Origin of the sequence: Nocardia sp. NPDC050630 (genome assembly GCF_044457245.1) — a bacterium.
Taxonomy (GTDB): Bacteria; Actinomycetota; Actinomycetes; order Mycobacteriales; family Mycobacteriaceae; genus Nocardia.
This window is the reverse complement of sequence record NZ_JBITGN010000024.1, coordinates 25,778-107,237: the sequence shown is the minus strand read 5'-3', so window position 1 is coordinate 107,237 and position 81,460 is coordinate 25,778. Positions and strand designations below refer to the sequence as shown.

67 protein-coding genes and 1 pseudogene are annotated in these 81,460 nt (G+C 65.8%); 33 read left to right on the top strand and 35 right to left on the bottom strand.

Annotation, left to right across the window (positions count from 1 at the left end; genetic code table 11):
* Positions 1–249: 249 nt before the first annotated feature.
* Positions 250–690, top strand: coding sequence for a MarR family winged helix-turn-helix transcriptional regulator (locus ACIBG0_RS36770; protein ID WP_397039261.1), 441 nt, complete (start codon positions 250–252; stop codon positions 688–690).
* Here the strand turns inward: ACIBG0_RS36770 and ACIBG0_RS36765 are convergent.
* Complete coding sequence (locus tag ACIBG0_RS36765; RefSeq protein WP_397039258.1) at positions 671–4,111, bottom strand: protein kinase; 3,441 nt, start codon at positions 4,109–4,111, stop codon at positions 671–673. The genes ACIBG0_RS36770 and ACIBG0_RS36765 overlap by 20 nt on opposite strands.
* Before the next feature lie 245 nt (positions 4,112–4,356).
* Between ACIBG0_RS36765 and ACIBG0_RS36760 the strand changes: the two genes are divergently transcribed.
* Together ACIBG0_RS36760 and ACIBG0_RS36755 are read left to right on the top strand one after the other, a co-directional pair.
* Entirely contained in the window at positions 4,357–5,730 is a 1,374-nt protein-coding gene (locus tag ACIBG0_RS36760) for a glutamine synthetase (protein WP_397039255.1), read from the top strand.
* Position 5,731: 1 nt separating this feature from the next.
* Entirely contained in the window at positions 5,732–6,787 is a 1,056-nt protein-coding gene (locus ACIBG0_RS36755; protein ID WP_397039254.1) for an amidohydrolase family protein, read from the top strand.
* Here ACIBG0_RS36755 and ACIBG0_RS36750 read toward each other — a convergent pair.
* Positions 6,784–7,518: a DsbA family protein gene (locus tag ACIBG0_RS36750; protein ID WP_397039252.1), complete on the bottom strand. Its 735-nt coding sequence runs from the start codon at positions 7,516–7,518 to the stop codon at positions 6,784–6,786. The two genes, ACIBG0_RS36755 and ACIBG0_RS36750, sit on opposite strands and share 4 nt — an antisense overlap.
* Positions 7,519–7,684: 166 nt before the next feature.
* On the opposite strand from ACIBG0_RS36750, the gene ACIBG0_RS36745 reads away from it, so the two are divergent.
* Positions 7,685–8,908 (top strand): RtcB family protein, encoded by a 1,224-nt coding sequence (locus ACIBG0_RS36745; protein WP_397039249.1) that lies wholly within the window; start codon positions 7,685–7,687, stop codon positions 8,906–8,908.
* A 49-nt stretch (positions 8,909–8,957) separates the two neighbouring features.
* Here ACIBG0_RS36745 and ACIBG0_RS36740 read toward each other — a convergent pair whose 3' ends face one another.
* Positions 8,958–9,440 (bottom strand): hypothetical protein, encoded by a 483-nt coding sequence (locus tag ACIBG0_RS36740; RefSeq protein WP_364339086.1) that lies wholly within the window; start codon positions 9,438–9,440, stop codon positions 8,958–8,960.
* Between the two features lie 282 nt (positions 9,441–9,722).
* On the opposite strand from ACIBG0_RS36740, the gene ACIBG0_RS36735 reads away from it, so the two are divergent.
* Together ACIBG0_RS36735 and ACIBG0_RS36730 are read left to right on the top strand one after the other, a co-directional pair.
* Entirely contained in the window at positions 9,723–11,897 is a 2,175-nt protein-coding gene (locus ACIBG0_RS36735) for a RecQ family ATP-dependent DNA helicase (protein ID WP_397039247.1), read from the top strand.
* A gap of 202 nt (positions 11,898–12,099) precedes the next feature.
* On the top strand, positions 12,100–12,258 hold the full coding sequence (locus tag ACIBG0_RS36730; RefSeq protein WP_397039244.1) for a hypothetical protein: 159 nt from the start codon (positions 12,100–12,102) through the stop codon (positions 12,256–12,258).
* 29 nt (positions 12,259–12,287) lie between these two features.
* Here the strand turns inward: ACIBG0_RS36730 and ACIBG0_RS36725 are convergent, their stop codons facing one another.
* A complete protein-coding gene (locus ACIBG0_RS36725) occupies positions 12,288–12,497 on the bottom strand; it encodes a hypothetical protein (protein ID WP_397039242.1) in 210 nt (69 codons plus the stop codon).
* 63 nt (positions 12,498–12,560) lie between these two features.
* Positions 12,561–12,707, bottom strand: a complete 147-nt coding sequence (locus ACIBG0_RS36720; RefSeq protein ID WP_397039239.1) for a hypothetical protein — start codon at positions 12,705–12,707, stop codon at positions 12,561–12,563.
* 85 nt (positions 12,708–12,792) lie between these two features.
* Between ACIBG0_RS36720 and ligD the strand changes: the two genes are divergently transcribed.
* The 9 genes from ligD (at position 12,793) to ACIBG0_RS36675 (ending at position 22,204) form a co-directional block, all read left to right on the top strand.
* On the top strand, positions 12,793–13,749 hold the full coding sequence (gene ligD, locus ACIBG0_RS36715; RefSeq protein ID WP_397039237.1) for a non-homologous end-joining DNA ligase: 957 nt from the start codon (positions 12,793–12,795) through the stop codon (positions 13,747–13,749).
* Between the two features lie 122 nt (positions 13,750–13,871).
* On the top strand, positions 13,872–14,828 hold the full coding sequence (locus ACIBG0_RS36710; RefSeq protein WP_397039235.1) for a D-isomer specific 2-hydroxyacid dehydrogenase family protein: 957 nt from the start codon (positions 13,872–13,874) through the stop codon (positions 14,826–14,828).
* A 375-nt stretch (positions 14,829–15,203) separates the two neighbouring features.
* Positions 15,204–16,190, top strand: a complete 987-nt coding sequence (locus ACIBG0_RS36705; RefSeq protein ID WP_397039232.1) for an alpha/beta hydrolase — start codon at positions 15,204–15,206, stop codon at positions 16,188–16,190.
* Position 16,191: 1 nt separating this feature from the next.
* Positions 16,192–17,160, top strand: coding sequence for an SDR family NAD(P)-dependent oxidoreductase (locus ACIBG0_RS36700; RefSeq protein ID WP_397039229.1), 969 nt, complete (start codon positions 16,192–16,194; stop codon positions 17,158–17,160).
* Positions 17,161–17,162: 2 nt separating this feature from the next.
* A complete protein-coding gene (locus ACIBG0_RS36695) occupies positions 17,163–18,089 on the top strand; it encodes a ferritin-like domain-containing protein (RefSeq protein WP_397039226.1) in 927 nt (308 codons plus the stop codon).
* Between the two features lie 11 nt (positions 18,090–18,100).
* Complete coding sequence (locus tag ACIBG0_RS36690) at positions 18,101–19,597, top strand: flavin-containing monooxygenase (RefSeq protein ID WP_397039223.1); 1,497 nt, start codon at positions 18,101–18,103, stop codon at positions 19,595–19,597.
* A gap of 94 nt (positions 19,598–19,691) precedes the next feature.
* Positions 19,692–20,462 (top strand): MerR family transcriptional regulator, encoded by a 771-nt coding sequence (locus tag ACIBG0_RS36685; protein WP_397039220.1) that lies wholly within the window; start codon positions 19,692–19,694, stop codon positions 20,460–20,462.
* Between the two features lie 456 nt (positions 20,463–20,918).
* Positions 20,919–21,662, top strand: coding sequence for an SDR family NAD(P)-dependent oxidoreductase (locus tag ACIBG0_RS36680; RefSeq protein WP_397039217.1), 744 nt, complete (start codon positions 20,919–20,921; stop codon positions 21,660–21,662).
* 74 nt (positions 21,663–21,736) lie between these two features.
* Positions 21,737–22,204 carry a hypothetical protein gene (locus ACIBG0_RS36675; RefSeq protein ID WP_397039215.1) on the top strand — a complete coding sequence of 156 codons (468 nt, stop codon included), beginning with the start codon at positions 21,737–21,739 and terminating at the stop codon, positions 22,202–22,204.
* A gap of 20 nt (positions 22,205–22,224) precedes the next feature.
* Here ACIBG0_RS36675 and ACIBG0_RS36670 read toward each other — a convergent pair whose 3' ends face one another.
* From ACIBG0_RS36670 to ACIBG0_RS36635, 8 genes are read right to left on the bottom strand one after another with little or no spacing between them, the layout of a single operon-like run.
* Complete coding sequence (locus ACIBG0_RS36670; protein WP_397039213.1) at positions 22,225–23,154, bottom strand: hypothetical protein; 930 nt, start codon at positions 23,152–23,154, stop codon at positions 22,225–22,227.
* The gene (locus tag ACIBG0_RS36665; RefSeq protein ID WP_397039210.1) at positions 23,151–23,783 is read right to left on the bottom strand and encodes a nitroreductase family protein; all 633 of its coding nucleotides are present in this window, start codon (positions 23,781–23,783) and stop codon (positions 23,151–23,153) included. Before ACIBG0_RS36665 ends, ACIBG0_RS36670 begins: the two co-directional genes overlap by 4 nt.
* Positions 23,783–24,769 carry a ScbA/BarX family gamma-butyrolactone biosynthesis protein gene (locus tag ACIBG0_RS36660; RefSeq protein ID WP_397039207.1) on the bottom strand — a complete coding sequence of 329 codons (987 nt, stop codon included), beginning with the start codon at positions 24,767–24,769 and terminating at the stop codon, positions 23,783–23,785. The genes ACIBG0_RS36665 and ACIBG0_RS36660 overlap by 1 nt, the downstream gene beginning before the upstream one ends.
* Positions 24,766–25,686, bottom strand: coding sequence for a nucleoside-diphosphate kinase (locus tag ACIBG0_RS36655; protein WP_397039204.1), 921 nt, complete (start codon positions 25,684–25,686; stop codon positions 24,766–24,768). Before ACIBG0_RS36655 ends, ACIBG0_RS36660 begins: the two co-directional genes overlap by 4 nt.
* Positions 25,683–26,774, bottom strand: coding sequence for an SDR family oxidoreductase (locus ACIBG0_RS36650; protein WP_397039202.1), 1,092 nt, complete (start codon positions 26,772–26,774; stop codon positions 25,683–25,685). The genes ACIBG0_RS36655 and ACIBG0_RS36650 overlap by 4 nt, the downstream gene beginning before the upstream one ends.
* On the bottom strand, positions 26,771–27,022 hold the full coding sequence (locus ACIBG0_RS36645; protein ID WP_397039199.1) for an acyl carrier protein: 252 nt from the start codon (positions 27,020–27,022) through the stop codon (positions 26,771–26,773). Before ACIBG0_RS36645 ends, ACIBG0_RS36650 begins: the two co-directional genes overlap by 4 nt.
* On the bottom strand, positions 27,019–30,408 hold the full coding sequence (locus ACIBG0_RS36640; RefSeq protein ID WP_397039196.1) for an AMP-binding protein: 3,390 nt from the start codon (positions 30,406–30,408) through the stop codon (positions 27,019–27,021). The genes ACIBG0_RS36645 and ACIBG0_RS36640 overlap by 4 nt, the downstream gene beginning before the upstream one ends.
* On the bottom strand, positions 30,395–33,127 hold the full coding sequence (locus ACIBG0_RS36635) for a phosphoenolpyruvate synthase (RefSeq protein WP_397039194.1): 2,733 nt from the start codon (positions 33,125–33,127) through the stop codon (positions 30,395–30,397). The genes ACIBG0_RS36640 and ACIBG0_RS36635 overlap by 14 nt, the downstream gene beginning before the upstream one ends.
* Before the next feature lie 215 nt (positions 33,128–33,342).
* Between ACIBG0_RS36635 and ACIBG0_RS36630 the strand changes: the two genes are divergently transcribed.
* The 6 genes and pseudogenes from ACIBG0_RS36630 (at position 33,343) to ACIBG0_RS36605 (ending at position 36,859) form a co-directional block, all read left to right on the top strand.
* Positions 33,343–34,056: an ESX secretion-associated protein EspG gene (locus ACIBG0_RS36630; RefSeq protein ID WP_397039192.1), complete on the top strand. Its 714-nt coding sequence runs from the start codon at positions 33,343–33,345 to the stop codon at positions 34,054–34,056.
* 86 nt (positions 34,057–34,142) lie between these two features.
* Positions 34,143–34,517, top strand: coding sequence for a hypothetical protein (locus ACIBG0_RS36625; protein ID WP_397039189.1), 375 nt, complete (start codon positions 34,143–34,145; stop codon positions 34,515–34,517).
* Complete coding sequence (locus tag ACIBG0_RS36620; protein WP_397039187.1) at positions 34,514–34,882, top strand: hypothetical protein; 369 nt, start codon at positions 34,514–34,516, stop codon at positions 34,880–34,882. Before ACIBG0_RS36625 ends, ACIBG0_RS36620 begins: the two co-directional genes overlap by 4 nt.
* A complete protein-coding gene (locus tag ACIBG0_RS36615; RefSeq protein ID WP_397039184.1) occupies positions 34,879–36,384 on the top strand; it encodes a hypothetical protein in 1,506 nt (501 codons plus the stop codon). The genes ACIBG0_RS36620 and ACIBG0_RS36615 overlap by 4 nt, the downstream gene beginning before the upstream one ends.
* A gap of 112 nt (positions 36,385–36,496) precedes the next feature.
* Positions 36,497–36,716 (top strand): annotated as a pseudogene (locus tag ACIBG0_RS36610) (type II toxin-antitoxin system VapB family antitoxin).
* Positions 36,716–36,859, top strand: a complete 144-nt coding sequence (locus ACIBG0_RS36605; protein WP_397039182.1) for a type II toxin-antitoxin system VapC family toxin — start codon at positions 36,716–36,718, stop codon at positions 36,857–36,859. The pseudogene ACIBG0_RS36610 and the gene ACIBG0_RS36605 overlap by 1 nt, the downstream one beginning before the upstream one ends.
* A 301-nt stretch (positions 36,860–37,160) precedes the next feature.
* On the opposite strand, the gene proB is transcribed toward ACIBG0_RS36605, so the two are convergent.
* The 11 genes from proB to ACIBG0_RS36550 form a co-directional block, all read right to left on the bottom strand.
* Entirely contained in the window at positions 37,161–38,276 is a 1,116-nt protein-coding gene (gene proB, locus ACIBG0_RS36600) for a glutamate 5-kinase (RefSeq protein ID WP_397039272.1), read from the bottom strand.
* 498 nt (positions 38,277–38,774) lie between these two features.
* On the bottom strand, positions 38,775–40,226 hold the full coding sequence (gene obgE, locus ACIBG0_RS36595) for a GTPase ObgE (RefSeq protein ID WP_397039179.1): 1,452 nt from the start codon (positions 40,224–40,226) through the stop codon (positions 38,775–38,777).
* A gap of 120 nt (positions 40,227–40,346) precedes the next feature.
* The gene (rpmA, locus tag ACIBG0_RS36590) at positions 40,347–40,613 is read right to left on the bottom strand and encodes a 50S ribosomal protein L27 (RefSeq protein ID WP_364501315.1); all 267 of its coding nucleotides are present in this window, start codon (positions 40,611–40,613) and stop codon (positions 40,347–40,349) included.
* A gap of 40 nt (positions 40,614–40,653) precedes the next feature.
* The gene (gene rplU, locus ACIBG0_RS36585) at positions 40,654–40,965 is read right to left on the bottom strand and encodes a 50S ribosomal protein L21 (protein ID WP_040687720.1); all 312 of its coding nucleotides are present in this window, start codon (positions 40,963–40,965) and stop codon (positions 40,654–40,656) included.
* 301 nt (positions 40,966–41,266) lie between these two features.
* Positions 41,267–44,425, bottom strand: a complete 3,159-nt coding sequence (locus ACIBG0_RS36580; RefSeq protein ID WP_397039175.1) for a translation initiation factor IF-2 N-terminal domain-containing protein — start codon at positions 44,423–44,425, stop codon at positions 41,267–41,269.
* 483 nt (positions 44,426–44,908) lie between these two features.
* Positions 44,909–45,325, bottom strand: a complete 417-nt coding sequence (gene ndk / locus ACIBG0_RS36575; protein WP_040687718.1) for a nucleoside-diphosphate kinase — start codon at positions 45,323–45,325, stop codon at positions 44,909–44,911.
* Between the two features lie 45 nt (positions 45,326–45,370).
* A complete protein-coding gene (locus ACIBG0_RS36570) occupies positions 45,371–45,712 on the bottom strand; it encodes a DUF4233 domain-containing protein (protein WP_397039269.1) in 342 nt (113 codons plus the stop codon).
* Between the two features lie 248 nt (positions 45,713–45,960).
* Complete coding sequence (locus tag ACIBG0_RS36565; RefSeq protein WP_397039266.1) at positions 45,961–47,331, bottom strand: bifunctional folylpolyglutamate synthase/dihydrofolate synthase; 1,371 nt, start codon at positions 47,329–47,331, stop codon at positions 45,961–45,963.
* A gap of 86 nt (positions 47,332–47,417) precedes the next feature.
* Positions 47,418–50,096: a valine--tRNA ligase gene (locus tag ACIBG0_RS36560; RefSeq protein ID WP_397039172.1), complete on the bottom strand. Its 2,679-nt coding sequence runs from the start codon at positions 50,094–50,096 to the stop codon at positions 47,418–47,420.
* A 309-nt stretch (positions 50,097–50,405) separates the two neighbouring features.
* Positions 50,406–51,386: a YegS/Rv2252/BmrU family lipid kinase gene (locus ACIBG0_RS36555; RefSeq protein WP_397039170.1), complete on the bottom strand. Its 981-nt coding sequence runs from the start codon at positions 51,384–51,386 to the stop codon at positions 50,406–50,408.
* Complete coding sequence (locus tag ACIBG0_RS36550; RefSeq protein WP_397039263.1) at positions 51,383–52,960, bottom strand: FAD-binding oxidoreductase; 1,578 nt, start codon at positions 52,958–52,960, stop codon at positions 51,383–51,385. The genes ACIBG0_RS36555 and ACIBG0_RS36550 overlap by 4 nt, the downstream gene beginning before the upstream one ends.
* A gap of 182 nt (positions 52,961–53,142) precedes the next feature.
* Between ACIBG0_RS36550 and ACIBG0_RS36545 the strand changes: the two genes are divergently transcribed.
* Together ACIBG0_RS36545 and ACIBG0_RS36540 are read left to right on the top strand one after the other, a co-directional pair.
* Positions 53,143–53,730: a TetR/AcrR family transcriptional regulator gene (locus tag ACIBG0_RS36545; RefSeq protein ID WP_397039168.1), complete on the top strand. Its 588-nt coding sequence runs from the start codon at positions 53,143–53,145 to the stop codon at positions 53,728–53,730.
* Positions 53,731–53,788: 58 nt separating this feature from the next.
* The gene (locus ACIBG0_RS36540; RefSeq protein WP_397039165.1) at positions 53,789–55,342 is read left to right on the top strand and encodes a glycerol-3-phosphate dehydrogenase/oxidase; all 1,554 of its coding nucleotides are present in this window, start codon (positions 53,789–53,791) and stop codon (positions 55,340–55,342) included.
* A gap of 1 nt (position 55,343) precedes the next feature.
* Here the strand turns inward: ACIBG0_RS36540 and ACIBG0_RS36535 are convergent, their stop codons facing one another.
* Together ACIBG0_RS36535 and ACIBG0_RS36530 are read right to left on the bottom strand one after the other, a co-directional pair.
* Positions 55,344–55,886 (bottom strand): GNAT family N-acetyltransferase, encoded by a 543-nt coding sequence (locus ACIBG0_RS36535; RefSeq protein WP_397039163.1) that lies wholly within the window; start codon positions 55,884–55,886, stop codon positions 55,344–55,346.
* A gap of 5 nt (positions 55,887–55,891) precedes the next feature.
* Entirely contained in the window at positions 55,892–56,563 is a 672-nt protein-coding gene (locus ACIBG0_RS36530; protein ID WP_397039160.1) for a TetR/AcrR family transcriptional regulator, read from the bottom strand.
* Between the two features lie 314 nt (positions 56,564–56,877).
* Here ACIBG0_RS36530 and ACIBG0_RS36525 point away from each other — a divergent pair, with 314 nt between their 5' ends.
* The 5 genes from ACIBG0_RS36525 (at position 56,878) to ACIBG0_RS36505 (ending at position 64,574) form a co-directional block, all read left to right on the top strand.
* Positions 56,878–57,708, top strand: a complete 831-nt coding sequence (locus ACIBG0_RS36525) for an SDR family oxidoreductase (protein WP_397039158.1) — start codon at positions 56,878–56,880, stop codon at positions 57,706–57,708.
* A gap of 509 nt (positions 57,709–58,217) precedes the next feature.
* Entirely contained in the window at positions 58,218–60,110 is a 1,893-nt protein-coding gene (locus ACIBG0_RS36520; RefSeq protein WP_397039155.1) for an FHA domain-containing protein, read from the top strand.
* A 627-nt stretch (positions 60,111–60,737) separates the two neighbouring features.
* Positions 60,738–63,062: an FdhF/YdeP family oxidoreductase gene (locus ACIBG0_RS36515; protein ID WP_397039152.1), complete on the top strand. Its 2,325-nt coding sequence runs from the start codon at positions 60,738–60,740 to the stop codon at positions 63,060–63,062.
* A 76-nt stretch (positions 63,063–63,138) separates the two neighbouring features.
* The gene (fdhD, locus tag ACIBG0_RS36510; RefSeq protein ID WP_397039149.1) at positions 63,139–63,972 is read left to right on the top strand and encodes a formate dehydrogenase accessory sulfurtransferase FdhD; all 834 of its coding nucleotides are present in this window, start codon (positions 63,139–63,141) and stop codon (positions 63,970–63,972) included.
* 68 nt (positions 63,973–64,040) lie between these two features.
* Positions 64,041–64,574 (top strand): hypothetical protein, encoded by a 534-nt coding sequence (locus ACIBG0_RS36505; RefSeq protein WP_397039147.1) that lies wholly within the window; start codon positions 64,041–64,043, stop codon positions 64,572–64,574.
* A gap of 61 nt (positions 64,575–64,635) precedes the next feature.
* Here the strand turns inward: ACIBG0_RS36505 and ACIBG0_RS36500 are convergent, their stop codons facing one another.
* Together ACIBG0_RS36500 and mihF are read right to left on the bottom strand one after the other, a co-directional pair.
* The gene (locus tag ACIBG0_RS36500; RefSeq protein WP_397039145.1) at positions 64,636–65,046 is read right to left on the bottom strand and encodes an NUDIX domain-containing protein; all 411 of its coding nucleotides are present in this window, start codon (positions 65,044–65,046) and stop codon (positions 64,636–64,638) included.
* Between the two features lie 57 nt (positions 65,047–65,103).
* A complete protein-coding gene (gene mihF / locus ACIBG0_RS36495; RefSeq protein ID WP_040687687.1) occupies positions 65,104–65,418 on the bottom strand; it encodes an integration host factor, actinobacterial type in 315 nt (104 codons plus the stop codon).
* Between the two features lie 642 nt (positions 65,419–66,060).
* On the opposite strand from mihF, the gene ACIBG0_RS36490 reads away from it, so the two are divergent.
* The gene (locus tag ACIBG0_RS36490; RefSeq protein ID WP_397039143.1) at positions 66,061–66,438 is read left to right on the top strand and encodes a nuclear transport factor 2 family protein; all 378 of its coding nucleotides are present in this window, start codon (positions 66,061–66,063) and stop codon (positions 66,436–66,438) included.
* 60 nt (positions 66,439–66,498) lie between these two features.
* On the opposite strand, the gene ACIBG0_RS36485 is transcribed toward ACIBG0_RS36490, so the two are convergent.
* The 7 genes from ACIBG0_RS36485 to ACIBG0_RS36455 form a co-directional block, all read right to left on the bottom strand.
* Positions 66,499–66,897, bottom strand: a complete 399-nt coding sequence (locus ACIBG0_RS36485; RefSeq protein ID WP_397039141.1) for an STAS domain-containing protein — start codon at positions 66,895–66,897, stop codon at positions 66,499–66,501.
* A 184-nt stretch (positions 66,898–67,081) separates the two neighbouring features.
* A complete protein-coding gene (locus ACIBG0_RS36480; protein WP_397039139.1) occupies positions 67,082–67,405 on the bottom strand; it encodes a hypothetical protein in 324 nt (107 codons plus the stop codon).
* Positions 67,406–67,430: 25 nt separating this feature from the next.
* Positions 67,431–68,711 (bottom strand): ATP-dependent Clp protease ATP-binding subunit ClpX, encoded by a 1,281-nt coding sequence (gene clpX, locus ACIBG0_RS36475; protein WP_397039136.1) that lies wholly within the window; start codon positions 68,709–68,711, stop codon positions 67,431–67,433.
* Between the two features lie 430 nt (positions 68,712–69,141).
* Positions 69,142–69,810 carry an ATP-dependent Clp protease proteolytic subunit gene (locus ACIBG0_RS36470; protein ID WP_397039134.1) on the bottom strand — a complete coding sequence of 223 codons (669 nt, stop codon included), beginning with the start codon at positions 69,808–69,810 and terminating at the stop codon, positions 69,142–69,144.
* 43 nt (positions 69,811–69,853) lie between these two features.
* Positions 69,854–70,438, bottom strand: a complete 585-nt coding sequence (locus tag ACIBG0_RS36465) for an ATP-dependent Clp protease proteolytic subunit (RefSeq protein WP_397039131.1) — start codon at positions 70,436–70,438, stop codon at positions 69,854–69,856.
* A gap of 276 nt (positions 70,439–70,714) precedes the next feature.
* A complete protein-coding gene (gene tig / locus ACIBG0_RS36460; protein ID WP_397039128.1) occupies positions 70,715–72,088 on the bottom strand; it encodes a trigger factor in 1,374 nt (457 codons plus the stop codon).
* 156 nt (positions 72,089–72,244) lie between these two features.
* Positions 72,245–72,832: an FKBP-type peptidyl-prolyl cis-trans isomerase gene (locus tag ACIBG0_RS36455; RefSeq protein WP_397039125.1), complete on the bottom strand. Its 588-nt coding sequence runs from the start codon at positions 72,830–72,832 to the stop codon at positions 72,245–72,247.
* A 271-nt stretch (positions 72,833–73,103) separates the two neighbouring features.
* On the opposite strand from ACIBG0_RS36455, the gene ACIBG0_RS36450 reads away from it, so the two are divergent.
* The 4 genes from ACIBG0_RS36450 to ACIBG0_RS36435 all read left to right on the top strand — a co-directional run bounded on the left by ACIBG0_RS36450 (position 73,104) and on the right by ACIBG0_RS36435 (position 81,169).
* The gene (locus ACIBG0_RS36450) at positions 73,104–75,572 is read left to right on the top strand and encodes a phosphoketolase (protein WP_397039123.1); all 2,469 of its coding nucleotides are present in this window, start codon (positions 73,104–73,106) and stop codon (positions 75,570–75,572) included.
* 54 nt (positions 75,573–75,626) lie between these two features.
* Positions 75,627–77,243 (top strand): 3' terminal RNA ribose 2'-O-methyltransferase Hen1, encoded by a 1,617-nt coding sequence (locus ACIBG0_RS36445; protein WP_397039121.1) that lies wholly within the window; start codon positions 75,627–75,629, stop codon positions 77,241–77,243.
* Entirely contained in the window at positions 77,243–79,813 is a 2,571-nt protein-coding gene (locus ACIBG0_RS36440; protein ID WP_397039119.1) for a polynucleotide kinase-phosphatase, read from the top strand. The genes ACIBG0_RS36445 and ACIBG0_RS36440 overlap by 1 nt, the downstream gene beginning before the upstream one ends.
* 117 nt (positions 79,814–79,930) lie before the next feature.
* On the top strand, positions 79,931–81,169 hold the full coding sequence (locus ACIBG0_RS36435) for a serine hydrolase domain-containing protein (RefSeq protein ID WP_397039117.1): 1,239 nt from the start codon (positions 79,931–79,933) through the stop codon (positions 81,167–81,169).
* The last annotated feature ends 291 nt before the right edge of the window (positions 81,170–81,460 follow it).

Sequence of the window (81,460 nt, the reverse complement as noted above, 5' to 3'; positions counted from 1 at the left end):
GTCGTCGCGCCATGTCGTGATCTCGTCCTCCTGCACCCATTCTGGTGCACCAGAACTCTCACAACCGCTGGACCTGCTCAAAGGGCTCCAGTCAGCAATGCTTGTCCATGCGCGCTCCTCTCGAGTTGGATGCGATCCGGGAGGCCGCACCGCCGATAGTGGTGGTGTACCACTAGTTTATGTGTCTATCACAACGAAATATGGTGGTCAACCACCACCAATTCCCGCTGGACGGCTACGGTGAGAACCATGAGTCAGCAACCGACCGGCGCCGACGAGAATCCCAGCAACGCCGAACTGGTCCAAGCCCTTCAGCAGGCGGTGGGGCTTGTGCGTGCCCACTTCGCCGCAGCGACAGCCCGAGCGGGCGTGACGCCGGTGCAAGCGAAGGTGCTGCGCGAACTCTCCGACCCCCTGACTCTCAAGGATCTGTCGGCACGATTGGGCGCGGACCTGTCCAATACCTCGGGAACCGTCGACCGTCTGGAGTCTCAGGGCCTACTTCGCAAGCTGCCGCACCAAACCGATCGGCGAGCACGTCTGCTCACCTTGACCCCCACCGGCGAGCGCATCCGGCAAACCTTGGAAGACCTCGCCTTCAGCACCGTGCCCCCACTCGACGTACTCAGCCAACGCCAGCGTCACGACCTGAACACGCTGCTCCGGCTGATCACCTCGTCCGCTCGCTGATTCCTTCGATCTCGTTCAGGATCTGTCGCAGGAAAGGCCGCGGTGGCTGATCGGGTGCCTCCGGGGTGGCGAGGACGGTTTCCACGACGGGTGCGATCGCGGGGGCGCTGTCCACGGCCATTCGGACGAGACCGAGTGCGGCGCACCGAGAAAGTGCCGGAGTCAGGCAGGCAATCGCCTGATCGGTGCGTCCGGCGACGGAAAGGCAACCGCCGTATAGCAACTGAGCCTGCAGAAGCGCGCGGGGGCGACGTTGGGTACGGATTTCGGCGAGCATCTGTTCGGCGGCGGCGACGCAACGCTCGGCGGCGGCCGGGGAGTGTTGGGCGAGCAGGAGACGAATGCCCGACTCGTGGGTGAGTTCGGCGGTGACCGCGAGCGGGTGGTTCGGTTGCCGTTGGTAGGCGGGCAGGTGCTCGAGCCTCTGCCGGTCTTCGTCGGTGATCGGCAGCCCCAGTCGTACCCGCTCGTTCACAATGCGGGCGGTCAGCCGTGGCAGAGCGATGTGCTCCGCGACCGTTTGCCCCTCGTCCAACCGTCGTCGTGCGGCATCGAGGTCACCGCGCATTGCCACCAGCCTGGCACCGGTCCCGTAGGTGGCGATCAGGAATTCCATCGCGCCGGCCGCGACGCCGGAACCGGTTACCAGCAGCTCGGCGGCTTCGGCGTATTGCCCTTTCTGGTAGAGCAATTCGCCGAGCAGGCCGCTGGCCATCCGGGTCGCGTGGGATTGGCTGCCGGTATTCCGGGCCCGGGTGAGCGCGGAGCGGAAGAGCGCCTCGGCCCCCTCGATGTCGAGTTGTTCGGCGGCGGCTTGGCCGGCGATGCAGGTGCCGTACACCACACCAGCTGGGCCGTTGACGCGGGTCCGGTAGGGCTCGGCCCATGCGTGCCAGCGACGTACGTCGGCAAAGTCGAAACGATAGAAAGCGGCCGCTTCCGCCGTGGTGGCCGCGACACTGGCGAAGAACGGTGGCACCGGCTGTTGCAGCCAAGCCTCGGCGGCAGGCGGGAAATCCTTGAACCGATCCGTCACAAGGTATTCCGCGGCTCGCGTCACATCGGCCTGGATGCGCAGGTCCGCGGTCGCGGGATCGTCCGGTGCGGCGGTTGCCAGCGCCGCGTCAACGCGATCCAGCGCGGTGCTGGTGGCGGCGGGGCGCTGGAGCGAGATGTTGGCCCAGGCCACCGACAGTTGCAGCCGTGGATCGGCAACCGTGATCTCGGCGGGTAGTTTCTTCACCAGCCCGAGGAAGGTGGCCATGCGGGAATCTTCGATCAGCGTGTCGGCGTGCTCCTGCACCAGCTTTTTCGCCTGCTCGGCGGCGCCGGCCGCGAGTGCGTGATCCACGGCTTCGGTGAGCATTTCGTGCCCGGCGAACCAGTTCGACGCGATCAGATGCAGCTCTTCGAGCAAGCCGGGATGCTGCCGGATCAGTCTGCGGCGCAAGAAGTCCGCGAAGAGCGCGTGATAGCGGAACCACCGCAGCTCGTCATCGATGCTGCGCAGGAACAGATCTCGGCGCCGCACCTCCTCGAGCTGTTGCTGCCCGGACCGCACGCCGGTCAGCGCCTCCGCGAGATCTCCGCAGATGGTGTCGGTGACCGCGGTCCGAATGACGAAATCGAGCATCGCCGGTTCGAGCGCGCCGACAACGTTTTCCATCAGGTATTCGCCGATGGCGTAGTGCTGCCCGGTGATCTGATCCAGGTAGCCCCCGGGATCCTCCTTGCCGCGCAGCGATAGTGAAGCGAGTTGTAATGCCGCGACCCAGCCCTCGGTCGAATCGCGCAGCCGGTCGACGTCGGCATCGGAAAGGTGCAATTTCTTCGCGCCGACCAGAAAGTCTGTAGTTTCCCCGGAATCGAAACGCAGTGCGCTCTGGTCTATTTCCACCAGTTCGTCCTGAACGCTCATGCGCCCCAACGGAAGACCGGTGCGAGTGCGACTGGTCACGATCAATCGCAGATGGTCGGAGCCGTTGTCGAGCAGGAACTCCATCGCCGCCAGGGTCGCCGGACTGGTCACTTGGTGCCAATCGTCGATCACGACGGCAACGGGCTCCGCGCTGTCGTGGATCTCGTTGATCAGGGCCGCCATCACATGCTGCGCCGCGCCGGCGGAACCCTCCTCGAGAATCTGCGTCAGTTCGCTGGCCAGCGTGGGACGAACCTGCCGAATAGCCTCCACCAAGTGGCTCAGGAACCACACCACATTGTTGTCGTCCTCCGCGATCGCCAACCAGGCCACCCGGACGCCTTCCGCGTCGAGGGCGTGCGCCCACTGTGCGGCCAGGCTGCTCTTGCCGAAACCGGCCGGGCCATGAATGAGGACCAGTCGCCTGGATTGCCCCTCCCGTAAAGTCTCCAGCAACCGCGGGCGGTTGATCAGCCGACGCAGCGTCGTCGGTGGGCGGAACCGGGTCTTCGGGGCCGATTCCAGCGGCAATACGGCGCTCGAGGTTGTCTGCGAGAGCGGCCGAACGCCCGCGACCGATCCCGTTGCGCCGGATCCGTCGTGCGCCGGGGCGGCCATCGTGTCCACCGGCAGCCCGCAGGAGAACTGCGCGGTACGCAACCGCTCACCGAAGTCCCTGGCTGATGCCGGGCGGTCGGCCGGATCGGTGGCCATCGCGGCTTCCAGGGCGGCGCACACCATTGCCGGTACACCGGCGGATCGCAGGTCCGGGACGGGTTCTGAGGTGATGCGCACGAACTGCGCCACCATCGACTCCCCTGCTTGGCGCTCGAACGCGGCGTGGCCGGTGAGAGCGGTGAACAGCGTCGCGCCGAGCCCGTAGATATCGGAGAGAACCGTCGGAGGTTCGCCGCGGATCACCTCCGGAGCCGTGTAGGCCGGCGTACCCGCGACCGTGCCTGGCGCCGTCTCGAACGCGCCGCCTACCCGCGCAATACCGAAGTCCGCCAACTGCGGTTCACCGTAGTCGCTGATCAGCACGTTGCCGGGATTGACATCGCGATGGATGACGCCTGAGGCATGGGCGGTCGCCAGTGCGCCCGCCAGCTTCACGCCCACACCCAATACCTCCTGCCACGGCAAGGGCCCGTCCGCGCGAATCCGGGTGGCCAGCGAGCCCCTGGGGTGCAGCGGCATCACGATGAACGGCCGTCCGGTCGCGGTGACATCGGTCGTCAGCACCTGGACGATGTTCGGGTGGTTCGAGAACTTCCCCAGCGCACGCTGTTCGCGCAGGAAGCGGGTCCGGTCCTCATCGTCGACCGTGGAGCCGAGAACCTTGACCGCCACCTCCCGCTCGATCGCGGACTCGGTGCACCGGTACACGATGCCGAATGTGCCTCGGCCGATCTCTTGGGCGTCGGCGAACCCGGCCGCAGCCAGTTCCGCTGCGATACCGAAAGTCAGGTCGCGTTGCGTCCCCTCGGCATTGCCCTCGGACACCGACCGCTCACCCGATCACAGGCGCAGAGTTCCCGGAAATTCGCGCGTTTGCGACGGCCTGCCACTCCGACCGCACCGCGAGCGAGTCATGTACTTACCTCTCGAGGGGAAAACCAGCTGGTCCCGACAGGTCGATCATAAGCCGCGACGACGGCAGCAGTGTGGCGACCAACGAACCGGCCGCGGCGCGACGAGCTAGCCCGACTCCGTCCCGAAGCGGGCCAGGGCGGATTATCTTGGGACTCATGCCCACCATGCCGGATCGGATACCGGCCGAGGGTGCCCATGATGCGTTGATCGGGCACCTCGAGGCCCATATGGTTGCTCTGACCTTTGTCGATAATGCCGGGATAACGAGGGTGAAGACGGTACCGAAGGGACGGTTGGCGCAGGCCGCCAGGTTCGGGATCGGGGTATCGCCCTGTTTCGAGACATTCACCTTCGATGATCTGATGTCTGTCGGGCGGTATCTCGGCGGGCCCGATGGTGATCTGCGGCTGATTCCCGATCTGTCGCGATTGACCGAACTCGCCTGTCAGCCGGGGTGGGCCTGGGCGCCCGCCGATAAGTTCAGCCAGGACGGCACTCGCTTCGTCGGATGTCAGCGCGCGTTCGCGACTCGGCAGGCGCAGGCGGCGGAGAATGCCGGGCTGCGGCTTTCGATGGCATTCGAGACGGAGTGGTCGGTCGGGCGCGGAGATATCGAAAACGGTTTCGTCCCAGTGATATACGGGCCCGCTTACAGCATGATCCGGTTGAGCCAGGTGGGCGAATACGCAAGCGAGCTCATCGCGGCGTTGGAGCGCCAGGAGGTCGCCGTCGATCAGTTCCATCCCGAATACGCGCTGTCGCAGCTGGAATTGTCGGTCGCACCCAATGAACCGGTCGCGGCCGCCGATGACGCGATCCTGGTCCGGCACACCATCCGGCAGGTGAGTGCGCAGTACGGTTGGCGCGCGCTGCTCGCGCCGTGTATCGAGCCGGGCGGTGCGGGTTCCGGTGCGCACCTGCATTTTTCGCTGCACGATGATGAAGGACCGCTGTTGGCCCAGGGCGAGGGCCCCTATGGCATGCGCCGCGCGGGCGAGGCCTTCCTGGCTGGTGTGCTGCGAGAATTGCCCGCACTGGTCGCCGTCGGCGCGGGCAATCCGGCGAGTTTCCTGCGTCTGCAACCTTCGCGATGGGCCGGGGTCTGGCAGTGCTGGGGTCGCGAGACGCGAGAGGCGGCACTGCGCTTCATCACCGGTGTGCGTGGCACCGAGGACTGGGCGGCCAATGCCGAGGTCAAGTGTTTCGACGCGACCGGTAATCCATATCTGATCGTCGGTACGGTCATTGCCGCCGGGCTGGCCGGTATCGCCGATGAACTGCGGTTGCCAGCTGAAATCACCGGCGACCCCATGGGATTCGATGCCGAACAACTCATGCTCTCGGGTGTGCGGCGGTTGCCGACCAGTTCGATGGAGGCCGCAGACGCACTGGCGGACTCCAAGGTGCTCACCGAGGCGCTCGGCGTCGAATTGCACGATGCGCTGCTCACCGTCCGCCGCGCCGAGGCCGAACGCTATCGGGATATCAGCCCGGCCAAGGTGATCGAGATGACCCGATGGCGGTTCTAGCGTGCTCACCGATGGTGTCGCGCTAACCGATCACCATTGTCACGGCGTCGTCGCCGCGGATCTGGACCGACCCGGCTTCGAGCGACTGCTCGGTGAAGGGCAGCACGGTACCTTCGATTCGGCGATCGGTCTTGCGGTAAGGCGTTGGTGCGCACCGGTTCTCGATCTGGAGCCGCATGTCGATCCGGAGCGTTACCTGACCCGCAGGGCCGAGCTCGGTTGGCGGGCAGCGACCACCCGGCTGCTGCGCGCCTCCGGCACCACCCGATGGTTTCTCGATACCGGATTCGGCGGTGGCCGAGCGGAATTCGCCGCCCTCGCCCCTGGTAAGGTGCGCGAGATCATCCGGCTCGAACAGATAGCCGAACAGGTGATCACCGAAGTCAGCACCGTGACAATGCCTTTCGAGGATATCGAAACCACATTGCGCAGTCGGGCCCGAAATGCCGTCGGCCTCAAGACAATCGTGGCATACCGTTATGGTCTGAACTTTCCCGTCACCGATACCCTGCCATCGACGGTCATCCACGAACTGCGCCTCACCGATCCGGCGACGCTCGGCTGGCTGGTCGGACTCGGCGCGCGCATCGGCGCGGAGCTCGGCCTGCCGCTGCAGTTCCACACCGGATTCGGCGACACCGATCTGCGTCTCCAGCACGCCGATCCGCTGCTGCTCACCGACTTCCTGCACGCCACCGCGGGCTCCGGACTATCGGTAATGCTGCTGCACTGCTGGCCGTTCCATCGCAACGCCGCCTACCTCGCGCACGCGTTCGACCATGTGCACCTCGACCTCGGCCTGACAATTCCCTACGTGGGACAACGCGGCGCGGCGGTACTCGGCGAAGCGCTCGAACTCGCGCCGTTCCGGTCGATGCTCTACTCCTCCGACGGCTACGGACTCCCCGAGCTGCACTACCTGGGCGCACTGCTGTGGCGGCGCGGCCTCGGCCGCCTGCTGGACGAATGGATCGCTGACGACGCCATCACCCTCGCTGATGCCGAAGGGCTGGTCATCGCGATCGCCCACGGCAACGCCGCGCGCACCTACCCCTAGCGCGCGGCGGCGATGGCGGCCTCGAGTCCGTTGGACAGCTGGCTGGAATCGAGCTTCTTATCATTGACGAAGACGGTCGGGGTGGCATTGACATCGCCGTTGAGAACCCGCTTGGTCTTGTCACGGACATAGCTGTCGTATTTGCGATCGGTAATGCACTGAGCGACCGACGGGTCGGTGTAGCCCGCGTTCTTGGCGATCTCGACGAGTTTGCTGTCGGGCAGGCCACTGCCGCCCTCGGCGGGCTGCTGTTCGAACATCGCGGCGAACCAGCTCTGATACTTCGAATGGTCTTGTCCGGCAACACAAAACGATGCGTTCGCGGCGCGCGAGGAGTACTGGGTGCTCGACGCACGGTCCAAGAATGCGATGACGTCGTATTCGACGATCGCCGTTCCATTCTTGGTGGCGTCTTCGAGGGCCTTGGCGTTGCGTTTCTCGAATTGTTTACATGCCGGGCACTGCAGGTCCGCGACCACGCGAACGACGACCTTCGCATTCGAATCGCCGACGCGCACGGTGCCGGCGGCGGTCACGCCCGCCGGGGTATTCCCGGAGGTGGCGGCTGTCGCGACGCCGGTAATGACGCCGCTCTTCTGCACCGCAACCACGCCGACCACGCCAACGACGACGAACAGCAATGCGGCGACCACCACCAGAATGACGACAGTGCGGTTGCCGGACCGCGACGCCGGCGGTGGACCCGACCATCCACCCTGAGGGATGCTCACCGTGCTTCACCACGCTTTCACTCGCCGAACTTTCCGCCCCGCACGATAGCGGTTGTGGAGCGCGGCGTCCTCGTCCGGTAATGGCCCACCGATAATGAAGTGCGCATGGACCTGCGGGAATCTAGCGTTGATGGGGAACAGACCGAAACCAGAAAGGACGCTCCCCATGTTTCCCGTCGAGCTGCGCGGCACCAGGGCGCAGACGCTCATGTGGGCCAACGAGCACGAAATCGAGCAGGCCGCGCTGCGGCAGCTGCGGAATATCGCGCAACTGCCATGGGTCCACGGCGTCCGCGTCATGCCCGACGTGCACCTCGGCAAGGGTGCGACGGTCGGTTCGGTGATCGCTATGCGCGATGCGGTCGCGCCCGCGGCCGTCGGGGTGGATATCGGCTGCGGCATGGAGAGCGTGAAGACCGACCTCACCGCCGCCGACCTGCCGGACAATCTGCATTCGCTGCGCTCACGCATCGAGGCTGCGGTGCCGGTGGGGTTCCAGGCGCATAAGGATGCGGTCGATGTCGCGAAGCTGGGCGCGCAGTTCGCCGCCTCACATGGCGAGCTGGCCAAGCACATCGGCGGCTGGGGGCGTTTCTGGTTCGAGTTCGGCGCACTGAATCCGGGCGTACAGGCGCTCGAGTCCAAGGCGCACAAGCAGATCGGCTCGCTGGGCGGCGGCAACCACTTCATCGAAGTGTGTCTGGACGAGCACGACTCGGTGTGGATCCTCCTGCACTCCGGTAGCCGCAATATCGGCAAGGAACTCGCCGAACGGCATATGACCGTCGCGCGCGCACTGCCGCAGAACAAGGACCTGCCCGATCGCGATCTGGCCGTATTTCTATCCGGCACACCGGAAATGGAAGCCTACCGGCACGATCTGACCTGGGCGCAGGAATACGCCGCACGCAACCGCGCGGTCATGCTGTCGCTGGTATGCGGTGCCGTGCGCGCGGAATTCGCCGGACGCGAGGTGCGTTTCGACGAGCCGATCTCTTGCCACCACAACTATGTGGCGGAGGAGGAGATCGACGGCGTGCCGATGCTGGTGACCCGTAAGGGCGCGGTGCGGGCGGGCGCAGGTGATCTAGCGTTGATTCCGGGTTCGATGGGCACGCGCTCATATGTGGTGCGCGGCAAGGGAAACCCGGCCTCGTTCCAGTCCGCGTCGCACGGTGCCGGTCGGCGGATGAGCCGGAACGCGGCGAAGCGGCAATTCACCGTCGCGGATCTGATCGCGCAGACCGAGGGCGTGGAATCGCGCAAGGATGCGGGTGTGGTCGACGAGATCCCGGCCGCGTACAAGGACATCGACGAGGTCATTGCCGCGCAGAGTGATCTGGTGGATATCGTCGCGACGTTGCGTCAGGTGCTGTGCGTGAAAGGGTGAGCCGTGGCCGAATTGCGGTGAGCACCACCGTAATTCGGCCTGAACGTAGTCAGCGCCGCCGCATCGTGCCCGCGACGCCCGCACCGAGTAGCAGTACGCCGAGGATGAAGGGGAAACCGCTGGTCACCCAGGTGATCAGCGCTTGTCGCATCTCATCGGACAACAGCGGTAGGTCGTCGTGAATGATTCGCCAGGTGTCATCCGGGAACAGGAAATACACGAAGCCCGGCACCACACCCCAGACCAGTCCGGCCAGCACCGTCCCGGCCGGTGAGTACGCGGCAAGGGCGGCCACCAGGAGTAGCAACAGCGCCCCACCGACGATCTGGAATGTCGATCCGGCCCGATTCGCCGCGGACCCGAGGATGACCCACTGCCGGGTATCCAGCGCCGCGTGCGCGGCGAGTCCGATCCCGACCGGCGTCACCACCAGGCCGACCAGAATGCCGAAAACGGTGCGCCCGAATCCACCGGTACTGCGGAATTGGGCGCCGGGCGGAGACCAACCCGGCGGCGGATCGTAGTTGGTCATCGCTACCTCCTGCGGGGTCCCACGGTGCGGAGCAATCGTCTCACCCGATTGCCCGTTGGCCAGCGATATTTCGCTTTTCGGCCGCGTTGCCGCAGGTGTCACCGGTGAGCTGTATGCCCACGGCTATCACGGGCGTTTCGCCGCGACGTCGGAACGGTTTCGTCGCGAATCCATGGGGTGCGCCGACCTGGCGGCGCTGGAGGTGTCTACCGGGAGAGCCTTTCGTCGAACGGATACCGCTCGGCACGGCCGTTGCTATCGAGGTCGGTGGCATCAGGCACGATGGAGCCCATGACCACCGCGGCCGGTACTTCAGCGATCGACCTCACCGCACCCGACCTGCGGGAACGGGCCGAGGAGTTGCTGCGCGACCTGGCCGGACCGCAGTCGAAACTGCGTGAGGACCAGTGGACGGCGATCGAGGCGCTGATCGTGCAGCGCCGCCGGGCGCTGGTGGTGCAGCGCACCGGTTGGGGTAAGTCGGCGGTGTATTTCATCGCGGCCAAGTTGCTGCGGCGGGCGGGGCGCGGGCCGACGGTCATCGTGTCGCCGCTGCTGGCGCTCATGCGCAACCAGGTCGCGGCCGCCGAACGGGCGGGGGTCATCGCGGCGACCATCAACTCCGGCAATGTCACCGAGTGGGATGAGATCCACGATCGGGTGGCCGCGGGTGCGGTGGATGTGCTGCTGGTCAGTCCCGAGCGGCTGAACAATCCCGACTTCCGCGATCAGGTATTGCCCAAACTCGCCGCCGACGCCGGACTGGTCGTGATCGACGAGGCGCACTGCGTCTCGGATTGGGGTCATGACTTCCGGCCCGATTACCGCCGCATCCGTACCCTGATCGCTGATCTCGGCTCCGATGTGCCGGTGCTGGCCACTACCGCGACCGCCAACGACCGAGTGGTCACCGATGTCGCCACCCAGATCGGGACGGATACTGCGTCTACCCACCCCGCCGACTCCGTCGACCTGCCACCCCCGCTGGTGCTGCGCGGCACGCTTGATCGCGAATCACTGCACCTGTCGGTGGTGCGCTTCGACGACGCGGTCGAGCGAACCGCCTGGCTCAGCGGACACCTCGACAAGCTGACCGGTTCCGGCATCGTCTACACCCTCACCGTCGCCGCCGCGCACGATCTCGCCGATGTGCTGAACTCGCACGGACACAATGTCGCCGCCTATACGGGACAGACCGATACCGCCGAACGCGAGGCGCTGGAGGCGGCGCTGCTGAACAACGAGGTGAAGGCGCTCATCGCGACCTCGGCGCTCGGTATGGGGTTCGACAAACCAGATCTGGGTTTCGTCGTGCACGTCGGCGCACCGTCCTCCCCCATCGCCTACTACCAGCAGGTGGGTCGCGCCGGGCGCGGCACCGATCGTGCCGAAGTGGTGCTGCTGCCGGGGCCGGAGGACGCCAGGATCTGGAGCTACTTCGCCTCTGTGGCCTTTCCGCGCGAGCACATCGTGCGCTCGGTACTCGACGCACTGGATTTCGACCGGGCCATGTCCACCGTCGCGCTGGAGCCCTTGGTGGAGCTGAACCGCTCGCGACTGGAAATGGTGCTCAAGGTGCTCGATGTGGACGGTGCGGTGCGGCGGGTCCGCGGCGGCTGGATCGCGACCGGACAGCCGTGGGTCTATGACACCGAACGCTATGAACGTCTCGCCGCGGCCCGCGAGGTCGAACAGCAGGCGATGATCGACTATCAGCGCACCACTGGCTGCCGGATGCAGTTCCTGCGCCGCCAACTCGACGATCCCGGCTTGCCCGCGCTCGAGGCCAACGCGCCCGGCTGCGGCCGCTGCGACAACTGCACCGGCACCCGTCTCGATACCACCATCGACTCCTCGGCCATTGCCGCGACTCGCGCCCGACTGGACCGTCCAGGCCTCGATCTCGCCCCGCGCAAGCAGTGGCCCACCGGAATGGCCAAACTCGGAATTCCGTTGTCCGGCAAGATCACCAACGGTGCCGAGACCGGACGTGCGCTCGGTCGCCTCACCGATCTCGGCTGGGGTCAGCGCCTGCGCGCGCTGCTGGACGCACCCGATGATCCGGTTCCGGATGCGGTCTTCGACGCCTGTATCGCGGTGCTGCGCGAATGGAACTGGACGACCCGCCCGACCGCGGTGATGGCCCTCGAATCGCAGCGGTACCCGGTGCTCACCGCCAGCCTCGCCGCCCGCCTCGCCGAGGTCGGCCGCCTGCGTGACCTCGGTACCTTGCAACTGCGTCCGGATCGGCCACCGGTCTCCGCGGCGAACTCGGCCCATCGGGTGGCCGGATTGTTCGACTCCTGGCTGATTCCGGATCTCGGTTCGCTGGACGGTCCGATCCTGCTCGTCGACGCGCTCGCCGATACCGGCTGGACGTTGACTGTGGCCGCTCATGCGCTGCGCAACGCGGGCGCCCCAGCGGTGCTGCCGTTCGCACTGGCCACGCAGACCTAGACTCACGTCCGATATTTTCCGCGCTATGGTGTCGACAGCACCGGACTACCGGCGTGTGTGATCTCGCGCGGATCTGCCCCGCGCCCTCGGTCGCTGCGGATCTTGGCGAAGCGGAGGCCGTTTACCGCTCCACAACTAACAAAATGGCAAATATATAGCTAACTCACGTTTTCGGACCGGAATCGTCGGTCACGATATGCCCATGTACTCGAACCTGCCCGCAAAAAGGCTGTTAGAAGAGGTCAAAGCGCGGTACGGCTCCGCCGAGGCATTCTTCGAATCCTTGGACAACGAGCGCATCGACCCGATGGCCGACACCATCGAGCTACCACCTATGCCGGAACTGCGCAGCCCCGACTGAGCCTGCGTCGGTGCTCACCGGACCCGCGCCTATTGACGCGCGTCCGGCAGCCGAAGCGTCGGCGGGTCCGGCTCGATGCGCTTGGTGTCGCTCAGTCGGTCGTCCGGCGGTATCGGCCTGCGCGGCTCGCGGACGCCCGCGGCGCCACCGCCGGGCTCCCCCGGACCCGGACCACCGCCCGCGGGCACCGCACCGCGACCGAATAGTCGACGAATCGCCTGCATCAGCTTGGTCATCATCTCGCCAGTGTGCGCCCCTTCGCCGCGGATGGCATCGGTGTTCACAACCGGCGAAGCCGCGGGTCAGCGAGTCGCGGCGAGCAGTTCGATGATCTCGGCGGTGCTGCCGGTTTCGCCGAGGCGCGGGAAGATCTTGCTGATGCTGTGCTGGTGGGCCTCGGCATCGGAGTCGGTCATGGCGTCGGTGGCCAGGGTGACGTCGCGTGCCACGTGCGATCCGATACGGCCAGGCTCGATTTGCCCGCGAATCTCGGGATACCCGCGCCGGAACCACCGAGCCGTTATCGTCGGACAGGTGGCCAGTAAGTCCGCGTCACCTGCTGTTGAACTCGATGTCGGCGACCGCACCGTCCGCATCTCCAACCCGGACCGGATCTATTTCCCGGACTCCGGTGCGACCAAACTCGACCTGGTGCAGTACTACCTGAGTGTCGGAGACGGCATCGTCCGCGCGCTGCGGGACCGGCCGTGCATGTTGCATCGGTTCCCCAAGGGGCTCGCGGGTGACAAGGTGCATCAGAAGCGGCTGCCCGCCGGCGCGCCGGACTGGGTTCCCACGGTGCGCGTGTTCTTTCCGCGCTACGGCCGGCATGCGGACGAACTCTGCGTGGCCGAGTTGGCCGATGTCATCTGGGCGGTGCAGATGTCCACGGTCGAGTTCCATCCGTGGAACTCGCGCCGCGATGACACCGAGCGACCCGACGAATGGCGCATCGATCTGGATCCGATGCCGGATTGCCCGTGGTCACGGGTGCAGCGAGTCGCGGACGTCGCGCATGAGGTGCTCGATGAGTTGGGCGCGGTCGGCTGGCCGAAAACCTCCGGCGGCAAGGGTTTACACATCTATGTACGCATCGCCCCGGAGTGGGGTTTCACTGAGGTGCGCCGGGCGGCACTGGCCTTCGCACAGGAGGTCGAGCGCCGCGCACCCGACGATGTGACCACCACCTGGTGGCGCAAGGACCGCGATCCGAAAATGCTGTTCGTCGACTACAACCAGAACGCCCGCGACCACACCATCGCCGCCGCCTATTCGGTCCGCGGTGTCCCGGAGGCGACGGTCTCCACACCCATCGGCTGGGATGAAATACCCGACGTCGACCCGCGCGACTTCACCATGAAAACGGTCCCCGCCCGCTTCGCCGAATTCGGCGATCTGCACGAGGGCATCGACGAGGCGGTGTTTCGCATCGACCAACTGCTGGAGTGGGCCGATCGCGACAATCTGGACGTCGACCTCGACGAGGACTGACACAGACATATCCCTGCGCGAGATCGGGGTGCGCGGGACGGACGGACACCGGGTGTTACGGTTCGCTAAGCAGTCAGCCGCAGGCGCCGTGCCAGTGGTTTTGCCCGCGACAGGAGGTCGTTATGAGCGCCGCGGAGGTTCCAGTTCCGGTCGCGATCGGGCCGACGACGCCCGTGCCGACGCTGCTGCGCAAAGCCGTCGTCGAGGGCGGCGCGACCGTCGCGGATCTGGCCCAGGCCAGAGCATTGATCTGGGCGGGCGGGCCCGGTGAATTCCCGGACGAGTTGCCAGCGTCCATCGAATGGGTGCAGTTGCCCGCGGCCGGTGTCGAGGACTGGTTCACCGCGGGCATTCTCGCTCGGCATCCGGAGGTTCGATTCACTTCCGCCGCAGGCGCTTTCGCGGCGAGCGTGGCCGAGCATGCGCTGATGCTGCTGCTCGCCGGGGTTCGATATCTGCCGGAACATCTGCGGGCGGGCAGTTGGCGACAGCACGATTTCTTCCCACACGTCGGCACACTGCATGGCAAGACGGTGACCATTGTCGGTGCGGGCGGGATCGGGCGCGCCCTGATTCCCATGCTCGTTCCGCTCGGCGCGCACATCATCGCCGTCAACCGCTCCGGCCGCCCGGTAACCGGACCAGGGATTCCGGACACCGTCGAGACTCTTCCGGCCGACCAGCTCGCCCGCATCTGGCCACGCACCGATCACGTAGTGATCGCCGCACCCGCGACGCCCGAGACGAAACACCTGGTCGGCGCCGAGGAACTGGCCCGGTTGAAGCCGTCGTCGTGGGTGATCAATGTGGCGCGCGGCAGTCTCATCGATACCGACGCGCTGGTGGGCGCACTGGCCTCCGGTGCGATCGGCGGCGCGGGTCTCGATGTCACCGATCCCGAACCGCTACCGGACGGCCACCCGCTCTGGGTACTGCCGAATGCCATTGTCACACCGCATGATTCGAATCCGCCGCAGCTGCGGCTCGCGGCTTTCGCCGACCATGTCGGGGCGAATGTGCAGCGCTTCACCGCCGGACGCGCTCTGCTCGCGCCGATCGATACCGAGCGGGGTTACTGACCACTCGGGACCGGAGCCGACCGGTGTCGGCTTCGGCGACGAGCAGTGGTGAGCCGCAGCCCGGATCGTCCGACTGGGCGATGACGTGCGGGTGGAGGCCTCGAAGTTCTCGGCCGAGTCCTTGCCCGCGTACGACGCCGACGGCTGATCGGTCTCGACCATAGCCGTTCGGGATCGGTCTGGTCTTGAACACGTTCGTGAACGGGATTCCGGCCCCGCAGATCCGAGCTCACTGCGGCAACGGTGCGGGGCGAAACGCCATGCCCCCAGTGAGCCCTTCACGGTGGAGTTTCAGGAGACAACGGCCATGCACCGAAACTGACTGCTCCAAATGTGCCATTGACAACTGGCACATTCATGCCTGACGCTTAACTCATGACAAGGTCAACGAGGACCTCGGTCCCCGGCATTCCGACGGTGCCCTCGGCACGGTCCAGACTCGCTGCCGCGGCATGCGAGATCGGACTGCGGCCGCTGAACAATGCGGTACCCATGAACGCACCGGGAGTGTGGTTCGCACGCAAGCTGATCGCGACGATCATGGCCACGGCGGGTCCGACGCCGCGTGGCATATCCGTCGTCCAGGTCCGGTCCGGAGCCGTCCGCGGCGAATGGGTCCGCGCACCCGGCGTGGAGCTCGGACAGCGCGCCATCTATTACATCCACGGCAGCGGCTACGTCCTCTGCTCGGCTCGCACCCATCGCGGCCTTGCCGCCCAACTGTCCAGGAAGACCGAACTGCCGGTCTTCCTCACCGACTACCGGCTCGCGCCGGAGCATCGGTTTCCGGCCGCCGCCGACGATGTCGAGGCCGGATACCGCTGGCTGCTCGACCGGGGGTTCGCCGCACAAGACCTGGTGATCGCCTGCGATTCGGCGGGTGGGCATCTGGCGCTGGATCTGCTGATCGAGAACGACCACCACACCCGGCCGCAACCCGCGGCCGTCGCGATGTTCTCCCCGCTGATCGATCTCACCTTCGGCTTGGCTGCCGAACAGGAAAGGCGGCAACGAGATCCGGTCATCTCCGCCCGCGCCGCCAGCCGACTTCCTTACGCCTACACCCGCGACCTGCCCACCGACGCACCGCGCCTGCGGCTCCGCGTTCCGCCGGGTATGACCATGCCGCCGCTGCTGATCCAGGCGGGCGGCGCGGAAATGCTCACTGCCGACGCTCGACATCTGCACGCGATGGTGCGCGACGCGGGCAGCGACTGCACGCTCGAGATCTGGCCGGGCCAGATGCACGTCTTCCAGGCGCTGCCGCTGCTGGTGCCCGAGGCGGATAAGGCCTTGGATCGGGCCGCCGAATTCCTGCGTACCGCACTGGTTTCCCAGACCGTCGCGAAGAAGGTGAGCTGACATGTTCGGACTGGAAAGACTCATTCCGATCGGGATCCGACCGCGGCGCAGCCATGGCGCCCGCGCGGTGGTGACCGGTGCGGGCAGTGGCATCGGCCGAGCCTTCGCACTCGAAATCGCCGAGCGCGGCGGACAGGTGATCTGCGCCGATATCGATGAGTCCCGCGCCGATGAGACGGTCGCCCTCATCGAGCGCAATCATCCCGGCGCCGCGCATGCCTTCCGCTGCGATGTTTCGCGGCGTGAAGACGTGGAAGTCCTTGCGCGGTTTGCCGAATCGCTCTTCGAACGTCCGGTCACGCTGTTGGTCAACAATGCCGGTGTCGGCATCGGCGGAAAGCCGGTCGGCGAAATCGGATTCGATGACTGGGAGTGGGCGCTCGGCATCAACCTGTGGGGTGTGGTGCACGGATGCGAGATCTTCGCACCGCAACTGCGCGCCGCCTGCGGTGGCGGGAGCGACGGGCCCGGAAGCGGTAGCTTGCGTAACCACGCAGGGCCCCATCACCACAGCGGCGGAATCATCAATGTCGCCTCGGCGGCCGCCTTCGCCGCCGCACCATCAATGGCGGTCTACAACGCGTCCAAGGGCGCGGTACTGTCGCTTTCGGAGACCATGGCCGCCGAGATGAGCGGCACCGGAGTCGCCGTGACGGTCCTGTGTCCGACCTTCGTCAAGACCAATGTGGCTCGCGACGGCCGCATTACACCGCAATCGGCCCGATTGGCCGACACCCTCATGCGCCTGACCGGATTCTCCCCCGACAGCGTCGCGCGTACCACCCTCGACGCTCACGACCGCGGCCAACTGTATGTGCTGCCGCAACTGGACGCGCACCTCATCTGGCGGCTCAAGCGCTACTTCCCCGCCCAGTACACCTACGCCCTCGGGCTCCTGGATCGGCTACTGCCACAGGAGAACTCGATCACCACGGACCGTTCCTCGGTCTCCGACAAGACGGGAGTCTGATCATGGCCAACGTGATGGATTTCGACGATATGCTCCGCAAGATCAAGGACCGGCAGTGGGCACTGGCCGATATCGACTGGGATGCGCCCGGCGCGGAAACGATTTCGCCCGATTTGCACGCCAAACTCAAGCCGTTCATGGCCGATCTGATGTGGATCGAGAATGTCGGTGCGCGCGGCTTCGCCGCCATGGCGAAGAAGGCGCCGACCGAAACGCTGCGCGAGATCTACCGCTACTTTCATGCCGAGGAGCAGAAGCACGCCAATGCCGAACTCGCGCTGATGCGGCGCTGGGGCATGCTCGACGGTGATGAGATTCCGCAGCCGAATGTCAACGTGAAGCTGGTCATCGACTTCCTGGACCAGTACTCCGACGATATGTCGCTGTCCTTCCTCGGCACGGTGATTCCGATGCTGGAGGTGGCGCTGGACGGTGCGCTGATCAAGTTCATCATGGACGAGATCGAGGATCCGGTCTGCCAGGAGGCCTTCAAGAAGATCAATGCCGACGAATCCCGGCATCTGGCCGTGGATTTCGCGGTTATGGATCTGCTCGGGCACGCACAGATGCGCAAGCTGCTCATCGATCTGGTCGGCGGGTGGGCCAAGCCGACGTTCATCATCGGCGTGCTGAGCTATGTGCCGCTACTGAACAAGATGCGCGACAACATCGTCGAAATGGGCGTCGACGAGGAGAAGTTGTACGCGGCGCTGAAGCGCTACGCCAATGTCGGCGAGCGCAGTGAATTCGCGCGCAGACTGCCGATGTATCAGATCGTCAAGATGCACGGCGGCTGGGTGATCAACCGCGGTCACCCCTATCACCTGCTGGCCGACGCACTGGTCAAGATCACCGCGCGAGTGCCGAAGCGGCTGCTGCGCCCGCAGCCGACCTGGTCCAAGGAACTCACCTACGAGCCAGCGGCATGACGAAGGAAGCCATGAAAACGTTGGATGTCGCCATTATCGGCGGCGGATTCGCCGGTATCGGCGCCGCGATTCGCCTGAAACAAAAGGGAATCGGTGATTTCGCGATTTTCGAACGCGGCACCGCGATCGGTGGAACCTGGCGCGACAACACCTATCCCGGTGCGGCGTGCGATATTCCGTCGCGGCTGTACTCCTACAGTTTCGCACCGAACCCGAATTGGTCGCACACCTACTCGGGCAGTAGGGAAATTCTCGGCTATATCGAGTCGATGGCCGCGGAGTTCGGACTGCACAAGCACTTTCGCTTCGGTCACAACGTCACCGGGATCGTGTTCGACGAGGATACCGGAGTCTGGAACATCACGATCGAAGACCGCGCGGAGGTCATTCGCGCCAGAGCGGTGGTGTTGGCCTCCGGCCCCTTGGCGAATGCGAGTCTGCCCAACATCCCCGGCATCGAGGACTACCGAGGGCACAAGATTCACAGTGCCCGTTGGGATCACGACTACGACTTCACCGGTAAGAAGGTCGCGGTCATCGGTACCGGAGCCAGTGCGGTGCAGATCATTCCAGAACTCGTGGAGAAGGCGGCCTCGGTCAAGGTGTTCCAGCGGACACCGGGATGGGTACTGCCCCGGGTCAATCGGCGCACCACCCCGCTGACCAAACAGCTCTACCGCAGGGTGCCCGCGGCCGAGTCCCTCTCGCGCTCGGCCTGGTTCTACGGACATGAATCCGTCGCGCTCGGTGTGGTCTGGAATACCCCGCTGACCAGGGTGGTCGAACTGGTCGGACGGGCTCAACTGCGCAGGCAGGTGAAGGATCCGTGGCTGCGCCGCCAGCTCACCCCGGACTTCCGCGCCGGATGCAAGCGCCTGCTGATGACCGACGATTACTATCCGGCGCTGCAGCGCGAGAATTGCACACTGATCACCTGGCCGATCGCCCGCATCGCCGAACACGGCATCCGCACCGCGGAAGGTATCGAGCACCAAGCCGATTGCATCGTCTTCGCCACCGGATTCGATGTCTCCAAGACCGGCACGCCCATCCCGGTCGTCGGCCGTGACGGGCGGGTACTCGCCGAGGAGTGGCGCCGCGGCGCCTATGCCTACAAGAGCATCGCGGTATCCGGCTACCCGAATCTGTTCTTCACATTCGGGCCGAATTCGGGGCCGGGACACAATTCGGCGCTGGTGTACATGGAAGCCCAGATCGACTATCTGGTGAGCGCGATCGGCACCATCCTGGACCGGAATCTGCGCATGCTCGATGTGCGCCGGGACCGGCAGGACCGCTACAACGCGGCGATCCAACGGCGCCTCGGCAGCACCACCTGGAATTCCGGTTGCCGCAGTTGGTATCTCACCGAGGACGGTTTCAATGCGACCATGTATCCGGGTTTCGCCACCCAATACGTGAGCCAGCTGCGAACAGTGAATCTCGATGACTACCACGTCATACCCGCCGCGCGCACGACGAAGTCGCGGATCGCGGCGGTTTCCTAGGTGACAGGCACCGGTGACCGGGACGTTAGACTCGCCTCGACCGTATTTCGGCCGCCGGTGCAGCAGGCCCTAGTCGCTATGGGAGGTGATATCGGTGCCGGAGTACCGGATCGATGATCTCGCCCGCGCCGCGGGCACCACGAGCCGGAATGTGCGCGCCTACCAGGAACGGGGGCTGCTACCGCCCCCGATCGGCAAGGACGGGCGCGCCAGCATCTACGACGATTCGCATCTGGAGCGACTGCGACTCATCGACGCACTATTGCAGCGCGGCTTCACTACCGCCCATATCGCCGATTTCATCACCAGCTGGGAAACCGGCAAGGACCTCACCGAGGTGCTCGGTCTACAACACGCGGTGACGGCCACCTGGGCCAAGGACGAAACCTTCGAGGTGCCCCGCGAACTGATCGGGACGATTCTCGGCACCGATACCGACGAACTCGTCGACCGGCTCGCGCAGATGAAGCTGGTGCGAATCGAGGGCGATACCGTCGCCTTCACTGATACCGCACTGCTCACCTCATTCGCCGAATTGCACGAATACGGCCTGGAACTGCGCACGCTCATCGAGATCTATGCCAAGGTGGCCGACCATATCGATGACATCACCCACATCATGATCACGGCCGCCAAACAGCACATCGTCGACGAACACGGGCCGGGCTGGATGCCCGAGACCAGCAGCGAAATCGCCGACACCACAACGATGCTCAACAAAATGCGTGAACTGGCCGTCGCCTCGGTGCACGCCACCCTGGCCCGGTCGCTCGATGTCACGCTGCGGCGCGAGTTGGGCGATTACCTCGCCACCGCCGCGGAGCGCGAACGCGGACGTACCGGTTCATTGCCCGACGTGCCTTGATCGCCAGCGAAATTCGCTGGGAGGCACGTTGATTTCGGGGATTCACGCCGCCGATTGTCCGGCCTCGGGCCGACCGAGCGTTTCGGCTCGACAGGCACGGTGCTCCGGGCAAAGATAGGCTAATCCGGGCCGGATGAACGCCGGGTCCAGCCGCTGTGCGAACGTCAAGTTTTCGCGACGCCAGCAGTCGCCGCATACCACTGTGTTCATGTGGCACCTCATTCCGCTCACGGGACGTGTCACCAAGGATTCCCATTTCCGGCGGAATCAACGCTGTATCAGCCCATGGCAACACAACCGTTACTTCGGATCCGCGTTCTTGCCAGCTGTCGCACGACCTCCCGCCCCGCTCCGGGTGTACGACTTCTGCACGCTCCTGGGCGCACATGGCAGCGCATCACGTTTCCGACCCGACCCCTTGACCTGGAGCGCACTCCAAGGATTACGTTCGCTGTCATGGACGAACGCATCGCACTCGCCAACCGTGTCGCTCTTGTCACCGGCGGATCCCGAGGCATCGGTCGGGGCATCGCGCAGGCACTTGCCCGCGCTGGGGCGGCGGTTGCCGTCAACTATCGCAATCGAGAGGACGAGGCAGCCGCAACGGTTGCCGAGATCGAACGGGTCGGAGGCAGAGCGATCGCCGTGCGGGCGGACGTTGCCGTGCGGGCGGAGGTGGAGGCGATGGCCGCGCAGGTCGGGTCCGAGCTCGGCCCTATCGACGTGCTGGTGAACAACGCAGGTATCGCCACGATCCGCGGGGTGGACGACATCACCGAAGAGGACTTCGACCAGACGCTGACGGTCAATTTGAAGTCGGCGTTCCTGTGCACCCAGGCAGTAGTCCCCGGGATGCGCGAGCGAGGCTGGGGACGGATTGTGAACGTCTCGTCCGTGGCGGCTCGCGGTGCGGGCTCCATCGGTGTGCATTACAACGCGTCCAAAGCGGGTCTGGAGGGGCTGACGCGCGGCTACGCCGCACGCCTTGCCGCGGATGGGATTACGGTGAATGCTGTCGCACCTGGACTCATCGACACGGAAATGGCTGCGCCACTGAAGGAATCGGGTGTCGCAGACCGTCTGCCCGTTGGCCGCATCGGCACACCCGACGAGATCGGTCAGGCGGTCCTCATGATGATCGGCAACGGTTTCCTCACCGGGCAAACGGTAGCTGTGAACGGCGGCGGTAGCTTCCTCTGATTCTTGGATCTTGCGGTCGCGCGCGACTCTGTCGACACTGGTTCGGTCCGAGTTTCGCGAGTGCAGGAGCCAACATGGCCATCACAGCTGTTCGTCGTATCTCGTCCGGGTTCGCGGTTCTCGCCGCAGTCGTCGCGTTGGAAGGCGGGTCGTTGCTGGCCTCCGGTGCCGCCGCCGGCGCACCCGGAGATGTCACCACCACGGTGACGCTATCCGGGCAGGCGGCCACCGGATGCACGGCGCAGGTGAAGGCGACGGTGGCAGGGAGTTCCGCGCTCGGGCTAGGGAATTACATTCCGCCGGTGGAGTTCTGGGATGACGCAACGTTTCTCGGCAGTGTCACACCGACGGTGAACAAGGCAACGCCGTCCAACGGTCCCTCGTTGACCGCCCACATCGATTGGAAGCCCGGGACGACCGGTAATCACACGGTGCGGGCAAAGTATGTGGGTGGCAATTACACGCCGGAGTCGGAGGGCTCGGTTGTCCTGCGTGTCGGCACAGGTGTCGATCTCGGGTCGGCGTGCTTGCCGATCGGCTGAACTCTGCCGCAGGCGTTCGCTTATGTCAGAGCGAACGCCTGCACGATCAACGCTATGTATAGCGTCAGGATGAACAAGACGGCCGGAAGCACCGGATAGTCCGGCTCGCCGCCGCGCACGAACTTCACCGCACCCCAAACGGGGAGCACTAGCAGCGCCAACGGAATCCATGCGACGCCCGGCGTGTACGTCCACGGCTGGACGAGGGTGATATCGGTGGCAGTGGCGATGGTGGCGCACAGCAGTCCGAAAGCGATGCTGCCGGTCGCGCCGAGGGCATTGGAGTAGAAGTGTTCGTCGGTGCGCGGCGCGCGAGATGTCTTGCGGGCGAATTCGAAGTGCAGGAATGCGCCCGCGAAGATCAGGGCGACGGCTGCGGTCTTCCAAATGGCGCGGACCTCGCCGGTATCGGCGGGAGAGAGGACGACATAAGCGGTGACCAGGAGTTGAACCGGATAGGTGAGCGCCAGATTCGCCAGAATATTGGTTCGGATGGTCGCCGATAGGCGCTCGATACCCCACAGCGCCAGGCCGTAGGCGAGGACGGCGGCGATCAAGAGCGCGGACAGTACCGAGAGCGTCAGGCTGGCGGTGAGCGCACCGATGGCGATCACGGCCATGGCGGCACGCAGTTCGGTGGCCGAGATCGCGCCGGTGACCAGGGGGCGGTCCGGGTTGTGCACGCGGTCGTAATCGAGGTCCTTCTGCTCGTCGACCATGCGCAGATACAGCAGGACGAACGCGACGACGACGATGCGCACAACCGTGGAACCGGTCGGATGCCACGCCGAATCCGGTTGTGACACCAGGGCTGCGGTGCCTTCCAAGGCCAGCACCCAGAGCACGCCGTACAGAACGTAGTGCGGCTTGTACATGACCGCGGTGAAGCGCCCGATGCGAACGACGGACGCAAGGACACCCGAGGACGGGGTGCCAACGACCTCGCTCACGCTTGCGTCCACCGATCCCACATGGTCACCTCGGCGGCGGGCGTGCGTCGCAGGCCCGGACCCCGGGTGCCGGGGAGCAGATGCGCGACCGGCAGCATGGCGACCTGAGTGACCTGTTCGAACGGAATCCCCAGCAGATCGGCGATGTCACGCTCGTAGGCCAGATGCGCGGTGGTCATGGTCGAGCCGAGCCCACGTTCGTGCAGGGCAAGCATGAAGTTCCACACCGCCGGATAGATCGAGCCGTAGAAACTGGCCAGCAGCAGCGGCGACGCATTCGTGGACGGGCGACCGAGAGAGCACACGATGACCAGCGCAGGCACCTCGTGTAGATGCGCCGCGAGGTGCTGCCCGGAGGCCAGATCACCGAGTTGGTCCGGACGGGGCGTGCGCGCGGAAAGGTAAGCGGCGAAGCCCTTTCGGTAGTACTCGGCGATCTGTTGTCTGGTCGCCGGATCCTCGACGATCAGGAAGCGCCACGGCTGTCGATTGGTGCCGCTCGGCGCGTGCACCGCGATATCCAGACAGTCCAGCAGATCCTGGCGCGCGACCGGACGGGTCAGGTCGAGGCGGCGGCGAAAGGCGCGGGTGGTGGTCAGCAGATCGGTGCCCGCGAACTCCTCGCCCATCAGACTCCTTCGGTATCGGCCTCGGAAACCAGCGCGTCCTCGGCGAATTCGAGATCGATGCGAGCGGCCACGGCATCAGCCTGGTGGATCTCGCAATGGATCACGGTACTGCCCGCGCCTTCGTCGGTGATCTCGGCAATGCATTCCACGGGCAGATCCAGCTCGACGAATCGGTCGAAAGTACTTGCCACACATTCGAGTTGGGGCAGATCACGGACAACCATCGACAATGCCGTCTGACGGCAGGCCTCGATGAGCAGGCTGCCGGGCACATGGTCGAGCTGGTGATCGAACAGGAAGGGATGGCCGAGATCGGGTACGAGACGTGCCCGTGCGGTCCGGCCGTCGCGCACCGGCGCGCCGATCACCACATTGCGCCAGTTCTCCCGGCCGACCGCAGCGGGTGCGGCGCGTTCGGTGAGTGCGGAGGCACCACGAAATACACCGAGGCCCAGGCTGTCCCGGAATCCGCTGCGCAGTGCCGACCACTGTCGAGCGGTCACCCAGGAGAACGAACCGTCGACCGTCAGCATCGGTTCGCCGTCGGATTCGATCTCGAGCACCATATCGAGGCCGTGCAGCACGCCACCGCGCTGATGGCGCTGTGGCACTCGCACATGCATCACCAGATCGGCGGGCGCGGTGCGCACCTCCCAGGCGGCGGTGTCGGATCCGGTGCCGTTGAAAGTGCGCACCACAAAGGCCATTTCGTTCGGCACACCGTAGAACTTGTGCGTCGAAGCGATGGCCGCCTGCCGGGCCGCTTCCATGACCACCAGCGGATCATGACGCACCGCAAGCGATCCGGCGTGGTCGCCGTAATACGCATGCATCCTGGGTAGTTGCGCTCCGGCGACGAAGGTGTGCTCGCCCACGGCGTCCAATGAGGTGACGAACACCTCCGAGACCGCGCATCGGTGTGCGAGTTCCCGGGAAATCGTGCGGGTATGGCTCGCCGTCTGTACGGCGGCCGCATCTGTGGTCACGTTCGACCCTCCAACCATTCTTCGGCGGACACCGGCGGCAACGTCTGCGACGCGGTGCCGGTCCGCATGGGAAGTACATAGGATCCGAGTACGATCGCCGACCACGGATCCAGCTCGCGGCCATCGGCCCAGGCCTGATACAGCAACTGCGCGCAGTCCGCATCCGAGGCCGGATCGAAGCCGGGTGGGGCCGTCCTACCGCCCCGTGCCGAATCGTGTAGCACACGGTCGAGCGCGTCCGCCCGATCGAAGCTGCGCGCGGGTGTGCGCGCATAGAGTTCCTTGGCGATCGCGGCCGCGTCCGAGGTGCGGTCCGCACCGGTGCAGGCCTGTGCGATCACCGTTGCCCGGCTCCATTCGTCCAGGTAGATGGCGAGTTCGCGCAGTACGTCGGCGGGATCGTCGGGCGAATGCACCAGGTTGAGCAGGTAGTTGTGGCGGCCGAGCAGATACCGCAGCTCACCGGGGCGGCGCTTGCGCGGATCGGTGGCGCCCTTCGCCTCGGTCAGCCGCACCGGTACGGGCAGTTCACTGTCGGGGGCGTGCACGACGAGTACCAGCACATCCGAGATCGCGACCAGCAGATCGGCCAGGCGGCGGCGTTCGGGGGAGGCGATATTCCACGCGAAATACCACAGTGCGCGAGCCAGATGCCGGTCCACCGGAACATGGAATGCACTGACAACGCGAAAACCATTGTCGGCCAACCAATTCAGTGTCGGCTCGACAGAACGCGCGACAATCGCGTCCGGCTTGAGTAGCAACAGCGAATGCTCCCTGGCGAATTTTGCCGCGTCGACACCGAGTCGATCGAGCTGGTCCACCGATTCCTGGACGTAGGTGTCGGCAACGTAGGCGTCGACCTTGTGCCGCGACGGCGTCAACGCGCTCAGCAATTCCCGCAACGACTCACTCACGGGGCGGCTCCGTCGAAGTCGTTGCTTGCCAGAATTTCCGCTATCGAAGGCAGCGGCATGCCCAGATATCCCGATTCCAGGCAGTAGTCCAGCAGCACCCTCAGATACTCCTTACCGCTGGCCGGAGACCGCTTGCCGAGCAGCACGTCGGCGCGGGTGGTGTCGAATACCAACCGCCGCCGGAAATAGCTGGTGTAAAGGGAACCGATGCGACGGTAGTACTCCCGCTCGATCGGCTCGAGATCGTCCTCGGCAAAGGTCGCCTCCGGCACGAAGGTGGCGACCTCGAAGGACGGATACTCGGCCAGCACATCGGAGACCTCGCGCAGCGAAAGAGTGTCGCGACCGAGCGCGTGCAGCGTGCGATTCCGCGCGGAGTCGAAATCCAATACGGCCGCGGCGATTACATCAGCGACATGGTCGACCGGCGCCAGCGAAAGCGTCGCGTCGTAGCGGCCGGGCAGCGCACGCAACTTGCCCTCGACCATGAGTTTCACGACGGTGTAGAGGTTCTTGTACTCCCGGATCGTGCCGGTATCGCTGGCTCCGGTCACGATGCCGGGACGGACGATCGCCCACGGTAGGCCGTGCTCCCCCGCCGCGCGTACCAGCTTTTCGGCGCGAAACTTGCTGTCCTCGTAGCCATTTCCGAACGTTTGACCGGCGTCGAGTTCGTCCTCGGCGATAGTGCCGCCGCGCATACCGCACACATACGCGGTGCTGACATGCACCAGCGGCACCTCCCACTCGCGTGCGAGCGCGATGGCATTCGCGGTGCCGACCACATTGAGTTCGTCATAGTCCGCGGCCGATGCGTCGAATGCCGTTGTCGCCGCGCAGTGCACGATGATGCCGACCCGCTCGGCAAGGTCTTCGGTATCGCGCTCGGAGAGGCCGAATCCGGGCGCACGCACGTCACCGGCGACGGCCGTACCCGGCTCGATCAGCGTGCCATCATTGCGCACGATGGTCGAATTGCTGTGCAGCACAGCGGCAACCGGCCGACTCGCGGCGGCGAGTCTGGCCACGACCTCGGCGCCGACCAATCCGGCCGCACCGGTCACCAGTACGGTATCGCCGGAGCTCATAGTGGCACCTCGCCAGCGGCCGAACTACCCGAGACCAGGGCGATCACCGCATCGACCCGGCGCACGCCCACCAATTCCTCGGGCCGGTAGCGCGGCAGTTCGAACGCCCGCTCCAGGACCACGGTGAGTTCCATCAGCCGCAGTGAATCGAAGCCGAGATCCTCCACGAGGCGATGCTCGTCGGATAATTCCTCGGGTGGTTGCGGCGCCATGGCCAGGACGATCCGGCGCACCTTGTCGGCTGTCATGACGACTCTCCTTCCCGCAGATGCGGTTGTTGGCCACCGGAGGTCAGCAGATCGCGCGCCTCGTCCAAGGGCAGGTCGGTATTCAGATACCCGGCGATGCGCAGCCAGTCGTAACCGATCGCCAGCGTGCGCCGCCACTGCTCACGCGAATCGAAGGACGCCGGGAATCCTGTTGTCGTCTCCGCCCCCGCCGCGACCCATCGAACCCGTGTGACGAAATCGTCCAGCTCCGCGAGACCCGCGAGAGTATCTCCGCCCGTTCCGATTATCTCGGAGAAACGGACCCGCCGTGCCGATTCCAGCTGCGTCAGTAGTTCTGCACGACGCGTGGCATGGCTCGGCAACATCCGCCGGAGGGTCTGTGCGGGCGCGACATCGGCAGGCAGCGGGTGAATCCCGAATGCGGACAACAGGACACGGACCGACATGGCGATGAGCCGGTGTGCGGCGATATCGGCGACCGCGCCCTGAGAGTTCTTGACCGCACCCGCCAGGTCCTCCCTGGCGTTCTCCAGGACGACATTCGACCACACCAGATTCAAGGCACATTCGGTGAATCTGATTGCGGGTAATGGTGACAGCGTCGCGATCACATCGTCTCGGGCAGCACCGGTCAGGCCGAGAGCGGGTGCGGCCGCGCAGGGCACCGGAGTGTACGGCTCGACCGCCTTGCACATAGCCAACGCGGGTTCGATGAGTTCCCCACCGCGCCACTGCAATCCGACCAGACCGAGTCCGAGGAACTCGAGCAGATCCTCGGCGATGTCGTGTTCGGCGCGGCCGAGCACATCGCGCAACGAATGCCGGAACACCACCGAACGCCAGGCACGAGCAGCGCTGTCCGAGAGCGCGAAGACGTCGCGGTCGTCCCGGATCACGTGGATGCGCCCGCCGATCGTCCAGGTGGTGACTGCTGGTCGGCGGGCGAACAGGATCTGGTGCGGATCATCGGCGATCTCGGGCACACCGAGCGCCGTCGCCAGCTCCCAGACCTGTTCCCATGCGAACTCGGTCGGGTTGGTGAGGTCGTTGTAGCGGTCGATGAGCGCGTCTGATCCGATGCGGTCGAGCTGGTGCGGCAGCCACTTTGTTTCCAGATAGCTTTCGCCCTTGCGGGCCGCCCAGCCCTTCATCGCCTGGAGCAGACCGTCGCGGGCCCACTCGGCGGCCTCGACCTCGGCGTGCAGGGCCCGCAGCGCGATCGCGTAGCGCAGCGCCTGCGTCGCGCGCCGGGTCCACCAGTCGGCTACCAGGGCGGTGAATTGCGAATGCGGCAGCAGCGCACGTAATTCCGCGACATTCGGTTCCCCGGCCTGTACTACGCTCGCGCGCAGGAATCGCTGACACCGGTTCAGCAGATCCTCGTCGATCTTGTCCGAGCCCGCCGCCGCCAGCTCCAGCTGATTGCGCAGCTGCGCCGCCGACCTGGTCCGCACCTCGACGCGCCGACCATCAATGAACAGCACCGTCGGCAGTGTCGGCAACTCCTCGTCGCCGGGTGCGACAACCAGGAAATCGATATCGGATCCGGCATTGCCGAAACCCTCCGCCAACGAACCCTCGAACAGCACAGTCGAATTGCGCGGTACCGCAACGCTTTCCAATGCGCGATCGAGCAACTGTCGCACTCGTTCGGCAGGCAGGGCAGGCTCGGGTACCGCATCATCGGTTGCCGGGCTGGCCTTGTCCGCTGTGTCCTCGGGCGCGTGCACCACCGCGCCAGCCAACGCGCCTTCCACGAACAGCTGCCACATATGCCGACGCCGCGGCTTACCACTCGAGGTGCGGCGGATTATGCCGCGCGGGCCGGTCACAATGTGCACCGTCTGCGCGGGCCCGAGTTCACCGCGAATGATCCTGCGCGCCTCGGCAATCCAGTCGCCCGGTGCGGATTCGGCGAACAGTGCGATGCCCTGGGCACCGGCCTCGGTGATCGCGACGGCGGCGAGTTTGCCCTTGGTGATCCGGGTTTCCTGGGCCACGCGGGATTCGATGTCCTCCATGAACACCGACCGGCCGCGGACCTTCAGGCTCGACCCCATCCGGCCGAGTACGAAAACCTCACCGTTGTGTAGGAATCCGGCATCGCCGGTGAACAGCACCCGCTCGACGATCCGGGTCGATGAACCCGTGTCGGGCTCGCCAGAGTAGCCCAGCGCGACCGAATCCCCGACGACGATCATCTCACCGAGGGTGCCGTCAGGCAGCTCCCGGCCGTCTTCATCGACCACACGCACGGTCGATTCCGGCGTCGAATAGCCGAGTCCGGTGATCCACCCGGAGCCTTCGACACGATGGGTGTCATCCAGCAATTCCTCGGCCAGGATCGTAATCGGTTGACCGAAACGCAGATTCGGATTATCCAACCGCAGGGCCGTGATGGGGCGGTTCCGGGCGGAGGAGGTCACCATCAGCGTGGCCTCGGCCAGACCATAGGCGAGGGTGTACGCATTGGTCGAAAAACCTTGTCGGCCAGCGAGTCCCGCGAAGGATTGGAGATCGGCCACCTCGACCGGCTCGGAACCGACGGCAAGCGTGCGCCAGCCGGACAGATCCAGATCCGCGATCTCCTCCGGCGCGACGCGGTGGGCCACATAACCGAGCGCGAACGACGGCGAGGGCGTGTGCTGTGCGTGCGACATGGCCCGCAGCCAGCGTGCCGGATCGCGAACGAACTGGTCCGGGCGCATCAGATACAGCTCGCCCTGATTGGTCACCGTGGTGAGGAATGCGCCGACCAGGCCCATATCGTGATAGAGCGGCAGCCAGGAGACCATGGTTTCGCCGTGCCGCCAGTCGATCAGCGACGAGATCATCGCGATGTTGTTGGCCAGGTTGTGCCAGCTGACCCGCACCCCGCGCGGCGTGCCGGTGGATCCGGAGGTGAATTGCAGCAGCGCGCATTCGTCGGGCTCGCCGAACTCGCGCTCCACCGGCGCGGGCCCGAGATTCGCGGCATTGATCACCAGCGGCTCATCGGTGCGCCCAGCCGCCTCCGCCGCTTTGCGCACCAACTGCTCGAACTCGGTCGAGGTCACCACCAGGCGCGGTTGGGCCTGCTCCAGAATGGCCGCGATATGGGCGATGATCTGGTCGAGGTCGCCGAACATCGGCGGCGCGACCGGGGTGAAGACGCCACCGCAGACCCACACGGCGTAAAAGGCGGCGGCGCAGGGGAATCCGGTCGGCATGATCACACATGCGCCATCGCCGCTGCCCATACCGTGTTCGCGCATGCGCGCCGCGATCGTCCAGCTCAGCTCCGCGAGATCGTGATAGCTGCGGTATTCCCAGCCGTCGGCCTCGTCGGCCAGGTGGATCCCGGTGTCTCGCGCCGGATCGGCCAGCCAATCACGCACTGCGGCAACGTCTTTATCCGGCTTCATCCCGCAGCTCTCCTCCCGACAGCACAGTCACGGTACCGTTGGTGCCATCGACCCGTATTCCCATACCGGAACGTATCTTCTTGGTCAGGTCCTTGACTTGGACCACCGTCGGAACTCCCAACTCCCGTGCCACGATCGCGACATGGGTGAGGGGGCTGCCGCGCTCGATCACCAGCGCCGATGCCGAGGGCAGCGCGGCCACCCAACCCGGATCGGTGCGGTATGCCACCAGAATGCCGCCTGCCACGTCGCGCGGCTCGTCGACGACCACCGCGGTGCCCTCGACGATTCCGGACGCCGACGGCGTGCCGGGCAGGACGGTGCCGACGGTCGCGGCCGGGGTATCGGTGACCGGCACCCAACCTTGACGCGCGAGTTCAGCACGCCCGAATGTCGGCCCCGAGGTGACGAAGCGGGCCGGGGCGACCAACTCGGCGTCCCTGGCGCGCTGGGCTTTCCGTGCGGCGACCAGATCACGTAGACCATCGGTGTGCTCGCCCTCGTAGCAGCCGCGCAACTCCTGGACCGTCAATGCGAAGACATCGTCGAATTCGTCGATGACGCCGCGCGCGACCAGATCTCGGCCCATAACCCGGATCATCCGCTTGACCATGCCGAAGGCCCTCGTGCGGCAGAACCGCAGCCGCTCCCGATGCGCGGCGCACCGATTCACCTTGCCACGCAGGCGCTCATAGATTCGGCGGCGGAAGCCGCGCAGGTTGGCGTCGAGGTATTCGTCGGCCTCCGCACCACGGCTGTGCTGCGCGGCCTCGCCGACGCGACCGATCGCGCTGCGCAGCATGATGAACAGGCTCGCGGGATCCTCGCGCAGATCCGGGGTTTCCAGCTTCAGCTCGTCCAGGCTGCGGTAGCCGTAGCGATCGATGTAATCCTCGATTCGGGCGAGGAATTCGGCGCGATCATTGATGGCGTCGTAAATCTTTTCCGGCGCAGTCGAATTGATCAATGAGACCAACTCGGGATCCTCGCGAACGAACCGGGCGAGGTCGGTCATGGCGCGGGCCGGTTCGGCCGATTCGACATCCGCGCCGGGGCCGACGACGGCGTACAGGAACCACTCCGGAGCCTTCGGCAGCAGCAGTTTGGTGAGCAGATACATCAGACCGGTGCAGGTCAACAGGATTGCGTCCAGGACCATCAGCGGGCCCCAGCGCTCGACCAGATCCCGGTCGACCTTGCGATAGGCCGCGTAAGCCTGTTCGCCGGTCAGTGTCGAGTAGTCGAGTGCGTCGTATTCGTCGTAGACGCGGTAGAAGTCGATCATGAAGCGCTCGACCATTTCGTCGATGCCGAACAGCCGCCGCACATAGGTGGCGGTGGTGCCCGCGCGCGACCGCAGCCGCGCCAGTTGCGTGCGAAAGGTGAACGGGCGCAAGGTCTTCGCGATCTCATCGGGCAGCGGTTCGTCGACGCCGAGCGCGGCCTCGAGTACCTTCCGGTTCAACGGGTACCCGGGTGCGATGCCCACCATCCGGTACCAGTGCAGCAGGTTGTAGTAGACCCGGCCATGAAAGTAGCCGAGTAGCACCGGAGTCCAGCGATCGGTCTGGCTCAGTTGCGCATCGGGCACCCGCAGCGATTTCGCATAACCGTGGTACACGCGGCCGTAGATATCGGCGGCGGTCGTGTAGGTCAGGGGGGAGGTGATACCGCTGAAGCTCTCGATGATGTTGGAGTTGTCCCAGATTCGCTCTTCGCCGTCGGCGAGCATCTCACCGGCGCCGCGCAGTACCGCACCGCGCGCCGCGGCGTCGGTGACGGCGGTGGTGATCGGTCGCGACTGCAGCAACCACAGACCGTCGGCATCGATGGCCCACTCGATGTCCTGTGGCGCACCGAAATCGGCCTCCAGCTTGCGTCCCCACTGCACCAACTCGGCCAGTTCGGCATCGGCGAGCACGGCGCTCTCACGGCGTTGCTGCTCGACCTCGAGCACCGCGCAGCCCTGCTCACCAGCGGGCACATAGCTGCGATCCTTGTCCCCCACAGTGGTTTCCAGCACGGTGCCGGAGGATTTGTCGACCACGACCGAATCGGCGTCCACCGCACCCGACACCAGACCCTCGCCGAGTCCGTATACCGCGCTGACGACCAATTCGTCCGCGGCGCCGCTGATCGGGTTCGCGGTGAACATCACCCCGCTGGACCGCGCATCGATAAGACGTTGCAGGACAACGGCTATGGCATCGGCGCTCGGCTGGCCGTGCGCGAAGGCATAGCGGATGGACCGTTCCGAGAAGGCCGACGCCCAGCAGTCGCGCACGCGCGCCGCGACCGCGTCGATACCATTGACATTGAGAAACGAATCGAACTGGCCCGCATAGGACTGACCGGGACCGTCCTCGACGACCGCCGACGACCGAACCGCGACCGAACCTGTGCCGAGACGGCCGTAAGCGTCGGCGATCAGTTCGAAGATCGATTGCGGCAGTGGCGCATCGACGATCGCGGCGCGTAGTTCCGCACCGGCGGCCAGCGCCGAATCGAGGTCGTCCGATGATGTGACCTTCAACACAATAGTCGTCAAATCGGCGTCGGTGGGGGTGTCGATAAGGAACCGGTTGAAGACGTCGGTGCCGAGCACCGCCCAGTCGGGGACGCGGAAGCCGCCATTGTGCAATGTGTACAACCCGCGTGCTTTACCCCCGCCTAGCGCGGCAAATGTCGCCGAGTCGGTCCACGGTCCGAGTACCTGCAAGACTTCTCTCCCATCACCCCCGTCCACCGCACCGGAGCAGGCGCTCCGGTACCACAAGGCAGCGCAAACCGAAGGGGCTGTCTGGATATATCCGAGATTCGCTTTCGACGTTAGCCCGCAAACCTTGGGTACTGCTTGGCAAAGACTTGGTTCGAACGCCTCGAGGCACCAGTAAGCTTCGCGATGACGTTCTGGGCTGTAAGGAGTGATTCGGCGTGGGTTGGACCTTCACCCCGGACGAGTTCGCCCATATCTGGCGCGAAACCGAAGTGGACCGTCACCCGTATCCGCTGCGCATTCTCGAGACGCCGCGAACCGAATCCGAAGCCGATAAATTGCGCGCCCAATTGGAGGAGCGACTACCGCCGCGCAGCGATCCGGACCTATCGGCGTGCCTGCGCATCATGGCGGCACCGCAGACCAGGATCGTGGCGATCGGCGGCGGGCACAGTCCCGGCACCGAGATCCGGCTGCTGGCCTGTGCGATCTACGACCGCGCCGTCCTCGCTATCCAGGAACCCGGTTCCGGACCGGATTTTGGTGGGCGCATCCGACTTTCGATCGGGCTCAGCGCCAAACTCGGCGCCCGGATAGCCGCATTGCTGCCCGCGGTCCCGGCCGGACACGAACCGGCGCGGGCGGCATCGGCCGAAGCGATCCGCGACGGCGAGACGGTGGTCGTAGCGCAGCGGGCGGTGCCGTCGATCCGGCGGCTGCTGCTCAAGCCGCATACCGCCGAGGGACATTTCCGGATCGAGGGGCGACTGGACCAGCCCGCGCCGCAGCCGCCGATCCACTACACCTGGATCGATGTCAAGGGCGACGGGCGCTATTTGATCAAGGCGGGCGATACCGTGCACATCGTGCCGGCCTCGGCCGAGCAACTCGCGACGCAGCTGCAGAAACGTATTCCCACGCAGGCCCGATAAGCCGTAACCGACCCGGACTATTTCATCCGGAGGCATGGCCAACGGTTAGTCTGAGGCGGACCGACCGATCCCCGGGGGTGTGGTGCATGACGATCGAGAGCAGCCGAGCCGATATCGCCCGCTTCAAACAGGAGGCACAGGCGGGCACCGTCAAGTTTGACCCGGACGCGGCGCGACGTTGCGCCGAAATGTACGAAAATCAAGCCGACCGGCTCATCTATCTACGCCAACGCCTCGAATCGGCGGGCGAACTGGACGGCTTCGGCGGATTCGTCTCCGCACAGCAATTACAGGCCGGATTCGCCCACAAGGCCCGCGACGCCGCCACCCTGCTCGACCACTACATCGAAGCCGCCTATCGCATGAAGGAGGCCTTCCTGATCAGCGGCGGGCTGTTCGAGGAGGCCGATGCGGCGAATGCCGCGGCACTGCGGGCGATCGAAACGCGGATGCCACGATGAGCTCCGGTGATTCCGCCCAAGGCGGTTGTCGGGTGCCCGGTGGGCTCGGTACACAGCGTGCCGCATGGAACGCGTGGGCGAACGCCAGCAATGCCTGCGTGCAGAACGACTATCGGACGCCCGGCGCGCGACCCAAGGCACAGCACGCCACACAGAACGCATCAGCGAACGCCAACGAAACCTGCACGCAGAACAACTATCGGACGCCCGGCGCGCGACCCAAGGCACAGCACGCGGCCCGGAACGCATGGGCGAGCGTGCGTGAGGCATCCGCGCGGGCCGGCTCTCGGACGCCCGGTCAGCAAGGTATGACACAACGCGCTACGCGAATGGCGGAGGCGATCGTCAGTGAGGCGCGGCGATGAGTGGTAATGATCCCGACTACATCAGCTCGATGGAGCATTTCGAGTCGATGAAGCATGAGGAGATCTACGCCAAGACCCAGCAGATCGATGCCGCGCAGATCCTCAACGCATCCGTGACGTGGCTGGAAGTCGCAGGGACGCTGGCCAGTTCGTTTCCACTGACCAGGGCCGGCTCCGATCGAGTCATGAATTCGATGGCCTGGGAGGGCGCCGCCGCCGAAGCCGCCTATGCGAGTGCACGCAGCTATGCCGACTCCGTCGATGAACTCGCCGCGATCGTGGGGCAGGTCGGCACCCGACTGGGAGCCGTGGCCGCGGCGGCCGAAGCCGTGAAGATCGCCGTGGTGCCACCAGGCAATTCGGGCCCGATCGGCACCATCGCCCGACTGCTCGAAGCCGCCCACGTGATCAATGCGCAAATGGCAGAAGAGGCAATGCGCCAAGAAGCCGTTCTCGCCATGAACATGATCTACAAACCCGCCTACCGAATGGCGGGCACCGCCGTCCCCGCCCTCCCCAGCCCACCCGCATTACCGGGCACATCGGGCGCGACACCGTCAGCACCCCGGCATTCGCCCCCCACCGAACCAACCCAGCCCGGCGCGCAGGTCCCGGGAACCGAGCCGTCATTCCCCACCCCGGAATCCCAAGCACCACAGCCGAACCCCGCTCCGGAAAAACCTCAATCCACCCCAGCCCCGGGCACTCCGGCACCCTCCACGCCGGAATCCCAAGCACCGCAAACCAGCCCGGGACCCAGCAGCCCGTCACCGACACCAGCGCCGTCTGCGCCGGAATCCTCAGCACCGCAACCAACTCCGAACCCAACGACACCGACTCCCGGCACACCGACAACCTCCACACCCGAAACCCCAGCACCACAACCAACTCCGGGCCCAACACCAGCACCCAGCCCGGCACCGGTGCCCTCCACACCGGAATCTTCAGCACCGCAACCAACTCCGGACCCGACAACACCGGCCCCCGGCGCACCGACACCCTCCACGCCCGAAACCCCAGCACCGCAACCAACTCCGGACCCGACGACAACAGCACCCACCACCCCCGCCCCCGGAACCCCAGATTCCCAGGCACCACAGCCCATCCCGCCTCCGCTCCCTCAACCCGCCCCCGACTCACCGGTACCAACCATGCCGGAATCTCCAGCGCCGCAACCAAACCCAGCGCCCCCGACACCGGAGTCCCAGACTCCACAGCCCAATCCGTCCCCACAGCCGCAGCCCGCCCCAACACCGGAACCATCAACCCAGCAAACTCCCCCTCCGCCCCCAACGCAGGAGCCTCAACCTCCCGCACCCCCAACCCAACAGGCACCCCCACCCGCACCCCCGGCCCCATCAGCACCAACCCCTTCCCTCCCCGACCCCGGCGGCCAACCAGGCATCACCGGCCCCATCCCCGACCAAACCGGCCCCTCCAAACCCCCACCAACGAGCAACCAACCTGGCGTCATCCCAACCGCAGACAGCGGCCAGCGATGAGTAGCTCCCGATAGGCACGAATCCGACTAGTCTCGACAAACAGATCGCTGTCCAGATTCCTACCATTCGTCTAGAACCATGAGACGGCCCTGAGCATCCGGAAGGCGATAGGCTGGCGCGGGAGCTGGCGGCGCGAACCGGCGAAACTTTGACCGAGGCCGTCGTCATCGCACTACGCGAACGGCTCGCGCGCGAAACCGGCCGAGCCCGTACCGTCCCGCTCAGCAACGAACTCGCGGCGATTCGTCGCCGATGCGCCGCGCTGCCGGTGATCGATAAGCGGCAGCCCGGACGAGATCATCGGATACGACGAGCACGGCCTGCCGACCTGATGGTTATCGACACCTCCACAGGCTTCACCATGCTGAACGACGAATCCGAAGCGGACCGTTTCGAGGCAGCTATCGAAGCAGAACCCGGCCGTTTGATGTCCACGGCAACGTGTCTGGAGATCTCGATCGTCATCGAAGGCTGATTAGGCGATGCCGGTGTACGCGAACTGGACCTATGGCTGCATCGGGCCGCAGTCGACCTCGTCGCGGTACATCCGGCACACGCATATCTGGCGCGACTGGCCTGGCGAGAATACGGCAAAAGATGGCATACGGCCGCCGCCCTGACCTACGGCGACTGCTTCTCCTATGCATTGTCGAAGGTGAGTGGCGAACCTCTGCCTTCAAAGGCAACGACTTCGCGCGCACCGACATCACTACGGTCCGGTTGCCGCAGGACGATGCGGAAGGCGAATCCGCCGGAGGCGATCTCGGCGGCAGACGCTAAACCTTGACCAGGTCGTCGGCGTGTATTACCGGGCGTTGCATGGTGTCCGGGAGTTCGGTGGTGGAGCGCCCGAGCATTCCGGAGAGTTCGGTGCTGTCGTATTCGACTACGCCTCGGGCGACTATGCGGTTGTCGGGGGCGATGAGGTCGACTACGTCACCGCCGTGGAAGCGGCCGCGGACGCCGGTTATGCCTGCGGCGAGCAGGGAGCGGCGGCGCTGGGCGACGGCTTGGACGGCGCCGTCATCGATGAGAATGGCGCCACGGCTGTCGGCGGCGTGGCGGACCCAGAATTTGCGGGCGGAGAGGCGAACCGGGCGAGCGGCGAAGGCGGTGCCGACGGTGCCCGCGCTCAGCGCGATATCGGCCTCGGTAGCGGCCGCCAGCAGGACGGGCACGCCCGCGTCGGCGGCCAGCCGGGCCGCGGAGAGTTTGGAGGCCATGCCGCCGGTACCGAGTGCGCCGCCGCTGCCCGCGATGACGCCGTCGAGGTCGGCGCTGCTGCGGACCTCGGGGATGAAGTTGGCGGCACCCTTGCGCGGGTCACCGTCGTATAGGCCCTCGACATCGGAGAGCAGCACCAGCGCGTCCGCGCCGACCAGATGGGCGACCAGTGCGGCGAGCCGGTCGTTATCGCCGAAGCGGATCTCTTCGGTTGCGACGGTATCGTTTTCGTTCACGACGGCAACCGCACCGAGCGAGCGCAACCGATCCAGGGTGCGCTGGGCATTGCGGTGATGTTCCCGGCGCGAGAAGTCGTCGGCGCTCAACAACACCTGCCCGACCGTGCGCCCGAACCGCGCGAACGAGGCGCCCCATGCATGCGCCAACGCCAACTGGCCGACGCTTGCGGCGGCCTGCTTGGTAGCCAAATCCCTTGGGCGAGTGGTCAATCCGAGCGGCGCGAGACCGGCGCCGATCGCACCGGAAGACACGACGACCACATCGGATCCGGCCCGCATCCGCGCCTCCACCGCATCGGCAAGCCGATCCAGCCGCGCCATATCCAACCCGCCCTGGAGGCTGGTCAGCGCCGAAGACCCGATCTTCACTACCACACTGCGCGCCGAAGCAATCGCCGTCCTGGCCTCACTCAACCCGGACTGCGACATCACCTCGGCCATCCCCGAACTCACATGCATCGCAACCGAACTCCCTGTACCGCAACAGAACCCATCGATTCGACCGCCCCCGCATTACCGGCCGCTCCAACCGCCTCCGCCGCACGAACCGACCGCAAAGCATCAGTTGACGCCGCCCAATCAGCCGCCGCGCCGCCAACCGACCGCAAAGCATCAGTCGACGCCGCCGAATCAGCCGACACCGCACCAGCTAATCGCACAACACCAGCGGAAGCCGCACCAACCCACCGCACCAGAGCCGCCAACCGTCGCGCACCAGTCGACCGCACCGCACCAGCCGATTCAGCCGAACTCGTCGTACCTGCCAGCCCAACCGAACCCGCCGCGACTGTCGGGCGCAGCATTGCACGCCGAACACACTGGCCGCCAACAAATTCCGATGCTCGCCCAACGGTCGAACCGAACCGCAGCGCTCGCCGAAACGCCGTGCCAGATCCCGGCGCACACCACAGGCCCACGGCGTCCACGTTATTCCTCGTCGTCCTTGACCAGTCCGCGGCGCACCCGGGAGGCATGTTTGCGTTCGGCGGCGCTGATCCGGTCGTTCTGCTCCAAGCGGATATCGGTGCCGCGGCCAGTGGGCACCATATCGATACCCGCGGAGATCTGTGGCTCCCATTCGAAGGTGACATCGCCGATGGTGACCGGCGCACCGGGTTCGGCGCCCTGCTTCACCAGCTCCTCTTCGACGCCGAGGCGTGCCAGACGGTCGGCGAGGTAACCGACGGCCTCGTCGTTGTCGAACTGGGTCTGGCGCACCCAGCGCTCCGGCTGCGGCCCGCGCACGATGAAGCCGCCGGGCTCCTCGGGATCGGCGATCACGCTGAAGCCGGTCTCGTTCACCGCGATCGGGCGGATTACCGGACGCTTCGGGGCGGCCTTCGGATGCGCGGTCCGGTACTGCTCGACCATCTCGGCGAGCGCAAAGGTCAAGGGACGCAGGCCCGCTCGACTCACTGCCGAAATCTCGAAGACCGGCCAGCCACGGGCGGTGAATTCGGGCGTGACCATCTCCGCCAACTCGGCGGCATCGGGCACATCGACCTTGTTCAGGATCACCACGCGCGGCCGATCGGCCAGATCACCGAGCCCGGTATCGGCATCCAGAGCCGGTTTGTAGGCGGCGAGTTCGGCCTCGAGCGCGTCGACATCGGAGACCGGATCGCGTCCGGGCTCCAACGTCGCGCAGTCCACAACATGCGCGAGCACCGCGCAGCGCTCCAGATGCCGCAGGAAATCCAGCCCGAGCCCACGCCCGTCGCTCGCACCGGGAATCAGACCGGGCACATCCGCGATGGTGAAGGTTGTGTCACCGCTGGAGACCACACCGAGATTGGGCACCAGCGTGGTGAACGGGTAGTCAGCGATCTTCGGCTTCGCAGCCGAAAGCACAGACACCAGCGAAGACTTACCGGCCGACGGGAATCCGACCAGGCCCACATCGGCGACGGACTTCAGCTCGAGGACGAGATCGCCCTCCTCACCGTCCTCGCCGAGCAGCGCGAAACCGGGCGCCTTGCGCGCCTTGGAGGCCAGCGCGGCATTGCCGAGTCCGCCGCGGCCGCCACGGGCCACGATGAACTTATTGCCCGAACCGACCAAATCGACGACTACCTTGCCGTCGTCGAGCACCACGGTGCCGTCGGGCACCTTAAGCACCAGATCGGTGCCCTGCTTACCGTCGCGGTTACTGCCCTCACCTGGCTTGCCGTTGCTCGCCTTGGCGTGCGGATGGAAATGGAAGTCCAGCAGGGTGTGCACATTCGGGTCGACCTCGAGGATCACATCCCCGCCGCGCCCGCCATTGCCGCCGTCCGGTCCGCCGAGCGGCATGAACTTCTCGCGGCGCACGGAGGCGCAGCCGTGACCACCCTTGCCCGCACGCACGTGCAATACGACACGGTCGATGAATTTGGACATGTCCGAATCATCCTCCTCGGTGGTCAGAGTTGTGGGAACGCGATCTTTCGAGAACGCGAAAAGCGGGCCAGGGAATGCACCCTGACCCGCTCAGCTTCTCCGGAATGGCTAAAGAGGCGGTCAGGCCTCGGCCGGCTCCGGAACCACGATGTTGACGGTCTTGCGGCCACGCTTGGTGCCGAACTCGACCTTGCCCGCCGCCAAGGCGAACAAGGTGTCGTCGCCGCCACGGCCGACGAGCACACCCGGGTGGAAGTGCGTGCCACGCTGGCGAACCAGGATCTCGCCCGCCGACACGGCCTGGCCGCCGAAACGCTTGACGCCGAGTCGCTGGGCGTTCGAGTCGCGCCCGTTGCGGGAGCTGGATGCACCCTTCTTATGTGCCATTTCTGAACTCCTGTGAAGTAATTCGAGAAAGCGCGGAGGCTTACTTGATGCCGGTGACCTTGAGGACCGTCAGCGGCTGGCGATGACCCTGACGCTTGTGGTAGCCGGTCTTGTTCTTGAACTTGTGGATGCGGATCTTCGGGCCCTTGGTGTGCTCGACGACCTCAGCGGCCACCGAAACCTTGGCCAGCTTGTCCGCATCGGTGGTCAGCTCGGCGCCATTCACCACGAGGACCGGGGCCAGCGCCACGGACGAACCCGGCGCACCCTCGATCTTCTCGACCTTCACCAGGTCACCGACCGCGACCTTGTACTGCTTTCCGCCGGTCTTGACGATCGCGTACGTTGCCATCGGTCGGCTGCCCTTCTTCCTGTAATGCGCGCGGCTAGTGCTCGCGCGGCTGCGTGCTCCCGCCCGGATGACTCCGGCTGGAAACCACAGCACTCTGGTCTGGTAGTCACCGCCGCCTCAGCAACCTGATGGCTCTCGGCTTCGAGCCGAGTCACGAATACAGCGCGGATAAGCGCTGTCGCCGGGCAGCGACTGTCCAAGATTACAGGACGGGTACCACCCCGACCAAACCGGTGCCCGGGTAAGACAGGACCCCCGTCGCGGAATGCGGCGGGGGTCCCAGGTTTTCGGATCGTGGCAGTTAGTTCGCGTCGTCCACCGGCGGTCCGGCCGGACGACCGACGGCCCGGCGGCGTGGCTTGCGCGTCGGCACCACGACCGGCACATCCGCGGTGTAGTCGACAACGGGCTCCGCGGCCCCCTGATCCGCCGTCGGCAGCACGAACACCGCACCGGTGCTATCGGCCGCCGGTGCGGCAGCCGAACGCGCGACGCGACGTCTGCGGCCGGTCGTACGGGATGCGGATGCGGGCACACCGTTGGCCGATGCCGCAACCGGCTCTGCCGCAGGCTCAGCGGGTTCATCCGCCACGGGCGTCGAAACCCCGGCCCCGACCGGCGCAACGACAGATACGGGCTCGACAGCCTCGTCGCCCACCCCCGCGGCTTCCCCGGATGGGGGCTCGACGGCCTCTTCGGCCACCTCTGCCACGTCCTCGGTTTCGGCTTCCGCGACTTCCTCGGCTACCGCCTCCGCGACTTCCTCGGCGACCGCGGCAACGGAATCGGAAACTACGACCTCATCGCTTGCGGCGACAACGTCCTCGACATCCTCCGCGTGCGCCGGCTCCTCCGACTGATGCGCCGCCATCGCCAACGCGACCGGATGCGCCCGCTTGACCGCGATCTCCGCCTCGTCTTCGACGACATGCGCGGTGCCATTGCTCGCCGCGGCAGGCGCACTCGCCGCCGCACCCTTGTCCCGGCCACGGCGCCGCCGCGACCCGGTCTCGCGAGCACCGCGCGCACTGTCCTCGGCGCCGGTGAGCTCCACCGGGTAGGTGTGCACGAGGATGCCCCGACCGTGGCAATGCTCACAGGTCGACGAGAACGCCTCGACCAGGCCGGTGCCCAGCTTCTTGCGGGTCATCTGCACCAGGCCGAGCGAGGTCACCTCGGAGACCTGGTGGCGGGTGCGGTCGCGGCCCAATGCCTCGGTCAGCCTGCGCAACACCAGATCCCGGTTCGACTCCAGCACCATATCGATGAAGTCGACGACGATCATGCCGCCGATATCGCGCAGCCGCATCTGGCGCACGATCTCCTCGGCCGCCTCCAGGTTGTTCCTGGTGACCGTCTCTTCCAGATTGCTGCCGCCCGCACCGGTGAATTTGCCGGTATTGACGTCGATGACGGTCATCGCCTCGGTCCGGTCGATCACCAGGGTGCCGCCCGAGGGCAGCCACACCTTGCGATCGAGCGCCTTGGCGAGCTGCTCATCGATCCGGTAGGTCTCGAAGACGTCGGCACCGTTGTTTTCGTGCCGGGAGACCCGGGCGAGCATGTCCGGCGCGACCGTGCGGATGTAGTTCTCGACGGTGCTCCAGGACCGCTCACCCTCGATGACCAGCTTGGAGAAGTCCTCGTTGAACAGGTCGCGGATGACCTTGACCAACAGGTCCGGCTCTTCGTACAGCGTCTTGGGCGAGCCGTTGTCCTTGACCTCGGCGGCCTTCTCGATGGTGCGCCAGGTCGCCTGCAACCGCTCCACATCGCGCGCCAATTCGGTCTCGCTGACCCCCTCGGACGCGGTGCGGATGATCACTCCGGCGTCGGCGGGCACGATATCGCGCAGGATCTCCTTGAGCCGCTTGCGCTCGGTATCGGGCAACTTGCGGCTGATACCGGTGGACGAACCGCCCGGCACGTAGACCAGGAAGCGGCCGGCCAGGCTGATCTGGGTGGTCAGCCGGGCGCCCTTGTGCCCGACCGGATCCTTGGAGACCTGCACCAGCACCTGATCGCCAGGCTTGAGCGCCTGCTCGATCTTGCGCTCCTTACCGCCGAGACCGGCGGCCTCCCAGTTCACCTCACCGGCATAGAGCACACCGTTGCGGCCCCGGCCGATATCGACGAAGGCCGCCTCCATCGAGGGCAGCACATTCTGCACCTTGCCGAGGTAGACATTGCCGACCATCGACGCCGAGCCGGTATTGGTGACGAAGTGCTCGACCAGGATGTTGTCCTCGAGCACCGCGACCTGGGTCGCGGTCGGGTGCTCCGAGAAGGTCTTCTCGCGTACGACCATGACCCGGTCCACCGCCTCGCGGCGGGCCAGGAATTCAGACTCGGTCAGGATCGGCGGACGACGGCGACCGGCCTCGCGACCGTCACGCCGACGCTGCCGCTTGGCCTCGAGCCGGGTGGAGCCGGTGATGCCCTGCACCTCGTCGACGGTGGCGCGGCTGCGGCTCTTATTGCGCGGCTCACGCTCGTGCACGACGGTATTCGGCGGATCGTCCTCGGAGACGCTCTCGCTATCGGCGCCTTCGCCGGCCACCTTGCGGCGACGACGGCGACGGCGACGGCGGCTCGAACCCTCCGGCACATCGGATTCGTCGTCCTCGGTTTCGGTGTCGTCGCCGGCGTCGGCTTCGGCCTCGCTCTTGACGGCGGCCTGCTCGTCCTCGGCGCTCTCGTCGGTGGCTTCGGTGTCCTCACCATCGGCGTCGGCGTCGGCGTGCTGCTCGCCTCGGCCCCGACCCCGACCGCGACGGCCACGCCGACGACGACGCGGCTGATCCGCCTCGCCCTGCTGTTCGGTCGACTCGTCCTCGGTGGTTTCGGTCTCTTCCTCGACGGTTTCGACCGCGGTCTCCTCGACGCGACGGCTTTCGCGCTCGGCCCGGCGCCGCCGACGCGCTTCCTCGGCGGCCGCGGCGTCCGGCGATAGGAACAGCGGCGCGGCGACCGAGGCCGCGGCCTCGAAGACGACCGGGGTCGCGACATGCGGCTCCGGCGGAACCGAATGGGTGAACAGCTGCACCGATGGCTGATGCGCCGCAGGCTGCTCTCCCGATGGCAGCGATCCGGACTGATCTATCGCCTGGTCCGGTCTGGAGAAGATGAGGCCCGGCTCGGGCGCGGCAGCAACCGCCTCGGGCCCCGGCGCCGGCTCGGCTGCCACCGGCTCGGGCTCGGCCGCAGTCGGTTCCTGCTCGGCGGCCTCGGGCTCGACGGCCCCGGGTTCCACCGTGCCGAGCGCGTCGCGGACAGATTCCGCTACCGCTCGGTCGACATTCGATTGCGCACTACGTGCGTCGGCACCCAACTCGGCGAGCTTGGCCAGGATGCGTTTGCTGGTCACTCCCAGCCGCTTGGCAAGCGCGTGAACTCGGATTCGCTCCGGCAATTGTTCGGCATCCTGTGATGTTGTTGTCAGCGGCTCTTGATCGGCCACGAAGTCTCCTCGGGTCCCCGGGCGCGTCCCTCCTGGCAGGAGTGACGCGGCCGACGCGGGGGCACTGTCCGTTCACCTCACGCGGTTGGCGCAAGGTCAAGTGGTCTCGCCCCGCATGCCCGGTTAACACCATTTTATTCGTCGTCGGGCTAACTGGTCACGCGGCGCCTGGCTGTTGGCTGAACTCCACGGCGCGAGCGCTCATCCAGCGTGCCGACGCGAACCTCCGGCCCAGCAACGGGCCAGCTGTTCGTAGCAGCGATGATCGGCATCGAACCGCAGTGTCATCCGGTTACCGTCCGGCACCGATCGTCCGCGTACCTGCGCGAACAGTCGGCATCGTCAGCAACCACAGCCAGTATCCCACACAGTGCGGCGACGCCTCGCCATCGCCGCACGACTTCGCCTCGCTGCCGCTCGGCCAAGTCCCGCCGCGACGCCGGCTGTGCTGTCTGTTCCGCAGCTCACGCCTCAGGCCCAATATCAGGCCGGGAACTCGGGAAACCAGAGCGCGATTTCCCGCTTGGCCGATTCGGGCGAATCGGAGCCGTGCACCAGGTTCTCCTGGGTCTCCAGTGCGAAGTCTCCGCGAATGCTGCCGGGGACGGCCTTCTCGACCGGGTCGGTGCCGCCGGCGATCTGTCGGAAGGCCGCAATGGCGCGCGGACCCTCCAGAATGGCCGCGACGACCGGGCCGGAGGTGATGAACTCGATCAAGGACCCGAAGAACGGCTTCTCGGCGTGTTCGGCGTAGTGCCCGCGCGCCAACTCGTCGGATACCTGCTTCAGCTCCAGGGCCGCGATCTTCAGGCCCTTGCGCTCGATCCGGGCCAGCACCTCACCGACGAGGCCACGGGCCACACCGTCCGGCTTGATGAGTACCAACGTCTGCTCAGTCACGGCGCTCAGCCTAATAGGCGATACCCCGGGTTACCGAACCGACGGCTAGGAAGAGCCCTGGATGCGTTGACTCGGCAGCAGGCCGAGTTCCATTCGGCGCTTGACGTCGGCGCGCAGCACCAGGATGAAGCCCCAGACGACGGCGAAGAAGACGCCCATCACGCCGATGGACAAGTGCACGAAGACGCCGAGGATCAGCAGCACCTGCAACCCCAGGTTGAACGGGATGGCCCATGGTCGGCGTTGCAGTCCGGCGCCGAGGATCATCACCAGCGCGAGGACGACCAGGTAGCTGCCGGAGAACCAGCCGATACCGCCGCCGACCGACCCGACCACGGGCAGTGCGAGCAGCACCGTGATCGCCTCGAGGATCAGCGTGCCCGCCATGACACCGCGCAGCCCCTTCCACGGGTCGGTGGCAGGTGGGGGGACCTGCGGCTCGCCGTCGGCCCGCTCGGGCTCGGCGGCGTCGCCGGTTGACTCGGTCACGCTGTCTCCTTCTCGGCATCCGTGGGTCCCATATGCCTACGCATGCTGCCGCGCCCGGACCGCACGGCTCGTGCCTGCGCCTCGCTGGCGCTCGGCTCCGGCATACGCCGATGCGCACTGGCACATGATTCGCGCACTGCTTTCGCTCATGCCGGGTCCTTCCCGAACAGGGCGCGCGCCGCGCCCGCGGTGACCACCGATCCGGTCACCACCACGCCAGCACCGGAAACCATCTCGCCCGCATCGCCGACCTCCTCGGCAATGGCAATGGCCGTTTCCAACGCATCGGGCAGGGTCTCGGCGATGACCACGCGTTCGTCGCCGAAACGCTGCACCGCGAGATTGGCGAGGCGTTCGACATCCATGGCGCGCGGCGAACCATTGGTGGTGACCACGATCTCGTCGAATACCGACTCCAGCGCGTCCAGTATGCCCGCCACGTCCTTATCACCGAGCACTGCGACGACACCGACCAGCTTGCGGAAGTCGAATTCGGCGGTCAGCGTCGCGGCCAACGCCCGCGCGCCCGCCGGATTGTGCGCGGCATCGATGAAGATGGTCGGGGCATTGCGCATCCGCTCCATCCGCCCCGGGCTGGTGACACTCGCAAAACCGGCGCGCACCGCTTCGATATCGAGCTGCCGATCCGCTCCGGCACCGAAGAACGCCTCGACCGCGGCCAGTGCGAGCACCGCATTGTGGGCCTGGTGCTCACCGTGCAGTGGCAGGAAGATTTCGTCGTAAATCCCACCGAGGCCCTGCAATTCGAGCTGCTGGCCGCCGACCGCTATCTGGCGGGCCACCACCCGGAACTCCGAGCCCTCGCGCGCCACCGCGGCATCGACCTCGACAGCCCTGCGCAGCAGCACATCCATCGCCTCGGGTTCCTGCTCGGCGATGATGGCGACGGTATCGCGCGGCACCAGGCTGTCCGGGGCGCGTTTGATGATCCCGGCCTTCTCCCCCGCGATGGATGCGAGATCGTCGCCGAGAAAATCGGTGTGGTCCAGACCGATCGGGGTGATCACCGCGACCTGTCCGTCGATGACATTGGTCGCGTCCCAGCGCCCGCCCATACCGGTCTCGACCACCGCGACATCCACCGGCGCCTCCGAGAAGGCGGCGTAGGCCATGCCGGTGAGGACCTCGAACTTGCTCATGGCCGGACCGTCGGCGGCCGCGGACTGCTTATCGATCATCTCGATATAGGGCAGCAGTTCGCGGTAGGTCTCCACGTACCTGGCCGGGGTGATCGGCATGTTGTCGATGCTGATCCGCTCGGTTGCCAGCTGCAGATGCGGGCTGGTGATCCGGCCGGTGCGCCGATGCAGCGCGGTGAGCAGCGCATCGATCATCCGAGTCACCGAGGTCTTGCCATTGGTGCCCGCGATGTGGATGGCCGGGTAGCTCTGCTGGGGTGAGCCCAGCAGATCCATCAGCGTCGCGATACGGGACAACGACGGCTCGATCTTGGTCTCCGGCCAGCGCCGGTCCAATTCCGCCTCGACCAATGCCATTTCGGCCAGGTCCACCGGGGACGGGCCGGAGCCGAGCCGCCGCTTCGGCTCCTCGTCGTCGGCGTACTGCGGTTCCGGTTCGGCGTTCACTTGCCGCTCAGTTCCGCGAGCCGGGCGCCGATGCGCGCGACCTCGGCCTCGGCGACATCGCGACGTCCCTTGATCTTGTCGACCACCTGGTCCGGCGCCTTCGCCAGGAAGGCCTCATTACCGAGTTTGGCTGTGGTGGTCGCCAATTCCTTCTCCGCGGCGGCGAGGTCCTTTTCCAGGCGACGGCGTTCGGCATCCAGGTCAACCGCGCCGGAGGTGTCGAGTTCGACCGTCACCGTTGACCCGCTCAGGCGCACCTCGACCGATGCGGTCGCGGCGAATTCGGCGCCGGGCTCGGTGAGCCGGGCCAGGTTGGTCACCGAATCGTGCAGTTCGGTGAGGCCGGCGGTGTCCAGCCCGATCAGCTTGGCCGCCACCTTCTGCTTATCGGCCAGCCCCTGATCACTACGGAAGCGGCGGATCTCGGTGATCAGGCGCTGCGCGTCCGAAATACGTTGTGCGGCGGTCACATCGGTGGCCACACCGGTGGCCTGCGGCCAAGTGGCGATGACGACTGATTCGCGGCCGGTCAATGCCCGCCACAGCGATTCGGTGACGAACGGGATGACCGGATGCAGCAGCCGAAGCACCGCATCGAGCACATTGCCGAGCACGATGCTGGTCGACTCGGCGCGCGAACCACCGGCGGCGAACTGCACCTTGGACAGTTCCAGATACCAGTCGCACAGCTCGTCCCAGGCGAAGTGGTACAGCGCCTCGCACGCCTTGCCGAATTCGTAGGCGTCGAAGGCCGAATCCACCTCGGCGCGAACCTGTTCGAGCCGATCGATGATCCAGCGGTCGGCGTCGGTGAGTTCGGCGCGATCGGGCAGCGTGCCCGGCTGCGCACCGTTCATGAGTGCGAACTTGGTGGCGTTGAACAGCTTCGTCACGAAGCTGCGCGAGGCGAGGGCATGCGATTCGCCGACCGACAGGTCACCTCCTGGCTGCGCACCGCGCGCCAGGGTGAAGCGCAGCGCGTCCGCGCCGTAGGAGTTGATCCAGTCCAGCGGGTCGATACCGTTGCCGCGCGATTTGGACATCTTCTTGCCGTACTGATCGCGAATCAGGCCGTGCAGGAACACATCCTTGAACGGCACCTGCCTCGCACCGCCCTTGCCCGCGGTGAGCACGTGGTCGTCGGAGACGAAGGTGCCGAACATCATCATCCGGGCCACCCAGAAGAACAGGATGTCGTAACCGGTGACGAGCACGCTTGTCGGATAGAACTTCTGGAGCTCCTCGGTGGAATCCGGCCAGCCCATGGTGGAGAAGGGCCACAGCCCGGAGGAGAACCAGGTGTCGAGCACATCCGGATCCTGCACCCAGCCCTCGGGGGCGGTCTCATCCGGACCGACGCAGACCACCTCGCCCTCGGGGCCGTACCAGATCGGGATGCGGTGACCCCACCAGAGCTGGCGCGAGATGCACCAGTCGTGCATATTGTCGACCCATTCGAACCAGCGCGGTTCCTGGCTGGTCGGGTGAATCACGGTGTCGCCGTTGCGGACCGCGTCACCGGCGGCCTTGGCCAGCGATTCCACCTTGACCCACCACTGCATCGAAAGCCGCGGTTCGATCGCCTCGCCGCTGCGCTCGGAATGTCCGACGCTGTGCAGATACGGCCGCTTCTCGGCGGCGATCCGGCCCTCGGCGGCGAGCCGCTCGCGCACCTTGACCCGCGCCTCGAACCGGTCCATACCGTCGAATTCGGTTCCGGTGCCGGTAATCCGGGCGCGCTCGTCCATGATGTTCGGCATGGGCAGGTTGTGCCGCAGGCCCATCTCGAAGTCGTTGGGGTCGTGTGCGGGCGTGATCTTCACTGCGCCGGTACCGAATTCTGGATCGACGTAGTCGTCGGCGATGATCGGAATCCGGCGTCCGGTGATCGGATGCTCGAGGGTGCTACCGATCAGATCCTGGTAGCGCGGATCCTCCGGATGCACCGCGACCGCGGTATCGCCGAGCATGGTCTCCACCCGGGTGGTGGCCACGATCACATGCGGCTCATCGTCATTGAGCGAGCCGTAGCGCAGCGAAATCAGCTCGCCCTCGACATCCTCGAATTTGACCTCGATATCGGAGATGGCGGTGCGCAACTCCGGCGACCAGTTGACCAGGCGCTCGGCCCGGTAGATCAGGCCCGCGTCGTATAGGCGCTTGAAGATGGTCTGCACGGCCCGCGAGAGCCCGTCGTCCATGGTGAAGCGGTCGCGGCTCCAGTCCACGCCGTCGCCGAGCGCACGCATCTGCCACTGGATCTGTCCGCCGGATTCGCGCTTCCAGTCCCAGACCTTGTCGATGAACAGTTCGCGGCCGAAGTCTTCCTTGGTCTTGCCGTCGACCGCGAGTTGCTTCTCCACGATGGTCTGGGTGGCGATGCCCGCGTGGTCCATGCCCGGCAGCCACAGCACCTCATAACCCTGCATCCGCTTGCGGCGCGAGAGGGTGTCCATCAGGGTGTGGTCGAGCGCGTGGCCCATATGCAGGCTGCCGGTGACGTTCGGCGGGGGCAGCACGATCGAGTAACCGGGCTTGTCGCTGGCGGGATCGGCGGCGAAGTAACCAGCCGCTACCCAGCGCTCGTACATCTCAGCCTCCACCTGGCTGGGAACCCAGCTCTTGGGGAGGGCATCGGCACGATTACGCGGGTTGTCAGGGGTTGCGCTGGTCACCCCGGCATTCTAGTGGTGGTGCCCGCTGAGCTCCTAAAAGGGCTAGCGCAGAGAAAAGGCGGGGTCTTCGGTGGATGAGGGACACCGAAGACTCCGCCCACACGTGGAGCTTACCGGCGAAACGGGCCCGAACTCGGAATCCACAACCAATTCTCAGCTTCTTGACGGGTTCATTACGCGGTTTCCGCGACGGCACCTTTTCCGGCCCTGACGGCGCGTCTGCCACCCAGGCAGCCGAGACTCGGAATCAGGGTTTCCCGGTTGTCTTATCGGGTCGGCTGGGAAGCTCGACTGAACCATCATCACCACCTACGCCGGGTCGGTTTCGCGGCTCGAGGGGACCAGCACGGTGAGCGCGCCGGGGACCGCGCGGAGGCTGACAGGGAGAGTGCCCGCAGGTTCGCCGTCGGCGGTAGCGGGAGCGCCCGGAGCAGTGAGGGTCACCTGGGCGACGCGATACTGCTTGGATTTCGGGTGATCGATTCGTCTACCCGCCGACAGAGCGGGCAGCAGGCGCAGCATATCCAGGCGCGAAACCGCACCCACAACGGTCAGGTCCAGTAGCCCATCGTCCATTACCGCGTCCGGGCAGACTCGCATGCCGCCGCCATAGGTGCGGGTATTGCCGACGGCCACCATGACGGCGTCGGTCTCGATGACAGTGTCGGCATCGGGATTGTCGAGGGCACCGGGCACGATACCGGACAGCTCGATCCGGTACGGCACGGTGAAGCGGCCGGAGATCTCGGTCAGGGCCGCGAAGGTGTAGCGCAGTGGACCCTTGGGCCAGCGCATGTCATTGGCGCGCAAGGTGACTCGTGCATCGAATCCGGTACCGGTCACGGTGGCGAACCACTTGGGTGTGAATCCGGGCGACGGCGATTCGATGCGACCGAGGTCGATGGCGCGGGTACGCCCGTCGAGGATCAGGTCCGCTGCCGCCACGGGATCGTCGGTGGGCACGCCGATTTCACGCGCGAGATCGTTGCCGGTGCCCGCGGGGATCAGGCCGAGCGGCACACCGGTCTGCGCGATGGCTTCCAGCACGATATTCATCAATCCGTCGCCACCGATGCAGACCACCGCGTCCGGCTTGGTACTGCCGGTGATCGAATCGCGCACCTGACGTACGGATTCGGCGGCCGATGGTGCGCGCACCTCGGTGACTTCGACGCCCTGCGCGGCGAAACGCGCCAGCGCGGCCGCGGCCAACTCGTGACCTCTGCCGACACCGGACTGCGGGTTGGTCACCACGGTGAGCGCCCGCACCGGACGCGAATTCTGTATCACGGGACGAGCTTTCCGGGGTTGAGGATGCCAGCGGGGTCCAATTCCCGCTTCACCGCCCGCAGTACCCGCACGCCCAGATCACCGATCTCCTCCGGAATCCAGGGGCGATGGTCGGTGCCGACCGCATGATGGTGGGTGATGGTGCCGCCCGCGGCAACGATCGCATCACCGACGGCACGTTTCGCGATATGCCACTGGGCGATCGGATCGTCCAACTGCTTGGCGATCACGGTGAAGTACAGCGAGGCTCCGGTCGGATAGGTGTGCGAAATATGGCACATGACCAGCGGCGGGGTGCCCTGCCGTTCGAGTGAATCCGTCAGTGCCGCGGTCACCTTCGCCTTGACCACGGCCAGATTCGACCAGGTGGTCGCGGTTTCGAGGGTTTCGCAGAGCACACCGAGATCGAGCAGTGCATCGCGCATATAGGGTGCGGCGAAACGCCCGCGCTCCCATTCCTGGGCCGGGGTCTGTCCCAGCGCGGTCCCGCCCGCCGCCGCGAGCAATGCGCCCGCCTCGGCGCTGCGGGCCGCGACGTGCGCCCGAGTGCCTTCGAAGGTGGTGATGGCCAGACAACCGGCCACTGCCTCGCCGCCGATATCGGCCGAGCGCGCCAGGTTCACGCCGGATTCGACTTCGTCGGACAACCGCAGCACCGTAGGTGCGGCACCCGCCTGCACTACCGAACGCAATGCGGCAGCGCCGGTTTCGAAATCCGGAAAGGACCACGCCTGGTAGCCGATGGTTTCGGGTACCGGATGCACTCGCAACGTGACCTCGGTGATCACGCCGAGTGTGCCCTCCGACCCGACGAACAGTTCACGCAGGTCCGGCCCCGCGGCGGAGGCGGGCGCGCGGCCGAGCTCGATGGTGCCGCTGGGTGTCGCGATCTTGAGATGCTGGACCATGTCGTCGAAGCGGCCGTAGCCCGCCGACGCCTGCCCCGAGGACCGGGTGGCTGCGAATCCGCCGATGCTGGCGAATTCGAAGCTCTGCGGCACGTGGCCGAGCGAAAGTCCATGTGCCGCAAGGAGTTCCTCGGCCTTGGGACCGGTGAGTCCCGCGCCGAGCGTGGCGGTGCCGCTGATCGGGTCGATTTCCGAAATACCGTCCAGACGGCGCAGATCCAGCGCGATGACGGTATCGAACCGACCGCGGACCGGATCGACGCCACCCACCACGCTGGTACCGCCACCGAAGGGCACGACCGCGATGGCATTGTCGGCGCAATAGCCGAGCACCGCGAGCACCTGCTCATGATCGGCGGGGAAGACGACGGCATCGGGGGTGTCCTGCGGACCATCGGTACGGCGGCGCAGCAGGTCGGGGGTGCTCTTACCGCCCGCGTGCAGCAGACGATCGTGGTGGTCGACCGAAATGCTGCCCACGCCGACCACCGCGACCAACCCGTCCCGTTGAGTCGGCGTCAGCGTCGACTCGCGTAGCGGCACATCGCCCTCATCGCGGCGCGCCACCGGGTCACCGGACACTCCGAACACCTGCGTCAACAGGTTCCGAATCGAAGCCGAGAGCGGCTTGTGTCCGGCGGGGATGCCCCAGGCGTCCCAAACCATACCCGCCGCATTCGGAGGCTCGCCCGGGTTTGCGCGCGCACCGGTCTCGGACAGTCCGATTTCGCCGGTGTGCTGTTGCGTCTCGACCATACGTTACAGTTTGACATAGACTGTCAAGCAGTAACGACCAGACATCCGTTTTCCGGCACTTCGGTGCCGCCGACATACGGTGGTGATACCCGATGACCTCCGCCCCCGATGACGCGCCCGCGGCTACCGACCTCGCGATCCTCGATGCGGCCAGGGCCTGCGTGGAGGAGTTCGGGGTGCGCCGCACCACACTCACCGAAGTCGCCCGCCGCGCCGGTGTCAGCAGACCCACCGTCTACCGACGCTGGCCCGATACCGGATCGTTGGTGGCCGAACTGCTGGTGCGCGAACTGCGCGCGATCGTCGCCGATTCCATGCCCGCGTCAGGCGATGCGCGCACCCGGCTGGTCGAGGGCGTGGTCGCGGGTGCGGCGACGGTTCGTTCGAATCCGTTGTTCGGCAAGATCTTTCGCACAGATACCGATCTGATGCTCACCTATGTCTTCGGCCGCCTCGGGCGCAACCAGCGCGCGCTGATCGAGCTGTTCACTGCGAGCATCCGAGAAGGCCACCGGGACGGCACGATTCGCCCAGGCGAGCCGGAGCAAATGGCGACCATGCTGCTGCTCATCGCGCAGTCGGCGGTGCAGTCGGCCGGTACGGTCGCGCCGTTGCTGGGCGGGGCGGCGCTGGATACCGAGTTGGCCCGCGCGATCGACGGTTACCTGTCTCCCGTCTAGAAGCGAAGCCCGAATGCCTCAGCACCGGCGATTCGTCCGGCACCGAAAAAGGATTGTAATGACTGCGAATTCGGCTGAATCCAACGGCAATTCCGCGCTGAACGCCGGACGCCGAAACCGTGAACTGCAACTGCTCGGCGACGGCGCCGACATCGACGTGTTGGTGATCGGCGGCGGCGTGACCGGCGCCGGTGCCGCGCTCGATGCCGCCACGCGCGGGCTGCGAACCGTATTGGTGGAGCGTCACGATCTGGCATTCGGCACAAGCCGCTGGAGTTCGAAACTGGTCCACGGCGGTCTGCGATATCTGGCCAGCGGGCAGGTCGGCATCGCCCACGAAAGCGCGGTCGAGCGTGGGATTCTGATCACCATTACCGCACCGCATCTTGTTCGCCCCCTGCCGCAGCTGGTACCGCTGCTCCCGGAAATCGGTATCACGCAACGGAGTTTGATCCGTGCGGGATTCGTTGCCGGAGACGTTCTGCGCCGCAGTGCGGGCACTTCTCCTGCGACACTGCCACGTTCACGTCGGGTCGCAGCCGCCGAGGCGCTGCGGTTGGCGCCGACCGTGCGTCGCGATGGATTGCGCGGTGGCCTGCAGGCCTGGGACGGACAGCTGGTGGACGATGCACGCCTGGTAGTCGCGCTGGCGCGCACGGCCGCCGCCCAAGGTGCAACGATCCTCACTCGCGTGGAAGCCCTTGATGTGACCGGTGATTCGGCCACCCTGCGCGACACCCTGACCGGCGAAACCATGACCGTCCGGACCCGCACGGTCATCAATGCCACCGGCGTCTGGGCCGATCAGGTCGACTCGAGCATCGAACTGCGTCCGAGCCGCGGCACCCATCTCGTTTTCGATGCCGCATCATTCGGCGGACTGACCGCTTCGCTGACCGTCCCCGTACCCGGCAGCACCAGCCGGTTCGTCTTCGCCTTCCCAGCCGCGCACGGCCGGGTGTATCTCGGTCTCACCGATGAGGACGCTCCCGGCCCGGTTCCCGACGAACCGAAACCCACCGAAGCCGAAATCGATTTTCTGCTCGACACCATCAACACCGCACTCCGAGAGCCACTGACCCGCAACGATATTCGCGGCAGCTACGCCGGACTGCGTCCGCTGCTGAGGACCGCGGACAACAGCACAGCGGATATCTCCCGTCAGCACGCGGTGTTGCGTTCCCCCACCGGCGTTACCACCGTTGTCGGGGGCAAACTCACCACCTACCGCCAGATGGCCGAGGACGCCGTCGATGCCGCGATCGCGCACGGCGACCTCACCGCTGGGCCGTGTCGAACCAAGCGACTTCCGTTGGTTGGCGCGGTCTCCGGTGCCGCTCGCGATCACATCAACGCCCCGACCGTAATGATCGAGCGCTACGGCAGCGAATCCGCGGCCGTACTCGGACCGGCTGACCGGAACTCTGCGCTTGCCGAACCGGTTGCGCCCGGAATCGACGTCACCGCAGCCGAATTCGCCTTCGCGATCACCCACGAAGGCGCCCTCGACACCGATGACCTGCTTGACCGCCGCACCCGGATCGGTCTCGTCCCCGAGGACCGCGCGGCGGCCATGCCCGCGGCGGAGGCCGCCTTCGCGCGGCAGCATTAGCTCAGTCCAGTTGCCAGGTGTCGAGTTCGGCGCGCATGGCGGCGCGCGGCCAGAGGTCGAGGCCGTGCGCGGCCTCGGCTGCCCGGATTTCGCGTAGTTCCGCCGTCTCCTCGGCTGGGGTCAGAAAGCGGAAACCGAGGCGTTCGTAGTACGGGCCGTTCCAGGCCACATCGATGAAGGTGGTCAGCGTGATCGCCTGCATCCCCTGGGCTTTCGCCCAGCGCACGGCATGGTCGATGAGTCGTTTGCCGATCCGCTTGCCCGCATGATCCGGATCCACCGAGACCTGGTCGATATGGGCGTTACCGTCGACGATCCCCAGGACCAGATAGCCGATCGGGCGGCCCGCTTCATCGGGAAAGATCCAGGCGCGGCCCGCCCGCTGGAATTCCCGGAGTGAATCCAGTGACGGCGGATCGTCATCGGCAACGGCCATCATGCCGATTTCGGCGAATGGTTTGCCCGCCACGCGTTCGATATCTTGCAGTATCGGCAGGTCGTCCTCGACCGCCGGTCGAATCATCCGCATGGATGATTCTCCCACGGCACTCATTCGACCGGGGTCGCCAGGATGCCGTTGACCAGCGCACGCAGCGCCCAGCGCGACCGATCGTCGCCGCCACCCGCCAGCATCTGTTCGCGCATCGCCACCAGCGTCGGATATCGGTCGGCCGGTAGTTCGGCGAAGTGCCGGGCGACCTCGGCGAGATAGTCCTGCTCGTTGGTGTCCTTGGTGTTGTACGCGCTCTGTTCCACGGCCTGCGCGGATATGTGCAGGTAGATCAGGTCGACGGCCCAGGAGTTGGTCTGCGGGTCCACGCCGCCCTCGGCGAGCAAGGCAAGTAGCCGCTCCACGATCAGCAGGGCGTTCGGGCTCGTCGGTATCGAACCGAGCGCGACCAGTGCGAGTCCCTCGTGTTTAGACATCGCGTCAACGGTCGTCTCGACCAGCGTCGCCAAGCGCTCGCGCCAGGTGCCGCCCGTCGGCTCGGGCACCGTGCCCAACACTTGGTCGAGCATCGCGGCCATCAGGTCATCACGGTTTGCGACGTAGACATAGAGCGAGGCCGCGCCGGTATCGAGGTCCTGCGCGACGCGGCGCATGGTGAGGGCGGCCAAGCCATCGCGATCGAGGATGCGCAGGCCGGTTTCGATGATGACCTCACGGCTCAGGGGTGCCTTCGCAGGACGGGCCCGGCGGCTGATGGGTGCGGCGCTCATATTCCGGAGCATACGCCCCAACGAACATTGTTTGACACGAACACCGTTCGTTAGCTAGTTTTCTCGAGCAAACAGAATTCGTAACGATCAATGTTCGCTTGTCCGCAGCAGACCGCCACGTCCAGCTACCGAAGTCGAGTGCCGGACGGAGACGCTATCGGCCGTGATTCCGGCCCTCGGCCTGGCCGGAGGATGCGGACCGATTTGGTCAACTTCCGGCGAAACCGACCTATGTGGCCTCGAAGTGCGGTCGCTGCCGTGCCGTGACCAAGCCGACCAGCAGCACTGAACCATCTTCAACCCGAGGAATTCTCATGATTCTCATTACCGGAGGCCGCGGCGCGGTCGCCACCAATCTCTCGTCCCTGCTTCGCGCCGACGGCTATGCCGTCCGCATCGGCTCCCAACGCCCCGAGCAGCTTCCCACCGGAGTACCCGCCGTCGCATGCGACCTGCGGGATCCAGCCACCTTCGCAGCCGCACTCGACGGCGTCACCTCGGTATTCCTGTACGCCGAGCCCGAGTGCAGCACCGAATTCGTTTCCGCCGCAACCAAAGCCGGAGTCGATCACATCGTATTGCTGTCCTCGTCCGCAGTGCTCGACCCGGCTGCGGTCACCAATCCAGTCGCCAAGTCCCACCTCGACGCCGAGCTCGGACTCGCCGACGCACCGATGACCGTCTCCGTGCTGCGTCCCGGTGCCTTCGCGAGCAATGCCCGCGGCTGGTCGTTCGCGATCAAAGCCGACCGCCCGGTCAGCCTCCCCTATCCCAACGCCTACACCGATCCGATCCACGAACGCGACGTCGCCGAGTGCGCCCATGCGCTGCTCACGAAACCGGACCATCGCGGTGGTGTCTACACCCTCACCGGTCCACAGACCTTGACGTTCACCGCGCAGATCGAGCTGGTCACCGAGGTCATCGGCCGCACCGCGACCATTGCCCACGTAACCCCGGACGCATGGAAACAGGAGATGGCCGAATTCATCCCCGCCCGCTACGCCGACGGACTGCTCGATTACTGGCGCCGCTGCGACGGCGTTCCCACCCCGATCACCGATACAGTTACCACTCTCACGTCCCATCCTGCCCGAGCCTTCACTACCTGGCTCGAAGACCATGCACCCGAGTTCAGCGCCTGACACCTGCCGTTTTAGCGCCTGACACTTGCCAAGTCCAGCGCCTGACACCCGCCAAGTCCAGCGCCTCACACCCGCCAAGTCCAGCGCCTCACACCCGCCAAGTCCAGCGCCTCACACCCGCCAAGTCCAGCGCCTCACACCTACCAAGTCCAGCGCCTCACACCTACCAAGTCCAGCGCCTCACACCTACCAAGTCCAGCGCCTCACACCTACCAAGTCCAGCGCCTCACACCTACCGAGTTCAGCGCCTCACACCTACCGGGGCTCATCGCGCACCGACCCGGCAGTATGAATCACTCCGTACCGCCAGTTGTTCGCGCGGTTTGCCGAATCGCCGAAGACCGCATTTGCGGGTGCGAGTCTTCGGTATCCAGTGGTGCACGACACCTTGTCGATCAATTCCGGTAAGAATCACTGCGTGTGCGCGCTCGCGGTTCGTCTACGGCCGGTTTCGGGTGCTCGGCACGCTCTATGCTGGACGCCGGTGGTGGTCCGGGAAGGAGGCGCGAGTGCGGAATGACGCGTCGACGGTGGGGATTGCGCCCGGCGATGGTCTGGTCGCGCGCTTCGGTGCGGTTGTCGTCTATCTCGCGGGCGAGACCCCTTCCACGGACCGGATACTCGGTGCGATCGAGGCTGTCGCGGATGCGCGCCATCCGGGTGCGGCGATCGCGCAGCGGCTGGCCGCAGTGGTTTTCGGCGGCAACTCCGAGCCGCCACCGTTCGGAGTTATCGCGCCGACTGGTGATGGCACCGTCATTCTGCTGCGCGGACAGGTCAGCGCGGAGATCCAAGGCGCGGAAGGAACCCGGCGCCTGTCCGGAGCTCGCGCGTTCACCTGGGTAGACGAAATCGTGCGAGAACCGGTGCGCCGGATCACGGTCGGCGCGGACATCGCCTTCCCGATCCGCGAACTCCCACGCACCGACCTGCGTGCTGGAATCGTCCCCGGCAGCGGATTCGTCCTGCGCATAGCCGCCCGTCGCTCCGGAAAAACCGCAACCACCCGCGCCCGCACCGCCAGCACCCCCACCCCCTCCGCCGAACCCCCGCCCACCGCTCCAGCCGGATTCGAACCCCTCCGCGAGCCGTCCGCCGAATCCGCGACCGGACCACACGTCGGCACGCCCCGCCCCGCCAGATCGGTTCAACCCCACACCGCCGAGTCAGCCCGCTCTACCAAATCAATGAGACGCGCAACTGCCGGGTCCATCGCGAAGGGACAGCAACCAGACTCCGCGGCGGAAACAGACACCGCCACCACTGATCAGCCCTCTGGATCGGCACCGGCCGCGGGCGGCATCCAAAGCGCGGGTGTCACACGCGCCGCAGGATCTGCCCGCCCGACCGGATCTCTGCGAGAACCTTCTGCGCGCTCGATCGAACCCAACGGAGAAGGGCGCTCTGCAGGACCCACCGGATCACCGCACCCTGGCCGGACCGCACAGCAAACCACTGCCGACTACGACGAACCAACCGAAAAGGCAAGACCCACCGGATCGACGTCCCCTGGCCGGACCGCGCAGCAATCCACCGCCGACTACGACGAACCAACCGAAAAGGCAAGACGCACTGGATCAACGCACCATGGACGGTCGGCACAGCAATCCACTGCCACGTCCACCGCACACGGCGAGCCAACCGGAACGGCGGGACCTGCTGGCTCCCCGCACTCTGGCCGGTCGCCGAAGGGATCGGCGGAGCGCGCTCCAGGATTCGGCAAGTCGGCCGATAAGGTCGGACCCACAACGTCCGCTGCTCGACGCGGCGCAGCATCATCGGTGGCACGGCCGACTGGTTCGGCGACCGGCGGATCCGGGCAGGCAGATACACCAGAGGAAATCGGCACCCAAGCCATGTCCGCCCGCGAACGGGAGGAGGCCGCTGGAACGCGGGCCGGATTCGCGGCGCGGCCGGAACCGATTGCCTTGCACAAGATTCCGGCGTTACAGGGAATGCGACCGCGGCCCCTGCGTCCGGTAGGCGGCGCGAACAATCAGGAGAACCCCGCGGCGGAACAGCCCGTCGGCGCGCTGGTACTCGCGGATGGCTCCGCGTTTCCGCTGGACCGACCGTACGTCGTCGGCCGCAGCCCGATGATCGACGAGACGGTGCGTGCCGCCACTGCCACACCACTCGCGGTCCCGCGCGATCGCCACGTCTCGCGGGTGCATGCCTACGTCTCAGTCGACCGCGGCAAGGTCTACGTCCGCGACGCCGCAACCCCCGCAGGCACTTTCATCGCCGCTCCCGGCGCCGACGAATGGACCCGCATCGGCACCACCCCCACCGAACTACACCCCGGCTGGAGCCTGCGCATAGGCCAACGCATCCTCACCTACCGCACCGAGGCCCACCCGCAGCACCCAACCGAAGCCACCAGCAAACGCGGCCGCTCCTGAGCAGCGCGCCCGACTGGTCGTCGTCTGCGCCCCGGTTCCGTCGTGCGTCCCGGTACCGTCACGGGTTCCGCCACCGTCCGAGTTGTCATCCGGTACCGCGGTGCTGGATTGCGCCGCGGACCCATCCCGTGTCCCCGACCCGTGGGGCCCGGGCGCAGGCGATGGCGAAACCACGGACGAAGTAGCCTCTTCCGAGGCCGGAACCCCGAAGGCCGCTACCCTGCCGAACCCGACCGGCACCACCGCGACCAAGAGCGCAGCGGAACAGAAAGTCCCCCACCGAACACGCCGAGACACCGCGTGCCGACGCTCCCCGCCGGCACGCGTCGGAATTGCCGCCAGCGTCCCCATCGCCCATGCCTCAGATCAGCGATTTGATCAGTAGATATGGTAGGCCAGCACCTGCCGGCGCGGAGCCTTCTCGCCGAGCCCGAACCCAGCGAAAACAACTGGCTACCAGGCAGCATCACCGCGTACCCGGCACTGCGCAAAACCCTGCCGGAGCGGCCACAAATGCATACGATCCGAACCGGGTGGTACCCGTCCCACTACCGCGGCGCGAGCGTCCGAAATCAGGACAAACGGGTAGGTCCGCGACAAACTTCGTGGGGAGAGGACAATATCGGCATGCACCGCAATGGCCCGACACAGGACATCGACGAGTCCGAACTGACCGTCACCCAGCCGAAGGAGCAGGCCGCGGGTGTGACGGCCGTGGCCGTTGCGCTCAAGCGCGGAGTCGAGGAGATGGGTGTGCTGCGCACCGCGCGCACACTGGCCCGCCTCAACCAGGTGCACGGCTTCGACTGCCCCGGTTGTGCCTGGCCGGAGCCAACGGGGCATCGCCGCCCTGCCGAGTTCTGTGAGAACGGTGCCAAGGCCGTCGCCGAGGAGGCGACGCTGCGCACCGTCACGCCCGAATTCTTCGCGCGGCACTCGATCGAGGAATTGGCGAGCAAATCCGGTTATTGGCTCGGCCAGCAGGGCCGCCTCACTCATCCGATGGTGTTGCGACCCGGTGCGACCCATTACGCGCCCATCGAGTGGGATGATGCCTACCAACTCATCGTCGAGCACCTGCGGGCGCTGAATTCCCCCGACGAGGCGGTGTTCTACACCTCGGGCCGCACCGCCAACGAGACCGCATTCCTCTACCAATTGCTGGTCCGCAGCTTCGGCACCAACAATCTGCCGGACTGTTCGAACATGTGCCACGAATCATCCGGCGCCGCGCTGACCGAATCCATCGGCATCGGCAAGGGTTCGGTCTCGATCGACGACTTCGGCAAGGCCGACCTGATCATTGTCGCGGGCCAGAATCCGGGCACCAACCATCCACGCATGCTCAGCGCGCTAGCGGATGCGAAGGCGGGCGGGGCCACGGTCATCGCGGTCAACCCGCTGCCGGAGACCGGATTGCTCGGCTTCCGCGACCCACAGACGGTCAAGGGTTTCACCAGCGGTGTCGCCATTGCCGACGACTTCCTGCAGATCCGGCTCGGCGGCGATATGGCGCTTTTCCAGGGCCTGGGCAAACTGCTTTTCGAGGCCGAGGACCGTGCACCGGGCACGGTGGTCGACCGCGAGTTCGTCGACGCGCACTGCGCGGGCTTCGCCGAATACGAAAAGAACGTGCGCGCGGTCGATCTCGCGACTGTGCGTGCGGCAACCGGACTAACCGACGACGATTTATACCGCACCGCAACATTGTTGGCCGAATCGAAGAACGTCATCATCTGCTGGGCAATGGGCCTGACCCAGCACAAGCACGGCGTCGCCACCATCGAGGAGGCGACCAACCTGCTGTTGCTGCGCGGCATGATCGGCAAGCCCGGCGCTGGCGTCTGCCCGGTGCGCGGCCACTCCAACGTCCAGGGCGACCGCACCATGGGCATCTGGGAGAAGATGCCAGCGGCCTTCCTCGACGCACTCGACCGCGAATTCGGCATCACCACCCCACGCGAACACGGCTACGACACCGTCGATGCCATCCGCGCCATGCGCGCGGGCACGGCGCGGGTGTTCTTCGGCATGGGCGGCAATTTCGTCTCCGCCACCCCGGATACCGGAGTGACCGAGGCCGCGCTGCGCAGTTGCGCGCTGACCGTGCACGTCTCCACCAAGCTCAACCGCAGCCACGTCGTCCACGGCAGGACCGCACTCATCCTGCCCACCCTCGGCCGCACCGATCTCGACCTGCGCAACGGCACGAAACAGCAGGTGTCGGTGGAAGATTCGATGTCGATGGTGCACCTGTCCACCGGCCGACTGAAGCCGGTCAGCGAGCACCTACGCAGCGAGGTCGCCATCGTCTGTGAACTCGCACAGGCGCTGTTCGGCGCCGATCACCCGGTGCCGTGGGCGCAATATCAGCAGGACTACGACAAGATCCGCGATGCGATCGCCCGTGTCGTCCCCGGCTGCGACGACTACAACAAGCGGGTCCGCGATCGCAACGGCTTCGTACTGCCGCATCCACCGCGCGACTCCCGCGAATTCCGCACCGCAACCGGCAAAGCCAATTTCGCGGTGAACGAATTGACTTGGGTGCCGGTCCCCGAGGGCCGGTTGATCCTGCAGACCTTGCGCAGCCACGACCAGTACAACACCACCATCTACGGCCTGGACGACCGCTACCGCGGCGTGCACAGCGGCCGCAAGGTGATACTGATGAATATCGATGACATCACCGAATTCGGTTTCGTGGACGGCGATCTGGTGGATCTGGTCTCCGAATGGACCGACGGAACCGAACGCAAAGTGACCGGCTTCCGCATCGTCGAATTCTCGACCCCGCGCGGCAATGCCGCCGCCTACTATCCCGAGACCAATCCCCTTGTCCCGCTGGATCACGTCGCGGCACGATCGAATACACCGGTTTCCAAAGCCGTGACCATCCGGGTGGAGCCGCACGTTCATGTGGGGTTGAGCGCCAGCGAGGCGCCGTCGTGAACGAGCGTCAGCGAGTGAACCGCAAGCACAGCGCGCTGCTGCGCACGACGGAGCCGAGCGCCAGCGAGGCGCCGTCGTGAGCAGAGTGACCGCGCGACGCAAGACGCGTCGCATCTCACCCAACGGCGTAATCGAACGCCCGGACTCCGTTGCGGTAGAAGAGCCACTGGAGCTGCGCCTCGACGGCCAATCGCTCACCGTCACCATGCGCACCCCGGGCAGCGATATCGAGCTGGTGCACGGATTCCTCTTGGGCGAGGGCATCATTCAAGCCGCCGAGGATGTGGTGAGTGCCCGCTATTGTGCGGGTACCGACGAGAACGGGCATAACACCTACAACGTCCTCGATATCCACCTGCGCACACCGATCCCGGTGCACGGCCGCCACTTCCTCACCACGGGCGCATGCGGACTCTGCGGTAAGACCGCACTCGACGAGGTCCGCACCCGCACCAGATTCCCGCTGCCGACCACCTCGATCACCGTCGACACCGAGACCCTCGCCGCCATGCCGGACCAATTGCGCACCCATCAAAGGGTTTTCGATGCCACCGGCGGACTGCACGCCGCGGGACTGTTCACGCCCGACGGCACCGCACTCGCCGTGCGCGAGGATATCGGCCGACACAACGCCGTCGACAAGGTACTCGGCTGGGCGATACTCGAAAACCACATCCCCGCAAATGATCTCGTCCTCATCGTCAGCGGCCGGGCCTCCTTCGAACTGGTCCAGAAGGCCGTGATGGCGGGCATCCCGATGCTCGGCGCCGTCTCGGCCCCCAGCTCATTGGCCATCGATCTGGCCGCGGAATCCGGCCTCACCCTGGTCGGCTTCCTGCGCGGGGACACCATGAACATCTACTCCCGCTCCGATCGGCTGACCATCACCGACGAGGTCGCCGCCTATTGATCGTGACCCGAGGTCCGACTTACGGTTGCAGCACCAGATCCCTGGTTCGGCGATGAACGGAGAGACCGATGCGGATCACGGTAGACGGCAAATCCGGTGGGCTACGTGTGCGGATGCGGTTCCAACAGCAGCGCAATCGCTGGCTCGCGGTGCGAATCATCTTGGGAGTATTGGTATTTCAGGGCGCGGTCGTTGGACTGTGGGCGGTCGTCGCGCCGCACTCCTGGTACACCAGCTTCCCTGGATTCGGCATGCAGTGGATCTCCGCGGACGGCCCGTACAACCACCATCTCGCCTCCGATGTCGGCTCGTTCTTCCTCGCGCTGACCGCGGTGACACTGGCCGCGCTATTCCTCGGCGGCAGCGCACTTGCCCAGGTAGCGGGCCTCGGCTGGCTGGTTTTCGGCGTGCCACATCTGATCTATCACGCCTTCCACGAACCCGCGGACATGGGCGGAGCCAGTTTCACCCTCAGCGTCATCGGTGCGGCATTGATCGTCGCCCTCGGTCTGGCCCTGATCCTGGTCACCCCGCGCGGGCCGCAGTTGCGCGATCCCGCCCCGATCACCTTCCAACGCCCCCGCCGCCGTACGAACCACTAGAGCGCCGAAAACAGTAACGCCCCACAGCATGCTGTGGGGCGTTCTCCGTGCGAAGTAGCGTTCAGGCCGCGTGCCACCCGCCAACCTCGGTCAAATGGTTGAGGGCCTGCACAACGGCCGGCGCGCACAAGTGTCCGTCGTCCGGCCCGAGCCATGCCATCTCGGCGATCTCCGCCGCCGGAGCCGGCGTGCCGTGACCGGGAGCGCGGAAGCAGTGCATCTCGACCAGCGTTCCGGGGCGCCCGTGGGCAGGGGCCGTAATGGTGACCACGGGCGTGATCCGGTGTGCCTCCAATTCGACCCCGACTTCCTCGCGAACCTCCCGAACGAGCGCTCCCGCCAGGGTTTCTCCGGGTTCGGGCTTGCCGCCCGGCAGATAGAAAGCGTCGCGTCCCTCGGTCCGGACCGCGAGCAAGCGGCCGTTCTCGACGCACAGCCACGCCACCGACGTGAGCATTCGTTCCCCGATCATGGTCCGGCTGACCCTTTCGAACCGACCTGCAAGCAATCAATCGCTACGGACGACGTGTCAGTCCTTCAGCGCTTCGAGCAACGCCGCGCGCTGGCGGGCGCCGAGTCCACCGATGCGGCGGTCCTCGGGAATTTCCGCCTGGTCCATCAACTTGGCCGCCTTGACCGGTCCGACACCGGGCAGCGCCTTGATCACGGCAGCGACCTTCGTCTTCTTGACCAGGTCGTCGCTGTCCGCCTTCTTCAACAGGTCGGCGACCGAAACCTTCCCGGCCTTCACCTTGCCGATAAGTTCGGAGCGCGCCTTGCGGACCGCAGCCGCCTTGGCCAACGCCTCAGTGCGCTGTTCCGCGGTCATGGTAGGCAGTGCCATGTCTCCTCCGCTTTCACTCGTCACTCGAACATCTGGTTGACCGGACCGAGTAAACAGCACGACGAGCACCACACAAGCTCGACACACCGCGTTCCAACAGCGAGAAATAGCGACAAGTTTTCTGGACCACCCCCGCCCCACCGGCCTGCAGACCCACCCGGACCAGGCGAAAGGGACAAAAGGATTCCGACCACCACCACCTCGGCGGGTATCAGCGAGGTCGCCGGTTACCTCTTCATACACAGCGATCGGACCGGGCCGAGCACATCGACTTCGGGTCCAGAAAAGGCTGTGGTGGCGGTAACAAATGGAGGGCGAATGCCGACACCACAAGCAGACGCACAAAGTGCGGGACAGAAGGTTCAACGGCGAACCAGGGAGTCAATGCAGACTCCGAGTCCGGGCGCGATCGGGCAGCACAGCGATGTGGTAAGCGGTCGTCACCGTATCCCATTTCACTAGCGCGCCAACAAGATAGCCGACGGGGGAACCCGTTCGGTGCGCATCGCAGTTCGACGAGTACTGGCGCGGGGGGCCATCTGCGCCAGTACATCTGCCCATCCAACGGGATTGCATGCCACGCGCTCACCGGACACTGCTACGCTCCGAATTAGAACACGTTTCAATTCGTGAGAGGTTTCCATGGCAGCCAAGATCCGCGATGTGATCGAGCAGTACGTCAAGCTGGTCGGTTCCGGCCCGACCGAGGCGATCGTCGATCTCTACGCACCCGATGCGGTGGTGGAAGATCCGATCGGCACCGAACCCAAACGCGGCCACGAGGCTATTCGCGAGTTCTACGAGGTGATCGGGAACCTCGATCGGGAAACGCAGCTGCACGCGGATTCGGTTCGTATCGCGGGCAATCACGCCGCCTTCATGTTCACCCTCGTCACCAAGTTCGGTGATCAGCGCCTCACGCTCTCGCCCATCGATACGATGGATTTCGACGACGAGGGCAAAATCGTCGCCATGCGCGCCTACTGGAGCCAAGACGACATGCGCAACGAAGCACCCTGACTCCGTACAGACCGCGGGTGCGGCAGCCAGATTCGGCTGCCACACCCGCGGTTTCGGTTATCAGGCGCTCGCGCGAGCCAACTCGAGCGGTTTCGGCCGCGCAACTGCGGCCAGGCTCGGGACGACGTCGAAGACCGCGGCATGACCCGCGACCTCGAGTAGCCGATCCACGCAGCGCGGGCCCGTGATCAACTGAAGTCGCCGACCGCTGTGGCCGAGCCAGGATCGGGCCTCCATCAACACCCGCAGTCCGGCGACGCCGAAGAACGTCACCCGCGATAGATCGATAACGACCACCGCGCCCGCCGTCGGTAACGCTTCCAGCAGGGACTGCCGGAAGGCCTCAGCCGTCAGGTAATCCATTTCGCCGCCGACGGCACACAAGGTGACCGAATCCACCGGCGGTGAGACGACGACGCACAGACGATCGGCAGACCGCTCGGGTCCGGATCCGTCCACGGCAGCGAGGGGTTGATCTGAGGAAACTAGAACTGTCGACATGAGGACCTCGGTCCGTCGAATCCGCCGGGCAGACGCCTTGCCGGCGGGAAACTTTTCGCCCCGATCATCCAGGATCGGGACTGGGCTGGTTGCTCAACCGTGCCCTACGAGTACCCAAGCCGGCATGCTGATACACATCGAGCTAGTTCGAACGAGATCGCCGCAGCATCGCGTAGTAGCAATGCCACTGCAGGTGATCCGCCTGGCACTCCCGCGTGAAGACATTCACCAGCTGCCACCCGAAATGCTCATCCAGCCATTCGACACAGGTTGTCACGAGCGAGAGGATGCCCTGGTAATCGGGGATCGCCGTATTTGCGATCCTCGCGGACTCCCTAGGGGTCTCGGCGTAAACAACGAGGTACTTGCGCTGGTACGTACGCATATCGACAGTACCGTTGAGAATCGCGGCGGCATCCAGCAGCGCGCCCGGGCCAGCCGGAAGCAACGGAGGTTGCGGTTGCACTCGTCTGACCCGGTTCGCGAAATGCTTACGCCGACTTCTCCCGACGCTCGGCGCGCTGTGCCTTGCGCGGCACGATGGTCGGCAGCACATTGTCGTTGACGGTGTCGGCGTTTACGACCACCTTGGCGACGTCGTCGCGGCTGGGGATATCGAACATCGCCAGCTGCAGGACCTCCTCCATGATGGCGCGCAGACCGCGGGCACCGGTGCCGCGCAGAATCGCCTGATCGGCGATGGCCTCCAGCGCGTCATCGGTGAATTCCAGGTCTACGCCGTCCATCTCGAACAGCCGAACGTACTGCTTCACCAGCGCGTTCTTCGGCTCGGAGAGGATCTTGACCAACGACTCCTTATCCAGATTCGTCACCGAGGCGACGACCGGGAGGCGACCGATGAACTCGGGGATCAGACCGAATTTGATCAGATCCTCCGGCATTACCTCGGCGAAGTGGTCATCGGTATCGATTTCGGCCTTGGAGCGCACCTCGGCGCCGAAGCCGATGCCGCGGTGTCCGGTGCGATCGGAGATGATCTTCTCCAGCCCCGCGAACGCACCCGCAACAATGAAAAGCACGTTGGTCGTGTCGATCTGGATGAATTCCTGGTGCGGATGCTTGCGCCCACCCTGCGGCGGCACACTCGCCTGCGTACCCTCCAGGATCTTCAACAGCGCCTGCTGCACACCCTCACCGGAGACATCGCGGGTGATCGACGGGTTCTCGCTCTTGCGGGCGATCTTGTCGACCTCATCTATGTAGATGATCCCGGTCTCGGCGCGCTTGACGTCATAGTCCGCGGCCTGAATCAGCTTCAGCAGGATGTTCTCGACATCCTCACCGACATATCCGGCCTCGGTCAGCGCCGTCGCGTCGGCGATGGCGAACGGGACGTTGAGCATCTTGGCCAGCGTCTGCGCCAGGTAGGTCTTGCCGCAACCGGTGGGGCCGAGCATGAGGATATTGGACTTGGCCAGTTCGACGATCTCGCCGCGGCTGTCGCGCCCCTTGTCGCCCGCCTGGATGCGCTTGTAGTGGTTGTAGACGGCCACCGCGAGGGTGCGCTTGGCGGTGTCCTGCCCGATCACGTAGTTCTCCAGGAAGTCCCGGATCTCGGCGGGCTTGGGCAGCTCGTCGAGTTTGACCTCGCTGGACTCGGCCAGCTCTTCCTCGATGATCTCGTTGCATAGATCGATGCACTCGTCGCAGATGTACACCCCTGGTCCCGCAATGAGCTTCTTGACCTGCTTCTGGCTCTTTCCGCAGAACGAGCACTTCAGCAGATCGCCGCCATCTCCGATGCGCGCCATCTCGTGGGTCCCTACTTCCTTGTCCGCGTGCAACCGTCTATCCAGGTTGCCAGCAATCCGCCACCCTCGGGTGTAATCACGAACACCTCGAGCGATTCCGACGGTTCGAGCACTGCCGTCAACCGGGAGCAAAGGTCCCTAGGTCGACCGTACCCGGTGTGTGCGACGGAGGTCGACAACTCGAGCATGTTTCTCACGGGGGTCGTCCGAGTTCTTACCACTATGAAACACGTTCCACCCCGATCGACGGCCATCCGACACTCCTGGCCGCCCGCCTCGGAAACCCTTCCGCCCGACACCCTTGCGGCCGGTCGGCTTTCGGCGAAGCAGTCCGGCCGGGGCACATGCCGAGCGGCATGCGGCCCGGCCGGATTTTCCTGACATAGAGCAACTTACGAGCGATCAGCGCGCCGCATCCGGCGCCGCGGCCTTACTTCTGGGCGCTGAGCTTGCGGTAATCGAAGACCGTGTCGATGATGCCGTATTCCTTGGCCTCCTCGGCCGTCAGGATCTTGTCGCGGTCGGTGTCCTTGCGGATGGTGTCCGCATCCCTACCGGTGTGGCGCGCGAGCGTGGTCTCCATCAGGCGACGCATGCGCTCGATCTCGGCGGCCTGGATCTCCAGGTCCGAAACCTGCCCCTGGATGCCACCCTCGAGCGACGGCTGATGGATCAGCACGCGGGCGTTGGGCAGGCAGGCGCGCTTGCCGGGGGTACCGGCGGCGAGCAGCACGGCCGCGGCGGAAGCGGCCTGACCCAGGCAGACGGTGGCCACATCGGCACGCACGTACTGCATGGTGTCGTAGATCGCCATCAACGAGGTGAACGAACCACCGGGCGAGTTGATGTACATGGTGATGTCGCGATCGGGATCAAGCGACTCCAGCACCAGCAGCTGCGCCATGATGTCGTTCGCCGAGGCGTCGTCGACCTGCACGCCGAGGAAGATGATGCGTTCCTCGAACAGCTTGTTGTACGGGTTGGACTCCTTGACACCGAAGCTCGAATGCTCGATGAACGAGGGCAGGATATAGCGCGACTGCGGGCCCGCCGGGGCGGTGCCGCCGAGGCCGGCGCGCGGGTCGAACAGATTGGCCATCTTCGTCTCCAAGTCTGGGTGGGTGAGCGGTTGCGGCGCCGACTTACTTCGCGCCGTTGGCCTGATCCGCGTGGCTGATCACGTGGTCGATGAAGCCGTACTCGAGAGCCTGCTTGGCCGTGAACCAGCGGTCGCGGTCGGCGTCGGCGGTGACCTGCTCGATGGATTTACCGGTGTGCATCGCCTGCAGCTCGTTCAGCTCCCGCTTGGTGTGTGCGAACTGTTCGGCCATGATCGCGATATCGGCCGCGGAACCACCGATGCCCGCCGACGGCTGGTGCATCATGATGCGCGCGTGCGGCAGGGCGTACCGCTTGCCCTTGGTGCCCGCGGTGAGCAGGAACTGGCCCATCGATGCGGCCAGGCCCATGCCGTAGGTGGCGATATCGCACTCGGCGAACTGCATCGTGTCGTAGATGGCCATACCCGCGGTGACCGAACCACCGGGCGAGTTGATGTAGAGCGAGATGTCCTTGGTCGGATCCTCCGCCGACAGCAGCAGGATCTGCGCGCACAGCTTGTTGGCGATGTCGTCGTCGACCTGGGTGCCGAGGAAGATGATGCGCTCACGCAGCAGGCGCTCGTAAACCGAATCACTGAGGTTGAGACCAGCAGTGGGGGATGTCATGACGACCCCTGCCTTATTCATTGTCACGGATACCTGCCTTCTCTTCTCACCGGCTCTGATTGCTACACAGCCATCACTGGTTCGCTGTCACAAACATTAACGAAGCCGGGCGGCACCGAACTCCCGGTACCGCCCGTCTTCGCTTAGAGCGCAACCTCGCTAGGGCGCGGCCGAACTCTGCGCGAGGGCGCGCTGTGTTTTCGGTTCACTCGCTACGCTCGCTCACGGCGCAATCACCCAACCACACAGGTCCGCGTCGCGCTGCCTTCCATGGAATTATTCGGCGCTCGCGGCGGTGGTCTCTTCGGTACCGTCGGACTCCGAACCCTCAGGGCCACCGAACATCTCGGTGGTATCGACGGTGTTGCCGTCGGAGTCGGTGACCTTCACCTTGCCGACCACACCGGCCAGCGCCTTGCCGCGACGCACATCCGCGAAGACCGCGCCGAGCTGGCCCGCCTGCTGCACCTGCTGGATGAACTGTTCGGGCGAAAGGCCGTAGCGCTGCGCCTGGAACAGGATCCGCTCGGTGAGCTCCTCCTGGCCGACCTGGGTGTTGTCCGCCTCGGCGATGGCATCCAGCAGCAGCTGGGTCTTCACCGACTTCTCGGCGGACTCCTTGGTGTCCTTGTCGAATTCCTCGCGGCTCGAGCCCTGGGCCTCGAGCGCCTCGGCGAGTTTGGCCTCGTCGTGGTCGAAGCCGTGCACCGCATCGTGCACCACGGCGTCGATCTCGGCCTGCACGACCGCCTCCGGCAACGGCACCTCGACCTGCTCGAGCAGGGTCTCGAGCACCTTGTCGCGGATCTGACCGGCCTGCTCGACCTTCTTGACGCGCTCGACCCGGTTACGCAGGTCTTCCTTCAGTTCGTCGAGGGTGTCGAATTCGCTGGCCAGCTGGGCGAACTCGTCATCGGCCTCGGGCAGCTCGCGCTCCTTGACCGAACGCACGGTGACGGTGATGACCGCCTCCTTGCCCGCGTGCTCGCCGGCAACCAGCGTCGAGGTGAACTCCTTGGACTCATCGACCGAAAGACCGATCAGCGCCTCGTCCAGGCCCTCGATCAGCTGGCCGGAGCCGACCTCGTGGGACAGGCCGGTGGTGGCCGCCTCCGGTACGTCCTCGCCGTCGACGGTGGCCGAGAGATCGATGGAGACGAAGTCACCGGTCTGGACCGGACGCTCGACACCGGTCAGGGTGCCGAAGCGCTGACGCAGCGACTGCAGCTGCTCCTCGATGTCCTCGTCGCCGATGGTGAACGAGTCGACGGTCACCTCGATGCCGTCGTAGGCGGGCAGCGCGATCTCCGGGCGCACGTCGACCTCGGCCGTGAACGCCAACTCCTGGCCGTCCTCGATCTTGGTGATCTCGATCTCGGGCTGACCGATGACCTTGACCTCAGAGGTGGTGACGGCCTCGCTGTAGCGGCCGGGCAGCACATCGTTGACGACCTGCTCGAGGATCGCGCCGCGGCCCAGGCGGGCCTCGATGAGCTTGGCCGGGGCCTTGCCCGGACGGAAGCCGGGGATGCGAACCTGGTTCGCCAGCGCCTTGTAGGCCTTGTCGAAGTCCGGCTTCAGCTCCTCGAAAGGCACCTCGACGTTGATCCGGACCCGGGTCGGGCTCAGCTGCTCGACGGTGCTCTTCACGGACATGCTCCTTGTTCGTTGGTTCTGGTCGACTTGCTTGTGGCCGACTTGCTGGGGGTTATCACGAGCGAAATCGCCACACGGCTTAACGTGCGTATCTCGACCAGGTTAGTTGACCCGTCGCGACGGGCTGCAGGCAGCACCGCCGCGGCGCGATTACTTGCCGACAGCGACCGCGTCGGTGACGAAGACCAGCGTTTCGTTGGGCTTGATGCCATTGCCGCCCGCGCCGTAACCGAGATTCGGCGGGATGATCAACAGCCGCCGCGCACCGGCCTGCACGCCGACCAGCCCCTGCTCCCAACCCGGAATGACCTGTCCGGCACCGAGGGTCAGCTGGAAGGGCTTGCCGCGGTCGAACGAACTGTCCAGCTTCTTCTTATCCGACCAGGTGATCAGCGTGTAGTTCATGGTGAGCGGCTGACCGGCGACCGCGCCGGGCCCGGTGCCGGGGACCAGATCCTTGACGACGAGCTGGGTCGGCGCGGTGCATGTGTCCGGGATGGTGATCTTGGGCGTCGCGCCGAAACCGCCGACCACCACGATGTCATCGGCAGTGCATTCGGCGCCGGTGTTCTGCGCGGGCAGCTGACCGAAGGTCGGCTGCGCTGATGCCGCGGCCGATGAGGTGGCGGCAGAGGTGCTGACGCTCGAGCCCTTATCGCCGTCCGAGCCACAGGCGGCCAGCGCGAATGTCGCGGCGGCGATGGTGCCGATACCGATGATCCTGCGCAGTGTTTGCATGCGGCGGACCATAATCCACCGCGCCTCGTCCAGCTCAGCCACCCGCCGATAGCGCGACGACAGATGGCATCCGATCAGGTGACTTCCGGCACCAGACGCCGCCGCCGCGACGCGAGACCGTGAGAACCGATTGACACGGGCGCACGTGGGTAGGCTGGCTGTGAATTCTCCATCCGGCGTTATCAATCCAACGTCGGCAACCGTGCAGGACCCGGTAACCGGCGGTCCCTCCAGGTGCCGCCGCCGATGCCCGAGTGAGGAGAGTCGGCGCATGACCCAGATGGCCAGTGTCGGGGGCGATACCTCGGCCGACAATGTCGAAAGCAGCGGCGGTACGACCGTCGCGCCGCAACCGTATCGGCTCGCGGAGGTGGCGGGACCGCTCGATCGCCCGGAGCTGGAATCGCTCGACGCGTGGTGGCGGGCCGCGAACTATCTGGCGGTCGGCCAGATCTATCTGATGAGCAATCCCCTGCTGCGCGAACCGCTGCGAGCCGAACACATCAAACCGCGCCTACTCGGGCACTTCGGCACCGTGCCCGGCCTGAATCTGGTCTGGGTGCACGCCAATCGGGCGATTCGTCGGCGAGACCTCGATGCGGTCTTCGTGGCCGGGCCCGGACACGGCGGGCCTGGTCCGAATGCCTGTGCGTGGCTGGAGGGGACCTACTCCGAGCTGTACAGCCATGTGCCACAGGACGAGACCGGGATGGGCGCGTTGTTCGCCCAGTTCTCCTTCCCGGGTGGGGTACCGAGTCACTGCGCGCCGGAGACACCGGGTTCCTTCCACGAGGGCGGCGAGCTCGGCTATTCGTTACTGCACGCGTTCGGCGCAGCGCTGGATAATCCGGATCTGACGGTGTTCTGCGTCGTCGGCGACGGTGAGGCGGAGACGGGGCCGCTGGCCACCAGCTGGCATGCCAATAAATTCCTCAGCCCGGTGCGCGACGGCGCCGTGCTCCCGATTCTCGCGTTGAACCAGTACAAGATCGCCAATCCCACCATCCTGGCTCGCATTCCGGAATCGGAATTGCTGCAGCTGATGCGCGGATACGGCTACGAGCCGATCGTCGTCGCGGGCAGCGATCCCGCGGCCGTGCACCAGGAGATGGCCACCGCCGTGGACACCGCCCTGGATCGCATCGCGGAAATTCAGCGCGCCGCCCGCGCGGGGACCAATGGGGTGCGCCCGAACTGGCCGATGATAGTGCTGCGCACACCGAAGGGATGGACCTGCCCGCCGCTGGTCGACGGCGACCCGGTCGAGGGCACATTCCGAGCGCATCAGGTGCCATTGGCGGGTGCGCGCACCGATGACGGGCACCGGACGGTGCTCGAACAGTGGTTGCGCTCCTATCAGCCGGAGCAGCTCTTCGATGAGTCGGGCAAGCCGGTATCGGCGTTGCTCGACTTGGTGCCCGATGGCAATCGACGCATGAGCGCCAATCCGATTACCAACGGAGGCATGCTGGTTCGTGATCTGCGGCTGCCCGATTGGCGGTCCTACGGCGTCGAGGTGCGCGAGCCGGGAGCGACCCAGCACGAGGCGACCCGGGTGCTCGGCACGTGGCTACGCGATGTCACCGCACGCAATCCGGACAACTTCCTGACCTTCGCACCCGACGAATTGGCCAGCAATCGGCTACAGGACATTCTGCAGGTCACCGGGCGCGACTGGCAGGCCGAAATCGGCGAATTCGATGTCGATCTCGACCGCACCGGGCGGGTGATCGAGGTGCTGTCCGAGCATATGTGCCAGGGGCTGCTCGAGGGCTATCTGCTGACCGGCAGGCACGGGGTGTTCACCTGCTACGAGGCATTCATCCACATCATCGACGCGATGTTCAACCAGCACGCCAAATGGCTGGACGCGAGTGCGGCGGTACCCTGGCGGCGACCCATCGCTAGCCTGAATTACCTACTGTCATCGCATGTTTGGCGACAGGACCACAATGGCTTCACCCATCAGGATCCGGGCTTCCTCGATGTGGTGCTGAACAAGAAGCCATCGATCGTGCGGGTTTATCTGCCGCCGGACGCGAATACGCTGCTGTCGACCTACGATCACTGTCTGCGCTCGCGGCATTACGTCAATGTGGTGGTCGCCGGGAAACAGCCGCAGGCCGATTGGCTTTCGGTTCCCGACGCCGCCGTGCACTGCGCGCGCGGTGCCGGAATCTGGGGCTGGGCCGGACAGAACGACGATCCGGGCACAACGCCCGATGTCGTGCTCGCCTGCGCCGGCGATGTGCCGACGCTGGAAACACTTGCGGCGGCGGCGATTCTGCGCGCACGTCTGCCGCAACTGCGTCTACGGGTGGTGAATGTGGTCGACCTGATGCGGCTGCAACCATCCGACGAACATCCACATGGCCTGTCCGACAGCGAGTTCGACTCGCTGTTCACTCGGGACCGTCCGGTGATCTTCGCATTCCACGGGTACCCGTGGCTGATCCATCGACTCACCTACCGACGTGCCAACCACGGTGAGCTGCATGTGCGCGGATACAAGGAAAAGGGCACCACGACAACACCTTTCGATATGGTTATGCTCAACGATCTGGATCGGTATCACCTGGTCATGGATGTGATCGACCGGGTTCCGACCCTACGGGAGAAGGCGGCGGGGCTTCGGCAGGAGATGGTCGACGCGCGGTGGAATGCCCGCGCCTGGACTCGCGAGCACGGCGAGGATATTCCGGCCGTCGCGAATTGGTCCTGGCCGAACCTCAGCCTCTGACAAGGCCTGCGAAACTTCCTTGCGTGCGGTGTGTGGCTCGGCGACGATCGCAAGATGCTGTTGACGATCACCTGCACACCGCCGGAGGATGCGGCCTGGCCCGCGACCGATCTGGGCTTCTTGCTGCACAAGAACCCCGACCGGGTGCAGGCGTTCGAACAGTCCTACGGCACCGCGCATGTGGTGTACCCGGAGGCGACCGCGGCGCGCTGTACGGCGGCGCTGCTATTGGAGGTGGATCCGATTCGGTTGGTGCGCGGGCGATCGCGCAGCACACCGGATTTCAGTCTCGGGCAGTATGTCAACGACAGGCCGTACGCGGCGTCGTCATTGCTGTCGGTGGCGCTCGGCGCGGTATTTCGTACCGCGCTGCACGGACGTTGCGATCAGCGGCCCGAACTGGCGCAGACCGCGCTGCCGCTGCGGATCGCGTTGCCTGCGGTGCCGTGCAAGGGCGGACCCGAGGCGGCTGAGCGGGTCTTCGCGCCGCTCGGCTGGGCCGTGGTCGCCGAACCACTCCCCCTCGACCCGGCCTTTCCGGAGTGGGGCGATTCGCATTACGTGCGGCTGGAACTCACCGGAACCATCCGGCTAGCCGACGCACTCGCGCATCTTTATGTGCTGCTACCGGTGCTCGACGGGGCCAAGCACTACTGGTTGGCAGCCGACGAGGTCGACAAGCTGATTCGCGCGGGAGCCGGGTGGCTCGCCGAGCATCCGGAACGCGGCTGGATCACGCGGCGGTACTTGGCACGACGTCAGTCGCTGGTGCGGACCGCGCTGGCGCGACTGGCCGAGGTCGACGAAGTGGAGCCCGAGGAGCTCGATGCGGTCGAGGAAGGGTTCGACGAGGCGCTGGAGCCGGCCGCACACGCCACGACCACAGAAACCACAGCCGCACTGGTCACGACCACAGGGCGCACAGGCGCTGTGGCCGCGGGGACGGAATCCGCAAGGGCGGAGACTTCGGCGGCGGAAACTACGTCGGTGCTGTCAGCGTCGGCGGAGCCCACGGCGAACGAGGTCGAGGAGCACGCACCGTCGTTGGCGGTCATGCGACGAGCGGCGGTCTTGGCCGCACTGCGGGAGGTCGGGGCACATCGGGTGCTCGACCTCGGCTGCGGCGAGGGAGCATTGTTGCGGGAATTGTTGGTGGACAAGGCTTTTACCGAGGTAGTCGGCGTCGATGTGTCGATGCGAGCGTTGAATATCACCAAGCGGCGATTGCGGCTGGACCGGCTACCGGAGCGGGTGGCGCGGCGATTGACGCTGCTCCAGGGCGCGTTGACGTATACCGATACGCGCTTGCGCGGCTATGACGCCGCCGTGCTGATGGAAGTGGTCGAACATGTCGACGAGCCGCGACTCGGTGCGCTCGAGCACGCCGTATTCGGTTCGGCCGCACCGGGTTCGGTAATCGTGACGACACCGAATGTCGAGCACAATGTGGTGTACGAAACGCTGCCCGCGGGCAAGTTCCGGCACTCCGATCACCGATTCGAATGGACCCGCGCGGAATTTACGGATTGGGGGTATCGCGTGGCCGAGCAGTACGGGTACGCGGTGCGCTTTGTACCCGTCGGTGTCGAACATCCCGAATTCGGCCCGCCCACCCAGCTGGCCCTGTTCACCAAGGCCGCGACCGACAGCAGTACGAGCGGAGCCGCGTGATGACCGAGCTATCTGTTCCGGAGCTTTCCCTCGTTGTGCTGATCGGCAGCACCGGATCCGGCAAATCCACGTTCGCGCGCAGGCACTTTCGGCACACGGCGATCGTCTCCTCGGATACCTGTCGCGGCATCGTCAGCGACGACGAGAACGATCAGTCCTCGACGCCGGACGCCTTCGCCTTGCTACATCACATCGTCGGTATCCGGCTGCGGCGCGGCCTGCGCACCGTTATCGACGCAACCAATGTGCAGCCCAAGGCACGTCAGGAACTGATCGCCGTGGCGCGAGCGCACGATGTGCTGCCGGTAGCGATCGTGCTCGATGTGTCCGATGACGTGTGCTTCGAACGCAATACCCAACGTCACGACCGGGCGCACCTGCCCAGGCATGTGGTTTCCCGGCAGCAGCGCGAACTGCGCCGGGGTCTGCGCGGTCTGGAACGCGAGGGCTTCCGGAAGGTGTACGTGCTGCGCGGCGTCGAGGAGATCGACTCGGCGACCATCGTCGACGAAAAGGCCTGGAACGATAGGCGTGAACTCACCGGCCCCTTCGATGTGATCGGCGACGTGCACGGCTGCCGTGCCGAATTGGAAACGCTGCTGGGCGAACTCGGCTACGAGGTGGCGCGTGACGACACAGGCCGGGCCGTCGGTGCGAGCCACCCGGCCGGGCGTACCGCGGTATTCGTCGGCGATTTGGTCGATCGCGGGCCGGATACACCGGGTGTGCTCCGGCTCGTCATGGGGATGGTGCGCGCGGGAACGGCATTGTGTGTCACCGGAAATCATGAGAACAAGCTGGTGCGCGCACTCGACGGTAAGAAGGTGCGTATCGCGCACGGCCTCGCGGAATCGCTGGCCCAGCTCGAGGCTGAGGACGAAGATTTCCGCAAGGCGGCGCTGGACTTCTGCCGTGGCCTGATCAGCCACTATGTGCTCGACGGCGGCCGGTTGGTGGTGGCGCACGCCGGGCTCAAGGAGGAGTACCACGGGCGTGCTTCGGGGCGAGTCCGCGCCTTCGCGATGTACGGCGAATCCACAGGGGAGACAGACGAATACGGTTTGCCCGTGCGTTATCCGTGGGCCGAGGACTACCGTGGCCGCGCCACCGTGCTGTACGGCCACACGCCGGTAACCGATCTGCGTTGGGTGAACAACACGCTGTGCCTGGATACCGGGGTCGTTTTCGGTGGCAAGCTCTCGGCGCTGCGCTATCCGGAGCGCGTGCCGGTTTCGGTTCCGGCCGAACGGGTTTGGTACGAGCCGGTGCGCCCGCTGCAGGCCACTACCATTGCGACGCCGGACGGTGTGGTGCATCGCGACCCCGGCGTGCTCGATCTGGACGATGTGATGGGTCGCCGGGTGGTGGAAACTCGCCAGCACGGCCGCGTCGGTGTCCACGAGGAAAACGCCGGGGCCGCGTTGGAAGTGATGAGCCGCTTCGCCATCGATCCACGCTGGCTGGTGTATCTGCCGCCGACCATGGCGCCCTGTGCGACCACTCCATTGGACGGCTACCTCGAACATCCCGCCGAAGCCTTCGAGTACTACCGGTCCGAGGGTGTGCGGCGCGTGGTGTGCGAGGAGAAGCATATGGGCTCGCGCGCGATCGTCCTCGTGGCACGCTCGGCGCCGGTCGCAGCCGATCGGTTCGGTGTCGACGACGGGAGTACCGGCGCGCTCTACACCCGTACCGGGCGTCCGTTCTTCGACGACACCGCGCAGACCGAGGAGCTGCTCGCCCGGGTGCGTACCGCGGCCGAAACAGCTGGCCTGTTCGAGGAATTGAATACCGAGTGGCTGCTACTCGATACCGAGCTGATGCCGTGGTCGGCCAAAGCCATCGGCTTGCTGCGCAATCAGTACGCCGCAGTCGGCGCGGCCGCGCGTGCGGCACTCGGCACCGCGACCGATCTATTGGCCGACGTCGCGGCCAGGGGCCTGGATGTCACCGAACTCGCGGAGCGTACTGCCGCACGCAAGACCGATGCGGCGGCCTTCACCACCGCCTACGGCCGCTACTGCTGGCCGGTGGATGGCCTGTCCGGTCTGCGCATCGCTCCTTTCCAGATCCTGGCTGGTGCGGGCGTCAACTACGCAATGCGCGACCATGAGTGGCACCTGGCCAATATCGACCGCCTAGTCGCTGCGGACGCCGAGCTGTTCACCCCGACCGGCCGAAAGATCGTCGATCTGACCGATCCGGACAGCGAGGCTGCCGCCACCAGTTGGTGGACCGAACTGACCACGGCCGGCGGTGAAGGCATGGTCGTGAAGCCGTACGACGCGATGGTCCGTAGCCCAGGCGACCGCCTGGTCCAACCGGGCGTGAAATGTCGCGGCCCCGAATATCTCCGGATCATCTACGGCCCGGAGTACCTGCGCGACAACAACCTACGTAGGTTGCGCACCCGCGGTCTGGGCCGTAAGCGTTCGATGGCGTTACGCGAGTACGCGCTGGGCCTGGAGGCGCTGGACCGCTTAGTCGCGGGCGAACCGCTGTGGCGCGTGCACGAGGCGGTGTTCGCCGTCCTCGCCCTCGAATCGGAGCCGGTCGACCCGCGCCTCTGAAGGGTCACCCCGGTACGCACCATTGCGTCTATCAGGTAACGCTGGTTACAGTAAGTTAGCAGGCTGCTTGCAAGTGTTAGCAGCAGCCCGTTATCTGACAGACAAAGGAGTCTGACCATGCCAGCTGCGAGCACCGACGGCGCGGGTGTGCCCGGCCATATGCTGGTCGACGACCGGTTCACCGCTGTCGCGGCCAAGTTCTTCGCGATGTTCCGGCGCAAGAGCCAGGGCGGCGGCGCGCTGGCTGTGTACCTCCACGGAGAGCCGGTGCTCGATATCTGGGCGGGATGGGCCGATAGTGACCGGCGGTGGCGGGCCGACTCGATGGCGCTGTCTTATTCGACCGGCAAAGGGGTCACCGCGACCGTCGCGCATCGGCTGATCGAGCGCGGCGTGCTCGACTTGGACGCCGCGGTGGCGGACTACTGGCCGGAATTCGCGGCGCAGGGCAAGGGCGACATCACGATCCGCGAGGTGCTGAACCATCGCGCCGGACTGCAGCGTACCCGTGGCCTGGTCGCCGATTCGGACGAGTTACTCGACCACGATGCGGTCGCCGCCGCGATGGCCGCATCCGCGCCGGACCCATTGCGGCTGCGGGCTTCCGGATACCACGGCCTGACCTTCGGCACCCTGGTCGCGGAGATCGCGCAGCGCGCCACCGGCCGCGACTTCACCGACCTCGTGCGCAGTGAACTCCGGGATCCGCTGGGCGAGAACGATTTCTGGTTCGGCGTCCCCGAAAACCAGCGGCAGCGGCTGGCTCGGCTCTCACCCCGTCTCGGTATCGCCAGGGTCCCATTCGACACGCTCATCGCACCGTTCGCCTCGGTGAAGGTGATGAACTCCGCACGCGGTGCCGTCTACGACGGCTGGGCCGATATGACCCTCGGCATGCGCCCCTACGATGCGATGATGCCGGGCTGGAATGGCGTTTTCACCGCCCGTGCCATCGCGAAGATGTACGGCGCGATCTCCAATGACGGCTTGGTCGGCAACCGCCGCCTCCTCGGTTCCGAAACCACGCGTCGCATCGCGGAAATGCCGCCGAACAGCCGCTACGACTATGTTCTCGGCGCAGCACCGCATTTCGCACTCGGATACCACCGCGCCATCGTCGGCACCCGTCTCACCCGACAAGCCCTCGGCCATTTCGGCATCGGCGGTTCCGGCGGTATCGCCAATCCCGGCCTCGGACTCGGCATCGGCTTCATCACCAACCACCTCGGCAACCACGCCATGTCCCTCGGCGACGCCCGCCTCCCCTTCCTCGCCGCCCTCGCCGAGCGCGCCGCCCGCGGAGTCGTCGGCGACCAGACCACCGACACACTGAACAGCACCCGCGCTGCCAGCTGATACCGCACCGTCAACGAAAACGATCAGTCCGCAGCCTCGACTCCGAGGACAAGATCGCGGGTCCGCGCGGCCATCGGCGACCAGTCCACCGACACACTGAACAGCACCCGCGCTGCCAGCTGATACCGCACCGTCAACGAAAACGATCAGTCGGCGGCTTCGACTCCGAGCGCAAGATCGCGGGTCCGCGCTGACGTCGGCGACCAGTCCACCGACACACTGAACAGCACCCGCGCTGCCAGCTGATACCGCACCGTCAACGAAAACGATCAGTCGGCGGCTTCGACTCCG

Coding starts and splice junctions, on each gene's coding strand:
- rplU (WP_040687720.1), bottom strand. CDS start 40,965: ATGGCAACGTACGCGATCGTCAAGACCGGCGGAAAGCAGTACAAGGTC.
- ACIBG0_RS36605 (WP_397039182.1), top strand. CDS start 36,716: ATGGTTATCGACACCTCCACAGGCTTCACCATGCTGAACGACGAATCC.
- ACIBG0_RS36515 (WP_397039152.1), top strand. CDS start 60,738: ATGCACCGCAATGGCCCGACACAGGACATCGACGAGTCCGAACTGACC.
- ACIBG0_RS36700 (WP_397039229.1), top strand. CDS start 16,192: ATGTTCGGACTGGAAAGACTCATTCCGATCGGGATCCGACCGCGGCGC.
- proB (WP_397039272.1), bottom strand. CDS start 38,276: ATGTCGCAGTCCGGGTTGAGTGAGGCCAGGACGGCGATTGCTTCGGCG.
- ACIBG0_RS36680 (WP_397039217.1), top strand. CDS start 20,919: ATGGACGAACGCATCGCACTCGCCAACCGTGTCGCTCTTGTCACCGGC.
- ACIBG0_RS36665 (WP_397039210.1), bottom strand. CDS start 23,783: ATGGGCGAGGAGTTCGCGGGCACCGATCTGCTGACCACCACCCGCGCC.
- ACIBG0_RS36550 (WP_397039263.1), bottom strand. CDS start 52,960: ATGGTTTGGGACGCCTGGGGCATCCCCGCCGGACACAAGCCGCTCTCG.
- ACIBG0_RS36730 (WP_397039244.1), top strand. CDS start 12,100: ATGTACTCGAACCTGCCCGCAAAAAGGCTGTTAGAAGAGGTCAAAGCG.
- clpX (WP_397039136.1), bottom strand. CDS start 68,711: ATGGCGCGCATCGGAGATGGCGGCGATCTGCTGAAGTGCTCGTTCTGC.
- ACIBG0_RS36650 (WP_397039202.1), bottom strand. CDS start 26,774: ATGAGCTCCGGCGATACCGTACTGGTGACCGGTGCGGCCGGATTGGTC.
- ACIBG0_RS36525 (WP_397039158.1), top strand. CDS start 56,878: ATGATTCTCATTACCGGAGGCCGCGGCGCGGTCGCCACCAATCTCTCG.
- ACIBG0_RS36545 (WP_397039168.1), top strand. CDS start 53,143: ATGACCTCCGCCCCCGATGACGCGCCCGCGGCTACCGACCTCGCGATC.
- ACIBG0_RS36745 (WP_397039249.1), top strand. CDS start 7,685: ATGTTTCCCGTCGAGCTGCGCGGCACCAGGGCGCAGACGCTCATGTGG.
- ACIBG0_RS36695 (WP_397039226.1), top strand. CDS start 17,163: ATGGCCAACGTGATGGATTTCGACGATATGCTCCGCAAGATCAAGGAC.
- ACIBG0_RS36435 (WP_397039117.1), top strand. CDS start 79,931: ATGCCAGCTGCGAGCACCGACGGCGCGGGTGTGCCCGGCCATATGCTG.
- ACIBG0_RS36725 (WP_397039242.1), bottom strand. CDS start 12,497: ATGATGACCAAGCTGATGCAGGCGATTCGTCGACTATTCGGTCGCGGT.
- ACIBG0_RS36735 (WP_397039247.1), top strand. CDS start 9,723: ATGGAGCCCATGACCACCGCGGCCGGTACTTCAGCGATCGACCTCACC.
- ACIBG0_RS36440 (WP_397039119.1), top strand. CDS start 77,243: ATGACCGAGCTATCTGTTCCGGAGCTTTCCCTCGTTGTGCTGATCGGC.
- rpmA (WP_364501315.1), bottom strand. CDS start 40,613: ATGGCACATAAGAAGGGTGCATCCAGCTCCCGCAACGGGCGCGACTCG.
- mihF (WP_040687687.1), bottom strand. CDS start 65,418: ATGGCACTGCCTACCATGACCGCGGAACAGCGCACTGAGGCGTTGGCC.
- ACIBG0_RS36640 (WP_397039196.1), bottom strand. CDS start 30,408: ATGAAGCCGGATAAAGACGTTGCCGCAGTGCGTGATTGGCTGGCCGAT.
- ACIBG0_RS36530 (WP_397039160.1), bottom strand. CDS start 56,563: ATGAGCGCCGCACCCATCAGCCGCCGGGCCCGTCCTGCGAAGGCACCC.
- ACIBG0_RS36445 (WP_397039121.1), top strand. CDS start 75,627: ATGCTGTTGACGATCACCTGCACACCGCCGGAGGATGCGGCCTGGCCC.
- ACIBG0_RS36565 (WP_397039266.1), bottom strand. CDS start 47,331: ATGGCATTGGTCGAGGCGGAATTGGACCGGCGCTGGCCGGAGACCAAG.
- ACIBG0_RS36690 (WP_397039223.1), top strand. CDS start 18,101: ATGAAAACGTTGGATGTCGCCATTATCGGCGGCGGATTCGCCGGTATC.
- ACIBG0_RS36625 (WP_397039189.1), top strand. CDS start 34,143: ATGACGATCGAGAGCAGCCGAGCCGATATCGCCCGCTTCAAACAGGAG.
- ACIBG0_RS36455 (WP_397039125.1), bottom strand. CDS start 72,832: ATGCAAACACTGCGCAGGATCATCGGTATCGGCACCATCGCCGCCGCG.
- obgE (WP_397039179.1), bottom strand. CDS start 40,226: ATGTCCAAATTCATCGACCGTGTCGTATTGCACGTGCGTGCGGGCAAG.
- ACIBG0_RS36645 (WP_397039199.1), bottom strand. CDS start 27,022: ATGACAGCCGACAAGGTGCGCCGGATCGTCCTGGCCATGGCGCCGCAA.
- ACIBG0_RS36450 (WP_397039123.1), top strand. CDS start 73,104: ATGACCCAGATGGCCAGTGTCGGGGGCGATACCTCGGCCGACAATGTC.
- ACIBG0_RS36770 (WP_397039261.1), top strand. CDS start 250: ATGAGTCAGCAACCGACCGGCGCCGACGAGAATCCCAGCAACGCCGAA.
- ACIBG0_RS36470 (WP_397039134.1), bottom strand. CDS start 69,810: ATGGCCAATCTGTTCGACCCGCGCGCCGGCCTCGGCGGCACCGCCCCG.
- ACIBG0_RS36505 (WP_397039147.1), top strand. CDS start 64,041: ATGCGGATCACGGTAGACGGCAAATCCGGTGGGCTACGTGTGCGGATG.
- ACIBG0_RS36570 (WP_397039269.1), bottom strand. CDS start 45,712: ATGGCGGGCACGCTGATCCTCGAGGCGATCACGGTGCTGCTCGCACTG.
- ACIBG0_RS36500 (WP_397039145.1), bottom strand. CDS start 65,046: ATGATCGGGGAACGAATGCTCACGTCGGTGGCGTGGCTGTGCGTCGAG.
- ACIBG0_RS36740 (WP_364339086.1), bottom strand. CDS start 9,440: ATGACCAACTACGATCCGCCGCCGGGTTGGTCTCCGCCCGGCGCCCAA.
- ACIBG0_RS36615 (WP_397039184.1), top strand. CDS start 34,879: ATGAGTGGTAATGATCCCGACTACATCAGCTCGATGGAGCATTTCGAG.
- ACIBG0_RS36465 (WP_397039131.1), bottom strand. CDS start 70,438: ATGACATCCCCCACTGCTGGTCTCAACCTCAGTGATTCGGTTTACGAG.
- ACIBG0_RS36710 (WP_397039235.1), top strand. CDS start 13,872: ATGAGCGCCGCGGAGGTTCCAGTTCCGGTCGCGATCGGGCCGACGACG.
- ACIBG0_RS36490 (WP_397039143.1), top strand. CDS start 66,061: ATGGCAGCCAAGATCCGCGATGTGATCGAGCAGTACGTCAAGCTGGTC.
- ACIBG0_RS36760 (WP_397039255.1), top strand. CDS start 4,357: ATGCCCACCATGCCGGATCGGATACCGGCCGAGGGTGCCCATGATGCG.
- ACIBG0_RS36620 (WP_397039187.1), top strand. CDS start 34,514: ATGAGCTCCGGTGATTCCGCCCAAGGCGGTTGTCGGGTGCCCGGTGGG.
- ACIBG0_RS36540 (WP_397039165.1), top strand. CDS start 53,789: ATGACTGCGAATTCGGCTGAATCCAACGGCAATTCCGCGCTGAACGCC.
- ACIBG0_RS36675 (WP_397039215.1), top strand. CDS start 21,737: ATGGCCATCACAGCTGTTCGTCGTATCTCGTCCGGGTTCGCGGTTCTC.
- ACIBG0_RS36705 (WP_397039232.1), top strand. CDS start 15,204: ATGACAAGGTCAACGAGGACCTCGGTCCCCGGCATTCCGACGGTGCCC.